Source organism: Streptomyces kunmingensis (assembly GCF_039533535.1).
In the GTDB taxonomy this organism is placed as follows: domain Bacteria; phylum Actinomycetota; class Actinomycetes; order Streptomycetales; family Streptomycetaceae; genus Streptomyces; species Streptomyces kunmingensis.
The window spans coordinates 262,961-375,846 of record NZ_BAAATS010000027.1; the positions used below are offsets into that span (position 1 = coordinate 262,961).

The 112,886-nt window shown below is 68.5% G+C and carries 106 protein-coding genes and 1 pseudogene (2 of these 107 running past the window's edge); 47 read left to right on the top strand and 60 right to left on the bottom strand.

The annotated features are described in order from the left end of the window. Both ABD366_RS29435 and ABD366_RS29440 read right to left on the bottom strand, forming a co-directional pair. A protein-coding gene (locus tag ABD366_RS29435) for an 8-oxoguanine DNA glycosylase OGG fold protein (RefSeq protein WP_098894640.1) crosses the window boundary here: on the bottom strand, nucleotides 1-661 show its 5' portion. 137 nt of this gene lie to the left of the window's left edge; the window shows 661 of its 798 coding nt (coding positions 1-661); its start codon is at nucleotides 659-661; its stop codon lies beyond the left edge, outside the window. 340 nt (nucleotides 662-1,001) lie between these two features. Beyond that, nucleotides 1,002-2,414: a hypothetical protein gene (locus ABD366_RS29440; RefSeq protein WP_324773642.1), complete on the bottom strand. Its 1,413-nt coding sequence runs from the start codon at nucleotides 2,412-2,414 to the stop codon at nucleotides 1,002-1,004. A gap of 154 nt (nucleotides 2,415-2,568) precedes the next feature. On the opposite strand from ABD366_RS29440, the gene ABD366_RS29445 reads away from it, so the two are divergent. Further along, nucleotides 2,569-3,642 carry a hypothetical protein gene (locus ABD366_RS29445; protein WP_324773644.1) on the top strand — a complete coding sequence of 358 codons (1,074 nt, stop codon included), beginning with the start codon at nucleotides 2,569-2,571 and terminating at the stop codon, nucleotides 3,640-3,642. A 32-nt stretch (nucleotides 3,643-3,674) separates the two neighbouring features. Here ABD366_RS29445 and ABD366_RS29450 read toward each other — a convergent pair whose 3' ends face one another. The 11 genes from ABD366_RS29450 to ABD366_RS29500 all read right to left on the bottom strand — a co-directional run bounded on the left by ABD366_RS29450 (nucleotide 3,675) and on the right by ABD366_RS29500 (nucleotide 32,206). Continuing rightward, nucleotides 3,675-5,981 (bottom strand): UvrD-helicase domain-containing protein, encoded by a 2,307-nt coding sequence (locus ABD366_RS29450; RefSeq protein ID WP_324773646.1) that lies wholly within the window; start codon nucleotides 5,979-5,981, stop codon nucleotides 3,675-3,677. Further along, the gene (locus ABD366_RS29455; protein ID WP_324773648.1) at nucleotides 5,978-12,718 is read right to left on the bottom strand and encodes a DEAD/DEAH box helicase; all 6,741 of its coding nucleotides are present in this window, start codon (nucleotides 12,716-12,718) and stop codon (nucleotides 5,978-5,980) included. The genes ABD366_RS29450 and ABD366_RS29455 overlap by 4 nt, the downstream gene beginning before the upstream one ends. Beyond that, nucleotides 12,715-18,210, bottom strand: a complete 5,496-nt coding sequence (locus ABD366_RS29460) for a hypothetical protein (RefSeq protein WP_324773650.1) — start codon at nucleotides 18,208-18,210, stop codon at nucleotides 12,715-12,717. The genes ABD366_RS29455 and ABD366_RS29460 overlap by 4 nt, the downstream gene beginning before the upstream one ends. Continuing rightward, on the bottom strand, nucleotides 18,207-21,263 hold the full coding sequence (locus tag ABD366_RS29465; RefSeq protein WP_324773652.1) for a DEAD/DEAH box helicase: 3,057 nt from the start codon (nucleotides 21,261-21,263) through the stop codon (nucleotides 18,207-18,209). The genes ABD366_RS29460 and ABD366_RS29465 overlap by 4 nt, the downstream gene beginning before the upstream one ends. A gap of 131 nt (nucleotides 21,264-21,394) precedes the next feature. After that, a complete protein-coding gene (locus tag ABD366_RS29470; protein WP_324773654.1) occupies nucleotides 21,395-22,561 on the bottom strand; it encodes a serine/threonine-protein kinase in 1,167 nt (388 codons plus the stop codon). 184 nt (nucleotides 22,562-22,745) lie between these two features. Continuing rightward, entirely contained in the window at nucleotides 22,746-24,005 is a 1,260-nt protein-coding gene (locus ABD366_RS29475; RefSeq protein WP_324773656.1) for a TIGR02679 family protein, read from the bottom strand. After that, nucleotides 24,002-28,339: a TIGR02680 family protein gene (locus tag ABD366_RS29480; RefSeq protein ID WP_324773658.1), complete on the bottom strand. Its 4,338-nt coding sequence runs from the start codon at nucleotides 28,337-28,339 to the stop codon at nucleotides 24,002-24,004. The genes ABD366_RS29475 and ABD366_RS29480 overlap by 4 nt, the downstream gene beginning before the upstream one ends. Beyond that, nucleotides 28,336-29,757, bottom strand: coding sequence for a DUF2398 family protein (locus ABD366_RS29485; RefSeq protein ID WP_324773660.1), 1,422 nt, complete (start codon nucleotides 29,755-29,757; stop codon nucleotides 28,336-28,338). Before ABD366_RS29485 ends, ABD366_RS29480 begins: the two co-directional genes overlap by 4 nt. Then, nucleotides 29,757-31,328 carry a TIGR02677 family protein gene (locus ABD366_RS29490; RefSeq protein WP_324773662.1) on the bottom strand — a complete coding sequence of 524 codons (1,572 nt, stop codon included), beginning with the start codon at nucleotides 31,326-31,328 and terminating at the stop codon, nucleotides 29,757-29,759. Before ABD366_RS29490 ends, ABD366_RS29485 begins: the two co-directional genes overlap by 1 nt. Before the next feature lie 327 nt (nucleotides 31,329-31,655). Next, the gene (locus ABD366_RS29495) at nucleotides 31,656-31,892 is read right to left on the bottom strand and encodes a hypothetical protein (protein WP_324773664.1); all 237 of its coding nucleotides are present in this window, start codon (nucleotides 31,890-31,892) and stop codon (nucleotides 31,656-31,658) included. Nucleotides 31,893-31,948: 56 nt separating this feature from the next. Further along, entirely contained in the window at nucleotides 31,949-32,206 is a 258-nt protein-coding gene (locus tag ABD366_RS29500; RefSeq protein ID WP_324773666.1) for a hypothetical protein, read from the bottom strand. Between the two features lie 171 nt (nucleotides 32,207-32,377). Between ABD366_RS29500 and ABD366_RS29505 the strand changes: the two genes are divergently transcribed. Beyond that, on the top strand, nucleotides 32,378-33,313 hold the full coding sequence (locus ABD366_RS29505; RefSeq protein WP_324773792.1) for a DUF5655 domain-containing protein: 936 nt from the start codon (nucleotides 32,378-32,380) through the stop codon (nucleotides 33,311-33,313). A gap of 99 nt (nucleotides 33,314-33,412) precedes the next feature. Here the strand turns inward: ABD366_RS29505 and ABD366_RS29510 are convergent, their stop codons facing one another. Then, nucleotides 33,413-34,159, bottom strand: a complete 747-nt coding sequence (locus ABD366_RS29510; protein ID WP_047471334.1) for a DNA-methyltransferase — start codon at nucleotides 34,157-34,159, stop codon at nucleotides 33,413-33,415. Between the two features lie 580 nt (nucleotides 34,160-34,739). Here ABD366_RS29510 and ABD366_RS29515 point away from each other — a divergent pair. The 29 genes and pseudogenes from ABD366_RS29515 to ABD366_RS29650 all read left to right on the top strand — a co-directional run bounded on the left by ABD366_RS29515 (nucleotide 34,740) and on the right by ABD366_RS29650 (nucleotide 59,118). Further along, a complete protein-coding gene (locus tag ABD366_RS29515) occupies nucleotides 34,740-35,882 on the top strand; it encodes a C40 family peptidase (protein WP_324773671.1) in 1,143 nt (380 codons plus the stop codon). 88 nt (nucleotides 35,883-35,970) lie between these two features. Beyond that, entirely contained in the window at nucleotides 35,971-36,279 is a 309-nt protein-coding gene (locus ABD366_RS29520) for a DUF6112 family protein (protein ID WP_011029048.1), read from the top strand. Beyond that, the gene (locus tag ABD366_RS29525; protein ID WP_324773676.1) at nucleotides 36,279-36,959 is read left to right on the top strand and encodes a hypothetical protein; all 681 of its coding nucleotides are present in this window, start codon (nucleotides 36,279-36,281) and stop codon (nucleotides 36,957-36,959) included. Before ABD366_RS29520 ends, ABD366_RS29525 begins: the two co-directional genes overlap by 1 nt. Before the next feature lie 28 nt (nucleotides 36,960-36,987). Continuing rightward, nucleotides 36,988-38,397, top strand: a complete 1,410-nt coding sequence (locus ABD366_RS29530) for an SCO6881 family protein (protein ID WP_324773678.1) — start codon at nucleotides 36,988-36,990, stop codon at nucleotides 38,395-38,397. 132 nt (nucleotides 38,398-38,529) lie between these two features. Then, nucleotides 38,530-39,996 carry an SCO6880 family protein gene (locus ABD366_RS29535; protein ID WP_324773680.1) on the top strand — a complete coding sequence of 489 codons (1,467 nt, stop codon included), beginning with the start codon at nucleotides 38,530-38,532 and terminating at the stop codon, nucleotides 39,994-39,996. Nucleotides 39,997-40,021: 25 nt separating this feature from the next. Next, entirely contained in the window at nucleotides 40,022-40,474 is a 453-nt protein-coding gene (locus ABD366_RS29540; protein WP_311309636.1) for a DUF6238 family protein, read from the top strand. Nucleotides 40,475-40,499: 25 nt separating this feature from the next. Continuing rightward, nucleotides 40,500-42,005, top strand: coding sequence for an ATP-binding protein (locus ABD366_RS29545; RefSeq protein ID WP_170315952.1), 1,506 nt, complete (start codon nucleotides 40,500-40,502; stop codon nucleotides 42,003-42,005). Nucleotides 42,006-42,037: 32 nt separating this feature from the next. Next, nucleotides 42,038-42,733, top strand: a complete 696-nt coding sequence (locus ABD366_RS29550; protein ID WP_324773686.1) for a hypothetical protein — start codon at nucleotides 42,038-42,040, stop codon at nucleotides 42,731-42,733. A gap of 129 nt (nucleotides 42,734-42,862) precedes the next feature. Further along, on the top strand, nucleotides 42,863-43,426 hold the full coding sequence (locus ABD366_RS29555; protein WP_311309639.1) for a hypothetical protein: 564 nt from the start codon (nucleotides 42,863-42,865) through the stop codon (nucleotides 43,424-43,426). A gap of 97 nt (nucleotides 43,427-43,523) precedes the next feature. Next, nucleotides 43,524-44,288 carry a hypothetical protein gene (locus ABD366_RS29560; protein ID WP_311309640.1) on the top strand — a complete coding sequence of 255 codons (765 nt, stop codon included), beginning with the start codon at nucleotides 43,524-43,526 and terminating at the stop codon, nucleotides 44,286-44,288. Nucleotides 44,289-44,576: 288 nt separating this feature from the next. Then, a complete protein-coding gene (locus ABD366_RS29565) occupies nucleotides 44,577-45,470 on the top strand; it encodes an HNH endonuclease signature motif containing protein (protein ID WP_311309641.1) in 894 nt (297 codons plus the stop codon). 227 nt (nucleotides 45,471-45,697) lie between these two features. Further along, nucleotides 45,698-46,456 carry a HEPN domain-containing protein gene (locus ABD366_RS29570; protein WP_324773690.1) on the top strand — a complete coding sequence of 253 codons (759 nt, stop codon included), beginning with the start codon at nucleotides 45,698-45,700 and terminating at the stop codon, nucleotides 46,454-46,456. Between the two features lie 133 nt (nucleotides 46,457-46,589). Continuing rightward, a complete protein-coding gene (locus ABD366_RS29575) occupies nucleotides 46,590-47,015 on the top strand; it encodes a hypothetical protein (protein WP_324773693.1) in 426 nt (141 codons plus the stop codon). A 158-nt stretch (nucleotides 47,016-47,173) separates the two neighbouring features. Continuing rightward, on the top strand, nucleotides 47,174-47,899 hold the full coding sequence (locus tag ABD366_RS29580) for a hypothetical protein (RefSeq protein WP_324773695.1): 726 nt from the start codon (nucleotides 47,174-47,176) through the stop codon (nucleotides 47,897-47,899). A 90-nt stretch (nucleotides 47,900-47,989) separates the two neighbouring features. After that, the gene (locus tag ABD366_RS29585; protein WP_324773697.1) at nucleotides 47,990-48,448 is read left to right on the top strand and encodes a hypothetical protein; all 459 of its coding nucleotides are present in this window, start codon (nucleotides 47,990-47,992) and stop codon (nucleotides 48,446-48,448) included. A gap of 288 nt (nucleotides 48,449-48,736) precedes the next feature. Continuing rightward, nucleotides 48,737-49,177 (top strand): hypothetical protein, encoded by a 441-nt coding sequence (locus tag ABD366_RS43560; protein WP_363278263.1) that lies wholly within the window; start codon nucleotides 48,737-48,739, stop codon nucleotides 49,175-49,177. Between the two features lie 79 nt (nucleotides 49,178-49,256). After that, nucleotides 49,257-50,525 carry a type IV secretory system conjugative DNA transfer family protein gene (locus ABD366_RS29590; RefSeq protein WP_202432747.1) on the top strand — a complete coding sequence of 423 codons (1,269 nt, stop codon included), beginning with the start codon at nucleotides 49,257-49,259 and terminating at the stop codon, nucleotides 50,523-50,525. After that, entirely contained in the window at nucleotides 50,522-50,752 is a 231-nt protein-coding gene (locus ABD366_RS29595; RefSeq protein WP_203183134.1) for a hypothetical protein, read from the top strand. The genes ABD366_RS29590 and ABD366_RS29595 overlap by 4 nt, the downstream gene beginning before the upstream one ends. Then, nucleotides 50,749-51,921 (top strand): DnaB-like helicase N-terminal domain-containing protein, encoded by a 1,173-nt coding sequence (locus ABD366_RS29600; RefSeq protein ID WP_324773701.1) that lies wholly within the window; start codon nucleotides 50,749-50,751, stop codon nucleotides 51,919-51,921. The genes ABD366_RS29595 and ABD366_RS29600 overlap by 4 nt, the downstream gene beginning before the upstream one ends. Before the next feature lie 152 nt (nucleotides 51,922-52,073). Further along, nucleotides 52,074-52,175, top strand: a pseudogene (locus tag ABD366_RS29605) (DNA cytosine methyltransferase); the annotation flags it as partial. 52 nt (nucleotides 52,176-52,227) lie between these two features. Then, the gene (locus ABD366_RS29610; RefSeq protein WP_324773794.1) at nucleotides 52,228-53,202 is read left to right on the top strand and encodes a DNA cytosine methyltransferase; all 975 of its coding nucleotides are present in this window, start codon (nucleotides 52,228-52,230) and stop codon (nucleotides 53,200-53,202) included. Between the two features lie 93 nt (nucleotides 53,203-53,295). Then, a complete protein-coding gene (locus ABD366_RS29615; RefSeq protein ID WP_037882112.1) occupies nucleotides 53,296-53,895 on the top strand; it encodes a DUF4913 domain-containing protein in 600 nt (199 codons plus the stop codon). Further along, on the top strand, nucleotides 53,892-54,671 hold the full coding sequence (locus tag ABD366_RS29620) for a glycosyl hydrolase (protein WP_324773705.1): 780 nt from the start codon (nucleotides 53,892-53,894) through the stop codon (nucleotides 54,669-54,671). The genes ABD366_RS29615 and ABD366_RS29620 overlap by 4 nt, the downstream gene beginning before the upstream one ends. Beyond that, nucleotides 54,668-55,144: a hypothetical protein gene (locus tag ABD366_RS29625; RefSeq protein ID WP_324773707.1), complete on the top strand. Its 477-nt coding sequence runs from the start codon at nucleotides 54,668-54,670 to the stop codon at nucleotides 55,142-55,144. The genes ABD366_RS29620 and ABD366_RS29625 overlap by 4 nt, the downstream gene beginning before the upstream one ends. Continuing rightward, nucleotides 55,141-55,806, top strand: a complete 666-nt coding sequence (locus ABD366_RS29630; protein ID WP_324773709.1) for a hypothetical protein — start codon at nucleotides 55,141-55,143, stop codon at nucleotides 55,804-55,806. Before ABD366_RS29625 ends, ABD366_RS29630 begins: the two co-directional genes overlap by 4 nt. Nucleotides 55,807-55,877: 71 nt before the next feature. Continuing rightward, nucleotides 55,878-56,630, top strand: coding sequence for a large ATP-binding protein (locus ABD366_RS29635; protein ID WP_324773711.1), 753 nt, complete (start codon nucleotides 55,878-55,880; stop codon nucleotides 56,628-56,630). 24 nt (nucleotides 56,631-56,654) lie between these two features. Then, on the top strand, nucleotides 56,655-57,506 hold the full coding sequence (locus ABD366_RS29640) for a winged helix-turn-helix transcriptional regulator (RefSeq protein ID WP_324773713.1): 852 nt from the start codon (nucleotides 56,655-56,657) through the stop codon (nucleotides 57,504-57,506). Between the two features lie 115 nt (nucleotides 57,507-57,621). Next, nucleotides 57,622-58,572 (top strand): SPDY domain-containing protein, encoded by a 951-nt coding sequence (locus tag ABD366_RS29645; protein WP_324773715.1) that lies wholly within the window; start codon nucleotides 57,622-57,624, stop codon nucleotides 58,570-58,572. A gap of 57 nt (nucleotides 58,573-58,629) precedes the next feature. Continuing rightward, nucleotides 58,630-59,118, top strand: coding sequence for a hypothetical protein (locus ABD366_RS29650; protein WP_324773717.1), 489 nt, complete (start codon nucleotides 58,630-58,632; stop codon nucleotides 59,116-59,118). Between the two features lie 4 nt (nucleotides 59,119-59,122). Here the strand turns inward: ABD366_RS29650 and ABD366_RS29655 are convergent, their stop codons facing one another. Further along, nucleotides 59,123-59,386 carry a hypothetical protein gene (locus tag ABD366_RS29655; RefSeq protein ID WP_324773719.1) on the bottom strand — a complete coding sequence of 88 codons (264 nt, stop codon included), beginning with the start codon at nucleotides 59,384-59,386 and terminating at the stop codon, nucleotides 59,123-59,125. A gap of 218 nt (nucleotides 59,387-59,604) precedes the next feature. Here ABD366_RS29655 and ABD366_RS29660 point away from each other — a divergent pair, with 218 nt between their 5' ends. The 3 genes from ABD366_RS29660 (at nucleotide 59,605) to ABD366_RS29670 (ending at nucleotide 60,681) form a co-directional block, all read left to right on the top strand. Further along, nucleotides 59,605-59,952: an SPDY domain-containing protein gene (locus tag ABD366_RS29660; RefSeq protein ID WP_311309655.1), complete on the top strand. Its 348-nt coding sequence runs from the start codon at nucleotides 59,605-59,607 to the stop codon at nucleotides 59,950-59,952. 97 nt (nucleotides 59,953-60,049) lie between these two features. Beyond that, nucleotides 60,050-60,262: a hypothetical protein gene (locus ABD366_RS29665; protein WP_311309656.1), complete on the top strand. Its 213-nt coding sequence runs from the start codon at nucleotides 60,050-60,052 to the stop codon at nucleotides 60,260-60,262. An 89-nt stretch (nucleotides 60,263-60,351) separates the two neighbouring features. Then, nucleotides 60,352-60,681, top strand: coding sequence for an esterase (locus ABD366_RS29670; protein WP_344442798.1), 330 nt, complete (start codon nucleotides 60,352-60,354; stop codon nucleotides 60,679-60,681). 340 nt (nucleotides 60,682-61,021) lie between these two features. On the opposite strand, the gene ABD366_RS29675 is transcribed toward ABD366_RS29670, so the two are convergent. After that, nucleotides 61,022-61,531 carry a hypothetical protein gene (locus tag ABD366_RS29675; RefSeq protein ID WP_311309658.1) on the bottom strand — a complete coding sequence of 170 codons (510 nt, stop codon included), beginning with the start codon at nucleotides 61,529-61,531 and terminating at the stop codon, nucleotides 61,022-61,024. A 165-nt stretch (nucleotides 61,532-61,696) separates the two neighbouring features. Between ABD366_RS29675 and ABD366_RS29680 the strand changes: the two genes are divergently transcribed. Together ABD366_RS29680 and ABD366_RS29685 are read left to right on the top strand one after the other, a co-directional pair. Beyond that, entirely contained in the window at nucleotides 61,697-62,608 is a 912-nt protein-coding gene (locus ABD366_RS29680; protein ID WP_324773724.1) for a nucleotidyltransferase domain-containing protein, read from the top strand. A 2-nt stretch (nucleotides 62,609-62,610) separates the two neighbouring features. Continuing rightward, a complete protein-coding gene (locus ABD366_RS29685) occupies nucleotides 62,611-63,249 on the top strand; it encodes a Cap15 family cyclic dinucleotide receptor domain-containing protein (RefSeq protein WP_164368093.1) in 639 nt (212 codons plus the stop codon). Between the two features lie 65 nt (nucleotides 63,250-63,314). Here the strand turns inward: ABD366_RS29685 and ABD366_RS29690 are convergent, their stop codons facing one another. From ABD366_RS29690 to ABD366_RS29730, 9 genes are all read right to left on the bottom strand, one after another. Continuing rightward, nucleotides 63,315-63,719, bottom strand: a complete 405-nt coding sequence (locus ABD366_RS29690; protein ID WP_324773727.1) for a hypothetical protein — start codon at nucleotides 63,717-63,719, stop codon at nucleotides 63,315-63,317. Nucleotides 63,720-63,824: 105 nt separating this feature from the next. After that, nucleotides 63,825-65,597, bottom strand: a complete 1,773-nt coding sequence (locus ABD366_RS29695) for a relaxase/mobilization nuclease domain-containing protein (protein ID WP_324773729.1) — start codon at nucleotides 65,595-65,597, stop codon at nucleotides 63,825-63,827. After that, a complete protein-coding gene (locus ABD366_RS29700) occupies nucleotides 65,597-66,262 on the bottom strand; it encodes a MobC family plasmid mobilization relaxosome protein (protein WP_164181793.1) in 666 nt (221 codons plus the stop codon). The genes ABD366_RS29695 and ABD366_RS29700 overlap by 1 nt, the downstream gene beginning before the upstream one ends. Further along, entirely contained in the window at nucleotides 66,259-66,483 is a 225-nt protein-coding gene (locus ABD366_RS29705) for a hypothetical protein (protein ID WP_324773732.1), read from the bottom strand. The genes ABD366_RS29700 and ABD366_RS29705 overlap by 4 nt, the downstream gene beginning before the upstream one ends. A 102-nt stretch (nucleotides 66,484-66,585) precedes the next feature. After that, a complete protein-coding gene (locus ABD366_RS29710; protein ID WP_324773734.1) occupies nucleotides 66,586-67,653 on the bottom strand; it encodes a DUF2637 domain-containing protein in 1,068 nt (355 codons plus the stop codon). Continuing rightward, on the bottom strand, nucleotides 67,650-68,216 hold the full coding sequence (locus ABD366_RS29715) for a WhiB family transcriptional regulator (RefSeq protein ID WP_109180474.1): 567 nt from the start codon (nucleotides 68,214-68,216) through the stop codon (nucleotides 67,650-67,652). Before ABD366_RS29715 ends, ABD366_RS29710 begins: the two co-directional genes overlap by 4 nt. A 118-nt stretch (nucleotides 68,217-68,334) precedes the next feature. Further along, on the bottom strand, nucleotides 68,335-69,039 hold the full coding sequence (locus ABD366_RS29720) for an ATP-binding protein (protein ID WP_311309665.1): 705 nt from the start codon (nucleotides 69,037-69,039) through the stop codon (nucleotides 68,335-68,337). Next, a complete protein-coding gene (locus ABD366_RS29725; protein ID WP_311309666.1) occupies nucleotides 69,039-70,058 on the bottom strand; it encodes a hypothetical protein in 1,020 nt (339 codons plus the stop codon). Before ABD366_RS29725 ends, ABD366_RS29720 begins: the two co-directional genes overlap by 1 nt. A gap of 1 nt (nucleotide 70,059) precedes the next feature. Further along, entirely contained in the window at nucleotides 70,060-70,386 is a 327-nt protein-coding gene (locus tag ABD366_RS29730; RefSeq protein WP_311309667.1) for a transcriptional regulator, read from the bottom strand. Nucleotides 70,387-70,971: 585 nt separating this feature from the next. Here ABD366_RS29730 and ABD366_RS29735 point away from each other — a divergent pair. Further along, nucleotides 70,972-71,814, top strand: a complete 843-nt coding sequence (locus ABD366_RS29735) for a helix-turn-helix transcriptional regulator (protein WP_324773796.1) — start codon at nucleotides 70,972-70,974, stop codon at nucleotides 71,812-71,814. 207 nt (nucleotides 71,815-72,021) lie between these two features. On the opposite strand, the gene ABD366_RS29740 is transcribed toward ABD366_RS29735, so the two are convergent. The 21 genes from ABD366_RS29740 to ABD366_RS29840 all read right to left on the bottom strand — a co-directional run bounded on the left by ABD366_RS29740 (nucleotide 72,022) and on the right by ABD366_RS29840 (nucleotide 90,829). Further along, complete coding sequence (locus tag ABD366_RS29740; protein WP_311309668.1) at nucleotides 72,022-72,651, bottom strand: HAD-IA family hydrolase; 630 nt, start codon at nucleotides 72,649-72,651, stop codon at nucleotides 72,022-72,024. A gap of 282 nt (nucleotides 72,652-72,933) precedes the next feature. Continuing rightward, on the bottom strand, nucleotides 72,934-74,169 hold the full coding sequence (locus tag ABD366_RS29745) for an MAB_1171c family putative transporter (protein ID WP_324773739.1): 1,236 nt from the start codon (nucleotides 74,167-74,169) through the stop codon (nucleotides 72,934-72,936). 94 nt (nucleotides 74,170-74,263) lie between these two features. Next, nucleotides 74,264-74,707, bottom strand: a complete 444-nt coding sequence (locus ABD366_RS29750) for a hypothetical protein (RefSeq protein ID WP_311309670.1) — start codon at nucleotides 74,705-74,707, stop codon at nucleotides 74,264-74,266. Between the two features lie 514 nt (nucleotides 74,708-75,221). After that, entirely contained in the window at nucleotides 75,222-75,983 is a 762-nt protein-coding gene (locus tag ABD366_RS29755; RefSeq protein ID WP_311309671.1) for a 3-deoxy-manno-octulosonate cytidylyltransferase, read from the bottom strand. Between the two features lie 33 nt (nucleotides 75,984-76,016). Then, complete coding sequence (locus tag ABD366_RS29760; protein WP_311309672.1) at nucleotides 76,017-76,577, bottom strand: NUDIX hydrolase; 561 nt, start codon at nucleotides 76,575-76,577, stop codon at nucleotides 76,017-76,019. Further along, nucleotides 76,574-77,695 (bottom strand): adenosylhomocysteinase, encoded by a 1,122-nt coding sequence (locus tag ABD366_RS29765; protein ID WP_311309673.1) that lies wholly within the window; start codon nucleotides 77,693-77,695, stop codon nucleotides 76,574-76,576. The genes ABD366_RS29760 and ABD366_RS29765 overlap by 4 nt, the downstream gene beginning before the upstream one ends. Before the next feature lie 31 nt (nucleotides 77,696-77,726). Continuing rightward, nucleotides 77,727-78,725, bottom strand: coding sequence for an NAD-dependent epimerase/dehydratase family protein (locus tag ABD366_RS29770; protein WP_324773742.1), 999 nt, complete (start codon nucleotides 78,723-78,725; stop codon nucleotides 77,727-77,729). Nucleotides 78,726-78,760: 35 nt separating this feature from the next. Then, nucleotides 78,761-79,597 (bottom strand): aminoglycoside phosphotransferase/kinase family protein, encoded by an 837-nt coding sequence (locus ABD366_RS29775; RefSeq protein WP_311309675.1) that lies wholly within the window; start codon nucleotides 79,595-79,597, stop codon nucleotides 78,761-78,763. Then, on the bottom strand, nucleotides 79,594-80,250 hold the full coding sequence (locus ABD366_RS29780; RefSeq protein WP_324773745.1) for a histidine phosphatase family protein: 657 nt from the start codon (nucleotides 80,248-80,250) through the stop codon (nucleotides 79,594-79,596). Before ABD366_RS29780 ends, ABD366_RS29775 begins: the two co-directional genes overlap by 4 nt. Beyond that, nucleotides 80,247-81,005: a phosphotransferase gene (locus tag ABD366_RS29785; RefSeq protein ID WP_324773747.1), complete on the bottom strand. Its 759-nt coding sequence runs from the start codon at nucleotides 81,003-81,005 to the stop codon at nucleotides 80,247-80,249. The genes ABD366_RS29780 and ABD366_RS29785 overlap by 4 nt, the downstream gene beginning before the upstream one ends. Continuing rightward, nucleotides 81,002-81,853 (bottom strand): class I SAM-dependent methyltransferase, encoded by an 852-nt coding sequence (locus tag ABD366_RS29790; protein WP_324773749.1) that lies wholly within the window; start codon nucleotides 81,851-81,853, stop codon nucleotides 81,002-81,004. The genes ABD366_RS29785 and ABD366_RS29790 overlap by 4 nt, the downstream gene beginning before the upstream one ends. A 31-nt stretch (nucleotides 81,854-81,884) precedes the next feature. Beyond that, entirely contained in the window at nucleotides 81,885-82,394 is a 510-nt protein-coding gene (locus tag ABD366_RS29795; protein WP_164368110.1) for a P-loop NTPase family protein, read from the bottom strand. A gap of 96 nt (nucleotides 82,395-82,490) precedes the next feature. Then, nucleotides 82,491-83,543: a glycosyltransferase family protein gene (locus ABD366_RS29800; RefSeq protein WP_324773752.1), complete on the bottom strand. Its 1,053-nt coding sequence runs from the start codon at nucleotides 83,541-83,543 to the stop codon at nucleotides 82,491-82,493. After that, nucleotides 83,540-85,258: a carbamoyltransferase family protein gene (locus ABD366_RS29805; protein WP_324773754.1), complete on the bottom strand. Its 1,719-nt coding sequence runs from the start codon at nucleotides 85,256-85,258 to the stop codon at nucleotides 83,540-83,542. The genes ABD366_RS29800 and ABD366_RS29805 overlap by 4 nt, the downstream gene beginning before the upstream one ends. An 8-nt stretch (nucleotides 85,259-85,266) precedes the next feature. Beyond that, nucleotides 85,267-86,217, bottom strand: coding sequence for a thymidylate synthase (locus tag ABD366_RS29810; protein WP_324773756.1), 951 nt, complete (start codon nucleotides 86,215-86,217; stop codon nucleotides 85,267-85,269). Next, nucleotides 86,214-88,061 carry a hypothetical protein gene (locus ABD366_RS29815; RefSeq protein WP_324773758.1) on the bottom strand — a complete coding sequence of 616 codons (1,848 nt, stop codon included), beginning with the start codon at nucleotides 88,059-88,061 and terminating at the stop codon, nucleotides 86,214-86,216. The genes ABD366_RS29810 and ABD366_RS29815 overlap by 4 nt, the downstream gene beginning before the upstream one ends. Beyond that, nucleotides 88,058-88,750 (bottom strand): HAD family hydrolase, encoded by a 693-nt coding sequence (locus tag ABD366_RS29820; RefSeq protein ID WP_324773760.1) that lies wholly within the window; start codon nucleotides 88,748-88,750, stop codon nucleotides 88,058-88,060. Before ABD366_RS29820 ends, ABD366_RS29815 begins: the two co-directional genes overlap by 4 nt. Before the next feature lie 31 nt (nucleotides 88,751-88,781). Next, the gene (locus ABD366_RS29825; protein ID WP_324773762.1) at nucleotides 88,782-89,264 is read right to left on the bottom strand and encodes a DUF6082 family protein; all 483 of its coding nucleotides are present in this window, start codon (nucleotides 89,262-89,264) and stop codon (nucleotides 88,782-88,784) included. A 95-nt stretch (nucleotides 89,265-89,359) separates the two neighbouring features. Further along, the gene (locus ABD366_RS29830; protein WP_324773764.1) at nucleotides 89,360-89,614 is read right to left on the bottom strand and encodes a hypothetical protein; all 255 of its coding nucleotides are present in this window, start codon (nucleotides 89,612-89,614) and stop codon (nucleotides 89,360-89,362) included. A 130-nt stretch (nucleotides 89,615-89,744) separates the two neighbouring features. Then, nucleotides 89,745-90,353: a hypothetical protein gene (locus ABD366_RS29835; RefSeq protein ID WP_324773766.1), complete on the bottom strand. Its 609-nt coding sequence runs from the start codon at nucleotides 90,351-90,353 to the stop codon at nucleotides 89,745-89,747. Further along, nucleotides 90,311-90,829 carry an ATP-binding protein gene (locus ABD366_RS29840; protein ID WP_324773768.1) on the bottom strand — a complete coding sequence of 173 codons (519 nt, stop codon included), beginning with the start codon at nucleotides 90,827-90,829 and terminating at the stop codon, nucleotides 90,311-90,313. The genes ABD366_RS29835 and ABD366_RS29840 overlap by 43 nt, the downstream gene beginning before the upstream one ends. Nucleotides 90,830-90,960: 131 nt before the next feature. On the opposite strand from ABD366_RS29840, the gene ABD366_RS29845 reads away from it, so the two are divergent. Next, nucleotides 90,961-92,208, top strand: coding sequence for a helix-turn-helix domain-containing protein (locus ABD366_RS29845; protein WP_324773770.1), 1,248 nt, complete (start codon nucleotides 90,961-90,963; stop codon nucleotides 92,206-92,208). A gap of 51 nt (nucleotides 92,209-92,259) precedes the next feature. Here the strand turns inward: ABD366_RS29845 and cutA are convergent, their stop codons facing one another. The 8 genes from cutA to ABD366_RS29885 form a co-directional block, all read right to left on the bottom strand. After that, nucleotides 92,260-92,586 carry a divalent-cation tolerance protein CutA gene (gene cutA / locus ABD366_RS29850; protein ID WP_004921029.1) on the bottom strand — a complete coding sequence of 109 codons (327 nt, stop codon included), beginning with the start codon at nucleotides 92,584-92,586 and terminating at the stop codon, nucleotides 92,260-92,262. 222 nt (nucleotides 92,587-92,808) lie between these two features. Further along, nucleotides 92,809-93,378 carry a hypothetical protein gene (locus ABD366_RS29855; protein WP_324773775.1) on the bottom strand — a complete coding sequence of 190 codons (570 nt, stop codon included), beginning with the start codon at nucleotides 93,376-93,378 and terminating at the stop codon, nucleotides 92,809-92,811. After that, a complete protein-coding gene (locus ABD366_RS29860; protein ID WP_324773777.1) occupies nucleotides 93,330-93,875 on the bottom strand; it encodes a hypothetical protein in 546 nt (181 codons plus the stop codon). The genes ABD366_RS29855 and ABD366_RS29860 overlap by 49 nt, the downstream gene beginning before the upstream one ends. Beyond that, a complete protein-coding gene (locus ABD366_RS29865) occupies nucleotides 93,860-94,864 on the bottom strand; it encodes a nucleotidyltransferase (protein ID WP_324773779.1) in 1,005 nt (334 codons plus the stop codon). Before ABD366_RS29865 ends, ABD366_RS29860 begins: the two co-directional genes overlap by 16 nt. A gap of 151 nt (nucleotides 94,865-95,015) precedes the next feature. Next, nucleotides 95,016-96,041, bottom strand: a complete 1,026-nt coding sequence (locus ABD366_RS29870; protein WP_324773780.1) for an ImmA/IrrE family metallo-endopeptidase — start codon at nucleotides 96,039-96,041, stop codon at nucleotides 95,016-95,018. Next, the gene (locus tag ABD366_RS29875; protein WP_324773783.1) at nucleotides 96,041-96,955 is read right to left on the bottom strand and encodes a hypothetical protein; all 915 of its coding nucleotides are present in this window, start codon (nucleotides 96,953-96,955) and stop codon (nucleotides 96,041-96,043) included. Before ABD366_RS29875 ends, ABD366_RS29870 begins: the two co-directional genes overlap by 1 nt. Nucleotides 96,956-97,021: 66 nt before the next feature. Further along, nucleotides 97,022-97,963 (bottom strand): hypothetical protein, encoded by a 942-nt coding sequence (locus ABD366_RS29880; protein ID WP_324773785.1) that lies wholly within the window; start codon nucleotides 97,961-97,963, stop codon nucleotides 97,022-97,024. A gap of 206 nt (nucleotides 97,964-98,169) precedes the next feature. Next, nucleotides 98,170-98,613 (bottom strand): helix-turn-helix transcriptional regulator, encoded by a 444-nt coding sequence (locus ABD366_RS29885; RefSeq protein WP_324773787.1) that lies wholly within the window; start codon nucleotides 98,611-98,613, stop codon nucleotides 98,170-98,172. Nucleotides 98,614-98,820: 207 nt separating this feature from the next. Between ABD366_RS29885 and ABD366_RS29890 the strand changes: the two genes are divergently transcribed. Further along, on the top strand, nucleotides 98,821-100,095 hold the full coding sequence (locus tag ABD366_RS29890) for a tyrosine-type recombinase/integrase (protein WP_324773788.1): 1,275 nt from the start codon (nucleotides 98,821-98,823) through the stop codon (nucleotides 100,093-100,095). A 123-nt stretch (nucleotides 100,096-100,218) separates the two neighbouring features. On the opposite strand, the gene ABD366_RS29895 is transcribed toward ABD366_RS29890, so the two are convergent. The 3 genes from ABD366_RS29895 to ABD366_RS29905 all read right to left on the bottom strand — a co-directional run bounded on the left by ABD366_RS29895 (nucleotide 100,219) and on the right by ABD366_RS29905 (nucleotide 102,783). Further along, complete coding sequence (locus tag ABD366_RS29895; protein ID WP_324773790.1) at nucleotides 100,219-101,355, bottom strand: hypothetical protein; 1,137 nt, start codon at nucleotides 101,353-101,355, stop codon at nucleotides 100,219-100,221. A 130-nt stretch (nucleotides 101,356-101,485) separates the two neighbouring features. Then, complete coding sequence (locus ABD366_RS29900; protein ID WP_324769252.1) at nucleotides 101,486-102,199, bottom strand: cysteine hydrolase family protein; 714 nt, start codon at nucleotides 102,197-102,199, stop codon at nucleotides 101,486-101,488. Beyond that, a complete protein-coding gene (locus ABD366_RS29905; RefSeq protein WP_324769251.1) occupies nucleotides 102,199-102,783 on the bottom strand; it encodes an isochorismatase family protein in 585 nt (194 codons plus the stop codon). The genes ABD366_RS29900 and ABD366_RS29905 overlap by 1 nt, the downstream gene beginning before the upstream one ends. A gap of 141 nt (nucleotides 102,784-102,924) precedes the next feature. On the opposite strand from ABD366_RS29905, the gene ABD366_RS29910 reads away from it, so the two are divergent. Continuing rightward, nucleotides 102,925-103,923 carry a GlxA family transcriptional regulator gene (locus ABD366_RS29910; protein WP_324769250.1) on the top strand — a complete coding sequence of 333 codons (999 nt, stop codon included), beginning with the start codon at nucleotides 102,925-102,927 and terminating at the stop codon, nucleotides 103,921-103,923. Between the two features lie 12 nt (nucleotides 103,924-103,935). On the opposite strand, the gene ABD366_RS29915 is transcribed toward ABD366_RS29910, so the two are convergent. Genes ABD366_RS29915 through ABD366_RS29925 form a run of 3 tightly spaced genes read right to left on the bottom strand, consistent with a single transcriptional unit; the run spans nucleotide 103,936 to nucleotide 106,422 of the window. After that, nucleotides 103,936-104,772, bottom strand: a complete 837-nt coding sequence (locus tag ABD366_RS29915; protein ID WP_324769249.1) for an alpha/beta fold hydrolase — start codon at nucleotides 104,770-104,772, stop codon at nucleotides 103,936-103,938. Between the two features lie 58 nt (nucleotides 104,773-104,830). Continuing rightward, the gene (locus tag ABD366_RS29920) at nucleotides 104,831-105,250 is read right to left on the bottom strand and encodes a RidA family protein (protein WP_324769248.1); all 420 of its coding nucleotides are present in this window, start codon (nucleotides 105,248-105,250) and stop codon (nucleotides 104,831-104,833) included. Then, the gene (locus tag ABD366_RS29925) at nucleotides 105,247-106,422 is read right to left on the bottom strand and encodes an acyl-CoA dehydrogenase family protein (RefSeq protein ID WP_324769247.1); all 1,176 of its coding nucleotides are present in this window, start codon (nucleotides 106,420-106,422) and stop codon (nucleotides 105,247-105,249) included. The genes ABD366_RS29920 and ABD366_RS29925 overlap by 4 nt, the downstream gene beginning before the upstream one ends. A 133-nt stretch (nucleotides 106,423-106,555) precedes the next feature. On the opposite strand from ABD366_RS29925, the gene ABD366_RS29930 reads away from it, so the two are divergent. The 7 genes from ABD366_RS29930 to cysD form a co-directional block, all read left to right on the top strand. Beyond that, complete coding sequence (locus ABD366_RS29930; RefSeq protein WP_411293707.1) at nucleotides 106,556-108,247, top strand: AMP-binding protein; 1,692 nt, start codon at nucleotides 106,556-106,558, stop codon at nucleotides 108,245-108,247. A gap of 4 nt (nucleotides 108,248-108,251) precedes the next feature. After that, on the top strand, nucleotides 108,252-109,148 hold the full coding sequence (locus ABD366_RS29935; protein WP_324769245.1) for a PaaX family transcriptional regulator: 897 nt from the start codon (nucleotides 108,252-108,254) through the stop codon (nucleotides 109,146-109,148). 108 nt (nucleotides 109,149-109,256) lie between these two features. Next, complete coding sequence (locus ABD366_RS29940; RefSeq protein ID WP_324769243.1) at nucleotides 109,257-110,147, top strand: sulfotransferase family protein; 891 nt, start codon at nucleotides 109,257-109,259, stop codon at nucleotides 110,145-110,147. Next, entirely contained in the window at nucleotides 110,144-110,557 is a 414-nt protein-coding gene (locus ABD366_RS29945; RefSeq protein WP_324769242.1) for a hypothetical protein, read from the top strand. Before ABD366_RS29940 ends, ABD366_RS29945 begins: the two co-directional genes overlap by 4 nt. After that, the gene (locus ABD366_RS29950; protein WP_324769240.1) at nucleotides 110,554-111,777 is read left to right on the top strand and encodes a glycosyltransferase family 4 protein; all 1,224 of its coding nucleotides are present in this window, start codon (nucleotides 110,554-110,556) and stop codon (nucleotides 111,775-111,777) included. Before ABD366_RS29945 ends, ABD366_RS29950 begins: the two co-directional genes overlap by 4 nt. Beyond that, entirely contained in the window at nucleotides 111,774-112,346 is a 573-nt protein-coding gene (gene cysC / locus ABD366_RS29955) for an adenylyl-sulfate kinase (protein ID WP_324769239.1), read from the top strand. The genes ABD366_RS29950 and cysC overlap by 4 nt, the downstream gene beginning before the upstream one ends. After that, a protein-coding gene (gene cysD, locus ABD366_RS29960; protein ID WP_324769238.1) for a sulfate adenylyltransferase subunit CysD crosses the window boundary here: on the top strand, nucleotides 112,343-112,886 show its 5' portion. The gene runs 377 nt beyond the window's last position; the window shows 544 of its 921 coding nt (coding positions 1-544); the start codon lies at nucleotides 112,343-112,345; its stop codon lies beyond the right edge, outside the window. The genes cysC and cysD overlap by 4 nt, the downstream gene beginning before the upstream one ends.

Genomic DNA, 112,886 nt, shown 5'->3' on the forward strand with positions numbered 1-112,886 from the left:
TCCAGCCGCTGTCGCGCCAGATCCACTTGGCGATCGCCTCGGACCACTCATAGCCAACCGCACGTCCAACCTTCGTGGCGTGCCTGCGCAGGATCCCGGCGAGCACGCTGTCGAGGATCAGGGGACGTGGGCCCTTCACGTCTGGCAGCGCCTGGCCCGCGAAGTAAAGGAATTTGGTGAGGAACGCCGGCCCGAGGCCATCGAGAGTGTGTAGCACCTCGTAGGCTGCGACCGCGCCCTCGTCGACGAGCAGGGACACCGCCTCGGTGAGGACGGCCTCAGCGCTGGGCTGGGCGAGCACCTGACGAGTGCGGTACGGGCCGTAGCCCGTAACACCGTAGCCCCACACCTGCGTGGCCACGAACGCCTCTGCCCAGCTCTCGGACTGCTCCGCGGCCCGGACCGCGGCCACGACTTCGGCTCGGCTCACCGAGGCCGAATCGGCCGCCGCCCGGTCGGCGAAGGCGGTGGGCCAGGGTGTTACGGCCATCCAGGTGGATGGCGCGTACGGGATGGTGTGAGGGCCACTTCCGTTCGCGTACCGCTGGCCGCGCTCCGGGTCGGCTAGCCACTGCCCCAGTGACTCCACCGCGCTTATCGGCAGCAGCAGTTCGAGCATCGTCTCATCGAGCTTGTCCGCCTGCCTCTGGCCGTACCTCATGACTATCGTCGCCCCCCATCTCCTCATGTGACGCGTCATAGTGGCGTGTAGCGGTGACTGAGGCGCCACGCCGACCCTCGACTGCTGGCTTTGCACCGCTTCCCGCTACTGCGGTCACCAGGGTCGGGCCTGCTGCAAGGTTGGGTGACAGGTTTGACCTGCCCCATGTCTCGGGTTCCAGTTCTGGTGGCTACCTGAAAGCCCTTCGCGGAAGGCTGGCAGTCATGCCTCGCCCCTATCCTCAAGAGTTCCGGGCACGTGCCATCGCACTGGTCCGCGCCGGCAAGCAGGCCAAGCAGACTGCCGCGAGGCCGTAACCGTAGGGGCACACTGACTGCCCCTACGTGGCTCGAAGCCGCTGTGCGTCCGAGGGCAGCAGGGCAGGAGAAGCCGCGTCGAAGAACGCGCGCAACGGCTCCATCACCACGGCAGCGCGGGCGGTGTCTGACAGCAAGGTCTTGTCCAACTCCAGCGTCAGATCCAGCCCGGTCGGCACTGTGGTGACCAGCCAACGCAGCATGACGCCGTGCGCGACGCGGCGCAGCATCTCCAGCTCCTTCGCATCGATGTCACGCGTGTCGTCTCCGTGGGCGTACTTGGAGCGGCGCGCGTACGCCCTGCCAACCACCTCGGCGACCTCAAGGCGCAGCGCATCGGTCATCCACAAAGCCGCGGCCCGCTGCTTCACCTTGCGGCTGAGATCGGTTTGCCCTTCGTCCGCCAGAAGCGCCTCCATGGCGACCACGTAGTGCAGCGTGACCTCGTCTGCGTCCTCCTCCCACACGAAATCATTGCCGTAGGTGCGGTGGGCGGCCCGCAGGAGGTGCTCGGCGGCGCGCTGCAGGCGCCGTGCCCGAGTCTTGGCCTTCTTGTTCTTCTCGTTGGCGCCCTCGAGCACCGCGCCGATCAAGCCGTCGACGGCCGCGCAGAAAGCGCCGAGCCGGGAAATGCCCCGACCCGTCAGCCGCCACAGCCCCGTCTCTCGCCGTTCGTACTCGATCTCCTGGCCGTCGCCGGTGGCATAGATGTCCGGGACCACCGGCACAGAGCCGGCGTATAGATCCGCGCACCGTCCCGGCTCGACGATGAACCAGGCATTCATTCTGATGACATCATCGCTCCACAGCAGCATGGGCAGTAGCGGACGCCAGTGGTGGAGTTCGGGACATGACGGCATCTCCAGAAGTGGAAACCGGTGACCGCTGAGCAGGGGCCGATCCGGGACCACCCGCCGGAGGAACGGAGCGCCCTTGAGGACGGACACGTTCTGCCAGCTGGCCGGAGCTGACGGCATCACGGCGTACATGGGCGGCAGCAGCTGCTTCGTCTCCTCATCCGAAAGCGCTTCCAGCACATACTCGCCGATCTCAATCCGCGTGCCAGCTGAGATCTCCCCGTCGAGAAGCAGCCAGTCCTCCGAAGAAGGCAGCGAGGCACGACAGAACCTACCGAACTCCGCCACCGCCCGGTCCAAATCGACGTCCTGGCCGCGCGCGACGGCATCGGCGATGAGCCCCAACCCACTCAGCCCCAACAGCATCTCGTTACGCAGACGATGATCCTTGGAATAGAGATCGGGACGCCGTTCCTCAGGCGCAAGCGCAACGACACTGGCGGTGACCCGTGACCAGCTGGCAAGAGCACTCAGCGGCCGCCAATCCCCCACGTACGATCCAGCCGACCCGGGCGCGCGTACGTCGGCGAACCAAGCCATCAACTCAGCCGCGAAGGGCTGCAGTTCATCAGAGTCCACACACTCAAGCGTATCGATTTGCTGGGTAGGGCTGCGGCGGTGCGAGAGCGACCGAGTGGATCACAGGGCCCTAAGTTGATCGTTGAGGAGCAGTTGCTTCGTCAGTGCATTGGTCGGTGAGATGATCGCCGTCGGCTGTGTGACCAGTTCGTAGATGGGGGCGGCAACAATGCTCAAGGACTCGTCGTTGCGTGGCTACTTACTCGAAGAGTCGCTGGCCTGGCTGCTGCGCTTCAGCGGCTACCGGCTTCTCGTCCACGAAGATCAGGATCCGGTCGAGTTGGTGACGGAGGGCCAGACTCTACGGGTCCGAGGGCGGGGCGCGCTCCACCAGGTCGACGTTCTCGGAGAGTTCGCCTTCACCCCGGCGTTCTCCATGCCGGTGCGGCTGTTTCTGGAAGCCAAGTACTACCAGACACGCTGCGAGTTGGAGGTCGTCCGGAACGCCCACGGTGTTGTGCACGACGTGAACGAGAACTTCATGACGGGCTCCGGGACGCGGCCCCGGCAGCGGTACAAGTACTCGTACGCGTTGTTCTCCGCGAGTGGGTTCACCGCCGACGCCCAGAAGTACGCGCTCGCCCACCAGATCTCTCTCGTGGATCTGTCGGGTGCCTCCTTCGCCTGGCTGCTTGGCCACATCGGGGCTACGGCGACGAGTCTGTGCACGGCGCAGCAGCATCTGCCGAAGTCGGCCCCGTTCCCGCTGAATTGGATGCGCTCCGAGCTGCGGAAGGCGCTGGGGACATCCTCGCTGGAGCTGCCACCGGTTTCCATCCCCGAGGGGAAGTTCAAGCAGGCCAGCGGCACCGTGATTGAGGACTTCGCCACGGTGCTCCGGCAGCACAGCGACGCGGAGCTGCTCCTCGGTTTCCCTGCCGCGCCATTCATCCTGCCGCTCGCCGCCGATGATCACCGAGGGTTCCTGGAGTACGCCGAGGCGAAGCCCGACCATACGGTGCGGATCAGACGACGGGGTGTGGGAGCCGCGGCGGAATGGACGCTCTCGCCCGCAGACGCGGTCGGCGCCTATGAACTCGCCTTCAAGCTCCCAGAGCACATCGAGGAGTGGATCAGCGGCATCGGAGAGAAGGAGCGCTACCGCACCGCGGAGGTCAAAAAGCAGTTCCTGTCGGCGATCACGCTCTATCGCATGAACGGCACCGGCGTACGCGCCTACCAGCTGCGCTATGAGGCGAGTTCCTTGTCCCGGGCCGGGGCCCCGTAGGCAATTCCGGCCCGGGAGTGCCGTACGGCGCGTCAGATCGGCAGGTACGGACTGGGCTTGCCGTGCCAGCTGATGTTCAGGGCATCGCGGGCCCGGGTCGTGGCGACGAACAGCAAGGAGCGAGCCTTACGCTGCTCGCGTTCGTAGCGGGGCGGGTCTTCGGTGCGGTAGCGCTCGATGACGCTGGTGCGCGGGATGATGCCGTCGCTCGCACCGACGATGGCGAGGCGCTGGTACTCGAGTCCCTTGAAGCGGTGCATGGTGCCAACGTGAACTTCGCCGTCACCCTTGGGGCCGTCCTTGGTGAGTTCGGCGCAGGTGATGCCCGCCTTGGTGGCGAGGTAGTACATGGTCTGGCTGACCATGTCGCGGTCGGCGACGCACACGGCGATGCGCCCGCTGGGGTCGAGGGAGGCGCCCTTGCCGTCGGTGGAAAGTTCCTCGCGCCACGTGCTCAAGGTCGTGGCGAGTCCGGCGAGCTCTTCGTCCCAGGTGTCGTACCGATTGAAGTCGGGCTTGGGGCCGTGAAGGACGGAACGGTATCCGGCGAGGGTGTCGGTGCCGTCGTCGAGGTCGTCGTACGTGACCTTCTCGTTCTTGGTCTTGGGGTCGACGACGCGGAGAGCCTCGGCGAGGATCTCCTTCGTCGTGCGGTAGCTCAGGGTCAGCCGTGAGGCACGGCCTCGGATGTTGACGCCGAGGGCGCCAAGAGCGACCTGGTGGTCGTAGATGCGCTGGTGAGTATCGCCTGCGACGAACATGTCGTTGGGCTGGTCGGGGTCGGCCATGGCACGCAACATCTTCCAGTGCGCGGGACGCAGGTCCTGGGCCTCGTCGACGACGATGTGCCGGTAGCGGTAGCCGATGTAGCGCATGCCGGAGCTGTCGTCGCGGTGGATGAGGTCCTTGCCGCCGATCTCTTCCTTGTACTCGCGGCGGGCCCTGACCTTCGCAGCGCGCTCGATCTCGAAGCGGGCGGCGCGTTCGGCGGCCTGGCCCCAGGTTTCGACGCCCAGCTTGTCGAGGCGGGCGGTGAACTGCTCGATGAGTTTCCAGATGTGGTTGCGCTCGGGGCGGGTGAGCGCGCGCCCCCGGCCGGCGCGGCGGGCCTTGAAGTAGTCGGAGCGGGTGGGGACCGACTGGCCGAGGATGACCTGCTCCCACTCCTCAAGGAGGAACTCCGGCTCCCAGCGTCGGTCGTCGAGTTCGGCCAGCAGTTGGCGCATCTCGTTCAGGGCCACGTGGTCGTATACGCGCTGCTTACCGCGGCCAGAGGCGGTGTTCTCGCCCAGAACGCGAGCGGCGAGCTGGTCGATGTGAGCAATGTCGACGCGGGCCAGCAGCTGCGGTTCGACGAGGGAGGCAAGCCGCAGGCGCAGGTCGGTAGTGAGGTTCTTGGTGAAGGTGGTCAGCAGGATCGGCTTGTTGTGTCCGGGGGGCAGCTGCTCAGCGAGGTGCTTGACCCGGTGCAGGGCGACGATCGTCTTGCCGGTGCCGGGGCCGCCGGAGACGCGGGCAGGGCCGTTGTAGTGGCGGTGGACGATGCGTTCTTGCGTGGGGTGGAGGAAGACCTTCCATGCGCGGAAGTCGCCTTCCTCGATGACTGCGCGCACTGCGTCGTCGACTGTGGTGACCTTGGTGCGGGAAAGCGCTGTAGCGAAGTCGTCGGGGTCGGGCTGCTGGTCGAGTTTGACCGGAGCGGTGATCTCATTGCGGACTTCGTCGATGTCCATCCCGGCGGCAAGGCCGTACAGGATGTCCTTCGACAACAGCGGTGCGCTCTCGACCAGTTGGTCGAGTTCGGCGCTGGTGGTCACCGTGAGCGCCAGGTCGATCAGCTGCTCGGCGACGCCGAGACCCCGTAGTTGCCCTGCGTCGTACGCGGAGAGCAGCGCCGGCGCCGCAGGCTCGGGTTCAGGGACAGTCTCGAGCTTGGGGGCCTGCTCCTCAGGCTCAGCCGGAGTGAGGGTGATGCCGACCCTGCGGAGAGCGCTGTCGCCGACGACGGCGAGGTCGACGAACTCGATCTCGCCGGTGACGCGGTTGACAGCGACCTGAAGCTCTTCGTAGACGTCCTTGCGGTGCCTGACGGCGATGACAAGCCAGCTCTCGGCACCGTCCGCGTCGACACCGGTGGGGGTGATCAGGGCCCGATAGTCCTGGTTGACGCGAGCCGACCAGATACGAGAGTCGCCCTTGAGCTTCTTCTTCCTGAGCCCCGGGAGATCGGGGTTGTTCCGAAAGTTGTGACAGAAGTCGTAGAACTGGGCCTTGACCGAGCGGTCGAGCTTGTACAGCTCCTGTTCGGCTTTGCGGTACAGGCTGAGCCGGGCGGTCATCGGAGCGTGCCTTCTTCCGTGTCGGGGAGCTGGTCGAGCAGTTCGTCGAGATGGGCGAGCCATTCGGCGGCGGTACGCACAGTCCACCCGTCTTCGGCATACGCGGCATCGCGTCGCTGGGTCTCGGGGTCGTCGTCACCCTGGTGGACGGCGACAACGGCAATCTTGAGGGCGGAGGTGTGCCAGGCGAAGTCGACCTGCCAGCGGCTGGTCCCCAGTTCGTAGCCGAAGACGGGTGCCTGCTTGCCGCGGTCGGCAAGTCTCTCGGCGAGGCGGAGCAAGTCCGGTGTCTCGTCCGCGTCTTCGCGCAGGATCTCCAGGATGTCCTCGTCCCAGACGGCGTCGCGGAGGGCCTGGGCCAGGGCCGCTTCGGCTGGCGAGTCGTGCCCGGGATCCGGGTCGACGGGCTTGACCACGGCCGCGGGCACCTCGGACACGACGGGTGCGGGGGCGCCGATGAGCGAGTCGAGTTCGCCGAGCCCACCGCAGACCGCGAGGACCTCGACCTCGAAGTCCGCAGCTTTGCTGGTGGCGAGCTGGACGCCGTCGCCGCCGGCCAGCGAAAGGAACTGGGTGAGGTTGGTCCAGTACAGCCAGGACCGCCAGCGCTCCTTGTGCTCGTCCGTGTCCAGCACCGCTTCGGAGTCGTCGAGCACGGCGAGCGCGGTCCACTTCAGGGCCTCAGGGTCGGCGGCGTCCAGGGCGAACACGAGCGGGAGCCCGGTCTCGTCCTGCGTACGGAAGACGTGGACGGGGCCGATGCCGGCGGCATCCGCCACGACCGGCTTGTCGTGGCGCTCGGTGGCGGAGAAGGTGGCCAGTTGGCCGCGCAGGGCAGCCACCAGTTCGCTGCGGCGTCCGGTCGCGGTGACCGGGGCCGTGCCTGGCTGGGCCGTCAGTCCGGTGACCAGGGCGCGGGCCCGGCGGGCCCAGCGGTCGGCATCCGGATCACGCAGGTAGGCGATCAGGATGTCGATGGGGTTGGCGAAGACGGCGTCGGCGAAGTGTGCGCGCTGGCCGCCATACTGCTCGTAGGCGGTCTTGGCCTGTTCCTGAGCCGTGCCCCGGTACGGCGGCCATACGGGCTGCGTACGGGTGGGGCGCTTCTCGAAGAGATCGATGTCTGCCCAGGTGATCTGGAAGACGGTCTCCCCTTCGGCGCGCAGGAGGGTGCGCTTCGCCGCGTCGGTGGCGATCTGGTTGTGCTCGCGGCTGGCGTGGAAGCGGAAGCCTTCGAGGTAGACCTTGACGCTCTGGGTCGGCCCGTCGATGCGCGTGAAGGTGAAGTCGGTTACGGTGCCCCGGAGTTGCTGCTGCGCGGTCAGCCGCCAGTGCATGACGCCGGGACCGTCGGTGAAGCGCAGATGCCCGCTCGCATGGCCGTCTTCGTCGAGGGAGGCGTCGTCGGTGACCTTCACCCAGTCGCGCAGGGCCGCCAGGAAGCGCGCCTCCAGGTCGGATTCGACCTGGGTGTCCAGCCCTACCAGTCCGGTGTGGTCGACCTCGCTCCACTCCCAGCCGTCCGAGCCGTCCTGCTTGAACAGCAGGGACTCCAACATCGTCAGCGCGGCCTGGCGCGAGACGATGTCCTGGAACGGCTCCGGGGTGTAACGGTGCAGGCAACGGTGGCAGGCCCGGCGCTGCTCCTCGGCGCACGGGCACTCCTTGAGCATCTCGTACGCCTTGGCCAAGGTGTCGCGGAACGCGATCGGGTCGGTCAGCCGGTCCAGGTAGCCGGTGCCACCGGGCAGCGAGTCGAAGAGCACGAGGAACCAGCGGCGCTCGCCGCTCTCGTTGTCCGGCATGGAGGCGACGGTGGTGGCCAGGTGCTGAGGGTCGCCGCCGAAGTGAAGGTCCACGCCGAGGCGAAGTGCGGCCCTGAACGAGTGCACCTTGGAATCGACGTCTGCGGTGGCGGCGGGGATGAGGACCCGCAGGGCTTCGGTCTCCAACTTGTGGGCGAGCAGGACCGGTTCCTGCCGAACGCCGTCCTTCTTTCCGCGCCGCAGCGGGCACCATGGACGGTGGTGCTTGAGTGCTCCACTGCGGACGGCGAGGGAGTCGAGTGCGTCGGTGTCGTGGTCGAAGACCGGCTGGCCGTCCGCGGTGGCCGCGCCGCAGGCCGTGCACACGTGGAACGGGTTCAGGCGCACGCGGTGGCCGGCGAAGTCGTCACGGTTCGGGGCGTCGTAGCGGACGGGTCCGACGTTGATCCGGCGGATCATCGCCTTGCGGCAGTAGTCGACGCCGAACGTCTGGCTGTCGTGCCGCCAGGAGCCCGGCTCAATGGTCTCCACCGGGATGTCGACCGCGTCCACGACCGTGTAGAAGCGGCGGTCCCGGTCATCCTTGTCGTCGCGGATCTGGGCGTCTTCCCGTTTGTCCCGCGAGGTCACGGTTGCTGGTTCGACGATCTGGAACAGACAAGAACCGTCGTCCGCGATGTGACTGGTCTTGCAGCGCGGGCACGGTGACCGGTCCTCGGCGGCGTCCTCGGTACGCACATATCCGCAGCCCGGGCATACCCGCCAGGTGCGCCACTCCTGCCGTCCGCCGGTGGAGATCTCCAGACCGGTGATCTGATGCTTGTGGCCGTTGACGTAGAAGGTGTTGCCCGGCGCCATCTCCTCCAGGGCGATACGCCGTGGCCTCTCGTAGGAGTCGGTGGTGGAGGTGTACTTCACCTGCCCGGTCTTGGCGTCCACCCCGTCCTCGCCGTAAAGCGTCGCCGACAGAACGGTCGTGGAGTCGATCAGCGCGTAGTTGGGCAGCAGCCCCAGATCACACAGCGCGGTCTGGGCCGATGTCTCGCCCAGGTTCATCAGGCGGCGGCCAACTCCACGTCGTTCGGCGTCCAGTTCGGCCTTCTGCCGTGCCTGGTCCGGATCGGAGTCGTGTAGTTCCTCGTGGGCATCGTCGATCTCACGCAGCCGGGCCCGCAGCGCTCGCTGGCCGCGGAACCACTCCCGTTCGGCCTCCTCGACCCTGGAGCGCAGGTCGTGGGTGGCGTACGCGCGCAGATCGGCCTTGGCCTGGTCGTTGACACCGGAGGGGAACAACTCCATGAACCCCTTCGCCAGCTCCTCCCCCTGGGCGATGGCCAGCTCCACCAGGTCAACCAGGTAGCCCGAAGGCCCGAACAGACGAGGCGCCTTGTGCGGCAGCGCGCGCAGCACGATGCCGTCCGCACGCACCAGCCGTCCGGCGGCCGCGAGGTCCAGCAAGTGCGCCAGATATTGGCGGCGCAGGATCTCGATGGCTGACAGATGGCAGCCCGGGGGCACGATCGTGCCCGCGATCAGATCCTTGGGCCGCTCCAGGAAGTACAGGTCGCGGCGCCGTCGGTCGGGGACTGTCAGCAAGAACGCATTGCCCGTACGGCGTCCCGCTCGCCCGACCTGTTGGGCGTAGCTGGCAGGGCGACGCGGCAGAGCGGCAAGCACGACCGCCGAGAGGTCACCGATGTCGATGCCCATCTCCAGTGTCGGGGTGCACGACAGGACGTTGGGGTCCTTGAAGCCCTCGCGGCGCTTGAAGGCCTTCTCCACATTCTCCCGCTCCGGACGGGAGAGCATCCCGGTGTGCTCAGCGGTGACCACCTGATAGGTGCCCGCCTTGCGGTACAGACGCCGGTAGTAGTCGTCTGTGTAGTCGCGGTCGCGGTGGTGCGCGCCCAGGCCCTCGGGCCGGTCGCCGGCCACCAGGCGGCCGTTGCGGCAGCGGTAAGAGGGGCACGGCTGCTCGTGCCACTGGTCAAGCAGGGACGGGTGGACCGTCTGCTCCCAGAAACACACCGGGCAGCGCACGTAGGCGTGACGTACCTGCTCGTCGTCCAGCAGCTGGGCCTCGATGTTGCCCGGCTTCAAGCCGTACACCCGTACCGAAGTATCAGTCGGAGTACGGACCGAGAGCAGGCCGAGCGAGGTCAGCTCTGGCAGCAGCCGATTCCAGAACTCCGGCGCCATCTCGCGCGGGAGACCGAGGCAGCGCCCTGCCCACCGCTCGTACCAGGACAACCGCCCGGTCGCGAAGTCGAACTCGCTGCCGTTCTTGGGCTGGCTGAGCAGGAACACCGGGGCCGCGACGCGCTTGGGGAAAGCCCGCATGCCTGGCGCCCGCTTGCCCCAGATGAAGTACCGGCTGGTACCCGCCTCGTCCACGTACTTACTCAGCCACTTGTGGGCCACCGCACCCCGGGTGCGCAGCCGCTCCAAGAAGATCCGTACGAACGCCAGATAGCGTGCGTCGTCCTGAGCGATCAGCGGGACACCGTCGCGCACGCACTCCTCGTGGATCCGCTTGACGAGGGCTACGACGGCCGCCGCATCGTCGATACGAACTTGCGCAGCAGCGGTCCTGGTCAGCTCCAGGGTGCGGCCATTGCGCGATCGGAAGCCGAACTCCATCAGCGCTTCGAACGCGAGACGCTGCCCGATAAGACGCCACACTGGCAGACTCCCGCCACGACCCTCGCCGGACAGCAGCCGATCAACTCCCTTGTACCCGTGCAGATCCGGCGGCACCACCGCAGCCAGAGTGTCCTTATCCGTGGTGGCCTCGACCACGCCCGCGATCAGGTCATTGAGCGGCGTCGGCTGGTCGTGCCTGAGGTGCTTGGCCAGCAGGGCGCGCAGCGAGAAGGTGTACGAACGGTTGGCGACGAACCCGGCCCGGTGCGCGGCATCCTGCACCGAGTCGTTGAACATCAGCGTCTTGTCCTCGTGCAGCTTCTTGTCGAGCTCCCCGCCCGTGAACAGCTGCGTGATCGACGCCGCGGCCATCGCGGCCGACCCGGTTCCCAGGTAGCGGATGGCGTTGCGCTCGCCGCACGCCGCACACCAGTCTTCCCTGGCTGCGGTGTTCGCCACCGTGCCGCCGAAGTTGACCAGTACGAACGCCGAGTCGCGGGCGGTCAGCCGCGGCTCCTTGGTGTCCTTGTCGTAGTCGTTGAGCGGATCGGGTAGCCGCAGCCGCTTGCGCGCGCCGTCCAGCACCATGAGCAAACCGCCCGAGCCATGTGATGCCGCGCCCGCACCTCGGCCGCCGGCCGTCATCGGTGCCGCTCCGGAGCCCTCTCGTGCCTCCCGTTCGGTTGCCGCGATCAGGTTGCGTACCCGCGCCTTGTCCTGGCCGAGCGAGGCGCGACGGATCTTGAAGGTGTCGAACTGGACGTCGTGGTCATCGCTCTCGGGCGAGAACACCGCCCAGCCCGACCGCCCGCAGTCCCGGCAGTAGATGGCCGGCAGGAAGAGGTTGGCGCTCTGCCCCGACGTCGCCGTCGTCACCGGCGCTGTACGGCCGCCGTCCGTGGCGCTCGCGTCCGCCATGCCCGCCGCGTCCCAGCGGAACTCCGCCTTCGGCCACGGCAATACGCCGCGCAGCAGCCGGGACACGGACCGGGCCCACTGGTGCACCTCGACGTGTACGAACGGACGCGGCTCTCCCGGAGGCGACTTGGGGTCGCGTGCGTACGACAGAAGCGCCACGAATCGGGCGAGCGCCTCGGCCGCCTTCTCCGGCTGCCGGGCCACCGCCTCCGCCCAACCGGCCGCGCCGGCACGCCACATGACGTCTAGTACCTCGGGACTGGTCTTCACTTCGCCGTCCAGCGCCTGCATCACCGCCCGGGTGAACAGATGCCGTTTCAGGTTCTCGCCCAGCAGGAACGGATCCGGATCGCGGACCGTGGTCACCGCTTTGATGAGGTCGAGCATCGCCTCCTCGCCGGAAGCGGGATCGGGCAGAGCCAGCAGTTCGTCAGGGGTGGGCAGCCCCTGCATCTTCACGTCCGTCAGCGGGATGAACTCCTCCACCGACAGCCGGTTCTCCCCGACGATGGACTCCGTCGTGAACTCCGTACCGAAGACGTCGCTCGCCACCTCCAGCAGGCGCTTCACCCCATCTTCGTCCGTTCCCGACGCGAGCGTTGCCGAGGTGGCCACCGGGCAGATACGCCCCAACGGGCGCCCCTTCTCGGACATGCCGACCGCGGACGCGAGTCGTCGCAGCAGCATCGCCACATCGGTGCCCTGCGCACCGTCGTACGTGTGGAACTCATCCACCACCACGTACCGGATGTCCGCGTCCCGCCACAGCGAGGCGTCGTCCTCACGCTGCAACAGCAGGTCCAGCATCTTGTAGTTGGTGATCAGAATGTCCGGCGGCGACAACTGCATATCCGAACGCCGCGTACGCACCTTCTCGTACTGGGTCGCCGCCTGGTCCCCGATGTACAGCCCCGCCCAGAGCTTGCCGAGCGCCTCGTCGTTCTGCGTGAGCAGGTCGTTGATGCGCTGCGCCTGGTCGGTCGCGAGGGCGTTCATCGGGTAGAGGAACACCGCCTTGACGCCGGTCTTCCCCGCCTCTCGCTCCCGGCGGCAGTGGTCAAGCACCGGGTAGAGGAACGATTCCGTCTTACCCGACCCCGTGCCCGTGGTGACAAGGGTCGGCTGCGGCGTGTGCCCGTTCGCCGACGTCAGCCGCTCGAACGCGACCGCCTGGTGCGCGTACGGCGTGAACCCCTCGCGCTGCCACTCGAGGTGGTTGCGCCACCCTTCGCCGGCCGTCGTGAACGGAGTGCGGATCCGCAGGTATGGCCCGCGGAACATCCCCGTCGTCTCGTCTCCCAGGAACCGGTGCAGCGCCTCCCGCGCGCCCTCGTCCGTCAACGCATACGTCGTCGACAGATACTGCAGCAGGCTCTCCTTGAGCCCCCGCGCCTCCAGCGTTGGCCTCACGGCTTCGGCACCTCCTGCTTGACCGGGTCCCACTCGCCTCGGGCAATCGCTTCATCGAGTCGCTTCTGGAAGACGGCATGCGCCTCGCGCATCTCCGCCTCGCGATCCGCCTTGTGGAATGGCTGCGTGTAGCCCTCCGGCACGGGGGCCGTGTCCGGAGCGGCTCGGTAAGCCTCGAACTGCTTCCACGTCTCCTTGGTCTGTCGCTGTCCGATCGTGCGCGCGTTGCCAGCGAGCTTCCAGCCGTCGGCGTCGAACCATGTCACGGCCTCGTACTTCTGGAGTACGGGGAAACGGCCCCGGTATGCGGCGATCAGCGCGTCGGCGCCCATACCAAGCCAGACGGCAACCAGGGCGTCGATCTCGACCAGGGCGGAGCGGCGGGCTCGCTCGCTGCGGAGAGGCGTTTCTGGGCGCCAGTCCGAGGTCACGTCGTCGAGACGCTGGAGACCGGGCCACTCGCGGGCCCACCGCTCCTGGCCGGGCCAGGCAGGGTCGTAGAGCTCATCCCAGAGGTCGGCGTAGGCGCGGGTGAGGCAATTCAGGCGGAGGGCGCGAAGGAGGAGGGCAGAGGCTAGAGGGTGATGGGGGGTGGGGGCAGGCATGGCTTTGGCTACATGGGGGTGGAGATCGCTGCGCCCAGTAGCGCGGAGGAAGTAGTCGAGGGGGAGCGAAGCAAAGAATCCTGCCACCAAAGCCGTATGCCGTGGCGCGGACATCGCCAGGCTGTTAATGCCAGTGATGTGAGCTGTGCCAGGTGGAACGAGAGCCCCATACAACGCGCGCTCAGTATCCGGGGCAATCTGGCGGCGCCAGGCAAGCCTGTGGAAGGTGGCGTATCGCCTCTGGGCACGGCGCACCAACGCCGCAGTCACCTTCTCCGGAGTTACCTGCTCCTCAGGGATGCGGTCGTCGCCTGCAATCTTCATCCGTGCGCGCGCAATGGCCTTGTCACTCGCCTGCAAACGCGCGAGGGCTCGGTGATCGATCCACCGATCCTGATCGGCGAGAAACTCTCGGACCTTCTCGGTCCGTACGTACGCCGTGCCCGGTACGTATTCCGAACCCAGCACGCTGAGATTCATCCCATAGGGGTCATTACTACTGGCGTCGTAAGGCTTGAACAGCGGGGTTGCAACGCCCAGCTGAATTCCCTTGAGAACAACATGACGCCACCTTTCTGGCCGATACTCGTGACCCGTGACACTGTCAGGACGGTTGTAATCGATCAGCCCCTTTTCCTTCGCGTCGCTCTCCTCCAACCCGCGCGTGATTTGCGGCCCAAGAGTTCCCAACCGCACAGGGAAGTCAGCCAATGCCGCGATGGCCGACGCCTCAGCAGTGCTAACGGGAAACAACAGTCGAGCTTGCTCGACCGGCTCACCCTCCTCGTCCAAGAAACGTTGCCACACAGAAAGCAGATGCCGATCCACCCGGACCACCCGAGACAAATGCGGGCGCTCGTCGAACTCTCCGTTCTGGTAACGAACTCCAGGCACATCGCCAGCCCCATCATGCCCGGCCGAGAGCCGCAAAGCGTCAGCGGAGACCAGCCAAGAAAGGTGATCGAAGCCGATCTCCCTCGGGCGGCCATAAATATGGATTCCGAAGTGAGTGGCGTGACCTACTGGTTTAGGGAAGAAACGCCAAACAGCATTGACGAAGTCTCCATGGACGCGCAAACGCCGGTAAGCAGCCTCTCGGAGGTCACCCTCCTTGTTCCCCGTGACATGTGTATCCGGATGAACCATCCCAGCAGTCCCATCCGCCGAAGCATGTGCCCAGACCTGGCACATGAACGCGCGGTATAGATCCGGCTGCGTCCCTGTCAACAGCGGATAGATCTGCGGTGAGCTGAACATCGCAACCTGCGAGCTCGTGTTCGTCAGCTCACCCAGCACATACCGGCGAGCAGATGGGGACGCCAGAAGCTCCCGGCGTCGGAGGTCCTTCTTGGTCGTGGACGCCTTGGCCTCCAGCTCGAACCACGGCTCGTGCTCTGCGAGCACCCCCGATTCGTTCCAACGCGGCCGCACCCACGGCGGGTTACCAACCTGAAGGTCGAACCCACCCCCGCGCGCGAAGACAACCGCGAACTCCAACTCCCAGTGCAAGAAACCCTGTTCATCCGCGATGTCGCGCACCGCCCGAAGCCACGGAAACCGGTCCTCCGGGTTGTCAACGTCCATCCCCATGAACCCGGGAAGGGTCTCTTCGAAGTCCTTCAGTTCATCGAGGCTTTTGAAACTGTCGATGAGGGTGCCTTCGGGCACGTCGGCCGTGCCCAGCATGGCTTCCAAGAACTCGAGCCAGTCGTCGAGATCCTTGAGAGGGACGATCGGCCGTCGTTCCAGCGCCTTCGGCTTAGCCGGGCCCTTCCTCGCTGCCTTCGACCCGACCTGCCTCACTTCCACGACCACATCGTCGTCCGCGGACAGTTCGAGGTCCTCGAAGGAGGTCTGCTCGGGGCCGAGCGCGAACAGAGCTGACTCCTCGACGAACCGCAGCGCGGGCGCCGGCGCGGCAACTGGCGTCGGCCCGGCAACATCTTGGGCCTCAGGCAATTCCCCGGTCAGTGGCACCCCGTCGAGCACCTCGCTGAGGCCGTCTGCGTCACTGACCACAGTCCGTGCGGCGTACTCACCGTCACTCCCGTCCAGCAACGCGGTCTTGTCGACCGGCCAGAACCACAGGGCGCACCAGGCGTCCATGACCTTCTTCAGCCGCCAGTACGGCGTGTCGACCGCGTTGAAGAGGTCCTCCAGGACCTTCTCCTTCGGCACCGCCTGATCGGGGTGCCGAAGGAAGGCGTACTCGGGATCCGTCGGATCGGCCTGCCAAAGGTCGATCCGACGCGCGATCTCCCCCTCGGAAAGTTCCATGCGCTTGACGACGGCAGTCCACAGGAACTCAACCCGCCGGGCGGCGTCCCGCAGCTTCGTGAACTGCGAGGGTGCTTCCGGCTTCGGTTGCTTGTTCTTGGGATTGAGCTTGGGGCTGCCGTCCGCATTGAGGTGCGCGGTGCTGCGCTTGGGGCGCTGAAGGATCCCCTTCTTCCAGGCCGCGAGTTGCTCTACGCCTTCCTTGGCGAGTTCCTTCGCCTCCTTCGAGCCCGCGACGGCGGCCCAACCCGGGCTCGGCAGCAGGAACTGGTGCACCGCGTCGTCGGGCAGCAGCTGCGACTCGCCATCCTTGAGGAAGGGCAGCGGTGTCGGTGCCAGGGCGCCCTTCGCCTTCAGCCAGGCTTTGTCCTTGCCGGCCACGTCATCGCCCGCGTACACCGCGCGGCGCCCACCGATGAGCGAATTGCCACGGCGCAGATGCAGGCCGAACCACGGGGCGCGCATGCCGGGGTGCATGGTGTTGAGCCACAGCGACACCTCGGCCAACTCGACACCCGTCGCGTTGAGGTCGACCCCGTAGGCGTTGTGCAGGGCGATGTACGCCTTGACCTTCTGCTTCTCGGTGATCGCGTGGGCCGCGGGGATGGTGATGCCGAGCTCATCCTGGCGGCGGCGCAGGTATTCGTCGGCGACCTGGTTGATGGCCTCGTTGAGGAACGCGCCCGAACCGAGCGCCGGCTCGCAGATCTTATACTTCAGCAGCTCCGACGCCCGCGTCTTCTTGACGCCGCCGTCTTCGTCCCGCTCCTGGTCGAGGCGATGCTTGAGGGTGAGCTCGACGGTGACCTTGGTCAGCGACTCAGGGGTGTAGTACGAGGCCGAGGTCTCCCGGTCGCGGCCGGCGAGCCGGTAGACGAACGAGCCCTTCTCGTACTTCTTGGCGCCGCGCAGGCCCTTGCGGGCATCGTCCTCGCCGTACTGGACGAGGGTCTCGTCGGGGTACTGGTCCTGCTTGTGCGAGGGGATGAGCCAGGAGCCCTGCTCCGGGTCACCGCCTCGGGCCACCTCGCACAATTCCTCCTTGGCGATGATGCCGGTGTAGGACATCAACCCCTCGTAGACAGCACCGAGTTGGTTGATGCCGAGGTTGCGGTAGGAGATGAAGCCACCGCGTTCGCCGCGCTTGCCCTTCTTCATCGTGAGCAGCCGCAGCACCTCGTGGAGGGCTTCGTTACGCAGACACAGATCGAGCCAGCGGGGGTCGTTGTCCTCGTCGCTGCGCGGGTCGAGGACGCCTGTGCCAATGAGGCGGATGGCGGTCGGCTCGAAGAGTTCGCTGCGCAGAGCCTCGAAGCGCAGGCCACGGTCCTCGCTTCGGCGGGCCTCCTTGGCCTTGCGAGTCTCCTCATCGTCGCCGGGCTGGTCATCGTCGGGCTCGGTGCCGTACGCACGGTGGCCGAAGTTGACCTTGTTGAACAGGACGTCGAGGGACTGGAAGAGGTGGAAGCCGTTCTTGGCCTCCTCCTCGACGAGTTCCTCGTCGCGCTCGACGAGTTCGCGCAGGCGGGCCATGGAGTAGCCGGCCTCGTACGACCCGTCGTCGGCAGGGAGGATGCCGAGCTCGGGGCGGGCCTCCGCGTACAGCAGGAACAGGACGCGGTAGAGGTAGCGCAGCGCTTCGCGGGTGAGCTCGCGCGCGAAGGGGATCTTGGGGCTTTCGATGTCGGCCGGGGTGACGTCGTTCTTCCGATCCGCCATCCGGTGCAGGACTTCGTTGGCGATGATCTCAACCGAGCGCTGCAGACCGTAGCGCAATTCGCTGGAGACGCCGGCCGCGTTGTCACCGGAGGACTTGAGCAGAGAGTCGATCGCACGGCGCGTGTCGTTCTCGCCGGGGCGAAGCATGTCCAGACTGAACAGAGCGGCGATGGTGGCGAGTTCGCCCTGCTGGGCGCGGTCGTTGCGTTCCAGGGCGGCGTCGAGGTTCACCGCGAGGTATCGGCCCTCGTTCCAGGCCTGGCGGTCGGCGAGCAGGATGACGCCGCCGCACAGCAGCAGGACGAAGCGGGGGTGCGGGCCGCCTACTTCGCCGAGTTCGCTCTGGAAGAGCCATGAGGCCAGGGCCGCACCCGTCTCGTACGACTCGCTCGCGCTGACCCGCACGGACGACAGGAGCCGTCCGGCACGGTCGGGATTGAGGGCGTCGTCGTTGGCGGCGGTCCAGCCGCAGTCCAGGGCGACGATGCCGTGGCCGTGATAGGCCACGGGCAGGGTGTGATCGCGGCCGGCGCGGTGCACGGTGAGCTCGGCTGGGGAGGTGTCGTAGCCGAGGGCCCGCAGGACCATCTGGTGCCACTCCGCAAGGCGCTTGGTCCACTCGGGGTTGTTGTGCGTGTTGAGGCGGGCTTCGTCCTCGGCGTCGGCCTGGGTGGTCTTGACGAAGTAGCCGCGCAGTTCCTCGGCAAGGTAGGGGGTGCGCAGGGTGCGCAGCAGCTCGCGCGGGGTCTTGCGCGGGTCGTTCTCGTCGCCCTCGCGCTGCGCCCAGGTGGCGAACAGGCCCTTCTTGAGGTCGGTGCCGAGCTGGTCGGCGAAGTAGTGCGCGGACAGGTACTCGCCACGGTTAGCGAAGGAGTCGAAGTCGGTGCTCATCGTTCGTTGCCTCCTTCGGTGGCGGTGTGCGGTTCGAGGACGGCCAGCAGGCGCAACATCGGTTCGCCCGCCGTCTCCAGGGACTTGACCAGCTTCAGCTGCCGCTTTGCCGTGCGGTCGAGCTCCGCTTCCTTCGGGCGGGCACTGGCGAAGAGGGCGTCCTGCCGCCAGTCGGTGACCTTCTTGCGATAGGGAGCAAGGGTCTCTTCGATCTGCTCGCGGTACGCGCCTTCAAGGAGGGCGAGTTGTCGCTGTGCGGCGTCGATGGCGTCGGGCACGAGCGCGTTGAGGCCCGGCAGGTCACGGGGCATGGCACGGCCGGGCATGTTCGGGCCCACGCCGTAGCTCTCCAGTACGTCGGCGGTCAGCGCTGTGACGTGCGGGCTGTCGGGAAGGCCGGAGACGGCCATCCACTCGACGATGGTGGGCTTGCCCAACGCGTTGGAGTAGATGCCCTGGACCAAGAAGGTCGGACTGGCCACGGTGGCGGCGAGCACCGGGGCCTTGTGACGCCCGATCTCGACGAGCACCTTGTCCGTGAGCCAGTCCAGGACCGGGTGGACATCGGTGACGTACGAGACGTTCGGCCACTGGGACGTGCTAGTCTCCCTCGCCGCCTTCAGGCGTGCGCCGGCGAGGTCCTTAGAGAAGGTGATGCGCATGCGTCCCGGCTCGGTCTTGCGCGGCAGGATCTGCTGTTCGTCCAGGTACGACTTGGGCAGTGCCTTGAGCCGGTACAGCAGGTCCCGTGGTGGCTCGAAGGCGATGGTGCCGTCGTCGTCGCGCCGCAACGACAGCATGTCCTCGGGATTGGGACGGGAGATCTGCCGCAGTGCCTCGTCGAAGTAGTCCGCGGTGGACCGGAAGAGCTTCGGTACGACGGCGCGGGCCACTTCGGGGTGTTCGTGGACTGCGCCCACCTGGCCGAGCAGCCCGGTGAGGAAGGCGGCTCCGCCCTGCTGGGACTGCTTGATGGACTCCTCGACGGTGCGACCCGCGATCAGGTCCTGGGTGAGGCGGTTCTCTTCTTCCTTGGCCCGGTACAGGCCGGTCACAGCCTCAGCCGAACCTTCGATCTTGTGGGCCTCCTCCTCACGCCTGAGGAGCTTCTCACCCACCAGCCGGTCATCCAGGGTCCGCGGCTGTCCGGTCGTCTCGTCCATGCGCCACGGGATGTCACTGGTGAGGATCAGCGCGCGGAACTCAGGCCGGTGTTCCTGCCCGTACCGGTCGATACGGCCGTTGCGCTGCTCGATGCGGATCAGGGACCACGGCAGGTCGTAGTGGATCAGCAGATGGCACTGCTGATGCAGGTTGACGCCCTCGGAAGCGACGTCGCCGGTGAACAGGATGCGCACCGGGTCGTCGCGAAGCCCGAACTTCTCGACGACGTCCTGCTGTTCCTGATCCGTGCTGGCCTCGCCGTGCATGACCTGTACGGCTCCGCCGTATCCCAGCCAGGGCTTCTTCTCGTCCGGGCTGGCGGTGTGCCGGAAGCCGAGTGCGGCCGGGACGGTCTCCGCCAGCCACTTCAGGGTGGGGATGCTCTCGGAGAACACGACCACTCGGGTGTCCGAGCCCGGGCCGACGCCCAGCTCCCGCAGCTCGTCCAGCAGCACTACCCTCTTCGCCGAGTCCTGGTCCTCGATCTGCTCGGCGAGGTGCTGCAGGTCGGTCAGGGCCGCCCTCTCGACCTTCCGTGCTGCTTCGCGTACCGCCAGGTCCTCCGGCCGCTTCCGTGTCTTCGAACCGTTGTCGGGCTTGTCGGGCGGCGGGTTGTCGAGGTTTCCGATGCGGGTCTTGATGGTCGCCAGCAGCGCCTTATGCGAGGAGAGGAACGACTTCAGCAACCGGTATGGGACGAGCTGATGCCGACTCGCCGACGGCGTCGCCGGGTCGGCCGGGATCCAGCGCGTGGCCAATTCCTCGAGGACCGCGCGTTCCTTCTCTGTGGCCGGGGCGTGGAGGGGCAGAGACGGGCCGCGGTCCGCCCAGGTCCCCTTGAGGGACTCGCGGACTTCGGCCGAGGTCTTGGTGCGCCGGATATAGAGGTGCGCGAGATCCTTCACTTCGTACTGGGACGGATTAGCGATCGCGGCCTCGTCCAGCATCCTGACCAGCTCGGCGAAGGAGGTAGCGTCGCCATTGTGCGGGGTGGCGGAGGCCAGCACGAGCGCGTCGGTCTTGCGTGCCAGCAGACGGGCGAGCGCGTTGTTCTTCGTGCCGCGGTTGACGAGGTTGTGGGACTCGTCGATGACGACGGCGTCCCAGTCGGTGTTGTCCAGGTGGTGGGCGTACACGTCGCTCTTCAAGGTGTCCACGGAGATGATCGCGCGCTTGAAGTACGCGAACGGGTTCCGCCCCGCGGGGATGTCCTGCTGCACCCGCTGAATACCGGTCGAGTCCAGCCGCACCAACGGGATCGCGAACCGGGTCCACAGCTCGCGCTGGAACTGCTCCAGCACGTGCTGCGGCGTCACCACCAGGATCCGCTCGCCGCGCCCCCGCCGGATCAGCTCTGCCAGCAGCACCCCGATCTCCAGGGTCTTACCGAGACCCACCACGTCCGCGATCAGGATCCGCGGCTGCGGGTTCTTCATGGACAGCGCCAGCTCCGCCGGGCGCAACTGGTGGACCTGCTGGTCCATGAGGAAGTTGTCCGCCAGCGCCAGGCCGTGCTCGGTCTGCGGCAGGAACGTCTTCCGCATGATCGCCTCAAGGAACAGACGGGATCTGCGATGGTTCGGAGAATCGTCAGCCACCAGCTCGGTCTCGCGCGGGTCCAGCTCCTGAACGACATCCAGCCGGTCGTAGAAGGTGGCGTCGATCCCGCGTACGAACGAGGAGATGCCGGTGACCTCAACCATCCATCCGTCACGGTCGGTGGCCGTGCAGTTGCGCACCAGCCACAGCTCGTCTCGGATCAGGACCTGTGCACCCGCCGCGTATCCGCCAGTGTCAGTCGGCTGCTTCGCTGACGAGGCTTCGTCCGGCTCCAGGGCGCCCCTCGCCGTATCGCTCTGCCCGCCCACGGCTCCCGCCTCGACGCTCACGTCCCCTCCGATTCCTCACCCACGGTGCGCCTCGCACCGCTCACCATTCACGAGTCGTATGGACAGCGCCCAAGCCGACCCCATACGCCCGTCCGCCTCTAGCTTCCCACCAGGCACTGTCACCTTGGCCATCAAAGCGCGGTATCCGCCGCGTACTCCGCCCTCAGCTCATCCGCGACCCGCTTCGATGCCGGCGGCTTTACGGCCGTGGGCCTGGCCTTCGGCTCCGCCTTTGGCTTCACGGCCTCGGCGGAGTCGGGGTGCGGCTCGTCCTGCTCCGCCTCCTCCGGTTCCGGCTCTTCCGCCTCAGCAGTTCCTCGCGGGCTATCGAGCGGCGAGTCCAGACGCGCGTCGTCAGTGATCTCGGCCTGGTCCTCAAGCAGCTTCTCGAACGATGGGGACAACGGCTCCTTGGCCGCATCCGGCGTACCGCCCGCGGTCGTATGCTCGATCAGCGCGAGTCGTGCGTCGGCCGGCGCCTTTCCAGCGGCCTTCAACAGCTTCGAGCATGCCTTTGAAACGTCATCCAGCGTCGGCCTGTCCTCGGGAACGTGGGCGAGCATGGAGGCGATCAGTGGCTTAAGCCCCTCGGGCACACCGCTCAGATCCGGGCCGATGTCAGGATTCGCCACCTGCACGGCGACGGCCTCCCACACCGCACCGTCGTACGGGTAGTGGCGCGCCGCCGCATACAGCAGAACCGTGCCCAGCGCGTACACGTCCGCGGCTGGCGTCACCTTCGGATGTCCGCTCGCCTGCTCCGGCGGCATGCAGCGCACCGTCCCGATGATCATCCCGCTGTGGGACAGGGACTCCTTCGCGGCATCCATGAACGCACCGAGCCCGAAGTCGATGATTATGGGGCCTTCTGTGCCCATGATGACGTTCTGGGGCTTCAGATCCCGGTGGAGCAGCTCCGCGGCGTGTACGGCGCTAAGCCCCTCGGCGAGCAAAGCGCCCAGACTGGCGACCAGCGGCAAGGGGAGAACGCCGTCCTGGTCCACGCAGGCCAGCAAGGTACGTCCGGCCACGTACTCCATGGCCAGCCAGGGGCGGTCCGCGAACGGGTCGGCCTCCAGGAACCGCGCCACCCTGTTGGTACCGATCACGGTGCGCGCTATCAGCGCTTCCTTTTCGAAGCGGGCCCGCGTGACGGGGTCCAGCTTGTCGCTCCGGATCAGTTTCACCGCCACCGGCTGACCACCCGGGGTGTAGGCGAGGTACACCTCCCCCATGCCGCCCGAGCCCAGCTCCTTGGCCACGGTGTACCGGCCGATCCGCTCGGGCGTCCCCGTCATCTGTTGCTCAGCACTCCTTACACGCACCCCTGCGCCATCCAGTCCAGATTCGTGGGCGCCGATCAAGCCTAGTCGCTCGTTGTACGGGGCATGCAGGGTTTTGTCGTCTCTGCCGCTCTACCGTGGGGCACCCGGCCCCAGCGGCTGTCGGCTGCCCGCTCAGCAGGTCATCACCCACCCATGATCAGAGTTGGTCACCCCAATCTGCCAGGAGGGCGTCAGCGACGCCTTCCTCGTAGACAGCCGCCTGATGCTCCTGCATCGCATTACTCAAACGCGGGTCCCATGAAGTGCTACGGGCCTTCCCGGACAAGGCGACGTGGTCGTCTTCGGTCCGGAGCCCCTCCAGGTAATCCGCAGCGCTCATCTTCCAGGGCTCGGCTCCGTAGCGGCCGATGAGCTGATTGGTCATGTCGATTCCCGGCCAGTCGAAGTCCCCGTGGTAGAGGAGCCGACCCCCTCCGTTGACGATCAAGCGGGCCAGTCGGTGGAAGGCCGTTGACGGTCGGCCTTCGGCGCAGATCAACGGCGGGCTGCTTGCACCGAGTTCTCCAGCGGCGCGGCGGAGGACAGCTGGGTTCTCACACACGTACACCCTCGGCACATGAACGGTGACAGGCAAGGTGACCAGCTGGTGAAGTGTGACGTGAAAGGGGGTGCCGTATCGAGCCGCGTCCGTGAGCCACTCCCCCAGCCCTCGACCAGCCGCCGGCAGGTTGAGGACGAGGACGCGGCTGGCCAGGTCGTCGACGATGACGTCGAACGCGTCCCAGAGCTCGCGCCGGGCCTCGGCTCCTGCCGCGAGCGGAACTCCTCGTGCTGTTGCCAACGCACGGAGTACGAGGGTCGGCAGCGAGCCTTGGCCAGGGTTGAGGGCCTTGGTGTTTCCCGTGGTCGCGTCAGCCAAGGCGGCCAGCATGACCGGGGGCGAACCGCTGGCGCGTGCATAGAGGTATTCCAGAACGCGGATGGCCTGGATGAGGAGGCGTTCGTCCTTCTTATTGATCAGCCCAGTGATCGTCCCGTCAGAGGCAAGGCCGCTCAGCCACTCCTTGTACCAGGGGTTCTGGACGTGAAGCGTGCTGACCTCTCCCTCGGCCAACAGCTGCTGCCGGGCCTGATCAATGGCGCTCCGCTCGTCGGCTCGAAACCGCAGCGAAGGACCGAGTCGTTCCAAGAGCTCCCGGAGGGAAGCGCCGGTGGCGTTGCGGACGTTCTGGTCCAGTGCCTCGAGTGGAAGAGAGACTCGGCGGACGTCCGCCGAGCGATACACCCCTGTGATGCCGATGATGGCGTTGCGCTCATGTGTCGTTGGATTTGTCAGGCCGATGGAGCCGGTGATCTCGCCTCCATTGCGTTCAAGAGAGCGCCGGGCAGCTCCAAGAAGGCGGCGGAACTCGGGGCCGCGATAGCGCTCGTATGCGTCGGGCGTCGGCAGGCTCATTGCTCCCCCTCGTTTTCCCCAGTGCCGGTGTCCATCGGCTCTTCCTCAGACACGTCGGTGAGCAACCCCGCGTGGGCCGGAACGTGGCGGCTTGGCCGGAAGCTGAGCAGCTCGGCGGCCAGATCTTCGGATCCGGGGTATCCGACGTCGTCGAGGATCTGTTCGCCGTCCCAGACCAGCAGCATGGCGGAGACAGCGTGAGATGCCTCGTCGTGCTTCATGTCGTAGTGCGAGATCTGCGGTACGTCGGGATACGTGATCCACAGGTCGTAGCCGGTCATGAAGAGGTCGAGGTCGAACTTGGCCGTGAGGGCGAGCAAGTCGGGGCGGTACTTCTCGTCGATGCCGGCGAACGCCTCGTCGAGGGCGATCAGGCGTGGGCAAGTGGGGTAGGCGGAACTGTACTGGGCGTGGGCGGCGGCGAAGAGTGGCAGGTGGATGGAGGCAGACTTCTCACCGCCGGACATCACACTGTGTTTGGCCTTGGTGAGTACTTCTCCTTTCTTCCTCTCCTCCTCGCTCATGCCCGGGCGGAACAGCCGAAGTTCGAACTTGCGCCAGGACCGGTAGTCCAGGACTTCGGCGATCACGTGTTGGTAACTCTGCTTTTTGTCCGCGGCGGCCTTGGTGCGGATCTGGCTGCGCAGGTGGGAACGGAGTTCGGCCAAGCTCGCGGGGGCGAGTCCGGACGCGTCCTTCTCCAGCAGTTTGCTGACGGCCTTCTGGGAGTCGGTCAGGCTGTCGGAGGCGACCCAGTGGATGCCGACCGTCGTTCCGGATGACATCGGCCTGGCCCGGGTGTCGGAGTCCATGTTCCGGACCAAATCGCGGGCCGCAGTGGTGCGGCTGTGAATCTGCTCGGCGAGCCCAGTCAGCAAGCCGTCTTCAAGGACCGTGCGTTCCTTCTCCTCCAGCAATACCCGCTGGTCGGCGAGTTGTTCGGCTAATCGACGCCCGAAGTCCGCCACCGGCGCCGGGCCTTCGCTGTCGGTAACCCGGGCCAGGATGATGTCGCCGGCCTGCTCCCACTCGAAGAGGTAACCCTGATCGGATCCGAGCAGGGCGCCTTCCAACGCGGTGATGGCCGTGGAAATCTTTGTCGTGGCGGTCTTCAGGAGGCTCTCGGTGATACGGCGACCCTGCGTAGCTTCATCGAGTGCATCGACAAGGGAGATGACGGTCGTAGGGACGGCGCTGCGGGCTGCCTCGATGCCAGTGACCGAGGTGTCGTGGGCAGTCAGCGTGTCCATGAGTCGCCGCACGGTCTCCTCGGCAGATGGCCACACTTCGCGCGGTACCCAGACGGTGTCCACCACCGTGTCGAGGAGGCCGAGCAGGTCCGGCCGGGCATACGGCTCAAGGGTGAGGGTCGTTCGTACCTGCTCCCGCACGGCGGTCGTCAGGACGTCGCCGACGAACTCCAGAGTGTTTTTGGCCTTCATGAGCCGGTCACGCTGGTCTTCGACGTCCTTCACCGCTCGCCGGTGTGCCTTCTCTGCTTCCGCCAGCTGCCCCTCGGCCGCCTTGATCTTCTGGAGGATCTCCCGGAGCGGTGCTTCAAGCGTCTCTTGCCTCGTACGTAGCCGCTCTTCCAGGACGGCGAAAGCATCCTTGCGTGTCTGCAGCTGCTCGGCCTCCTCGGCGTAGGTCTGCGCCTGCCCTTCGATAATCTCTTTGCGGCCCGCGAGGTCCTTCTCGGCCTCATCAATCTGTTCTCGGCATACCGCAAGCTCCTTGCCAGCAGCGCCGAAATCGGTGACGGCCTGGGCGACACCTTTCAGTTCCTCACGGGTCGTAGGAAGCCGCGCGGCAGTGGCGGCTTGTCTCAGCAACCGCTTCTTCTCGTGTGCACGAGCAACAGCACCATCAAGGTCTTTTCGAGCCTTCTCAAGGCGACGGCGAGATCCGGCGAGATTGCTGGCGATCACTGCCACCTGGCGTGCCGCTTCGACGATCATCTGGGTACTGGGGAGCTGGCGGCGCGCGCGGTCGAAGTCGTCGAACTCCTCCTGGGCGTTCTGCCGTTGACCCTCGGCATCCTTGAGCTGGGTCTCCAGCACGGCGATGGCCCCATCGATGCGGCTCAGCCGCTCACGTCGGCGTGCAGCCCGTGCGGTGGCTCCGATGTACTCCGGTTGTTCCTTGGGATGGGCACCGACCTGAACGCCCAGGGAGAAATGCGACCCGACAGTCATGCAAGGGGCACTATCCGTGTCGATGTCTCTGTCGGCTGTCGGAGCTTCGTCCGCGACACCGATGGAAGCGAGGACGGCTTGCACACCTTCGGGGCTCACATGTTCCTGGTCTTCGACAATCAGGATGTCGGCCAGTGTGCTCCCGGTGGGCCGTTGCGTGACGGGCAGTGGACGCAAATAGGCATCGGCGACCTTATCCCGCAGTGCCTGGTCGGTGGCCTCCGAGTCGGGGTGCAGCCATGCGGTGAGCAACCCGGCCGCGTACAGGGCGCCTTCCACCGCGGCAGCGTGGTCATCGGAAATGTGATCGGCGAACCGTACGAGCTGCCACAGCGGAGCGCCTGGCCTTCCCTCTCTGTTGGCGGGTCGCAGGTCGCTGAGCGGAGGTGCCTCGTCTTCTTCAGCCGCCACCCTGTCTCGCTCGCTTCGCGTCTTATGCAGGGCGTCCGAGATGTCGTCGTACTGCCTCTTGAGCGTTTCGACGCGGGTGAGGGCAGCAGTTCGGCGCTGATCAGTGAGAGAGTGGAAGACCTCAGGCAGCGGGGTCGGTGCCGGCTCTCCTGCGGCGGCCAAAGCAGCGAGCAGGGGTGCACGGTCGGCGGGGCAGAGAACCGCGGCTTCGCCGTCGTTGGTCCAGCGAGCGATAACTTGGTCGAGATCCTGGGTGGCCTCTGCGCGCGCCTGGCTGAGTTGATCGGCGGCGGCAGCTGACTTCTGCTCGGTCTCCGTGAGTTCAGCAGCGGCGATATCCACACGTTTTTGCTCGCGGCCCTGATCCTCCATAGCTTGCTCGACTGCGTTGAGATGGTGGCGCACATCCTCGAGTTCGGTTTCGCGCGCGGTCGTGTAGCCGACGACGTGCGTCTGGAACGCGGCATCGAAGTCCAGTGCGTCTTCTTCGAGGAGGATGCCGGAGCTGCGTGCCGCGTCCAAGAGGTCTCGGGTGTGCCGTAATGCGGCTGCGTTGAGTTTCTCGCACCGCTCGCCGATCCTCGCTGCCTCACCCTTGAGAGTGGCGAGGTGCCCCCAAGCGCCTTTGAGGAGGCGGTCGCTGTCTTTGATGCCCTGGCTCTCGTCGCGCACTCGGTCACGTAGCTCGTCGAGGTCCTTCTGCTGTGTAACGGCGTCATGGTTCCTGAGGGTGGCGAGGCGTGTGCCGATCTCTTTGCAATGCCGTTCACCGATGTCCCGGCGTTGCCGTGCCTCAGCCAGTTGCCCGTCGGCGGTCCGCCGTTCCTCCGCTGCCTGAAGGATCTTGGCGCACTCATCGGCCGTGGCCTGCGTGCGCTCCTTGACCTGGTCTACGCGGTCTCGGGCGTGGACCTGAAGGTAACTGGTGTACTCACGGAGGAAGTTCTGTACGGCTGTGTCGGCCCCGGCCAAGGCATTGAGGAGCGCCTGGATCTCTGCGAGGTTCTCGAAGTCCTGGGCAGCTTGCTTGATCAGGTCTTCGTCGACGGGGCGCAGACCCGCGGTGAGGGTGTCGGACACCTTGGCCGGATCCAGGTCCTTGGCCAGGAGAGGGCGCCGCAACTGGAGCAGCAGGTTGATCAGTTGGCTGTAGCGCTCGCGTCCAAGGCCGAACAGCCGGTCGTCGATGGCATCGCGGTATGCCTCTGCCGTCTCGTACGTGGCATCCTCGCCCAGCATTTTCGCCAGTGCCTTTTCCCGCAGAGGCCGCGAGGCATCGTCCAGGAGACCAAAGTCGAGGCCCATGCGGCCATCGGTGACGAAGTAGAAGCGGGCCGGCGAGGGCATCGCTTTCGTCACTCGCATGCCGATGCCAGCGGTAACAGCCTCGATGACCTTGCCGTCGGGGGCAGTGCGGGCGAATTCCATCCATACATAGCCGTATGCGGACTCCTGCTTCTTGTAGAGCAGGTTCGATTTCATGGTCCGCTCCTCGCCACTGAACGGATCCAGCCGTCGTGCGTCTAGGACGCCGTCCAGCACAAGGGGGAAGAGCACCTCCAGGGCCTTGGTCTTGCCGGATCCGTTGTGCCCGCGAAGCACCAGGCGACCGTCGGCGAAGACGAATTCCTCGTCGATGTAGTCCCACAGGCCGATCACGCCCGCACGCGTGGGCTTGAATCGGGCCTCCGGATACTCGGCATTGCGGGGATGCGGGATGAGCGTCATCGAGAGGTGTCCTCTAGGGGGAAGTCGAGGGCGAACTGACCTTCGTACGCAGGTCGAGGCAGCACGGCGGTGATATTGCGGTAACGCGCCGCGGCAGGGCACACCAGGATTCCCCCAGGGACGAGGTCTACCAGGCGCAGGTCTGCCAGCAGAGAGAGGGCCTCGGCCAGAAGCCCTCCGGGATCGCCCTGCCATTTATTGGTGAACGAGGACGGACCGAACTCCTCGTACAGCTCGGTGATCATCTGCTCCAGCACGCCTTGCTCAACGAACGGCAGGCCCGCCCGCTGTTCGGCTGCGTCGGCTTCCGTTCCTGGTCCGTACGTCCCTTGGCCGTTGTCCGTCTGCGGGTCATGGGCGAGGGCTTCGAGTGTGCCGGCCTCGGGCAGGGCCATGTCGATGCGACTCAACAGATCCGCGTGTTCTTCTCGCGGGTCAGGTGGGAGAAGGCGCTGCAGGCTGCCGGAACGGTCGGGGTCTTCCTGTAGGTCCGCGATCTTCGCCAGTATCAGACCGGCGGTCCGGTTGACTGCCCCTCCTCGCCCCGGGAAACGCTTGTCGGTGAAACGCCCCGTGGTATCGACAAGCATGATCCCCTCAGCCCGGCGCTCGACGGGCAGACCGGTCAGACGTGCGATGTCCTCGGCCAGAGTGGGCTGGCGCAGCGCGGTCGCGGTTTCCGGGTCGATGCCGGCGAAGTAGACCACCGGGTGCTCGATGAGCATCCGTCGGGCCCGCTGGGCAGCCAAACGCCGACGCGGGTCCCGCCCGGTGCCCGCGGTCGGAGTGTCCAGCAGACCGGCGGCACTCGTCAGGTGCTGCAAGGGTCTGTTGGGCTTGAAGAGGGCTGCGCAGGTGTCGTGGTCGATGTCGAACAGAGCGTCCCCACGATCGTGGTCGCGGGCCCAGTCCTCGGTGGAACCGTCGGAAATCCGCAGCGCCCCTCGGTCGACAAGCCAGTCCATCACGTCAACGACCGCGTCCTTGTGGCCCGCTGCCGTCGCGTCGAAGCCGAGATACTCGATGGCGTTGGCGTACGGAGCAAGGAACTTGACCAGATCGGCGAGGGTGATCTCTATCCGCGACCGGTTCAAGCACGCCAGGACCAGACAGAGGTACGCGAGCCGCCGCCGGTCGAAGGGCTTTTTACTCTTCACCGTGAGAAACGCCTGGCTCTCGTCGAAGGTATCCAGCCGCCGCAGCAGGCGAGCATGACGGGCACTCGTGGACAGCGTGTATCCGAAAAGGTCCCGGAAGTCCTTCGTCAGTTCGTCGGCCCACTGCAGGACCGACGCAAGCGCCTTGGTCCGCGGGTAGGTCTCGGTGACCACGCTGTGCAACAACAAGAGCCGGGCCGCCTGCTGGTACGAGCTGAGGTCCGCGGGCTCCACAGATGCGGCTACGCGATGGGCAGGCATCAAGGCGCTCCCGATCCGAGACGGCGACGCATCGCACCGTGTGGCTTGATCTCCAGGGCGAAACCGGGCAGGTGCAGCGTGCCGGTTTCGGTCCGCACGCGACTCCCGCGTTCACTGGGCACAAGACGCAGCGTCAGCACATCGCTGCTGCCGGTGCCTGAGCGCAGACGTCCCGCGACGACCGTTCGCGCCTCCAGGGCGCGGGTCAGCAGCTTGAGCACGGCGCGAGTCTCCGCCTGGTTCAGTACTCGATCATGAGGTCCGTGCTCCAGGAGCGTTTCCGCCGCGCTCCGTTCCGCGGCCCGCTCTGCCAGTTGAGCCTCGCGCAGGCGGGCGTGCGCGCCCCGGGACTTCCGCACCGGCTGCGGACCTCCCTGCGCCGGCCTCTTACCGTGCTTGAAGAGGCTGATGCTGATCTCCACACCCGGCGCCTCCCACCACGTCGAACGCGGCGAGATCTGGTCGTCATCGTCGTGTGCGCCCGAAAGATGCCGTACGGAGCGCAGATCGAAAGCGGCGGCGACCAGAGCGTTTGCCGCCTGCTCATCCGGTGCCGCGGCAGCCCACGCGGCCAGATGCCGCAGTTGAGTAGTGCGGCTCACGCCGCCTCTGCGTGACTCCGTGACCTGCCTCAGCAAGGCGATGACCCCAGAGATCGCGGTGCGAGTGGCGCCCTGCAACTGATCCGCCCTGGACCCGCCCGCGCCATCGGCCAAGAACCACTGCCGCAGCCCCATCCAGCGCCGCCGCCAGTCCTCCAGCCGTACAGCCGGGCGCATCATGGGCCGTTCGTCCGCTGCGGCCGCCCGCTCCAGCAGCGTCTCCACCCCGGTGTCCTCCACCTCATGCACAGCCTCAGCCAGGCGGGGCGCATAGCGTTCCAGTTCGGCCGTGAACTCGCTCATGTGGGCCAGCAGCGCATGCTTGTACCGGAGGAACGTCTCGGGGGAGATGTCCGTTGTACGGACTACGTCGTTGAGCGTCAAATAGAAGCGCGCTGCCCGTTGGGTCATGTCCTCCAGCACGCTGTCGAGCCGGGTGAGCTTGCGGTAGACCTCGTCCTGGTCGCCCTGCCGGTTCGCGGTGGCCAGGGCCTTGAAGTCCGCCAGGATGTCGGCGAAGACCAGACGCGACAGGTTTGCGTCCTGGACCCGCGACCCGATGACCTCTTCCACCGCGCAGTAGACGCGGTAGCCGATCTCAGTGAACTGGTACACCGACTGGCGGTTGCGGTAAGCGGCCAGATTGCCGCACCGAGTCGCGTCCTCCACTTTGTAGAGGACCTGCTCGTCCTCGGCCGCGAGATTGTCAAGCATGGCCCGCAGGTTCAGGTCTGTAGCACTCGGTACCTCGTCGTGCGCTGCCGCAAGTTCGCTCAAGGCCTTCGCCACGTCATCGGTGTGGACCTGAACCTGGTGCACAGCCCGCAGCACATTCATCGCCCGCAGCACCCACAGGTACGCGACGTGGTTATCGCGCTGGGTGAAGTTGAACAGTCTGAGCCGGTCGCCCACTGTCAACGAATCTAAATCGAACGACTCTGCGATTCCCGAGTCATCACGCTGCAGCACCTACACCGCCCCTCGTTCACATCTACTGCTCCTACCCTGACAGTTGCCACTGACAATCACGCCGGAGTGCTCGGAACAGGTTGCCCCTGAAGCCGCTCAACGGCCATGCCCTCAGGCAGCTATCGCCCGAGAAGCCACTTTCGGATCAGGTGAGCTGATAGTCGCTGGGCTGATAAAGCCCGCAATATCTGGCCAGAATTCGCCCGGTGGCCAGCACGGCTACGGACTGCAGTGAAAAGAAGCGCAGCGCTGAGCTCCAGGTCAGCCGGATCGACCCAGCCGATGCGGGTGGTGCGGCAGCAGACGGTGACCTCGTACGGAACCGGGTCAGCGCCCCTCGGGCGCGGTGGGCCACGGGCGGTCTGGGCCATCGCGCCACTCCAGCCACTTCGGATCGTTCAGGACTCCGTCGGGGTCAGGGATGCCGAGCGCTTCGAGGAAGACGACCACATCGTGGTCGGAGTAGGCGGTGCCCAGGATCTCGTCACGACCTCGGCGGTAAACCGTGACCCGCCGGCCGCCCGCCGCCGAGGGACGATGGACGACGATCGGCGCGCTGCGCATGCACTCCACCCCGCAGTCGGTGACCCTGCCTGGCCATCGTGCGCGCTGGCTGTCGATCACCCCGCCCGCCGGACGGCCGGGGTCGCGCTGGGGACGTTGCGCTGGGCCAGCTCCTTCAGCTCCATCCGGGCAGCCGGGGTTCCTGCCGATCCTCTCCAGAACGGGTGGTCGGCGATCCGGGCCGACAGCTCCAGTAGACGGCGGCGCCCTTCGGTCGGGCTGGCGGCCGAGAAACCATCCGCGAGCTGCCGGTAGGTGCTGTACCAGGCGGTCTGGTCACGTAGGAGGTCAGGGGGGAAGTCGTACGGGCGCATAGCAACTATTAGATCGGATGTTCGATTACAAGGGCAACCGGCCACGCAGGCGTCTTCCGCTACCCCTCAGCGTGAAACCGGCCCCACTAGACGGTCCGGCGCGCCAGAGGTGGAATAACCAGGGCGTTCGTTCGATTGGCTTCCTTGCAGAGATCGCGGGAGGGGGCGCTGGTGGCCGAGCTGATGATGTTCCGGCAGGACGCGGACGGACGGGATGTCGAGCTGGCCGGCTCGACGGTGGCGCTGGAGGTGGAGCTGCAGCGGCGGGTCGAGGCCGGCCTGGAGCAGATGCTGGGCGTCCGTTTCCTGGCCTCGGAGTATCCGACCGGGCCTTGGCACCGGGGGCGGATCGACACCCTGGGACTCGATGAGAACGGCAGTCCGGTGGTGATCGAGTTCAAGAAGGGCTCGGACAGCGGGGTGATGTCCCAGGCTGTCTCCTACCTGTCCTGGCTGGAGTCGGCGCACCACGAGTTCGAGGCGCTCGTGCGGAAGGTGCTGGGGGCGGAGGCCGCTGAGTCCGTCGACTGGCGTCGTCCGCGGATGATCTGCATCGCGGCGGGCTTCTCGCACCACGACCGGGTGGCGGTGCAGAGGTTGCCCGAGCGGATCGACCTGGTGCGCTACCGGATCTTCGACGGTGGCCTGCTGGGGCTGCTGCTCGTGGACTCCGCGACCGGCTTCCCGAGCGCTGCCTCGTCTCGCCGGGGCCGGGAGCGGGCACCCGTGGCGGACAGCGCGCCGACGGCTTCGGCGGTCTCTGCGCCTGCTGGTGGAGGAGCGGTGCCGGAGTGCCTGCGGGACCTGTACGCGGAACTGGACGAGGCGCTTACGGCATGGGGCGAGGTGGAGGTGGCGTCCCTGCGGCACTACATCGCCTACCGGCGGTTGGTGAACGTGGCGTCGGTGATCTTCCGTCCGAAGCACGAGGCGATCCTGGTGTACCTCAGACTCGACCCGGACACGGTCGCGCTGGAGGAGGGCTTCACCCGGGACATGCGCGGTATCGGACATCTCGGGACCGGCGACCTGGAGGTCCGCGTCGTCTCGGCAGCCGACTTGGAGAAGGCGGCGCCGCTGATCCGGCGGGCGTTCGAGGCGGCCTGACGTAACAGGAGGGGCGGCTGGCGCATCGGTTAGTCGATGCTCCAGCCGCCCCTTTGGCGTCTGTGGGCCGCAGGCCCTGGCCTCTCTTCGCTCTCACGATCATGCCTCCGGTCCGGCCAGCTCGAAGTCGTCCTTCGTCAGTTCGGCCCGCAGCCGCTCCTCGGCGACGTCGGCGTAGTGCGCGGACAGCTCGACGCCTACGAAGCGGCGTCCCTCGCGCAGGGCCGCGACCCCGGTGGAGCCGCTGCCGGTGAACGGGTCGAGGACGGTGCCGCCCTCGGGGCAGACCTGGACGAGCTGCTGCATGACCTCGACGGGCTTCTGGGTGATGTGAACTCGGCCCTTGCGGGGCTGGGAGGCGATGTAGTGCCCCGGCAGGTAGAGGTCGCGGGTGTTGTCGAGGGAGCCCTTGACGCCCCAGATGATGAACTCCGAGTCCTGCTTCGGCCCACCCTTGCGGGGTCGGCTGGACGGCTTGATCCACGGGATCGTGCCGCTCCAGGTCCATCCCGCCATCTGAAGGGCGTCGGAGGTGGTCGGCTCCTGCCGCCAGTCGGTGAAGACCATGGCGACCGCGTGCTCGGTCGAGGCCCGGTACGCCTCGGTGAGAAGTTCGGTGAGCCAGGAGCGGTAGGAGCGCTGGTCGCGGTTCTCGCCCGGGAAGTTGGCGAGGTCGTGCGCCGAGTTGCTCGTGACGTACTTGGCACGTGCGGTACGGCCGGTCCGGTCGGAGCTGGTGCGGCCCCCGGAGTTGTACGGCGGATCGGTGATCACCGCCTGGACGCTCTCGTCCGGGAGGGACTTCAGGACGGTCAGGGCGTCGCCTCGGTGCAGCGTGTAGCTCATGGGGAGGGCCTCTCTTCGGGCGCGGCGGAGTCTGGACCTGCTCCGGGCAGCGCTCAACGGCGTGCATCCGGTGCGAGGTTGCAGCGGAGGTTAACGGCGAATTCCGGCCGCACCTAACGAGGTGGCTCCCTGCTTCGGGCCCCTGGATGGCAGTCGTTTGGCGCGGCCGGAATCCCGGTCTACTGTCTCGCCGTGCCACCGGGAAGGAGCGCTGCTCCACCCCCGTTGAGCTGTGCTTATCCGTGCTATCTCGTCCAATCGAGCAGCGTCGGAGGCATGTTGCCCATCTGCCCGCGAGCGCCATGAGGAGGCCCCTGTGCACTGCCTGAGATTACGAGCGCGGCTGGCTGCCGCGCGTGACCTGAAACCGGCGTCCTGGAGCTACCAACTCCTCTGACCCGGGCCCGCCGAGAGGCGGATGCACATCGGCGCGGTGCCGACGGCTTTGCACGAGAAGTCGGCACCGCGTCTCCTTCGAACACCGAGGAGCCGCTGCGATGCAGCATGCCCTGACACACCCGCGCCCCGACCCACCTCCCTCGACCGGTCCGCACCGCCGTCGCGCTGAACGGCGGCGGCCGTGAAGAAGACGACGGGAGCCCTCGTTGGTCTGTGCGCCACCGGACCACTCCTGCTGGCACTGCCGATCCTTGGCATCGGGGCCGGGACCGCCTCGGCTTCGTGCTCGACCGACGGTGCACAGGGTGTGGACGCCTCCGCCGTCGTCAAGCAGGTGAAGGCCATCCTGGACGGCGGCGACGAGGGCTCGGTCTCCGTGCCGGGGCTGGACGCACCTGCCGACCAAGTGCCCAACGCAAAGACGATCCAGGCCACGGGCGTCGCGATGAACATCCCCGCCCGAGGGCAGGTCGTCGCCCTGGCGACCGCGCTGCAGGAGAGCGGCCTGCGGAACCCGACCTACGGCGATCGCGATTCGCTGGGTCTCTTCCAGCAGCGGCCGTCGATGGGCTGGGGTACGGCCAGCCAGATCCTCGACCCGGTGCACGCCTCGACGAAGTTCTACGAGGGGCTCAAGAAGGTCTCCGGCTGGCAGTCCCTCTCTGTCACCCAGGCCGCCCAGGCGGTACAGAAGTCGGGCTTTCCGGAGGCGTACGCCAAATGGGAGCCGCTGGCCACCGCCCTGCAGAAGGCCATCGAGCCCCTGCTGCAGAAGGCCGGCGACGCATCGCCGAGCCCGTCGCCGTCCGGCTCTGCCGACACCAGCCCGTCTCCCGATTCCGCGGGGGGTTGTTCGGCGGACGGCGACGGGACGGACTTCGGCACCATCCCGGCGGGTGCACTGCCGAAGGAGTACAAGATTCCCGCCTCCGCGCCGCCGAAGGTGCAGACGGCGATCCGGTGGGCGCTCGGCCAGCTCGGCACCCCGTATCAGTGGGGCGGCACGTGCACCGACTCCCACGGCAAAAACCCGATGGGCCGCTGCGACTGCTCCTCCCTGATGCAGGGCGCGTACAAGGCCGCCGGGGTCACCCTCACGCGGACCACGTACACGCAGGTCAAGGACGGCAAGGCCGTCTCGGTCGATGCCCTCAAGCCGGGCGACCTCCTCTTCACCGAGGGGACGGCCGCCGTACCGGAACACGTCGGGATGGCGATCGGGCAGGGCCTGATCGTCCACGCCCCGCACACCGGTGACGTCGTACGGATCACCACCGTCGCGTCCTGGAAATCGCGGATTCTCGCGGCCCGCCGAGTCGTCTGACCGGCGCTCCTCCCCCTCCTCACCTCCCCTCGCACCGCTGGTTCGCCCCACCGGGCTTTGGCGTGCGCTCATTCGAACTGGAGTTCCCGTGTATCTCGCTGAACAGGTTATACAGCTCGCCTATGACCCCGGAATCAAGCCCAACGAGGGCGGGCTCCCTGGCCTCAACGTCCTCAAGCAGGTGATGGGCTCGATCAACCTGTTCGGGCTCATCGCCGTGGTCGGAGCCCTCGCCGTCAGTGCAGGCGTGTGGGCCTGGGGTCACCACTCCGGTGGTCACCAGGCCGAGGCGAACGGGAAGAAGGGCGTGCTGGTCAGCGCTGGCGCGGCCCTTCTTCTCGGTGCGGCCAACGGTGTAGTGGCGTTCTTCTCGACGCTCGGGACGCAGGTCCACTGATGGCTCAGCACTCCACCCACCCCGGCGGCGCATCTCGCGTGCGCCGCCGGGCGCTGCTCGGCACTGCCGTCCTGGCGGTGCTCGTCACCCTCGCCGGCCTGGCCGCCTACCTCACCCGCGAGGGCCGAAGCCCCTCCGATACCGCTTCCCCACCGCCGAGTTCGCCCACTACGTCCTCGTCGCCCGCGACACCGTCCGGGCCGCACACCCGGCCCCGCGCTCTGCCCGTTCCGCCGAAAACCCACGACCCGATCACGTACGGGAAGGCCGCCGCCGCAGCGCTCTGGTCGTACGACACCCGCGCGTACTCGCAGCCAGAGCTGCGCAAGGCGCTGCGCGGCTGGCTGACCACGGAGTCGAAGTACGCCGACCCGGCCTCCGTCGACCAGGCGGTCCCCTCGGCCGTGCTGTGGAAGGAGATGGCGGCCAACAAGCAGGTCGCCACCGCCAGGATCAACGAGGGGCACTTCCCGCATGCCTTTACCCAGGCTCTCCAGGAGGACCCCGGGGCGATCACCCAGGCGTACGTCTACGCCGTCACGGTCTCCGGCAAGCAGTCGATTCGCTGGAAGGGCTCGGCTGCCGGCGGCGCGGAGAGCCGGTCCACCACCCTCGCGGTCCAGTGCCGGCCCAACCATTCCTGCGCCCTGGTCGGCGTCATGCCGTCCGTCGCGCCCTGACCCTCGCCCCAGAACGGAGGTATGACCTATGGGAGTCTGCGACTTCCCGCTGATGGACAAGGTGTGCGGCGCTGTCGACTTCGCCACCAACCCCGCCGGCACCGTCACCGACGGTCTCGGCGCGTGGATCGCGAAGTCGGCGGGCGAGCTGGCGTCCAGCGCGGCCGACCTGGCCGCCAAGGCCGTCAACAAGACGACGGCCATCGATCTCAACGCCGGGTGGTTCCGCGACAACTACGAGTTGCTGCTGCCCATCGGCCTCGCCCTGACCGTCGGCATCTTCTGCATCCAGCTCATGACCGCGGCCTGGCGCCGTGACGAACGCGCCCTCGCCAAGGCGGCGTTCGGCACCATGACCGGAGTCCTGTTCAGCTTCTCCGCCATCGCCTTCACGACCGTCGCCATCACCATGGTGGACGCACTGTCCGACGGCCTCTTCAAAGCCGCCAACACCTCGATCGACGACGCGATCCGTCGTGTGATCAAGGTTGATCAGATGGGGGCCATGTACGGCCTCGGCTGGGGTGTGCCCGCGCTGGTGGCCTTCGGGTGCGCGATCGGCGCCTTCCTCTACTGGGGCGTGATGGTGGCCCGCAAGGTCGGCGTCCTGATCATGGTCGCGCTCGCGGTGTTCGCCGGGGCGGGCGGCGGCTGGGAAGTCGCCAAACGGTGGCGGCGCGGCTGGATCGAGGCCACCGGCACCCTGATCGTCTCCAAGCTGTTGATGACCGTCGTCTTCCTGATCGGCGTCTCCGCCATGGGCAAGACCGACGCCAGCGACGGAATGGCGGCCCTGTCCGACGCGATGGCCGGCATCGTCGTGATGGTCCTGGTGTTGCTCTGCCCCTACGCGACGTACAAGTTCGTGCACTGGGCCAGCGACGGCGGCGGCCACGACGACATGCACCGCACTGGTGTCGCCGGCATGGCGGTCGCCGCAGGAGCCGCGAAGACCGCAGGCAGCCTCGCGCTGCGGGCCGGTACCGGCGCTCCCGCTCCGCAGGGTCCGAACCAGGTCCCGGGCGCGGGCACCGATGGCGTCGCCTCCGGTATCAACCCCTCCGGCGGCAACCTCAGCAAGGAGGGCATCGACGCCGGGCCGCCCAAGCAGCAGACCCGCTTCCGGTACGGCGAAGACCCGGACGCGAGCGGCGACAAGGGCCGGGCTCTGATCCAGCGCCCTGGGATCCCGCCGCTGATCACACGTCCTGGCGAGGACGAACCGGAAGGGTCCGAGTCGACTGCCCAAGGCGTTGCGGGCGGTTCCGGTCACCTCGCTGCCGCATCGGCTCCGGGCGGCGACATGACCTCCATGCCGCCAGCCGACCCCGGACCTTCGGCCTCGGGCACTCCGGCGTCCGCGTCCGGTCCGTCGGCCACCGGCTCCGCGACGCCGACGAACTGGGTGTATCCCACCCAGCCGCCGTCGGGTTCCTGACCCACATCACCGGGGGCGGGCCGCACTCCACGGCCCGCCCCCGCCTCCCCATCCGCAGGAAGGTTTCGCCATGACGTCCAGAAGAGCGCCGCGCGCCCCGTCCTCCGCCCGCTCCCACCGTCTGGAACCACCATGTCCGGCAAGCACCAGTCCTCCACGCCCACCGTGAAGTTCCCGCACCGCAGCAGGCGCGGCGTCCTGCTCGGCCTGTCCGTCCCGCAGTTGGCCGTCGCCGGGCTCACCGGCCTTCTCCTTCTCGCCGTGATCCTCGCCCGCGGTGTGGTCGGCGCCCTCCAGCTCATCCCGCTGTGGGCCGTGATCGCTCTGCTCGTCTTCGTCCGCCACCGAGGCCGTGCTCTGGCGGACTGGGCCCCGATCGTCGTCCGGTACGCGCTGCGCCGGATGCGAGGCCAGCTCGTCTGGCTCACCCGCCCCTCTCGCCGGCCGACCCGCGAGGGACTGCTCCACCTTCCCGGCACCGCTGCCAGCCTGCGCGTGACCACTGCTCCCGACGGCAAGTACGGCGCCGTCCACAACCCGCACACCGGGACGCTGACCGCGGTGGTCAAGGTCTCCTCCCGCGCCTACGCCCTGCTCGACCCCGGCACCCAGCAGACCAACGTCGGTGGCTGGGGACGCGCGCTGGCAGCTCTCGCCCGTACCGGGCAGATCGCCCGCATCCAGGTGATCGAGCGCACCATCCCCGACTCCGGCGACGCGCTGCGCCGCTACTGGGAAGAGCACGGCCGCCCCGACACCCCGATGGCCGGCGCGATCTACAACGAGCTGATCCAGAGCGCCGGTCCCGCAGCCGCCCCGCACGAGGCGTACGTCGCGGTGTCCCTGGACACCAAGGCGGCCCGTCGGCTGATCAACCAGGCTGGCGGCGGTCTCACCGGTGCCTTCAGCGTCCTCGCCCAGCTCACCTCCACGTTCGACCAGGCGGCGCGGACCGCCGGTCTCACCCCGACGGGCTGGCTCACCGCCCGCGAGATCGCCGCCGTGGTGCGCACCTCCTACGACCCGAAGGCGCTGGCGACACTCGACCGCTGGTCTACGGCCGGTCGCCCCGAGGCCGAGCCCGCCGCCGCCGGCCCCGTCGTGGTCGTCGAGAAGGCGGACCACATCGCCACCGACTCCGCCGTGCACGCCACCTACTGGGTGGAGAACTGGCCGCGCACCGAGACCAGCGCCGGCTTCCTGCACCAGCTCCTGTTCACCGGCGGGGTGCGGCGCACGCTGTCGCTCTCCTACGAGCCGAAGAACCTCGACGCCGCCCTGCGCGACGTGCAGCGCAAGAAGTCCAGCGTGATCGCCGACGCCGCCGAACGGGCCCGGCGCGGCCAGGTCGACTCCGAGGCGGACTCGATCGAGTACCAGGACATCAAGTCCCGCGAACGCCAGCTCATCGCCGGGCACGCCGACGTCGCCCTGACCGGTCTGCTGACCGTCTCGGCCGACACCGAGGACGAGCTGCGCACCGCCTGCGCCGTCGTGGAGACCGCCGCTGTCGGCGCCCAGCTCGATCTCCGGCCGCTGACCTGGCAGCAGGCCGAGGCGTTCACCGCCGCCGCGCTGCCGCTCGCGCTCGCTGCCTGACCCCTCCCTTCGAAAGAGCACCCTCATGTCCCGCACCGCCAGCCCGACCGCGCAGGACTTCGTGCCCTTCGCCACCGCCGCGCTCGACTTCCACCGGGCCCTCAACATCCCGGGCGGCCCGCTGGTCACCACCCGGGCCGAGCTGGACGCCCTGCACGCCCACCTCGTCGCGCTGTACGGGCTGCTCGACGCCCACACCGGTCGCACCGGGCAGCTCGTCGCGGTCGAGGGCGACCAGCTCCGTACCGCCCGCACCCGCATCTGGCAGGCCGCCGAGCACCTCCACGCCGCCTACCACGCGGCGCCCCGGCCGGACTCCGGCGAGATCCCCGCACCGGAGGCGTGCCAGGCCGGCCTTCCGGAGGGAGCACCGGAACTGACCATCTGCCAACGCCACCAGCGCACCGCTCATCTCGTCCGGCGGCGCACCACCCCGGCCGACCTGCACGCCCCGTTCACCGGCCTCGTCCGCCGCTGACCCACCTCTCATCTGGAGAACGCTCATGCCCCGTACCCGCGCCAGCGCCTCCCCTCTGTTCGTGCCCCGTAAGACGACGCGCGCCGAGCAGCGGGCCGCCCGAGCCGGTTTCACCGAAGCCCGCCGCCAGGCGCGCCTCGCCGGAAACCCGCCCAAGCACCGCGCCGAGCAGACCCTCGACCCGGATCTGCGGCCCACCTACCCGCTCGCCGGTCGCCCCGGTCCGGCCTCCGCCCGCGGCGGCAAGCTCGCCCTGCCCGCCCACCGGATGACCACCGCCACAGCCAGCGGCGCGTACCCGTTCGTGGCCGAGGGCGGCCTGGGCGCCGAAGGGGTGTTCATCGGCCGCGATGTGCACGCGGAGGCGGCCTTCTGCTTCGACCCGTTCTCGCTCTACAACAGCGGCAGGGTGGAGGGCTTCACCAACCCCAACGCGGTCCTGGCCGGGATCATCGGCATGGGCAAGTCGGCGCTGGCGAAGTCGATCGCCACCCGGTCGATCGCCCACGGCTACCGGATCTACATCCCCTGCGATCCCAAGGGAGAGTGGACCGGCGTTTCGCAGGCCCTCGGCGGCTACAGCATCGCCCTGGGCCCGGGGCTCCCTGGACGGTTGAACCCGCTGGACGCTCCGGCCCGCCCCGCCTCCGTGAGCGAGGAGGACTGGTTCACGGAGGTTCGCAAGCGCCGTCTGCTGCTGCTGGCCAGCCTCGCCCGCACCGTGCTGAAGCGCGACCTGCTGCCGATGGAGCACACCGCCCTCGACCTGGCCCTGGACCTGGTCGTCGCTGACGCCGCCGCCCGGGGCACGGTGCCGCTGCTCGGCGAGATCGCCCACGTACTCGGCTCCCCCGAACGCCTCGACCAGGCCCTCGGCCACCAGGCGGGGCACCTCGGTTCAGCCGCCCAGGACCTCGCCCATGCCCTGCGACGTCTCGTGCACGGCGACTTGAGCGGCATGTTCGACGCGCCGAGCACCGTTTCGTTCGACCCGACCACACCGATGCTGTCCATCGATCTCTCCCGTCTCGGCGGCTCCGGTGACGACACGGCACTGGTGCTCGCGATGACGTGCGCGAGCGCGTGGATGGAGTCAGCCCTCAGTGATCCCGATGGTGGTCGGCGCTGGGTGATCTACGACGAGGCGTGGCGGCTGATGCGGCACGTCGGGCTGCTGGAGCGGATGCAGAGCCAGTGGAAGCTCTCCCGAGGGCTGGGCATCGCGAACCTGATGGTGATCCACCGGCTCAGCGACTTGCTCTCGGCGGGCGACGCCGGCTCGCGCGGCCGGGTCCTGGCCGAGGGGCTCCTCGCGGACTGCAGCACGCGCATCATCTACCGCCAAGAGCCCGACCAGCTCGCCGCCGCTGCATCTCTGCTCGGCCTGACCGGCGTCGAGACCCAGGCGGTGTCCGCCCTGACCAAGGGCCGAGGTCTGTGGAAGGTCGCCGGCCGCTCGTTCATCACCCAGCACATCCTCCATCCGGCAGAGCGGGAGCTGTTCGACACAGACGCCCGTATGGCCGCCTAGCCCAACGACCAGCACAGCAAAGGGAATCGATCATGTCTGCTTCTTCCACCCCTTCCTCCGGTGACAACCCGCCGTGGCAGGCCACCGACCCTTTGGCGTGGCGACGGCACCTCCCGGCACTGACCTCGGCCGCCGCCGGGATCAACGAGGCGTGCGACGCCTGGGACGCGATTTCGGACTCGCTCTGCGACGCGGACGGCTGGCCGCTGGACGACAAGGCCTACGGGGACGGGAAGGTCAAGCGGGACGCCGAAGCGTGGAAGCACGCCGAGGTGTTCCTCGACCACGGACCCGAGGTGCTGGCCGGGGTCCGCGCCGCCGCCAACGGCCCCGACTACGTCGAGGGGCCGATCAGTGACGACCTCCGTCGGATACGCGGGATCGACACCATCCTGTTCCAGGCGGCGGAGCTGCGGCACGAATGGGACGGCGTCATGGCGCTTATGGACGGTTCGCAGCCGAGCGTGCTCCACCTCTACCAGGAGCGTGCCGAGGAGCACCGCAACACCGAAGGCTGGCACTACTCACACGAACTGGGTTCCAAGGGACCGGCGTTGGTGCGCGTCGGCGAATACCTAGCTCACCGGGCGGACACCGAACGGCCGGCGCAGACCGAGCGGGCTCGCGTCGCCCTGACCCGCTCGACGCACAACACCGCTGCCGTATCACCTGCTTCGACCCAGGTCCCGCCGGCATCGCACCCGCCGGCTCCCTGTCGCTCGCGGTGATCCCTAGCACGCAGTCACGGCAGCGCCAAACTGCCCGATCACCGGATCCTCATGGACCACCGCATTCCTTCAAGCTCCACGCCCCGTCGGCTCCCGCCGTGCGGCGGGGCGTTCGCAACGGAGAACTCCATGCACCACAAAACCTCGCCCCCGACCGCCACGTCCGATCCGCGTCGCCTTCAGGCTGCCCTCTGTTCCGCGCTCGGGCAGCGCGGCCTGGAGGGCACCGTCGAGTACGGCCTCAGCGACTACATCGTCCACGCCGAGCTTCCCGACGGCAGTTCGCTGATCATCTCGCCGCCGCAGGAGCCACCCTCCGAGTACCCCGAGTCCCCGGAAAGCTGGATGGTCACCCGCCACCGGTCCGCCGAGCCCGCCGTCTACGAGGTGATCTACGACTCCGAGCCGGACAGTCCGCATGCGCGCCACGGCGGCAGCGTGCCGGACCTCCTCTCCGCTGTCGACGCCCGCCTGGACCAGCTTGGCGTACCACCACGCCAGGAGCAGGAACGTTCCGGCAAGGCGCGCGCCGCCACCGTGCTCCCGCCCGACTCCGCTCCATCCCGGGCGAGTATCGCTCTCGCCTCTTCGCCGTCGGTCGGCCAGCTCGTGCTCCCGACCGGTCCGCCGCCGGAGTCTTCCACGCGGGCCGCGCCGCCGGCGGCCAGTTCCTCATCCGCCCCCCGGCTCTGACCGACCGCGATCCAGGAGTCCTCCGTGCACCGCACCCGCAGAACTGATCCGCCCGTCGCCCGCACCTGTAACCGCACCCGCCTCGGATGGATCTGCCATGCCCAGCCACTACGACGTGCTGCCCGACCTGGCCTTCGGCCACCACCCCGCCCACGGCATCGTCGCCGCGAACCCGAAGAACCTCGCGGCCAGCACCTGGATGCTCAAGGGATTCGACTTCCATCCCGTCCCCGACCAGCCGACGTTGTACGCGCTGGCCGACCAGAACCGTGACGGACACGGCCGTACGAGCCGGGCCATCGAGCTGCTGCGCAAGGCCGGCTACCAAGTCGATGTGGACATCGCACTTGACCCTGCACTGGCGCCCGAAACGGCACAGGTACGCGACCGCGGTCCGCTCGGTGAACCAGACGTCGCCTTCGCCGATCACCCGCAGATCGGCATCGTCGCAGCCCTCGACGACCGTGTCTCCGGCCTCAGCGGGCTCGCGCTGGTGGAGGACGGCTGGCGGCACAACTCGAGCCTGGACATCTACACGCTCCCCGCGACCACCGATCGCGTCGAGGCGCTGGGGAAAGTCGCCGACGCCACGGTGGCCCTGCACCGTTCGGGGCTCCAGGTCGCAGTGCAGCCCCGCCTCGCTCGAGAGGTGACGGCTCGGCCCCGCCCTGCTGCCACGTCGGCGGTCGGCCGTGAGCGCGGCCGTGGTCCCGCTCACGCGTCTCCGTTGAGCGCCGCTGCGCTCGCCGCCAGCCCGGCCCGTGCCGGTCTACGGGGCAGGGCGCCGGTCCCCGCCGCCGCCGTCACCACACCGCCGGTCCGGCCGGTTGACCCTCGCATCGCGTACTCCCGCGACCGCTGATCCAACTCCTCAAGGAGGCCCTTCCATGGCCGTGAAGACGATCTGGCCTATCGACCACACCTTCTTGGGACAGCTCCGATCCGTCTCATGGCGTGTCACTCGGTCTGATGAGTGGGCCCGTGCGCCCATTGGCCTGCTGCAGTCTCTCGTGTCCCGCGTTGTCTCACAGGGAGATGGACATGCTCCGGACGGACCTCCGGCACAGCTGGCGCCACGACCAAAGTCCCACCGCGGGTGCTTACTCAAACAGGCCCGCCGCTGTCGGTGGGTCCTCATACCCTCAAGTACGTGAGTGACTTCAGCCCCACCCCGAGGCTCTGCAAGGTGCTGTTCGGACGCGCATCCCACTGCGCCTACCCGGAGTGCGAGGAAGTGCTCATCGAGGAGCATCGTGAGCAGATCAGCGTCAACGTGGAGATCGCGCACATCCGCGCGGAAAAGCCCGGCGGCGCGAGGTACGACCCCGCTTTCGAAGGCAAGCGGGGAAACGCGGAAGATAACCTGCTTCTGCTGTGCACCAAGCACCACAAGTGGGTGGACGACTTCGAGGACGACTACCCCGCCGAGGAGCTACTTGCCTGGAAGGCCGAGCAAGTGGCTCAGGGGCGGCGTGGCGGCCTCACCGAGAACCAGGTCGAGCAGATTTTCCTGGCCTTCACGACGCCGAGGGCAGAGGTAGAGGTCGTAGGCATCATCCGGGCCCGCGGCGAGAACGTCGTATCCAAGATCGAAAATCTCAAGAGCCTCAAGCTCCTCAGCGATCGCATGGAGGAGCAGTTCCTTGGAGTCCGCGTCTCGAACGTGGGAGCTCTCGGCTTCGGTGTCGATGGCGTTGGCCTTGAGATCGATATCGACGGGCCCGGTCCGATGGTGTACCTGTTTCCGGCGGAACACATCCTTCACAGGCCGCTTAGGCGTCTGGAGCCGCAGGCGAATAGCGTCTGGCTCGCGAACCCCCTCAGCGTCGGCACAGGCATCCGCCTTGAAGGAATCCCGAAAGGGTATGTACCTCTACGATTCCGTGCGTTTGCGGACTTGGGGTCGGGCAGTCGAACGCTGGGTGCATGGGTGTCGGCTGTACACCTGCCGATCTGGGAGGCCCACGTCACGCAGAAGTGGCTTGACGACTTTGCCGTGCTCGGCAGGCGGGCGCGTGACCAGATGGGCGGGGGCGCTCGGTGAGCAATGAAGAGGCACCACCCGAAGGACCTCGATCCGCCGCATGCTCGGCCCGGCGGTGTCGGCAACCCTGGCAGCTGCCGGCGGGTGATCGTGCTGCCATGCGGGGCTCGTCTATCCGCGCGAGGCGATGTGAGCGTTCACTTCATTCGTTCCGGGAAACACATGGACGATCAGCAGGCCGAGGGGCACTCTGATCAACATCACAACTGAGACCCCGGAGAGCACACATGGGCGCGCCCCCGAAGCTGACGGCACGTGAAGCGTTCGACCTCAATCTCGAAGACGCTGAGATCCTGGTAGACCTTGCCAAGACCCTTGTCAATAACCGGCAGCGCAAGATGCGACGTGAGAAGCGGGAAAGACTCGGCGACGCTCTCTCCCTGCCGCAGAAGTACTGGGATGAGCTGGAGTGCCTGGAGAACGACCGGGTTTTCGTGACCTTCAAGCCAGGCCATGCCACTTTGCGAGAGAAGCTCCAGGAACCTAACCTCAGGCCTCTCCTGAGGCAGGCCCTCGTGGCCGCCTGCGCGGCCATAGAGACCTTCTGCGCAGACCGAGTCATGGAGCGCTACAGCACTGCCATTGCCTCCACCCCACCTCCAGGGGGGTTGCTTGAGCTGTCTATGACAGTGGGGGATTACCTCGCGATCCAGGAGAAGTACGAGAAACGAGGCTGGGGGCTTCGACAAGTCGTTGAAATGGAGATCCGGATGCGGGCCAGCCCCGCGCCTGCCCAGATCGGTCAGTTGTTCAGTCTCGTGGGCGAGAAGAAGCTCATGACCCGTGTCGACAAGCGGCGCAAGGTCGCTGTCAACGAGTCCACAACAGAGTTGGACCGGATTGTGGCTCGCCGCAACCTGATCGCCCACACCGGCGACCGCAGCGGACGCGGGCGCGCGACGATCACCGTCGACGAGGTCGAAGCAGATCTGGCAACGATCGTGTCGATTATCGATGCCCTAGATCACGAGACCAAGCCCTCCTGACCACTCAGAGGATGCGGCCGTCGGCTCAGCCGATTCGTCGATGCCGACGGCCGCGCCTTGCTGGCTCCTGAGACGAGTGAATCGCGAAAATCACGCCTGCGGTCACCATGCCGACCGCGACTTGTCCAACCAAATGGCCGACGGTCGCGCAGGCTTCGCCGAGTGGCTCGCCAGGCAGGAGTGCACGGACTGCTGGCGCGCCTCGAACGAGGGCGACGAGCAGGACAAGGCCGCCTGGCTCAAGGCGAAGCGCGCCGAGGAGCAGACGGCGTCCGAAGCCTGGTCCGAGCAGTACCGGATGCCTCCCCTGGAGGGGACCGAGCGGGCCGTTCCCTGGGGCGTACGCTGTCGTCACCAGATCCTGACCAACGCCTACACCGCACTGGTCACCGAAGGCACGACCAGCGAAGCGGACTGGGCGGAGATCGAGGAGAACGCTCGTACGGTGACCCGCGCCGGGTGGTGGATAGACCAGAGGTCGTCCGAGCCCGAAGACCTCACCGAACTGCTCCGAGCCGCCACCGGGGCCGACCGGCCGACAAAGAATCCCTTCTTCTGACCGACCGGGTGCCCTGCTGCGGCGGGGCACCCGGCTGACCGCCACCGTGCGGCCTCTACCAGCGATTCTCGGCCGGACCAAACCCCGGATTTGCCGGACGCTCTGCCCACTGGCCCACCTCCAACGGGTCCTTCGCTCCCTCTGCCCCGGAGACTTCCGTGCCTACCTCGATCACCATCACGTCCGAGTTCAGCGGCAGCGTCGTTGCCAAGGGCGCTACTGATGACCTCTCCGCGCAGCTCCTCCGTCACGCCGGTTTCAAGCAGATCGACGACTGGCACGGCCGACGCCATCGCCTGCCCACCACCACTCCGCTCGCCGACCAGGTCGCCATCGCCAGCCATGCGGCCGAGATGCTTCGAGCCGCTCGCTATGACGTCACCCTCCCGCCGTCTCTCGACACGGCCCGGCTGAGCCCTCCGGTGCATGCGCTGGGGCCCTACGCCGCCGGAGCCGAACTTCTCAGCATCACAGACCAGATCCGTGCGGCCGAAGACGGAGCCAGCCTTCAGCGGGCAGTTGACCACCTCCTTAACCCCAAGCACGGTGCGCTGGAGCGTGTCCGGGAGGCGCTGGAAGCAGCGGGAGAACAGGTCAACGACCTGGATGAGGACGCGTATGCGCTCGCTGACCGGTTCGGCTTCGCCTCGGAGTTCATCAGCTCGGCCCAGTCCGAACTCGTCGATTCCGAGCCCGAGCTACGCCGCGTCGGCGCCGCTTCGACGAGCTACTCCGCAGCACGGACCGTCCGTGATCACCCTGGTGCCGCTCTGGCCACTTCTCCTGCGGCGAACCAGGCCAAGGACTCCTCGGCGTCCAGTTCCGCGCCGGCGCCTTGCTCGGCGACGGGTCACCCACCGCGCGCCTCAACCCCCCGACGGTGACCCCGGCCGCTCTCTCCGCCGTCGGCCTCCAGTACGTCGCGCGCCCCGCTCGACTCACCCGTCAAGGACCACTCACCCGAAGAGGCAAACGTGCCCGAGTACTACTCCAGCATCGGCGAGGCCGTCGGTGCGGCCATGCAGCACAACATCCGGCTCGCCCACCGCAGCACGGCACCGGGCTCCAACAAGCCGCTGCAGGTCAGGCACCTGCCCAGCGCTTCCGCCGATCCGTACTCGGACCGCGGGATGATTTCTCGCCTCCACGAGGACGCCTCGCCCGATGAGGTGGCGGGCATCATCGAGGAGGTCAACGGCGCACTGGTCGGGGCTCTGCCCGAACTGACCGAACTCGTCGCCTCTGTCGCCGAATGGACTCGCGCCCGTCTCGACTTCGACAACCCGCATCACAATCCGACTTTCGAGACGTGGACCCGACTGGCAGCCGCGTACGGGATGCTCCAGGACGTCCGTCGCCGAGGACGGTCTCGCTGCCTGTCCCGCAGAGCGCACGGACCCCCGGCACCACCAGATGGTCAACGTTCTGCGTAGCCGGGAGTTGCTCGACGATGTCCTCGGTGCCGAGGCTGCTCCTGTGCCGTCCGCTGCCCGGAACGTCGATTCAGACCGGCAGCGGGCGGCCCGCGCCTCCTCGCCGCGCGCCGGAACATCGCCGTCGACCGGCAGTCCGCCGGCCACCGCAGCACCTACGCCCGCGCCTCGTTCTGCCAGCCGACCCCGCTGAAACGTTCCGCCTCAGACGTCCAGGAGTACCCCCATGAGCTGCACGAGAGCCGAGCGCGCCCCGCCCCTGCCCGCTCGCACACCCAAGGAACCGCCGTGCCTTCCCCGCGCACCAGCGCGCCCTCGACCACCACCGGGTCGGACGCGCTCCTCTACCTCCTGTTCGGCATCCTCGGCTCCGCCATGGCCTTCGGCTCCCTGGCCTGGCTGACCGGAAATCTCACCAACACCTTCGTCGGGAGCGGGACATGGGCCCCCTTCCGCGTAACGGAAGCGCTGCTGCACCCGGAGGTGCTGTGGCCGGCCTTGAGCACCAGCATGCTGATGGTCGGCGCCCGCGTCGTCCCCGCCCTGTTCACCGTTGCCCTGGTCGTCACCGCTGCCGTGCTGTGGATGCGCTGGCGTGCCGGGTCCAAGTCCGGCCTCGCCCGGAAGACGGACCTGGCGCCGCTGCTGGACAAGGAGATCGTCGCCAAGGCGAAGAGCCTGCGCCCGAGCCTGGGCGGCCGGGAGAGTAAAAGAGGTCCTGCCCGCTGACCGCGGCATCCTGCTCGGCACCCTCGATCCCGGTCGCGCGGAGGTCCGCGCGTCCTGGGAGGACGTGATCGTCGCGATCATGGCCCCGCGTTCCGGCAAGACGTCCGGGCTGGCGATCCCCGCGATCCTCTCGGCACCGGGGCCGGTCCTGCTCACCAGTAATAAAGCCGCGAACGACGCCTTCACCACCACGGTGGACGCCCGTGCCGAGGTCGGCACGATCTGGACCCTCGATCCGCAGCAGATCGCCCACCACCCGCGCGAGATGTGGTGGGACATCCTCGCTGACGCCCGCGATCTCGCCGGGGCTAAGAGGTTGGCGGGGCACTTCGTGACCGCGAGCGTGGACGAGTCCAGCGGCTCCGACTTCTGGTCCACCGCCGCGAGCAACACCCTCGGTGCCCTCTTCCTCGCCGCCGCGTCCCACCGGCGGCCGATCACCGACGTCCTGGCCTGGCTCGCGATGCCGGCCGACCGCACCCCGGTGGACCTGCTCACCGACGCCGGCCACCATGCGGTCGCCGCCCAGCTCCAGGGCACCGTCTCCGGCGCGACCGAAACGCGCGACGGCATCTATGAGACCGCGAGGCAGTACGCGAGCTGCCTGCTCGACCCGGACGTCGCCGCCTGGGTCACCCCCAACGACGACCTTCCCGAGTTCCAGCCGTTCGCCTTCGCCACGTCCCGCGACACCTTGTACCTGCTGAGTAAGGACGGCGGCGGCAGCGCGTCCGCGATCATCGCTGCAGCGGCCGACGCCGTGATGCGCGCGGCCGTGATCGTGGCCGAGCGCTCCGGCGGGCGACTCGACCCGCCCGCCCTGTGCGTCCTCGACGAGGCAGCGAACGTCTGCCGCATCTCGGACCTCCCTGATCTCTACAGCCACCTGGGCAGCCGAGGCGTCATCCCGATGACGATCCTGCAGTCCTACCGTCAGGGCCAGCGGTGCTGGGGCGAGGCCGGTATGGATGCCCTGTACTCCGCCGCCACCATCAAGATCATCGGATCTGGCATCGACGACGCGGACTTCGCCGACCGGCTCAGCCGTCAGGTCGGCGATCACGACGTCCAGACCACCTCGGTGTCGACCAGCGAGGGCGGCAAGTCCACCTCGGTGAGCATGCGCACGGAACGGATCCTTCCGCCGGACGCCATCCGCGCCCTACCCAAGGGCAAGGTTCTGCTGCTGGCCACCGGCATCCGGGTCGCCATGCTCAACCTCAAGCCCTGGTACAAGGAGCCCTCCGCCAAGGTGGTCGGCCCGGCTTCCGCTCGCGCCACGAAGGCCATCACCGAGCGTGCCCTCGCGAAGAGCATCGGCCAGGACGATCTTGGACTGTCGGCATGAGCACGCCCACACCACAGCAGGGGCGGTTGGCCCACGCTCCGGTCGTCCTGCGCGGTGGCCGGTGGTGGCTTGACGGCGGGGCAGGCTCGGTTCCCGCCTCCGATCCCGCCTTCACCGCCGTCCTGGACGACTTCGCGCTGTCGATGGCCGCTGCCGACCAGGCAGTCGCCAACCTCCTCATCCGGCAAGACGAGGCGCCCTGCGTTGATCCCGGAGGCCGGCGGTGAACCCGCTGATGAGCGCCGAGCAGGCGGTCCTCGGTGCCGCACTCCTCGACCCCGAGCAGCTCACGCACCTGGAGTGGCTCGCTGCGGACCACTTCTATCGGCCCGTCCACCAGGCGCTGTTCGACGCCCTCCGCAAGCTGCGCAACGACGGGCATCCCGCGCTCTCGGCCGATGGTCCGTTGCCGCTGTCGTGGGTGACCGACGCGGTCGAGGAGGCCGGACAGCACGTGCGCGGGCTGACCGCGGCGTACGCCCACACCCTGATCCAGGCGTGTCCCCGAACAGAGCACGCCCCGGTGTACGGACGCATGGTGCTGGAGGGGGCGATTCACCGCACCGTCGCCCAGCACGCGATCCGTCTCCACCAGGCGGCTCGGGCCGACGCCGTCCAGGGCGAGGTCGAGGGAGCCTTGCGCACGGCGGACGTCCTGACCGGCGTACTCACCGACCTTGCACGACGCTGGGGAACCGACCCTCGACCGGTCCCACCCACCGCTGAGCCCTCTGCCGCCACGGACATCCCGCCTCCGGCGCAAAGCGGCCAGGTCGCCGAGGACGAGCGGTTCCTCCTGGCCGTCCTCGCCGAACAGCCGGGGGCCATGGGCGAGGTGGTGGCCTGGCTGCGGCCGGGAGACTTCGCCGACCCGACCCACGGGCAGCTCTACCGGTGCCTGGGCGCGCTACACCACCGAGGCGAACCCATCGACCGGATCACCCTGCTCTGGGAGGCCCAGCGACGCGGCCTGCTGGCCGACGGCACAGTGTCGAGCGAGCAGCTGACCGCCGTCTGCGAAGGCATGGTCCCCGGCAGCGCCGACTGGTTCGGACAGCGGGTGATGCGCTCCTCCGTCACCCGCACCGCCGCCGCCTCCGCGCGAGCCATCCGGGCCCTGGCCCAGGACGAGGTTCTGGGGCCCGGCCGACTGATCAACCACGCCCTACACGAACTCGGTCCGCTCGACGAGGTACGTGCCCGTTGGGCCACCGCGAACAGCAGTCCGGCTCCGAAGACCACGGCATCCGCTCCGTCGGCGGCCGAGCCGCCGCCCGACCGAGTGAAGGCCGCCCGCGCCCGCAGCACACCCCGCCCAGGCGCGTCACCCCCAGCCCCGGCCAGCCGTCTCCCCACGCTGTCGGCAGCCCGACCACCCTCGCGCGGCCACCCGTGAGGCCCCCTCCCCACCAGCCTCTTCTGCCCCTGGAACTCGCCTTGATCTACCCCATCTCCGCAGCCGCGCCGGACCTACGCGTCACGGCCCCGAGCCTCGCCACCCCGTTGATCGGGTCTCTCTGCTCGGGGTACGGCGGCCTCGACCTGGGTGTGCAGTCCGCGCTCGGCGGCACGCTCGCCTGGCATGCCGAGGTCGACCCGAACGCCTCACGCATCCTGGCCCGCCACTGGCCCGGCGTCCCGAACCTGGGCGATATCACCGCCGTCAACTGGTCCACCGTCCCCCGGGTGTGCGTCCTGACGGCTGGCTTCCCCTGTCAAAGACGTCTCGGTCGCCGGCCGCCGGGCCGGACTCAACGCCCAGACCCGCTCCGGGCTCTGGCTGCACGTCGCCCGTGCGGTCGCAGCCCTCCGACCCTGCCTGGTTGTGATCGAGAATGTGCGCGGCCTCCTCACCTCCCCCGCCGGTTCCCCTGGCGACGTGGAACCCTGCCCGTGGTGTCTGGGAGACACCGCAGGTCAGCCTGCTCTGCGGGCACTCGGTGCCGTACTCGGATCCCTGGCCGACCTCGGGTACGACGCGAAGTGGCTCGTGCTTCGTGCCTCCGACGTCGGGGCCCCGCACCGCCGCGAGCGGACCTTCCTCGCCGCATGGCCCGCCGGGCACCCTGCTGAAGACGCCGACCAGCAACATCGGGAAAAACGGCGGCAGCCAGCATCCATCGAAGCGAAAGAGCGGGGGCCACGGTCCGAACCTGGCCGACGAGGTCGAGTGGCTGCTGCTGCCGACCCCGAAGGCGTCGGACGGAATCAAGGGCTCGCCGAACCAGCGGCACGGCAATGGCGACATGACCCTGCCCAGCGCGGCTGCGTCGCTGTTGCCGACGGCGAGGGCCAGCGACACGGGCACCCCGGGCCGCCGCCCCGGGAAGGGATGGCGGCCTCCCTTGTCGGTAGTGGTCCTGCCCCTCTGGGCGGAGGAGACGCCGGAGGCGGGGACGCGGACCGGCGATGGGGAGCGTACGGATCCGCCATCACCCGATGGGAGAGCCTCACCCGCCCGGCCCCGGCCCCCACGGACGCGGCCGGTCGGCTCCGCGCGGACTTCGTGGAGTGGATGCAGGGCCTCGACGCCGGCTGGGTCACCGCGACTCCGGGGCTCGGCCGTCCGGCGCAGCTCACCGCGCTCGGCAACGGCGTCGTCCCACAACAGGCTTCGCACGCCTTGCAGTTGCTGGCACCACCCTTCCCCCGCTGTCCCCGCTGCGCCGACCGATAGCGCTCCACTACCGCGATTTTCCGTCCGGACCAAACCGCTGATTCTCCGGATCCTCTCGGGCATGTCGCCGTCTCACAGATGGAGCACACCCCCATGGCCGACACCAGCCCGACCTCCCCCGGCCCCGAGCCGTACCGCGTCCCCGACGCAGACCTCGACGACCTCGCCAGCACCCTCGCCAAGACCATGGCCGAGGTCAGGCAGCACGGCGTCATCCTCGACCGCCTCGGCTCCGAGCCCGACCCCGGCGCCATCCAGCCGCCGGACGGCGCTCCGGAAGCCGAGGCGGCTGACGGGAAGAAGCCCGACGGCCCCGCCTCGGTGTTCATCCTCGCCCTGGGCGGCAAGGAGTACGCCGTCGAACTCGCTGCCCTCAGCGACTGGGTGAACTACCTCTTCCTGCCGGTGTACGGCCGGGAGATCAGCACGAGCCGTCCCTGGTGCGCGCACTGGCACGAACACCCCGAGGCCGTCGCCCGGCTCCACGCACTCTGGCTCGCCTGGCAGCAGTTCACCGACACGGAGGCCGGCCTGTCCGGCCCCTCGACCTGGCACCGCGACCACCTGGACCAGACCCTGGCGCACCTGCGTGCGCCCGACGGACCGTTCGCGGCATGCACGACCAGCGCAACTCGCCCCAATCACCGGGTGCTGGCCACCCCGGCGCCCGAGCAGGCGGGGGTGGCGGCGTGAACGACATTCTCGACTTCGGCCTCGCCGATCTATCGCCGGTCGACGACGACTCCGAGGAGGCGATGGAGGCTCTCTGGGCTGGCGACCTGACGGTGCTGTCCCAGCACCACACCACACCCAACGGTTCGCACAGCTTCGTCCTCGCCCACGACCGATCGGTCACCTGGGGGATACCCGGCGAGCCACAGCTCGTTGCGATCGCGGTCGCTCGGGATCTGCGGCAGTCCACGTTCAAGTTCGAGACGAGTCACCACGCCACGGCGTCCTTCGCACAGAACTGGCTGGCAGAACGCGGCTGCCCGCTCGAACGGATCGCACTGCACGGTGGCGACTACATCGAGCCCGCCGACGACCTCACCCTCCAGGTGGAACAGCAGATCCAGAAGTCGGGCACCCGCTACGAGGTCCTCGACACCTACACCTCTGACGACAACCCCAGCGAGGCGTGGACACTCGTCAACGACTCCCAGGCCACCCAGGCACCGGTTCGCCTCTTCTACGAGGAGTGGAACCACGGCGCCGGCACGTACACGATGCGCGAAGGCGCCTTCCCCGACGTCGGCGTCGCCCAGACCTGGCTGGACGAGCGCAGTGAACCGCTGCCCGAGCTTCCGGAGTACAGCGACCACAACGGTGCTGTCGTCCGTGCTCGCATCGCCCGCATCGCCCTTTCCCGGTCCGCCGGAACCTCTCCGACACCGCGGACCGGGCTCGACGCGCCCCGCGCGTCGGCGGCGGTACCGGTCCAGCGCGCGGTCCAGGGGAGGCTGCTGTGAGCCGCGCCCGCTTCGCCTTCGCCGCGCACCCTGACGCCATTGGCGACCTGCGGGAACTCCCCTCTGAGATACGCGATTTGGCCTTGCTGGAGCTGCAGAACCTGGTCCACGGAAGCGACGACTGCTTGCCGTTGAAGGGCCGCCTCGCCGGCTTCCACAAGGTGTACGTCGACCCGGAGGTCTCTTACCGGCTGGTCATCCAGTTGCGCCAAGCGCCACCGACCTCGACCCACAAGCGCGAGATCTACCTCGTGGCGGCTGGCAGCCGTAAGGACTACGCGGTCTACCGCGCGGCCCACCTACGGACCGAGCCCCAGCAAGGGGTCGGCCCGGACTCCGCCACGGAGGCCCGCGTGCAGGCCGCCCGGTCTCGCTCGACGCTCACCACCGAACGGCCGACAACGGGCCGCGCGGCTGCCCCGTCACCAGCGCCGCCCTCGGCCACTGCTTCTCGAAAGGTCGCCCAGCGATGACCAACGACCGTACTGCGCTCACCCGTTCAGAGCTGGCGGATCTCCTCACCGAGGCCGCTCAAAACGTCGGCGGCATCCCTGCCGCCGAGTACCCGACGGCCGCCGCCCGCTCCTACCTGCATCCCGTCTTGGGTCCGCTGGCCGCTGGGCCCCGCGTGATCATCGAGCTGAACGACCGGTTCGAGTGCTTCGTGGCCACCGAGCCCCGCCCTGCTGGTTCGGCGGGCCTGTTCGCTCTGGCCTCCTACGCCTCCGCGCTGGGGTGGCTCACCGAGTCGTTCGCCGAGCTGACCTCCTCGGTCGATGAGATCTGTACCCGCGTGGGCATACCCACGGAGCCACGCGCCCCGATCGTCGCCGCGCCCGGTGGTACTGAGCGGGACGACGAGTTCGACTTCACCTTCAACGCACTTGAGTTGGAGGCGGTCCGCAACGCAGCCGAGGCCGCCGGCCTCGCGCCGGACGACTACGTCGAGGTTCTCTCCCAGTCGCTGCTCGCCGCCGCACGGATCACCGACGCCTGCATGGAGATCTCCAGCTGCCTGCTCGATGACGCCGATCTCCTCAGCGAAGTGAGCGACCGCCCTCGGCTCGACAACGATCCCGGGAGCCTGCCCGCTCTGGTCCGCTCCCTGCTCGCCCGGATGGAGACGACGGAGTAAACCCGTACGACGCAGACACACACCCTGGGCCATATCTCGTCGTCGAAGTGCTCGGTGTCGGGGATGTCAGCGTGCACGCCCTCGCACATGGTCCGGAGGAGCCGCTGCACCAGGCCGCTACAAGCGTCATCGAAGCCGCAGCAGCGCTGGACGAGCGACACGAGAGCGTGCTCAACGCGGTCCAGCGCGCTCAGCGGCTGCTCGAAGGCACTGGTCGGGGTGAAGTCGGCCGAGCCCAGGTGTCGTACGCGCTGCTGCGGACAGCTCTACCGGACCTCGGAGACGGCCTGGCCCAGCAGGACCGGGCATACAGCCAGCTCGTCGAGTCCCTGTCCGCCTACCGCCGGCTTCTTTCCTCGCCCGAGCCTGCTCAACACGCGAGCAACAAGAGCCACGGGCAGGGCCAGAAGACGAGGCCCCACCGGGACGACGACTGGGCCGTCGCCGGGGAGCGCGGGCTGGTAGCCCTCGAAGCGGTTGCGGCCGGAGGTGTTCGCTTTCGCCGCAACGCGATCGGCGAGGACCCGTACATCTCGCGGGAGAAGGCCCAGAGGCAGGACCCGGCAGTCTTCCCGCAGACCGTGCAGCGGCTGGTCGCCGACGGGCTACTGCATCAGGACACCACCGAGAACGTGTACCGGCCCGGCCAGCTCCTCTCGCTCACTGCGCAGGGGGAAGCCGCCCTGCGTGATGGTCGCGCGACGACCTCCCGGGTGTCCGCCGCCCTCGGCCGCACCACCACGCGGACCACGTCAGGCGCGCTCTCCGAACCGGCCGCCGTGCCCATGGCCAGGACCTCCCTCGCGACCCCCCGCTCACGCTGACCTCATCCCGATAAGGACCCCACCATGGCTACCCCCGGCCTGCCTCCCACCTTCTCCATCGCTTCCATCGACGCCGAGCGCGTCGAGGAGGCTCTCGCCCGGATCGGGCCCAAGTGGACCACCTGGACCGCGATGACCCTGGCCCAGGTGAGGGGCCCCGTGCGCGTCCGCGACGTTGCTGCGCAGCTCCCCTTCGTCAGTGAGCAGTTCGTCGGCAAACGGCTGGCCACGATGCACGCTGACGGACTGGTGGTCCGCGGCTACGACCGGCGGGGCGCGCCGTACCAACTCAGCGCGCTCGGCACGTCTCTGGCCCCCGTCCTACGCACGGTCTCGGACTGGTCCCGCACCCACCTGACACAGGAACCGATGGCCGAAGCCGAGCGTGTCGAGGACGCGCTGCGCCGCCTGCATCTTCGGCACTCAACTGCCGTGATTCAGGCCCTCGACTCGGCTGACGGCCAGATGCGGTTCGTCCACATCGCCGAGGCGGCCGGTCTGGACTACGGCCTCGCACGGCAGCGACTTGTCCGGCTTCAGGCCGATGGCCTGGTCACGCGGACGGGCTCCCGGCACGGAGACCCGTACGTGCTCACCGATGCCGGCCAGGCGTTGGGGGCCGTCTACGCGAGTGTCGAGCACTGGAGCCAGCCCTTCTCGCTGCGAGGTGGAACAGCGGCACCGCGTCCGACAGCGGCAGCCACGCGGACCCACGTCGGCATTCCGCTGGGGGCGGGAGCCGAGAGCGCCCGGACCGCGGCGGCCCTACGACGGAGCGCCGCCGCGTCGAACGTCATGTTCAGCCACGCGCCTCAGCCGGAACCGCGGGTGCCGGCGGCCGTGACCGCTCAGTCGGCACCGGGCCGGGGCCGGTGATGGGGGCGAGAACGAGAGGCCACTCGCCGCCACTACGGCATCCGCGTGCGCTCCGGCGGCTCCCGCCGCTGCATACGCGGATCCGTTCTCCTCTTTCGCTTCCGGAGACTCGACCATGTACGCCCCTGATGACCCGACCCAGTACCAAGAGGTACTGGTCAGCCCCATGTATCTGGCTGGTTCCAACGGGACCGGCGAGGCTGGATTCGCGCCCGTCGCCCACTGGCCCCATCAGTACCTCGATGAGGGCCCCTGCCAGCTCCTCGTGACTTCTCCTGACCAACGGATTCGGATCGGCTGGTTCGGCGACGACTTCGAACTGTGGAAGATCAGCGCAGCCGAGGACGCCTTCTCGGCGCCTCGCTGGACGGCGACGTTCAACCACGTCACCCCGGCCGAGATGGTCGCCGGCCTCACCGCCGCACTGGTCCAGGACTACGACGAAGCCATCGCCTCCGACACTCCCGGCCGCTTCTTGACAGGGCCAACCGTCCCCTGGAGGGACACCGTCCGGCCGCTGACCGATGCCGGCTGGAACCTTGACGGAGCTGCTGAACTCGGCACCGTCGAGATCATCGCTCCTGACGACCAAGCGGGCATCCTTGTCGATCGGCGCGGCTACGGCTCCGACCGCACGACCGTTGAGCTGTGGGCCGGCCCGCCGGGCTGGGGCACTCGTGCCGAAGCGACCTTCACGGCCCGCACCCCGTCCCACTTGATCGCCGCAACCGCCGCTGTGATGGCGAAGTCGACGCCGGTGGTCCGCGAGCGCCACCAAGTCGACCGGCGGATGCAGCACTTGGTCACCATGACCCCTGTCGCTTCAGCCACGCCGATCGCCGAGGCTCAGGTCCGGCGCGCTCCGACTCCGCTGGACGTACGCCGCACCGCGGTCACCCAGGCCGTACACCGTGCCGCACGAGCACCACGCACGGCAGCCGACCTCCGGGTGATGGCCGCGCAGAGCCGCTCCACGGGGGCGGCGCAGAAACGGACGGGACACTCGGCGCCCGCGCCCTCGGCCCGGCTACCGGCCAGCTCGCCGACGCCCCGGCGCGGACTCTGACTCCCACCCCAGGCCGCACTCCACTCGCGACCGTCCCCGCCCAACAGGAGTTCCACCATGCCCACCACCACCATGCTCGACCAGGCCACGGCCGTGATCGAGAACGCCTGGGGCCAACCCATCGAAGCTCTTGAGGTCCTAGGGGTCCGCCGCCCCAGCGAGGAACCGCTCCTGCGCTGCGCCATGCACACCCGCGCGGCCCTGGCCATCACGGACAGCGCGGTAACCGTTCACCAGGACCGTCTTCACGCCCTGTCCCGGCGTGGGTACGTGCCTGACTTCTACGAACTCGACCGGATCACCGAAACGGCGGTCAAGCTCCGCGTCGCCCACGCGGAGAGCCGTGCGTACCTCCAGGCGATCCGGCGCGTGGTGGAGGCCCGGGAGGCCGCCGCACCCGAGGTTGCGGCACCGGCGGTTCGGCTGGCTCAGGCCGCTGTCGCCCGCTCCGGGCAGACGCGACACGCCCCTGGGGCCGTGCCCGAACCGCCCTCTCCGGCGGCGGTCGTAGGGCCGTCAGCGCCCACAACGGGGCCCCGACGTTGAACGCTTAGCTCCGATTCTCGTCGCGGGGGCACTCTTCGGCCCGGGGGCCCACCGCGCGGGCCAGCTCCTCCACCGTCAGCTCCACGCGCCGGCCTTCGGCGACCCGGCGCTCCACCGTCTCCTCCTCCGGCCGCCGGTCCGGCTGTGCGCCGACTCCCCACTGGCCGTCGGCGACCATCGCGATGTCGCCCACGTTCCAGGGCCGTCCGGCGGCGCGGATCTTGCGTTCCAGTCCGGCGCCGTCCCAGTGTCTGCTCGCCTCGGCCATCCCCTGCTCCCCTTCACCGACGTGCGGTCCCTCACCGCAACCCGGTTACGACAACCGCGGTCGCCGATCCATTCCCGTCCCGCCGACCGCTCGCTGGTGGTCTCCAGTTCGCCCACGGCAGACAGCATCCCCGGGAAACGACTACGCACTTCGGCATGCTGCATGCCAACGTACGGGTGTTGGGAAAAACCGCAGGTCAACGAAGGGATCGTCCAACCGTGAACACCTCCGCCACCCTCCTGCCCGCCGTCGTCCGCCCCGCCGTGGAGGACCGCCACTGGCTCTCCTCCGACCACTGCGCCGCTCCGGTGCTCGACCTCCTGGACGCTCTCGGCTGGACGATCGCCGAGACCCCGGAGGCCAACGTCCACGCGACCAGCCCGGACGGCGGCGTCTACGTCGGCTGGCTCCCCGAAGACCCCTCCGCCTGGGCGCGCGAGATCGTCTGGCGCGTCCAGGTGCTGCCCGCCGACGGCGAGGTATGGGTCCAGGAGTTCGGCGTCCACACCCCTTCCGAGGCCGTCGCCGGATTCCTCGCCGCCCTCGTCACCCACTCCTCGCGCTGACCGCCGATCAGGCTCCGCTCATACATCCACCGACGGCTCGACGCCCCGTCGTCGAGCCGACCAACCCCGTCAATGTCCACCGTTCACGGAGACTCCCTTGCCCCAGTACCTGACCGTCGGCCACCTGCTCCGCCAGCTCCAGGAACTCGACCCCAACCTGCCGGTCCGTCTCGCCGTCAACCCCGACTTCCCCTTCGCCCACTTCGTGGGGGCCGAAGTCGTCGTCCGCGACGGCCAGGCGTACATCGCCGACGACGGCCAGGAGGACTACCTCCCGGTGGGGGCGCGCGAAGCCCTCACCTGGTCCTGATCGCTTCCCTACCACCACGGAGGCTTCCGATCTCGTCACCCTCGCGCCCGGCGCCCCGCCTCGCGCTGCCCACTGTCGCGGCCCGCCCCATGCCGCACGGCGTGCACGGCGCGCTTCTCCAGCGCATCTCCAACCGCCCCGACGGCCCCCTCGACATCACCTGGCTCGCTGCCGAAACTCCCAGACTTCCCCTCGGGCGCATCCGACTGCGTTGGGAGCTGGCCTCGCGCAGCGGCTGGGACGTCACGGCGTACCTGGGGCTGACCACGGCCGAGGTGCTCCTCGGTTCCTGGCCAGCCGCCCCGGACGACTGGCCGCGCCTAGTCCGTCCGACCCTGTACGAGGTGACCGGCCTGTGCGCCGCCCTCACTTTCGCGACCGACGCCCTCGACCTCTCCAACCGGCTCGCCGAAATCTGATCGAGAGCCGCAGGCCACCCCACGCCGTTCGGGCGAGGGGCGGCTTTGCTTAGCCGTCGAAGCCCCCACCGAGCATGTCCCAGTTCTCGTGCTCCTGCCCGCCAAGGTCTCGTGCGCCAGGTCATCCAGGGAACCCGTGTAGACCTGCTGGCTCATGGTCCTGATCAGCATGTCAGCGGGAAGCCTGGCAGGTCAGGACATACTCCCAGCCCGAGGGACACCGGTCCTTATGCATCGCCAGGCCCCGGCGCGGGCCGGGTACAGGCGCGCCCTCATTCATCCCCATCTCTGCAAAGAGCTCTCGGTATTCCCAGCGCACGCAGCCAGACGCGGTACGTCCTCACGGCCGCCCCACCCACGCCTGGTGTTCGGGGGCGACGTGCAGTTGCTCGCGGATGCGGCCGCACAGGACGCCGACACGAGTTCGGCCCTCCAGAACCTGCAGCCCGTTGCACCCTGGGTCCAAGAGACCCCGGTCAATGAGGAGCGGCGGGCGCAACCACGTCCCGTGATCTTCCCAGTGCCTGCCGACTTCCGGGGCTCGCACTGCGACCCAGTGCAGCGGGTCTTTGGCGAAGTGTTCAATCAGTCCCACTTCGCTCTCACCAGTCGGCATTTTGTGGAAGTCCGCGGACGGAATCGTCTCCAGCGTCCAGGTGATCGCGCTCAAGTCAAGGGCTCCGTAGTCGTCCACGAAGGGACCGTTGTCGCCATGGTCGAACAGGAAGTCCCGCAGCACGTCGTCCGGCCACCGCAGTGCGGTCAAGGCCGGATCGGATCGAAAGCGCTCGAAGTTGAGGCCACCGTCCTGACGACGCTCCATCAGCGAGCTGAGATCGTTGAGGTTCATGCCTCAGATTTACCGGAGTTCTCCGACCGCGTTCCCCCTGACCACGGTCTCCTGTACTGCGGAGATTGGGTCGGTGAACCATCTCTGACGCTGGTGACGGCGTCGCTGTCAGTGCCCGCTCGTACGCTATGGACGGCGCAGGCGCGCCGGAGCCTGGAGGCGTTCGTGGTACGACAGCTGACGTATGAACAGCGGATCGCTTTGATCAACAAGTGGAAGAACCCTCCGGGTGCTTCCGAACAGCTCCGGCTGGAGCGCGCCGAGCGCATGGTGAAACAGGCAGTACTCCGTCATGAACCATTCCAGGGGCTCGACATCACGGTGGCGTCGAAGGGCTCGTACCCCAACAACACCAACGTTCGCGGTGACAGCGACGTCGACATCATGGTGAAGCTCAACGACCCCATCCATACGGAGGGACTGGCGGCTTGGTGGTTTGGGCAGCCCGCCAGATACTCGGGGCCATGGACCCGGCAGAAGCTCCGCCAGGAGGTCGAGGACGCGCTCACCAACCACTTCGGTTGGGTGGACACGGACCACAACCTTGCCGTGTACGTTCCGGAGGTTGTGGGAAGCCGTCCCAGCATCGACGTGGTTCCGTGCTTCAAGTGGGTGGCCTACGACACCACGGCTCCCGACGGCGAGTGCGTGGGCAGCGTCGTCTACGGACGCAACGGCAAGCGTGTCATCAACTGGCCCGAGCTCCAGCTGGTCAACGGGCGCACGAAGAACACCAACACCAAGTACCGGTACAAGTTCGTGGTGCGGGTGCTGAAGAACGTCGAGAACGACCTCGCCTCCGAGGGCGTGATCAAGGCCCTTCCGTCCTACTTCTCCGAGTGCCTGATCTACAACGTCCCGGACGACGTCTTGCTCCTCGACGGCAGCCTGGACACTGTGGTCCGCGAGAGCCTACGGGAGGTCTATCAGCAACTCACGGGAGCCTGGTTCAGCTATCTGGGCATGGTGGAGCCGAACGGGATCAAGAAGGTGTTCGGCGATGGCCAGAAGTGGACGGAGAAGGACGCTCGCGAGCTGATCGAGCGCGCGTGGCACTACCTCAACTACGAGGGCTGACGATGAACACCGCGACCACCATCCGCGCCGGCGCCACCATCGCCTCCACCCTCTACACGGTCGTCCTGGTCGTCCTGGGCCTGTACCCGTCCGAGTTCCGGTACCTCTTCGCGTACATTCCGGCCCTCGTGGGCTACGGCACCGTCGTGTTCGACAAGTGGGCTTGGCGCTGGCCCGTCATCCACCGCTTCACCGGACGTGCCTGGGTCACGGGCACTTGGCGGGTAGTACTTGTCCCGAGCTCGGAGAGCCACATCCCGGAGGGAGGGAACCGTGGTCCGATCACTACGTACATGACGGTCGAGCAGACCTACTGGAGCCTGCACGCCACGCTCCGCACGAAGGAAAGCACCTCGCGGTCGAGCAACGCCACAATTGGCGCCCCAGAAAACTCGGGCACTGCCGAGATCGGATTCCTGTACGACAACACGCCCCGTGTGGAGCACCAGCATCGAAGCCCGCGGCACGAAGGGGCCTGTCGAATAGCGGTCACCGGTCTCCAGCCAAAGACTGCGACCGGGCACTACTACACCAGCCGGTTCACCGCCGGTGACATGGACTTCAGCCTGCTCGACCGATCGACCGACTACGGCACCTTCGCAGAGGCTCAGGCTGCCGACCCGGCGCACGCCAGCAGCTGAAAATCAGAAAGCGGCGAACCCGGAGGCTGGTGCCCGGGGTCCCGCGTACTCGTCCCGGTGCTCGCCTACACCATGTAAATACCAGCGAAGAAGCCGTCGAACCCGAGCGCGACCAAGCCCGCCTCGACACTCGGGTAGGTCGTCCCGTGCGGGCCGCCGACCAGGGCGTCGAAGTCGGCGCGGTTGATCTCGGGCTCGAGCCACTGGTTACCGCACCGGCAGTGGACCCAGACGTTGCGCCCGTGGTTGATGAGCAACCAGTCACGTCGGGCCTGGCAGGCGGAGCACATCACGGGGATACCCCCGAGAGCGAGTTCGCGTGAGTGGCCGACGCAGCGAATCGCCCCGGGTCCGTCGGCCGGCCGCGTCTCGGCCTGGAGCTGCAGCAGAGGGTCGGTACCAGTGGGGAGGACGGGCAGCGCGGGTGCCGGCTCCGTGGTGCGGGTGGTGGTTCTGAGCACGAGCGTCATCTCCGGTCGTCGGTCCTGTCTTCATCCCTAACAGCCGGTGGAACCGGCTGTCCATACATTTCGCAGCGTCCGCTCGGCAGGTGGTCGACTACCGGTTCGACCTGGTCAACGACGTGACGAGCGGCGATTCGGGTCTTGAACAGTCCCGAGCGGCGCGGCTGCCGTCGCGTTTCGTTCCCTGATGCGGCTGCTCGGCGTGGTGGCGTGGCGGGTGGCGGCCTGCGGACGACGGGCACCGTCACCCGGGTGTGCCGGGAGCTGGGCGATGCGCCGCAGGCGCCAGACCAGGACGTCGTTCACGTCATCGGCGCTGTCGAGTTCGCGCATGTCGATGGCCTGGCGCAGGAGGGCTTCGGAGTCGTGCCCTGCCCGCTCGGCCTGGGCGAGGGTGGCGACCAAGGCGTCGGTCCTCGCTTCCGTGCCTCCTGCCCGTACGACCTTCTCGGGCAGGACGGCGCGAAGGGTGGCCTCGTGCATGAGGCGCTGGGCGTCAGGAAGGGCGCGGCCTTGGTCGTGCAGCATGCGCATCGGGGTGGCGGCGGCCTGGCGGTAGGCGGTGCGCAGGTGCGCGGCGGCTTGTCGGGAGGCGTGGGCCTGCTGGGCGTGTCCGCGGGCGGAGTGCCAGCGGGCGGCGGCAAGGGTGACGAGGACGAGGGTGGAGACGAGCATGGCGGTGGTGCCGCCGTCCTCGCCTCGGCCGAGCGCTCCGCCGGCCTGGACAATGCCTCGGGCGGCTGAGCGGAGGGCCCGGGTGTCGGCGCGTTCGGCGCGGACATGACTGCGGGTCGCCCGTTCGAAGGCGCGAGCTGCGGCGGCCAGCTCGGTGCGGGTGGTGGCCGGTGAGGTCTGGGCCACTGCGTCGAGGAGTTCTCCGACGCCGACGAGCTGGGGGGCGGCCTCGCCGTCCTCGTCGCGTTCCAGGAGCGTGGCCGAGCGCTCTGCGATGACGGTGGCGTTGCGTCGCTGACGGGCGGGCGGTGACCAGTTAGTCCGGTCAGCGCCGACCGCGGGCGCGCTCGGCTCGGCGGCCCCGTCGGTGAGGCGTAGTCGGATCTTCGGAAGGGAGAGGTCGGGGGCCAGTTTGGAGCCGGGGTACCAGACCGGGACTCCGTCGCGGTTGCGGTCGCCGGGCAGGGCCACGTTGTAGCCGAGCGCGTCACCGGACGGTGCGTGCCGCAGCTTCACCCGTACCCCCGCTTCTCGGAGCCGCGTGAAGAACTCCTCTTCCGAATCCGCTCCCGCCACGGCTCGACGAACGGCCTCGCGAAGCGTCTCGCGCGAGGTCTCCGGGCGGCCGGTGCGCTCGGCCTTGGACTTCTCGGCGCTGCTGGGATTCTTCGCTGCGGTTCCGTCGCCCGCGTTCAGGCGCCGCAGGCCCATCTCCTTCTCGATGCGGCGGCATTCGGCCTGGGCCTTGTTGAAGTCGTAGTTCAGGCGCGGGTTGCGCCGGTCGCCGCGTACGAGGGTGGCGACGATGTGGATGTGGTCTTCCGCGTGGCGGACAGCGATCCACCGGCAGCCGTCGGGGTCGCCGGCCGGGGCGATGCCGGTGGCGTGGACGATGCGCTGGGCGACGGCGTTCCACTCCTCGTCGTCCAGCCGCCGGTCCCCGGGGGCGGTGCGGACCGAGCAGTGCCAGACGTGCTTGGCGGGTGCGCGGTCGCCGGCCTGCTTGACCCGCAGGTCCAGGGCGGCGGTGAGCCGGGCGAGGGTGACCTTCGGGTCGGGGTCGAGGCCGGTGTCGCGTCCGGGGTCGGGGGCGAAGCCGTCCCAGGAGCCGACGAGGTGTGCGTCGGTGTGCTCCTCGCGCCGTCCGGGGCCGTACAGGTAGACGAGGAGGCCGTGGGTGCGGGAGCCGCGTCCGATGTCGGGAACCATCACAGCCGCCGGGTCACCAGGTCGTTCGCCGCGTCATCGACGCGGGCGAGAAGTCCGGTCAGCGCGCCCAGCGCGTGTTCGAGTTCACCGGCGCGCGGCTGGCCACCGCTGTTGAGGACGAAGGCGATCTGGTTGATGTTGTTGCCGATGCGGGCCAGCGCGGTGCGCAGAGCGGCGAGTTCGTCGATGGCGGTGTCGAGCTGGTCGTTGCTGTGCACGGCGGCGCATCCGCGGGCGGCGCTCAGGCCGGAGACGGCGAGGAAGCGGGCGACGGTGACGCCGCGCTTCGTGGCGGCCTCGGCGATCTCGGTCTTCTCGGTGTCGGAGAGGCGGGTGGTCGTCTTGCGGGTGCGCTCGCTGGGGTTGCGGGTGCGGCGGCGCGGTTTGCGGTCGGGGTAGGCGGGCGTGCTCGGGCTCGGCTGCTCGCGGTGGTCGTCGCGATCGGCTTCTCCCCCGGTGACCGGCGCCCCCTGGTGCCGGTTGCCCGGCTGGTCCCCGTGCGCCCTCGCTCGGGGACCAGCCGGGCTTCCCCCGCCCTCCTGGGCGGGGGCAAGTGCGTACGTCGGGCCGTAGGACCGTCGTACGCGATAGCTTGCTCCGCCAGGAGCCGTGGTGGGGTCACGCTGCTGTCCAGCGGAGGTGGCCACCGGGTCGTTGGTGTTCACCGGCTCGTCTCCGGGTCCTGCTGCTGGATTTCGCGGACGAGTTCCTCGATCCAGTCCATGGCCAGGACGGGGTGGTGCAGGGTCCAGGGGCGGCTTTCCCGGGTTCGCTGGACGATCCAGGTGGCGTCGGGGCCGGACCGGGCACGGTGCAGGTGTCCGTGCTGGTGCAGGACGGTCAGCCAGGAGTCGACTTCGGCGGGCGTGGCCGGGTGAGTGCGCATCGGGTGCTCTCCGCTTCTGCTGTGGCGGGGTGTCTCGGAGACGTACGGGGCGGGTGACCGGTCGGGGTGACCGCCTCGGTCACCCGCTCCGTGGAGGTCCGGTCAGGGCCGGGCGGAAGCGACCGGCTGGCGGTGCTGCTCGCGAAGCTGGGCCATCAGCGCGGTCAGGGTGTCGCTGGACAGCGGGATCTGCTGACCTCGGATCGCCTGGGCGACCACTTTGCGGGTCAGTTTGTCCTCGGCCCTGACCGCCGACCGGGCGATCGCCAGCAGTTCCTCGGTGTCCGGGTCAGGACGCCGGTCACCAGTCGGCCGAGCGGCCCGGTCAGTGACCGGCGGCGAGGTGACCGGCGGGGCACTGACCGCCGCCGGGCTGTCCTGGTCATCACCGACCGGGGCCGCACTGCTGGGGCGGTCAGTGACCGTCCGACCCTTGTCCGCCTGTCCCGGCAGGTCAAAGGCACCGTGGCTGCGGTTGTGGTGGTCGGTGACCGACTGGCCGCTGGTCGCCGGGGTCGAGTCTCCGGTCACTGACCGGGCGGCGGTGTCCTCGTCGGTCGGGGACAGCGGCAGCCGGTCGGTCAGAGCGGTGACCGACTGACCGGACTTGACCTGACCGGCCGCTGACCGCTGCTGACCGGCTCGGTCGGTCCGGGTGACCTCGATGGCGTCGCTCCGGTCGGTCTGACCGAGGTGACCGGGCTGACCGAGGTTCTGCCGGCCAGAGTCCTCGACCGGGCCCCGGGCAATGAGGATGTAGAGGTGGACCGCTCCGGCCAGTGCGAGCGGGGCGATAGTCGAGAGCACCGCGACCACCGCGTCACCGAGTTGGAGGCCGGTGCCGGCGACCGTGTCCTGGTTGATGCGCACCGCGTGGAGTGCGTTGGCCCAGATGCTGGCGGCGGTGGCCGTGCCGAAGAGCGTCCAGACGTAGAGCCGGGCGCGCAGTGGTGCGTTGCGCAGGACCAGGAGGGCTCGGATGCCGTAGGCGATGAACCCGTCGATCACCAGGGGGAACAGGTAGGTGAGGAAGCCTCGGATGTGGATGGCCACGGCCATCTGCTGCAGGGCGTCGTACGACAGCGCGCACCCCGCGCCCCCGAGCGCCACGACAGCCGCGCGGTCCCACCCGGATATGTGCGCCGTCTTCGACGCGCTTGCGATGTTCATGCCGCCGTCCCGAAGTCGTCGCGGATCAGGCGCTCGCCGCTGGTCTCGGGGGGTGTGGTGTTCGTGGTGGGCTGGTTCAGGGTTCGGTTGCGCTCGGCCCGGCGGATCTCGCGGTACCGCTTCTTGGCGTGCTCCTCGGTGACCTTCAGAAGCCAGGCCAGGCGCTGCTCGCTCACCCCGTGGCGGTAGGCCGCGTACTCGACCGCGCGGCGCTCCGTATGGGTGAGGTGCACGTCGCGTCCGGCGATGGTGGCATTGACGCGGCTGTAGTCGAGGCGGCTGGCGAGCTTGTCGTGCAGCGGCCCGCGCTCCTCTTCCGTCAGGCCGCCACGGATCCCGTCGGTGTCACCCCCTTCGAGAGCGGCGTCCAGGCAGGTGCGCCGGACCGGGCACTGGCCGCACAGGGCCTTGGCCGTGGCGATCTTGGCGGTCTCGTCGGGTTCGGGGAAGAAGACTTCGGGGTCCACCGGGTTGTACTCGGTGCTCTGGCAGACGGCGTCGGCCTGCCAGGTCTGGTCGCCGAGCTGACGGTGCTGGGCGGGGCCGTTCATCGTGCTGGTCATGCGGGGTGCTCCGATCGCTCTCCGCGCGCAGGGGCGTCGGCGGAGAGGTGCGCTGGCGGTAGGTGCCCGGGGGGACGGCGGTGCGAGGGCGCGGTCCGGCGGGGTGGCCTGTGGAGGGTCAGGCGGCGGCGCTGTGGCGTCTGCGGTCGACGGCCTCGAACTCGACTCGGGTGGTCATCTGCGCGAGCCTGCTGGCGACTCGGTCCCCGAGGTAGGAACGCAGGTCCTTGATCGCCAGGTTGGTCGTGATCAGCGTGGGGAGTTCGTAGTTGTACCGCCGGTTGATCAGCCGGTACGTGATCTCCTCGACCCACTCGCTCGCCTTGGCCGCGCCGAGGTCGTCGATGATCAGCAGCGGGCACCGGCTGACGGCCGCCAGCTCCCGCTCACTGTCCACCCCGGGCCGGGGGCGGAGGTCGGCGTAGAGGTCGGCGGCGGTGGTCGCCCGCCAGCTCGCGCCGACCCCGCTCTGCACCAGCGCTCGGACCGCGCCGTACGCCTGGTGCGTCTTGCCCGCGCCGACGACCCCGGCCATCAGCAAGCTAGGGCCGGTGGTGACCTGTCGTCGGGCTCCTCGGCTGGGGGCGATGGCCGCGTCGGTGACCTTCCGGACCCACTCCAGGACCGTGGGGTGGTCGGCGACAGCCGCTTGATAGCGCGGGGGCATCCCGGCGAGCAGAGCGTCCAGCGGTGAGAAGGGCTCGGCGTCGTCCGGCAGCGCGGCGTCCGCCGGGTCGATGTTGCGGGCGGCCAGGATCCGGGCCATGCGCTCCAGCGTGGCTTCGTTGCCGAGGAGCTGGGGTTCGCGGTGATGGGTGTGCATCACAGCTCCTCGGCGTAGGCGGCGGAAGCGTTGGCCGGGTTGGTCCACGCCTGGTGAGCGGGCACGTTAGGCCGAATTCCCGGCCGCGCCAAGCCGCCGGGGCGAGCGTTCATCGCTTCGTTGACCATGCTGGTCAGCACGCTCGGGTGCTTGGGGTTGGCCGTGAAGTTCGCCAGCCCGGCTCGGATGTACGTCGGTGCGATGCCCTCGTCCAGGAGCTTCTTGATGATCCGGCCGAGGTGCCCGATCACGTCGCTCGGGGGACGCTGGTCGCACCCGGCGACGTACTCCCCGACGAGGTCCTTGGCGGAGATGCCGGCTGCGGGCGCTGTGCGCCCCGTAGGGACAAGAGATCCAGGATCCAAGATCCTAGATCCAGGCGCCGAGCCTTCGGGGAGGCTTCGGGGAAGGTTCGGGGAGCCGCCGGAGACGCCCCTCTGAGCTGCACTTTTGACTCCGGCCCGCCCGGGTGCGCTGCTGGCTCCATCGGCGGCGTCCTGCCGGTCGGCGCTTGGCACGTCTGCCTGTTCCGACACCGTCGAGGAGGGTGCGGCAGGCAGATCGAGGGCTCGGGGTGCCCTCGCCGAGGTCTCAGCAAGTCCTCGGGAAGTGGTGGGCGAGCCCTTCCCCCTCCGGGAGCAGGAGCCCTTGCAGGGGGCGCACCGGTCGGCAGCCTGGTGCTGCGGGCACGAGGGCAGGCGCGACTGGCTCGGCTTGTCGATCTTCTGGTGCTCGGACCAGGTCACGATGTGGAGGTAGAGGCGGCCGTCGCATCCGGTGTATCGGCAGATCAGTCCGGCGTTCGCGAGCTGATGGAGGTCGTCTTCGACGTGGACCGAGGTGTGCTCGGCGCGCAGGGGCCAGAGAAGCCCCGCGATGATCGCGGCGTTGTCCCGGTGACGGCCATGGTCGTCGGCCTGGGTGAGCAGGCCGAAGAAGGTCCGCTCGGCCGCCACGGTCACTTCGGCGAGCGACTCGGAGGTGAACGCCTCCGGCTTCACAGTTCGGATCCGGGCCATCTCAGCGGCCCCGCTCAGCGGCGACCAGGTCGCTGCGGGTCAGGGTGGCGTCGGCGAGGCAGAAGGTGTGCGGGCGCATCCAGTCCACCTCCGGCCAGACCCGCAGGATCCAGCGTGACGCGACCCTGGCGATCGGGCGGCCCAGCTCCAGGGTCCTTCCGGCCTCGTCCTTGACCACGGCGTGCAGATGAGGCCAAGTCTGTGTCGGGTCTGTGAGGCTGACCCGGATCGCGGCCGCCCCCGGGATCATGTCGGCGAGCTGCGCGGCGAGGCGGCGCGGACGGCCGTCGTCCGCGCAGGCCGGGCTTCCGCTCGGCGTGGCGAGCATGCGATACTCCGTTGTTCGAAGGAGCGCGGTGCGGCGGTCTCGTGCAAGAAGCCCTGCCGCCCGCGTGATGTGTAATTGGCGCCCCTCGGGGTGCCAGCCCGGCGCTTGGGAGTTGGTAGCTCCTCGGCGCCGGTTTCAGTTTTGGGGTCAGATCACGGGTCGTATGTCGGCATCCGTCCCGCCTCCTTTTCGCTGGTCATCGGCCCCTTTCCGGGGCACTGCCCGGCGTGGGACGACGAACATACGTAGACCCCGCGGACAAGTCCATCCCGCAGTCCGGAAGATCATTTGCGGTCGTCTTACTCCGTGTCGGCCGCTCTCAGGAGGGCGATGCCGACGTGGATCCATGCCGCCCGGCAAGCGCCGCAAGCGCTTGTCGCGTGAGCGATTACGGCATACGAATATGCACAGAGGACCCCCAGGGCTCGGCACCGTAGAATCGGGCCTGACCAACAGGTGCAATACGGAAACGTACGTCAGTTTCGAAAATGCATCAACCCTGGCTTACAGTTGCCCCGACACCGAGCCCATCGCCACCTCGCACCAGGAGTCCCAGTGCCCCCTCGCCAGTTCGACGGCAGCCGCGTGCGTGCTGTCCGCCGACGCAGGGACATGCACCAGAGACAGTTGGGCGAACTGGTGGGCGTCAGTGGTGCCACCGTCGCACGATGGGAATCCGGGAAGGATTTCCCCAAGGGCGAGAAGCTGCCGGCGATCGCCACGGCGCTCAACGAGCCACTCGACAAACTGTTCCCTCACGACGGGCCGCCGGACCTACAGCTCCTACGCTGCGACGCCGGTCTCAGCGTGGCGGAGGCCACCGAAATCATCGGCGCAAGCCGGGGGCCGGTGGGCAATGCCGAGTCCGGGCGGCGCAGGCTCAACGCCAGCTATGTGAAGCCGCTGGCGGCGGCGTACGGGGTTACTGAGGAGGAGCTGCTCGCGGCGCAAGATCGCTCGTTCGGCATCCGCACCACCGCCCCACATGGCGATCGAGAGGCCGCGCCTCGCACGGTCGGAGAAAAGATCAACTTTCTCCTGCAGTACGGTTCCACCGGCGAGGAGGCGCTTTCCGACGCGGAGATCGCGCGACTCGTCAACGAGCATGCGCCGACCGCAGCCGTCACCGCCGAGGGCATCGGCGAGCTGCGCGACGGAACCGAGACCGCGGCATCGGATGAAATGCGCGCCGGCCTGGCGCACGCCTTCCAGGTCCCGGCCTGGCTGTTCGGCGATGACGCCGAACTAAGCCCCATGGTCCAGGAGTTCCTGGAGGCTGTTCGCTTCATCGGCTCGATTCACCAGGGACACATCCTCGGTTTGGCCGCACGCGGCAGCGAGATCCTCTCCCGCAGATCGATGGCCGACATCAACAGGCTCGTAGGAGAGCTGCGGCACGCTCTGTCCGAGGTTCAGGACAAGGAGTAGCCCCGCTGGCTAGTAGCGGTCGGGTGGAGATCAGTTGCGGTACCGCCGCCTTGCGGGCGCGACCGAGGGAGGACCCCTGACCGCCTATCGCCCCTCGGCTCTGACCGGGCCAGCCCACATCTCGGACCGGATGCACGAAGGGACTACGGCTCGGCCTCCAGGGAGGCTGAGCCGTAGTCCCTTCATACGGACGGAATCGACGCCGATCTACGAAGCGGTCAGGTCGACGTCGAACAGCTCGGACAGGGCTGTGACCGTCTGCTTCGGGTCCTGGTTGTGCACTCCCGCGAGACCGAGCTGCTCCGCTGCCTGGACGTACGCCTCGGTGTCATCGACGAAGACGCACTCTTCGGCAGGCAGGCCCATCAGCTTCAGCGTGGCCTCGAAGAGCTGGGCGTCGGGCTTGCGCATCATGTGGTGCTCGCTGATGACGACGACGTCGTACAGCTTCTCTAGCTCGTAGCCGGCATACAGGTCCCACGGCTCCAGGCCCACGGAATTCGACAGGATGCCGACCTTGATCCCGGCCCGGCGGGCTGCGGCGGCAGCGTCGATCAGCAGCGGCTCAGGGCGGAGGTCGCCGAAGATCCTCCCCATCAGCCCGTCCGCAGGCACATTCAGCATCCTGCCGGCGAACTCGTTCCACTCGCGCTGGGACACCACTCCGCGTTCCAGATCGCTGGTGATCCGGACGCCCTCCGGGTCCTTATACAGGGCAGTGAGGCAGGCCCCCTGAGGAAGCCCTTCACGCTGCTCGAACGCCAACACAGCGGGCAGCAGGGGGGTGGTGAGAACGCCTCCGAAATCAAGAATGAGGCCGGTACGGCGGTTGGACATGCGGGGAACTCCATTGCTGAGATTTCGGACGCCTATCCAGATCGGACAGCGTCACGGACCCGGCGAACATGGCGGTCGCAGAAACTGCGCATCGCAGGCCAGGAAGTGCACTTACAGGGCGGGGCAAAACCTCTTTGTCCGCCTTGCCCACGGTACCAGTCGCCACCACACGCTCGATGGTGCCGAATCTCACGCCAGCCCTACAAGATCGCATCTCTAAGTGACAGGGTGTATACGTGAAAACGCAGATGCAGCAAGCTCACCGCGCACCGCGCTTCAGTACTACTGCAGAGATTCCGATTCCAAATTCTCAGAGTCATGAAGAACTTCTCGCGCTTGGTCACCGGTGATCCGCGTGTAGACCGTACTGACTCGCGCGTACCACGCAGCTTCACTTTCGGTGTCCACGAACGGCTTGTCTCTCATCAGGGTGGCCGAAGACGGCCTGACGGATTCCGCGTTAGCGGCAAGCAGACCAGCCTTTATCCAGTAAGCCTCCGCAGCAGGCTCGGGATCGGAGTGTGGGGTCGCCTTGTCCTCCGCAGCAAACATCAAGTCGCTCGGCACGTAGTAGCGCAGTTTCTCGCAGGCGTCGGAGATATCCTGCGTCCATCGATCCAAGCGAACATCAATGGGGACGCGAAACTGCAAAAGTTCCGTGATCCGTCGGCCGGGAGGGTACAGGCTTGTTCCGGGAAAAGCCTCGACTAGATCGAACCAGAGCGGATAGATCAGGTTCAGGGTTCGGAACGTCTTCCATCGCGCAGCAGCCGCGCGGGTCGTCGGGATGCTCGCCCCAACTGCGACGATAACGAAAAGGAGATTCATCCAGATCGCAGTGACATCGACCAGGAATCGCACCGTCGATTGACTGAGAGGGAATATTACGGCACTCCACAAGATGGCAATTCTAGCTATCGTGTGAACGAGCCCCATCCACATCGCGAAACCCATCAAACCGAGCCCGATGCGCATGCTTGTGCTCTCAGCACGGCGTGCCGCCCTCGTCCACTGATAGCCGCATACGGCGGTGGTGACTAGCGGAAAGAAATAGAACACGGTCATGTAGACCGCCACGCCCCATTCTCCCGCATGATCAACGAGGAAGTCCTCGCTCGGCCGATCGCGTTGGACAACGGTAAAGAAGAGGATCGCGAGCAGCACCACGCCGACGGCTCCCGCCTTGTACGACGCTCGGGCGATCCACCGTGAGAACTCCACGTGCCTGGGCACGACCGCCTCAGCGGTCTTGCCGTAGCTGGTGGCGACATAGGTCAGAGCCGCCATGATCGCCGCAGTGCTGGCAAAGTGCCGGAGCAAAGCGCTGAGATCGACCACCGGAATACGATCGACCGCGTCCATTGCTGCTGGGGTGTACAGACACAGGGCCACTGCAAACCCGGCGTAGCCGCCCCAGAGCGCCCTACGATGCGCATCGCCATACCTGACTGCCGGGAAACGCCAGATGGAGATCAGCATCATGACTGCCGCAGTGAAGTATTTGAAGAAGTCGAACACGGAATCAGTCGATCTATAGGTGCCACACCTGTCGCCGCTCACGGGCCCTGCAGAGTGCAGACTTGGTCAGTGCGAGATTACGGATCGTGTGGAGCTACCGCCGACGCCGCGGCGGGGCGACCGGATGCGCCAATGAATATTCCAACAGGCTGATCACATCGTCTCCGGTAGCAGACTGGCGACGTGCCAGGCGCTTGATCAATGACGCTGAAAGCTCAGCCTGCTTCTCCTCGTGGCTGTCGAAATCGACGCGCGCTTGGATGAGGGCTGATGGGTAGCGCCGAAGCACTTCTTGCCGGATGCGCTCAGGGACGTAGCGCTCGATTTCAACGGCTGTTAGAGAGGTGCCGTGATCCATCCACTCATGCGCGATCTCATGGAGGATGATGTGTTCTGTTTGATTTCTGCTTGAGCGGCGACGATAGAGAATGATGGTTACCTGGGGAGTTTTAACCCGAAGGCCGCACGCTGTCCCGAGGCCCCCGTCTGGGTCGTCCAATGGGACCAGTTGGATCTGACGACCCAGCGCGCTTTCCATATTGCTCACCAGCGTCTCGACGCTGAAGGGGGTTGGTATAGGGAGATCGGCGAGCTTCCTCTCGCATTCCCTCACAAGGGCGCGACGTGAAGGATCCCTACGCCAACGCATAGTCGCTCCATTCTCACTGCAGACCCCATACCTCAACGCGCGTACGCGAGGCGCTGGCAGGCTGGAGCCCGTATTCGATGCGCACGGTGCTAGACCGGCACGCACTGTCCGCGCCTAAGCGTACAAGGGGGATTAAGTGATCATGAGAGAAGAACGTGTTGCAAAGGTCACCCGGGTGTGGAGGATCACTGAAGCAAAGAAAGATCAAAAACGGTCGGCGATCTTTCCTATTGATCTTGAGATGCCTTTGGGGCGCGCTCTCGGGATGCACTCCGTTTCTCGCCGAGCGCCGTTTCTCAGAAGACCCGAGGACCTTCGCTAACCCGTCGCCCAAATAGCCTAGTTGACGGCCGAGAAATGCAACGAGTCGTCCAACAGGAAGGGTTGTGTTCGTGCGGATGTCTCAGTGCTGGTCGAGGAGGCGCTCGGCTCGCGCTAGATCCTCGGGGGTGTCTACTGCCACTCCGTCGTCCAAGACGGGCACCATCCGCACGGCGTGGCCGTGTTCGACGAAGCGCAGCATCTCCACTCCCTCGGCACGCTCCAGGGGCCCCTGCTGGAGCCGCCGGAAGTGCTGGAGAGCCTCGCCGGTGAAGCCGTAGAGGCCCAGTTGGCGCAGGTACTTCGGCCGGTCGCCCCTGGGGTACGGGATGGGCTGGCGCGAGAACATGAGGGCCTCGCTGCGGGCCGTGACGACGACCTTGACGACGTTGTGGTCCAGGACGGCGCCGACGTCGACCAGCTCGGTGTAGGCGTTCACGGCGAAGGTGCCGGGCGGAGTGAATTCCAGGGCCTCGGAGACGTCGTTGATGGCGGTCGGCGAGATGAACGGCTCGTCGCCCTGGACGTTGATGTATCCGTCGGCCGGTAGGCGGTCGGCGACCTCTGCGACGCGGTCGGTGCCGGTGAGGTGCTCCCCGGTGCGGATGCAGTCGATGCCGAGTTTGCGGCACGCCGCTTCGATGCGCTCGTCGTCCGTGGCGACGATGGCCCCGTCAAGGCGTTTGGCTTCCAGGCAGCGCTGGTGGACGTGCCAGAGCAGCGGCTTGTCGCCGAGGAGGGCCAGTGGTTTGCCGGGGAAGCGGGAGGCACCCCAGCGGCACGGTATGACGGCGATGTGCCGGCGCCGTTGGGCGGCGGTCTGGCGGGCTGTGGTGGCGGCCACGGCGTCCTCCTGGTGGTCGGGTTCGGGCAGGCTTCAGGTGAGCTGGGCGAGCTTGGCGCAGACGGTGGGTGAGGAAGTGGTCGCGAACGGCCGCCACTGGTAGCCGTCGACCTCCTCCTCCTGCAGCGTCACCACCTGATCGGTCACGAGTTGGAAGGCCCAGCGGAAGTCCACGTGATGGTGGGCCGGCTCGTTCTTCGACGGGTTCGCGTCGATCGCGTGCACGTCGATGTCGAGGGGGATGTCCTCGTGGCCGACGAGGGGGACCACGGCGCTCGGCGGGATGCCGGCCTCCTCGTGCAGTTCGCGCAGGGCGGCGTCGCGCAGGCGCTGGTCGGACGGTTCGTTGTGCCCGCCGGGCGCCAGAAGTTTCCCGGACGCCTTGTGCAGGATGTGAAGCACGTGCCGTTCACCGTTGATGACGATGGCGCTGCAGGTCACGTGTGCGGGGAAGGTCTTGCGGCTGGTGGGATCGTCCGTGCCCGCGAGTACGTCGAAGAGCATCGTCAGGGAGGCGCGCTCGTCCGGGTGGCGGGCGAGGTACGCCTCGGTGACGGTGCGGACGTGTCCGGTGGAGGGTGGCAACGAGGTCACCTTTCGAAGTGGCGGAGCCAGGTCCTGGCGATGGTGTCGCGGTCGGCCGCCGGCATCTCGTGCAGTCCGGGCTGGAGCCGCGCGTGGCTGAGTGCGGCGGTGGCGGCGAGTATCTCGGCCTGGACGAGGTGGATGTAGGTGCCGACGGCGGCGCCGTGCACGAAGTTGACGGCACCGCCGTCGGCGAGAACGTAAAAGTAGTGGCCGGTGACCTCGTACCGGGTCAACTGGGGTCCGACGGGCTGACGTTCGTAGAGGTCGTCGAGGCTGCCGAGTTCGAGTTCGTCCTCGGAGGAAGTCACCGATCCGAGGTACGCGCCGTTGCGCAGGGCGGCGAAATCCTCGTGCCGGAGGGCGAGATTGCCGGTGGCACACAGGACGAGATCCGCGTCGTGAACGGCCTCGGTGGTGGAGGCGCTGGTGTGGAAGCCGAGGGCGTGCGCCTGTACCCGCTTGACCGCGTCGTTGTCGTACACGGTGACGCGCAGGTCCTGGGCACGCAGGGTCTGCGCAATCGAGCGACCGATCTTGCCGAAGCCGATGACGCAGGCGCTGCGGCTCGTGAGGATGTCCCCGCGGGCGCGGACGAGGGCGTCGGTAGAGAACACGATGGACCGGCCGACGAGGTGGTCCTCGCAGTCCTTGAGCGGTGAGCGGGCCACGGACAAGACCGGGCACGGGAGCGAGCCGAGGGCCGCGTACCGCTGGTGTCCGTTCTCAGTGTCTTCGACGACACCGAGGATGCGGCCGGAGAACTTGTCCACGAGGGTGTCGAGGCTGGCTGCGAAATAGCCGCCGATGTCGACCAGGACGACGTCCTGGCCGCCAGCCGTGTCCTCCAGGTAGTGCAGGGCCTGAGTCTCGTCGGTGAACCGCTCGCGGCTCAGGTCGTGGACCGGCAGGGTGCGGCGGACGGTGTCGAGGGTCGGCTGGTGGATCGACCGGGGCTTGGGGAGAACAGCGCCGATCGTGGACAGCGCGGTCATCGCGCGCAAGAACGCCGGTCGTTCCTGGAGCAGGTGCGTGATGACCAACGTCGTGATCGGCTGGCCAGCAGGGAACTGCGCGGTGATCCTTCGGAAGAAGGCGTCCAGCCGCGCTCGCTCGGGGGTCTCCATGAGCACTCCTCTCGTGATCCGACTGGTGCGCCTAGGCGGCATGGCTGTAGTCCGGCACCGGGGAGGCCAGCGCCTGCATGTGAGCGCGCAATCCGCTGTGGAGGTCGACGCGCGGCTGCCAGCCGAGGACCTCTCCCGCACGGCCGGGGTCGGCACGCGTGAGGAGGACGTCCCCGTTGCGCACGTGGTCCTGGTGGAGCTGGATCTCGCGGCCGGTGAGGCTGTTGGCGATGTTGATCACGTCCAGCAGGGACGCGTTCGAGCCACCGCCGACGTTGATGGTGCCGTGCGCGTTCGGGACGGTGCCGGCGGCGATCGTGGCGGCGACCACGTCGTCGATGTAGGTGAAGTCGCGGCGCTGGTGGCCGTCTCCGTAAAGGCGCAGGGGTTGTCCGGTCAGGGCGGCGTACAGGGCGCGGTGGGTGAACATGTCGGCACGCTGCCGGGGGCCGTAGACGGTGAAGTACCGCAGGGCGACCACGCTGGGGCCGACGGGGCGCTCGGCGTAGGCGAGACAGAGCTGCTCCTCGGCCAGCTTGGTCACGGCGTACGGGGAGGCGGGGTTGGGGCGGTCGGTCTCGCGACTCGCGTCGCCGTCGGTCGGGCCGTAGACGCTGGAGGAGGAGGCTACGACTAGCCGGGATACGCCGATCCGGGTGGAGGCTTCGAGGACGCGGTGGGTGGCCAGCACGTTGGACGCGAGGTAGTCGCCGAACTGCGTTCCCCACGAGGGCCGTACGCCGGGGATGCCGGCGAGGTGGAAGACGGTGTCGGCGTCGATCAGGAGCGGGTCGATCGCGCAGTGGAGGAGGTCGGCCGTGACGTGGTGGTATCCCGGGCGCCCCCGCAGCGCGGCGAGGTTGGCGGCGGCCGTCGGGTCGGTAGACGGGTCTCGGCGGTCCACGCCAATCACGGTGGTGCCGGCCTGGACGAGGGCGTGGGCGAGGTGGGAGCCGATGAATCCGGCGGAGCCGGTCACCACGGCCCGTCGGGGCGAAGCGTTGGTCGGGGGCTGCTCGTGCTGTGGCACGGAGATCTCCAGAGTGGTGTCGTCTAGGGGGCTGGTCAGGTGAGCCGCGACAGGACGGTTCTGCCGTGCGCGCTGAGCGCGGCGTCGTTCTCCTGGTGGCCTTTGACCAGGGCTGTGGCCGCCTCGATGGCGCCGAAGGACTCCAGGAGGCGTCGTTCGAGGTCGTTGGGCGAGCGTCCGTAGCCGTCGAAGAAGGCGGTGCGGAGGTGGGGGGCTGCCTGCCAGCGTCGGAATTCGAGCCGGGCGAAGTCGCGGACCCTGGCGTCGCGTCGCATGTGCTCGAAGTCGTAGATGCCGAAGGTGTCGCCGAGCAGCCAGTTGCGCGGCTGGTAGTCGAGGTGGCAGATCGCGCTGTCCATGTGGCTGGTGCCCAGGATGACCGCGTGGTGCTTCAGCAGGTTCTCCTCGGCCGCGTCGAGCAGGTCGGCTCGGACGGCCCGGTCGATCCACCCCTGGAACCGCTCGGCGAGTGAGGCGCCAACGGCACCGCCCTGGGGCATGGCCGTGGTCCGGTGCAGCTTGCCCAGCACGTGCCCGGCCTCGTGGTGGGCCAGCTCCTCCTCGGGCGAGCCCGGAGCGAAGGTGTCCGCGCGGTCGCCTGCGAGTGCGGTGAGCAGCAGGGTGTGGGTGGCATCATCCCGGCCGACCAACACCGGCGCATGGCCGGTCAGATGGGTGACCCACGCCCCGTAGGCGTGGAGTTCTCCGGCGTACCGGTCTCGCTCCGCGTGCTGCTTCGCGATGAACTGACGCCCGTCGCCGGCCACCAGGCGTACGACGCGGGGCGGGAGCGCGGGGTCCACTGCGACGTCGACTGTGCCGAGGACGAGGTGCGCCAGTTGTATCCGGGGGTCGCGCGAGGTCGCGATCACGGGGTCGGCTCCGGCGTGAGGAGGCTGAGGTGCTCGGTGTCGTTGTGCCGGTCGAGCATCCAGCGGGTCTGGCCCAGGCGGTTGCGGTGGTGCTGCCAGCGGGTGATGGAGGCGTGGTTGTGGGTGAATCCGGCGGGCGAGCCGATCGGGATGCCCAGCAGCAGGGTGTGTGCGGTGATCACCGTCTCCCCGTGGGCGGCGAAGACGACGCGCTTGCCGTGGTTCTCCTTGATGAGCTGGCCCAGGTTCCTGCTGGCGCGCTTCAGGAACCCGTTCCAGGTGTCGGAGCCGTTGGCCCAGGGCGTGTCGGGGTGGGCGTGCGGCCCGCCGTCGGCGGCCGTCTTCACCGCGTCCCAGGGCTGGCCGTCGGCGTCGCCGTGGACCGGGCCGTCGAGTCGCTCGTCGTGGAGCACGGGGATCTGGAGCGTCTGGGCGATGATCTCGCCGGTCTGGACGAGGCGGATCCGCGGGCCGGTGTAGATGACGTCGAAGGGCTTCTTCAGGTGCTCGGTGGCCAGGCGGCGTGCGGCCTGTTCGGCTTGGGCGTACCCGAGGTTGGTCAGGCCGGTGCAGGTGCGCGGGCCCCCGACGAGGCCGTCGGCGTTGCACTGGGCCTGGCCGTGCCGGACGAAGACGAGTTCGGTGGTGATCATGAGGCTCCTCGGTGCGTGAAGCGGAGGGGCAGGCTGTAGTGGTAGCCGTTGCGGCCGACGTACGGTGCGGTGAGCACGGCGTGCAGGCCCAGGAAGCTGTCGAGCTGGCCTCGGTCCGTCGTGCCCAGCCGGGCGTCGTAGCGTCGGGCTGCCGCGTTGTACGCGAGCAGGGCGGTAGTGACGGCTTGGTCCGTGAGCGGCCCGTAGGTCAGGTGGAGCGTCGCGATGAGCTTGGCGAGGTCGTAGCCCAGCGGGGCGAGGGACAGGTCGTCGGTGTCGACGGCGACGATGTCTTGTGCGGTGATGATGAAGTTCCGCGGGTTGCTGTCCTTGTAGAAGGCGCACGGGCCCTCGGCGGTCGCCTGTAGCAGGCCGAGCATCGCGTGCAGGGCCGTCTTGTTGGGCAGGTAGCCCTGCTCGTGGCGTCGCCGTAGAGCGATCTTCCGGGGCCCGAGGTAGTCGTCGAACTGCGTGCCGTCCTCGAAGTGGTGCGGGGTGTCCACCGACGCGGAGTGCAGGTCGCTGGCCCAAGCGGCACCGTGGGCGTGGCCGAGCAGTTCCGCCACGCGGGGGAGGTCCTCGGGACGTACGGGGCGGCCCTCGATCCGTTCGAACATCAGGAACCGCGGTCCGGCAGTGTGGAGCGCCGGCTGCCGCAGCGGCTTGGCGTGCGCGGTGAGCCACCGGTAGTGGCGCACCGCCCCCGCCGCGCGCTCCGGTTCCGCGTAGTGCTTGGTGAACGAGGTGTGGCTCATGCCAGCTCTCCTCCTTCCTTCGGCCGGGCGACGACGAAGGTGATCCGGGACCGGGTGGTCAGCGGCTGGTCAGGAAGGAACTCGTGCAGGGTCGCCGCCAGGGCACCGGGGTTGCCGTACAGGCCGGGCGCCAGGTCGTACTTGGGATTGGTGGCCAGGTACTGCGCCGTGTGGTCGTGGCCGTCGAAGGTGAAGACGTGCTCCTCGTCCAGGACGGCGATCACGTCGAGCGAGGAGGCGGCCACGTCGGCAAGGTTGCCGCTGTGGGCTGCGGTGTAGAGGCTCTCGTGCTGGGCGGCGCGCGGATCGAGGCCGGCGGCGGCGACCATCTGATCCATTTCCCGGTAGCTGTCGAGGCCCTTGGTGACAAGAACGGCCACACCACCGGGGGCAAGGACCCTGGCGATCTGTCCGATGACGTCCTGGGGGCGCGGCGAGTGATAGAGGCAGAACGCCGCGATGACGATGTCGCTCGACCCGGCGGGCAGAGGGAGGTCGTGGAAGTCGCCTTCGACGAAGTCCACCGTGCTGTCGGGCAGGTCCTTGGTGCGCTCGCGGGCCTGGGCGAGCAGGGAGGGGGCGGCATCCAGACCCACGAGGCGTTCGGGCCGGAGCTGCTCAGCGATGACGCGGCTGCTCGTGCCACGACCGCAGCCGATGTCGAGCACCACGCCGAGCCGGTCGGGCCGGGCGTGATGGGTCTGCACCAGGCTGACGATCGTTTCGGGCACCGGGTGGCCAGCGGTCTTGGCGCGCATCAGGGCGCTGGTCCGCCCGGCCAGCCGAGAGGCGTGTCCGTACAGCTCTGGCTGTCGGGCGGGGTCCAGGAACGGGTTGGGCTCGCTCATGCCGCACCCCCTGACCGGGGGCGCGGACCGGTCAGGACTGCTCGGCGGCGACCTTCCGCAGCCAGCGGCGCGTCTGACGCCGGTTGGCCAACAGCACTACGTCGGTGCCGGAGCCGAACTCCTCGATCTTCGCCATCACGCGGGGCCGCATCTTGCGCCGGTACGTGGCGACGTACTTGATCACGCCCCAGTGGATGCGGTTGTGCACCCCGTTGCCCTTGTGTCCGGCCCCGTGCCGGATCTGCCGGGAGAAGATCCCGTACAGCGCCGCCACGGTCGACACGTCCATCAGGACCACCGTGTCGCAGGCTTCGAGCCGTACCTGCAGCGTCGAGTTGTAGTTGCCGTCGATCACCCACCGCGGCTGCGATACCAGCTCGCGCTGGACGTCGGTGAACTTGTCCATGGGCAACGCGTTCCACTCGTCGTCGTAGAACGCGGCGTCCAGGTGCGTCACCGGGGCGTCGAGGATCCTGCCCAGTTCGCGGGCCACGTGGGATTTGCCGCTGCCTCCGCAGCCGACGATGGCGACCTTCTTCATGGTGCTCCAGCGTAGAGAGGTTCGGGTGTCCGGCGGGCCCATCCTCCGGGACGCGCCCGGAGGATCCGCGCGCCGTGGTCGATGGAGTGGTCTGCATCAGGCAGCCCCCCGCCTGGGCGCGATGGCCTGAAGGAGGCCGTGCAGGACGGACTCCAGGGTGTTGACCTGCTTGCACAGGCCGAACAGGCGCAAGCGGTCCACGCACGCGGCGATCAGGGCGGCGTGCTGCTCGGTGCCAGCGATCTCGCGTAGGTAGGAGAGGCGTTCGAGCACGTCGCTGCCGGAGCGCACGACCAGCTCCTTCGGGACGAACCGGTCGGCGAAGCGGATGTTCGCCGGGGCCAGCGGCAGGCAGCCGGCGAGCACGGCCTCGAAGATGCGCTGGGTCATCTGCCCGACGGCGGCGTACCGTTCGGGCAGCATGAGCACCGTGGCCAGGGACCGGCCGTAGACGCCGGCAGCGTCCTCGAACGGGATCCGGCCCGCGAAGCGGACGTGCGGCCAGCGGCCGGTCTTGGTCCACTTCCCGGCGACCAGGTGCTCGACGCGGGCGGCTGCCGGGGCGAAGAAGCGGTCGAAGGGCTCGTCGCGGTCGTACTGGTTGCCCACGTAGCCGAGCGCGAGATCCCGGGGCCGCGCCGCCAGGGTGAGGGGATCGGCCTGGGCGAGGAGGTCCTCGGCGACGGGGAAGAGCAGCGAGTGCGCGCCGCGCGTCGGGGCGAGCGCGGCCTCGCAGACGCGGGTGTGGTCCGTACGGCGCCACACGCTCTCGGCGCGCAGGGTGCGGTCCTTATCCCAGATGACGGTGGGCGTCCGGTGCCGGGCCGTGTAGTGGTTGATTAGCTGGGCCTGCCGGTGGAGGTCGCAGGTGTGCCCCTCGCTGCCACACACAGTGGTGTTGCGGCCGGGGATCGCCCAACGCCACTCCAGGAACAGGGCGTCGATGCCGGGCAAGCCGTCGGCGAAGGTGTACACGCCGCCGAGGTCGTCACCGGCTTCGAGGCGGTCGCGGTCAGCCTGGAGGAAGACGATCTCGTGACCGCGGGCAAGGAGGGCGTCGATGAAGGGGCGGCGGTGGCTGCGGCCTCCGTCGGGAGTGTCGGTGACACCGTTGCCGAGGAAGCCCCAGAAGCTGTATCCGATCTTCATTTGGTGATCCACCGCCCTTCGAGGAGCAGGGCGTCGAGGCCGGAGTTGGCCAGGCAGTCGAGGGCCATCTCGGGTGTCCCGCAGATCGGCTTGCCCTTGACGTTGAGGGAGGTGTTGATCAGCACGGGGATGCCGGTTCGGCGGCCGAAGGCGGTCAGCACCGCGTGCATGAACGGGTTCTGCGACCGGGTGACGGTCTGCAGGCGGGAGGTGCCGTTGGCGTGCACGATCGCCGGCACCCGCTCGTGCGTCAGGTCCGTCACCCCGGAGGCCATGGACATGTACGGGGCCGGCTGGCCGAGGGTGAAGAACTCGGCGGCGCGCTCGGCCGGGACCATGGGGGCGAAGGGCCGGAACGGCTCGCGGAACTTCACGGTGGCGTTGAGCCGCTCGACGACGCCGGGCTCCAGCGGGGAGGCGAGGATCGAGCGGTTGCCCAGGGCACGCGGCCCGGCCTCAACGCCTCCCTGGAACAGTCCGGCGATCATGCCGTGGGCGAGCTGGTCGGCGAGGAACTCGGCGGTCTCGATGCCGAGGGTCTTCTGGCGCAGGCCGGGCCAAGGGGTCAGGTCGAGGGGCTGGTCCTCGTAGGAGGGGCCGAGGTAGCAGCGGCGGGCGATGCCGGCGACCGGGCGAGGGCTGCGCCCATCGACATGCACGGCGAGGGCGGCCCCGATGGCGGTTCCGGCGTCTCCGGGCGCCGGCGGGACGAACACCTCGTCGAAGATGTCAGCCTCGATGATCTTCCCGATGCTCACGCAGTTCGTGGCGACGCCGCCGCCCACGCACAGGCGCCGGGAGCCGGTGAGCACACGGGCGCGGCGGGCAAGGTGAACCATCACCTGCTCGGTCCGCTCCTGAAGGGCAGCCGCCAGGTCTCGGTGGACGTCCGTGAGCGGCTCGCTCGGGTGCCGCTCGGGGCAGGTCTCGGCGACGAACCGCCGGGATGTTCTCGGGTATCCCGAGGTGAGGGTGCGCGTCGGGAAGTAGTCGGGGTGGATGCGAAAGCCCGTGGCCGTCGTGCGGACGGCCGTGGTGAACAGGTGCCGGAAGCGGGCTGGGTCGCCGAGGGCGGCCAGCGCCATGACGGTGCCTTCCTCGTCGCCCCGCCGCCAGCCCAGGTGCTCGGTGACGGCGCCGTACACGTAGCCGAGGGAGGCCGGGTCGTTGATCGCTTCCAGGGTGTGGACGCGGGGGTGCTGAACGCCGTGGCCGTGGGCGATCGTGGTGGTCTGCCGCTCGCCGAGGCTGTCGACGATGAGCACGGCCGCTTCCTCCCAGCCGGAGGCGGCGTAGGCCGTGAGCTGGTGGGCGCGGTGGTGCAGGACCGATGTGACGCGGGCCGAGGGGAACTGGCTGCCGAGGACGCGCAGCCGCCGCCGGGTGCGCAGGGCGACCTTGGCGAACCCGTGGGCGCGAGCCAGGCTGCGGTCGCGCGTGGCCGACGAGAGCGCCATACGCAGGGCGACGGGCGACTCGGCGAGGTAGCGGGCGGGTTGGAAGTTGTAAGCGACGGCGTCCACGTCGCCGGCGCTCAGCTTGGCCTGGTCGAGGAGCCAGCCCACGGCGCGAGCCGGGTAGAGCTTGGTGTGCTTCTGCTCGGAGAGGCGTTCCTCCTCGACGAAGCCGACGAGTTCACCGTCGACGAGAAGGGCGGCCGAGGAGTCGTGGGTGTACGAGCACAGGCCGAGGACGACGGAGGGGGTGCGCTTCATGGCGGCGGTCACCTTGCCCCTGCCGTCGCGGCGCGATTGGTCGAGCGCCGCTCCAGCTCTCCGTACCAGGCGGTGAGGGCTTGGCCGAGGGGCCCGTCGATCGTGTCGGCCGCCCGCCACGCCTGCTCGCGCTTGCCGTCCTTCCACAGCCGGTAGCTGCGCAGCGTCTCGGCCATCGCGTCCCAGCCGGGGTGGCCGGTCACGTCACGGGCCTCGACCTGGTCGAGCAGGCCGCCGAAGCCGTTCCAGGGTGTTCGCAGGTCGGGCATGATCCCGCTCGCCGGGAGCGAGGTGAGCATGTCGGCCTGCTCGATGTGCTCGTCATAGATGTGCAGCGAGCCGATGTGTAGGTGAAACTCCCCGAGTTCGGCGTCGAGCCATCCGGCGACCAGCTCGTGCAGCACGGTGTAGAAGAACACGTCGTACGGCATGCCGATCCATACGTCCTGGCCGCGCATCATGGTCGCCATGTGCAGGCGGCCGGCGCGCAGGTGGAATCGGAACCCGAGGGTGCACGGCACGTCCTTGTGCCCTGCGGCGTCCTGGGCCGGGTCGTAGAGCTGGATCAGGGCTCGCCGGGAGTCGGGGTCGGCTTGGAGGATCTCGACGACGCGGGCGAGCTGGTCGACCTTGCCGGCCCAGTTCCGCATCCTGGGGCCGTACGCCCCCAGGAGGACGCCTTCGTCGGCGAACTGCCGCAGCCGGTTGTTGTAGTCGAAGATCCACGGGGCGTCGGAGCCGGACAGGTGCCAGACCGTCTCGGCCACGGCGAAGGCCGGATTCACGATGCGGGCGGGCGGGGCGTAGAGCAGGCGGGCACGCGGCTGGGTGAGCAGCAGGTGCACATCGCGGACTTCGTGGGTGGCCATGCCCCGGGGGCTGATCTTCTCGCCGGACTTGGCCAGCGTGACGGCGCCGGAGAACAGCTCGGCGATGCTGTCGGCCGTGAGGGATGTCATCGGACGGATGCTCCTTCGTCCTTGGGCGACGCAGCGGCGCCCGGGTGGTGGTGGGTGGAGTCGTCGGCCCTCGGGCCGGAGGTGGCGCGGTCGGTGATGAGCCGGGCGATCCGAGTGGCGCTGTCGCCGCGCCACCGGCAGACCGCGTCCAAGGCCGGCCGCGGGATCGGCGCAGGGCCCGCGCGCAAGCCGGAGAGTGCTTCGGCGACCTCACCGGCGGCCTCGCAGCGGGTCGCCAGTCCGTGACTGGTCAGGCCCAGGGTGCGTTCGCCCGGCGGGCCGATTTCGAGGACCGGGATGCCGAGCAGCGCGGCTTCGATCCCGCACGTCGAGTACGCGCTCGCCAGGACGTCCGCGCCAGCGAGGCAGCCTCGGGCTCCGACTCGGGGATCGGCCACCGCGATGGGCGGCTCGGCGTCCCGCTTCACCAGAGCGGTGAAGGCGTCGGCTCCCTGCGCCGGGTGTGGAGCGATGACGAGCCCCCAGTCGCCGTCCGCCTCGGCGAGCCCGTCCAGGAGGAGGTCCGCGTGGGACTTGAGGTGATCGGGGTTGAAGGGCTGGCAGGCCCACACCGCGATCCGGGTCGGCGCGCGTCGGCCCCCCGGAGCGAGCAGCTTCTCCAGGTACCGCCGTTGTGCCTGGCGGCTCAGGCTGGTGAGGACGTCGAAGCGGGGCTGCCCGAGGACGTGCACCTCGGCCTCGGGGTGGCGCGCCCACCCTCGGCCCAGGGCAAGGTCCCGCTCGCCCATGACGATGATGTCGCGGCTGTGCAGGGCCGGCCAGGCGACCGATTCCGGCGTCCACGCCCCGTGCTGGACGTGCACCGAGTTCGCTCCGTGCCGCTCGGCGGCGTGCGCGGCCAGCACGCCCAGTGGGCTGGTGTCGTTGCTCAGCAGGACGGTGTGCGGCCGGGTGGTCGACAGGATGTCGTCGAGCCAGCTCTCCGCCCGCACCACCGTCCGCCACGACGGTTGGGTGCAGCCCCCGCTGGTCTCCAAGAGAACGGACAAGAGCCCTACGAGCCGGGCAATTTGGATGCCGTGGCCTTCCACTTGGACGACGTGCTCGTCGTCGGGGCGGTGGAGGCCCTCGGCGGTGCCGGAGACGGTGAAGAGGTCGCTCGGAGCGGCGCGCAGCTCGAAACTCATTGCCGGTCCCGCGCTGCATCGCTCGGCGGCATCAGTGGCGAGATCGAGCAGGAGGCTCCTCTGCCCGCCTCGCGCCAGCTCGGCGAGAACGGGGGTCAGCGTGGCGGCATGGCGGGAGGTCCACGACAGCGCCAGAACGTCCTGCCGTCCGAGATCCGAGGGGAGCGGACTCGGCTCCGTGTTCGCCGTACTCGTCCGGGCGCGGTTCCGGAGCTGGGCGGAGCGGGTCGGGTTGTGCGGTGCCGCAGCACCGAGCACGTACGCGACGCCGGACCATGTCACGGTGTAGGCCAGGTACTCCCGCGAGCTGCTCGAACGCAGTCCCACGAGACCTTCGTAGGGGGCAAGGATCAGGGGCCCTGGGGCGGAGGCGAACGATGCCCAGGAGTTCAGGGCCAGGAGCTTGCGCACGATCTCGGCGACGAAGCGTCGCACGGGGACGTGCTGAACGTGGAGCCAGTCGGCTCCGCCCGGGGTGGCGGCCCACTTGGCGCTGTAGCGGTCGACGGCCTCCATGACGTCTTCGACGCCGGAGCGCAGTAACTGCTTGTCGACGGCCGTCGCATCAAGCTCCGTCGTGTGGATGTGGTCGGTTCGCGCGTGCGCCAGGGCGCCGGTTCCGACGAGAGTCCACGTCGGCTTCCCGACGTTGGAGGAGCGGACCAGGCCGAGGCCACCAGTGGTGCGGGGGCTCACACCGTGCTCCCCTCGACGAGCTGCTTGGCGGGGAGGAGGCTCAGCAGTTCCCTGGGGGACGAGACCGTCTCCGGGGCGGGAGCCGTCGGCTGCCCGTAGCCCCACCCAGCGTGCACATAAGGGACGCCGGCGCGTGCGGCCGACTCCTGGTCGACCGCCATGTCACCCACGTAGACGGCGGAGGCCGGGTCGACTCCCAGGTCGACCAGTGCCAGGAGGAGCGGGTCCGGGGCCGGCTTCGTTCGGCCCGCGCCGGCGGGCGTGCGGATGGTCGCGAAGGGACACCCGAGGCGCGCGAGGAGCGGGGCCGCCCGGTCGACGTGCTTGGACGTCACGACGCCCAGCCGCCAGTCGGCGGCCACGAAGGCGTGGAGCGTCTCGACGATGCCGGCGAACTCCTCCGCGAGGTGCGCGGTGGCCACGGACTCCGCCTCGTACGTCCTACGGACCGCCTCGGCATCGGTCACGCCCAGGCGCTCCATGATGTCCCCGAACTCGCGACCGAGGTGGCGCTCGTAGTGACGGAACGGGAGCGCGACGCCATGGACCTCCTGGACCCTCTGCCACGCCCTCCGCATCACGGGACGCGTGTCGAGGAGGACCCCGTCGAGGTCGAGGAGAAGAGCGCGCGACCTGTGGTCGCTCAGCGCGGCCGGAGCGGGTGGCGATCCGCAAGCGGGAACGGTCATGATCATCCTCTCGTCAGGGTGTCGTCGTGCCTCAGAGGGCCGAGGCCGGGGCAAGTTCTAACTCGGGGTACTGGGCCGGACCGCCGGCCTCCTCGAACGCCGCGTCGAGCAACGCCACGTGCATGCGGTCCCATCGCCCCCGGGACTGCAGAGCGCGCCCGTGGCGGGTCAGAGCCCACGCCTTGAGGGCCGTCGGGTCCTGCATGAAGTTCCGCGCGTTCTGCCGCAGGACGGCGGGGGTGGACACTCTGAGATTGAGGCCGGTGCGCCAGAACTCAAGCCACCACTGGCACATCAGGAGCGGACCCGATTCGTCGTCCTTGACATGGTCGGGATGGTTGCGCACCCAGATCGGGTCCAAGTCCGGGTGCGTGGTGGCGACTTCGAGCATGCGACCGTGGGCCTGGTGCACCGCCAACTCCAGGGACTGGCGGTGCTGCAGGTGACGCTGGGCGATGTGCACCGCGGACGCTAGAGCGATGGTGGTGGCCAGAGCGAGAACGGGACGGTTCATCTGCGACCTTCACTTGAGGATGGATGGGACGGTGTAGGCAACCGGCGACGGCATCCGGGGCAGCGGTGGTCGCCGTCACGTTCGCTTGAGGAGAGTCACGCCGCGTCCGGCGGGCCGTCAGCCGAAGGCGAGGTCGATCCATCCGGCACGGCCGGCAGGCGCGAGAGCCGGTGAAGGCGCGAGAGGTCGAAGCCACGCCCCTGAACCTCACCAGCGGGCACGGCGAAGAGGTCGATCCCCTCTTCGCTGGGTGCCGAAGGGGCGGCCTCCCTGATGGCGAGGAGCGCTTCACCCTGCTCGCGGTGCGGAAGGAGGCGCGGCGCACGATCGATGTATCCCTCGAAAGTCATGGGCAGCCCTCGGTCAGGTGTATTTGAAGGTGAAGACGAGCACGACGCTCACGGTGACGATCAGGGCGATCTGGGCGCTGATCTGCCGCCAGCCCCAGCCCTTCCTGTCCATCCAGCGCAGTGGACGCCTTCAAGTCGGCGCTACGGGCTCCTCGGAGATCACGAGGTGGAGAAACGCCCGGCAGTGCTCGCCCAGGTGTTTGATCACGGCGTGGTACTCGTCGTCATCGGAGCTGATGTTGTGCCGGTCGAGGACGAGCACGCCGTCGGCCAAGCCCTCCCGGAGCTGTCGCTCGGCCTCCCGCCAACCAGGTCGATCCCAAGGCGGCGTGTAGACGCCCTGGCTCGCACTGGATGCCGGAAAGTACGTCGTGGTCACCGGGACCGCCACATCGTGGAGCCGGGCGGCGATCGCGTAACCGAGCTGGTCGGCCTCAGCCTGTAGCGTCCCCCAGTCCTCGTCAGGCCGGGCCCTCGGACTCGGTACCAGGCTGTACGCCAGCACGCGCAGCGGCTGATCGGCCTGCGCGTCGACGGCCTGACGGTAGAAGTGCTGTCGTAAGCCTCGGAGTTGACCAGCTCGGGACTGGCGCTTCACCTGGGCAGAGGTGCGAGGCCAGCTCGGGTGGTCACGGCCAGCGGTCGGCGCCCCACCGCCCGTGTGCTTCTCTCGCCCCCGATCAAAGGCGACGAGGCTCAACACGTCGGCTCCGTGCTTGACTGCGTTGTGCGGCGACATGGGGGTGCCTCCGTAAGAGTGGGGATGACCGCGTACGTCGTCCGGCCGCCGTCCGCGACGCCCCACCGAAGCGACAGGCAGGCGACGAGGTGCAGCCCTCGACCGCCGAGGCCGGCGGCACTTGCACGTCGTCGCCTCGCCGGTGCCGTGCTGTCGTCGGTGACTCGGATTCGAAGCTCGTGCTCGTCGTGTCGCAGTCGCAGTCGGACGTCCCCGGAACCGTGGATGATCGCGTTGGACACCAACTCCGAGACGACGAGTCGGGCGTCCTCTGCCGGCGTCTCCGGCAACGACCAGTGCGTCAGCACGGTGGCCGTCGTTCGTCGCGCTTGAGCGACGTGCACATCTACCGGCTCCATGGCCATCTCGAAGACGTGAGAGGCCAGCGGACACCGAGCGGTCGAGGCGCCGACGACGTGGGCGCCACCGTCGTCGCCCCGAGGTCGGGGCGGCGTTGCTGTCCGGTGCGTGGTCATGAGCACATCGCACCGTGGCTGCGCGATCCGGGACAGGGGAAACCGGAGGGGGGAAATCTTTGTCAAGGGGGAAAAATCAGGGGGGAGTTGAGGGGAGTATTGGCTTTTTCCCACGGATAGGGGTCAGACTCATGGCGGTGGATCCATTTGCCGAGTTGCTCCGTCACCTGCGGCGTAACGCGAATCGGACGCAGGACGAACAGGCCGGTGCGATCAACGCCGCCTCCGGCCGGGCAACGGTGACCCGCCGGGAGGTGAACCGGTACGAGAACGGTGCGAACGTTCCGACGGACCACACCCTGGGGAACATCGCTTTGGCCTGTGGCGTCCCGCTGGAGCCGCTGCTGCGCGAGGCGAAAGCCGCCCGCGCCAGGCGGCGAGAGAAGAACAAGGCCGAGGCGGAGGACCTGGACGACGTGAAACGCCGAACGCTGCTGGGAGGCGCAGCCATCGGTGCGGCTGCGGCTGCCGAGCCGTGGGGCCGACTGGCCTACGCACTCAGCAAGGGTTCCAAGATCGACCCTGAGTCCGCGGCGGTGCTTATTGATCATGCAGCCACGTTGCACGTGGACGAGCTGAACGAGAGTGCGCTCAGCCTGCAGTCCCGCGTCGAGGCGCACTTGGACGCGATCACCGCAGCCCTTCCCCGCGCCGGAGCCCACGAGCGAGCCCTGACCATCGCGGCCGGGGAGACTGCCGCTCTTGCTGGGTGGGTCGCCTGGGACCTCGGCCAGCAGGACAAGGCCACTTCCTATTACGGAGTGACCTCGGAGTGCGCGAAAAGGGCTGGACACCCTCCGCTGCGCGCTCTCGCTCTGGGCTACGCGAGCTACGGTGCCCCCAGCCCAGCGAAGGCGCTGGAGATGCTTTCGCAGGCAGCTCAGGACGTACGCGGACGTGGCAACGCAACCGCCGCAGCGTGGGCTCTGGGCCGGTACGCGGAGGAAGCCGCCCAGTCAGGCGATGACGCTGGCGCCCTTCGTGCTCTCGACCAGGCCAAGTTCGCTTATGACTTCGCCGACCATATGAGCGAGCAGGCGTGGGTCCGCTTCGTGACGCCATACCGCATGGACTCGTTAACCCTCTCGGTCTACGGCGAACTCGCGCGTCAGGAACTGACCGCCACGGCCGACTCCGCAGTTGAGCGCCTCGGCGGCGAACTACCCGAGTCCGGTGTGGTCGTCCTGGGTGACCTGGCGTCCGCCCTTCTGCGCGGCGGCGACATAGATCGCGGGGCCTACGTAGCGCACCAGTTCGCCGCAGCGGCGGAGTCGAAGCCCAACACCATGGGCCGGCAGCGGGCTCAGGCCATCGCTGCCGGGCTCCCCGACACTGAGCATGACCTGGCCAGCCACCTGCTGACGTTCGCGACGCTGTGACGCGTCGAAGCGCACAGGCTCGGCGAGAGCAAGGCGCTGTAGTTCAGATCTCTACCCCGGGCGCGTCTCGTCGACGACCCAGGACAGGTACGCCTCCGACCCCCCGGTCACAGGCAGCGTGACCCACTGGGGGACGTCGTACGGGTGCCTCTCGTGCAGCCATGCCTCTAGCGCGGGGAGGCGATCCGACGACGTCATGTAGGAGATCCGCCACTCCTGAGCCGCCTCGACCTTCCCCTGCCACCAGTAGAAGGCGGTGATGGGCGCATCGATGTGGACGCCCGCCGCCAGTTTGCTCTCAACAGCGCCTCTGGCGAGGGTCTTCGCCTGCTCCTCGTCGTCACTCGTCGTCTGCGCGATCACGATCTCGGGGTCCATGCGGCTACCTCTCCAGCTCGGGTACCGCGACCCTATCCACTAGTCCGATGAAGGCGGGCGGGAGGTAGTTACCGGCAGGGCTTGGCGATTCGTTGCGCAGCAGACCGCTCGGACGATCAGTTGTTCAATGTGTCGGGATCGATCGCGTACGGGAACGCAAGCCAGTCATCGTTCATCAGCCCTCATGCGAAACCAGCGAGCCGTAGGGAACCGGATCGCGCATCAGGCCCGGAGTAGCTGGAGTCGCCTGAAAAGGCGCCGAAGTACAAACGCAGGGATCAGGCGTCGGAGCCCGAAGCGGTAGCCAAGGGCGCGCTCCATCGTGGTGACGATGTGCTGTTGGTTCCCCACCCCGAAGCCACCCAGGTTCATCTCGGCGGCGGCGATGACAGGTGTGGCGTTCCAGGCATCGCAACAGGCCTGCTTGAAGGCAGCGTCGAGGTTGGTGAGGCAGTTGTCGAATACCTCACTGAGTACCGTGCTCTCCGTTGCGATCCAGGCGCGGCTCTCTGCGAGGGTCTCCTGGAGGTCGTGTCCGGTGATTGCGAGCGTGCTCAGGACCTCGGGATCGTCGCTGGTGCGGCGGCGTATCCGGTAGGGGTACTCGATACGTGCGACCAGAACCTTCACCGCGGCGGCGTAGCGGTCTCGGCGGACGGTCGCTCCAGCGCGCAGGCCGGTGAGGATGTGTCCGAGGGCTCCCGCGACGACGGAGGAGCCCAGGACGAGCGCGAGGATCGTGATCACAGATGTGGATGCCGTTTCTGGTGCGGTGAAGGGTGCCGGGCCCATCGGCGAGCCTCCTGTTGTGTCTCGGCGGTACGCAGCGGGTGGGTGCCGTGGGCGGGTTGGCCATGTGGTGCGTCTTCGGCCGGCCAGGTGCCGGAGCGGCGCCAAGCCTCTTCGTAAAGCAGATGTCGGTGAACGAGAGTGATCAGCGCTTCCAGGCCGTCCTCGGGGATCCAGCGCAGGGCCGCGTCATCGCTGGGGTACTGCAGGCACAAGTCCCTTAGCGGCGGCGGGTTGCGGTGCTTGAAGGCACGGTCGGCCGAGTCGAGCGGGAAGGCGTGCACGGTGTAGTCGGGTCGGATGACGAGGCGGACACATTCGGTGGGGTAGTTCTCGCGTCCCAGGGCGGGCAGCGGGCGCAAGGTGAGTTCGAGGAGCGCGGCTCCGCCCGGACCGATGCGGCCAGCCGCCTGCTCCACGCCGTAGACGGTATCCGCGTGGAGCAGGTGGTCGGCGGCTGCGCCGGGGTCGGCGAGCACCGCCTTCAGCGGGTACGCCATGACCGGGCCGGTCGCGCGGGCTGCTGCCCGCGCGGGGAGACGACGGCGCGTCCGGTGGAGGTGATGCTGCCGGCCGCCAGTGCGCGCAGCACGTCGGTAGCGTTCTGGGACTCGGACTGTGGGAACGGGTCTCCGATCAAGGTGTGCCAGATCTCGATGGCCGCAGCGTGCTGTCCGTCCTCTTCCAGACGTCGCGCCTCGGCCGCCCGTCGGGCGGTGGCGGCCAGCGTGGTGGCGTACGTATTGCGCTCGTCGATCGTCCACTCGGCGGTGAGGTCGTCAACACCGGTCGGGTCGAGCACCGGGTGAGTGACCGCCTGGGCGGCGTGAGCCAGGGTGGTGGCGAGGGCCTGAGAGTGCTCAAGCGGGCCGGTGACGGCCGCGTAGGCGAAGGCCTCCCACAGCAGCCCGCAGGTGTCGTCGAGGACAGGGTTGCCCTTCTTGAACGACTTCAGCATGCGGACCTGGTGGACGAACCGTCCGCCGGTGGCCTGGTTGCGGGTGCTGGTGATCCGGTTGAGCGTACGGGTGTTGGACCACTCCCAGGTGTCGTTCTCTCTGTCGGCGATGTAGACGATCTCGCTGTCTTCAACGTCGAGCGCGGGGACCAGGTCGAAGGTGAAGTCCAGCTCGGCGAAGGTGACCTGGAGGGCGTGGGCAGGGGCGTCATCCACGTCGAAGAGGGCGTCGGGGTACTTCTCGGCGATGACCTCGCGGATGAGGCTCATCGCGTGGGCCGGGCCGCCGGGCTGACGCAGGGTCTTCTCCAGGCTCGGATGCATCCGGATGACCATGTCGACGTCCTTGAGCGGCTTGAGCATCGTCTTGCGGGCGAAGCTGCCCTGCAGGAAGGTGGCGATGGCCAGGCCAGCGTTCACAAGGTGTTCGGTGATCTCGTTGTGCCGCTTCTGGGCGCTTTTACGCTCGCGGCCATCGAGGTTGAGTTCCTCGTCGAAGGCATCGAAGGCGTTCTTGGTGCTGTCGTTCATCGTGCTGTCGTGCTCGTTTCTGCCGGCCGGGTAGATCGTGGTGCCCGGTGCCGGCTCCGGGGTCCCGTACGTGGTGAGGCGCCCGGGGTGGGTGCCTTCACTGGGGACAGACGACGTAACTCGGCAGTAGCGCGACGGGTGTGACAAGAGTTCAGTCGCAGTCGCGGCAGCGGCTGCTGGCGCCGTCGAACATGGCCGTCGGATGGACGACGAAGCAGGCCGTGCACTGGCGCTCGAACACCTTGCGGTCGCAGCCGCAGCGGTCGCAGTCGGGGCACGGGGCAGACTCGCAGCGGGCGCAGGCGCGGGCGAAGGAGGTGAAGTCCTCCCCGCAGTGTGCGCAGGTATAGCTGGCGGCCTCGGGGCCGTTGTATCGAACGGAGGGCGCGAAGGTCCTCCACGGCGCGAGGTCGGTGACGGCGACGGCGAGGACGTAGCCGTCCATGGCCGCGGTCTGCAGGTACAGCTCCTCACCGGCGACGGCGCCGTCACGGTAGGCAAGCCGGCCACGTCCCTCGGCGTGTCCCTGGCCCGACAAGGCCGTGCGCAGGACCGGGACCTGGCTCTGGTCGCTGCCGCGCCGCAGTGGGGGCAGGCCGTGGGAGGCACCGAAGGCGAGGATGCCGTCGCGGTCGAGGAGCAGGATGTGACCGGGAGCTGGGAGACGTTCGCTGGCTTTCACGCACGCCGCCATACGGGAGGCATTGCTCACCCGCCACAGTGCGACTGCGGCGTCCGCCGTGGGGCCGACGGCAGTGATATGGCGATCGGTGAGTGTGTCGGGCAGGAGGATGTCGGCGGCGAAGGCATCGCAGGCAGCATCCTCCAGGGCGGCGCCACCGTCGGGCTCGGCAAGCAGGACGTCCATCAGGTCCACCACGGTCTGCTGCAGGTGGTGGCCCAGCTCATGGAGACCGGTGAACTCGCGGCGGGCCAGGCTGGCAGAGGTGGCGACGGCGAGGACGGCGGGAGTACCGGCGAAATAGGCACCGGAGACACTGCAGCCGCCGCCAGAACGATCGTCGGGTACGTCCCTGACCTGAAGGCCGGGCCACTGCCGCAGCTCGTCAAGGGCGCCGTCGCCCAGCCGCTGGGCAGCGCCGGGGTGGTCGCGCTGAAGGACGGTGAGCATGGCCTTGGCCTGGGTACGGGCCGCGGCGCGGCGCAGGTAGTCCATCACTCGCTCTCCGGGCCTAGGTGCACTTGGAAATAGCGGTCTACCCGAGCAGGCCAGTCCGTTTCCGCAGGGCGCTCCTGACGCGCTGCCAGTGAGAGCGTGGCAAAGAGTGCCTGTCGGCGGGCTTCCTGTTCAGCGGTTCCGGTGAGATGGGCGAGCCGACGGATCTGTTCGCGACGGGCGGGGCGACTCAGCTCGTGTAGCAAACGGTCGGGCAACGGCGGATTGGCAGCCAGGATCGCGTCCGCAGACATGCCCAGGGTCGGTGCGAGGAGGTGAGCTTCGGGCGGGGTGAGAGGTGTCTGCGCGCGCAGCAGCGCGAGGGCGCGCGGTGGCTTGATGCTCAAGCGATGGATCAGTTCGGTGGGGCCCAGGCCGCGCTGCTTCAGCAGGGCAGGCAGACCGCCGCTGCCCCGAGGCGCCCAGCGCGCCGTCGCCAGCACGTCCATGGTGTCGGCGAGGGTGGAGCGGAACTCGGCCGCCTGCGATGCGGGGCTGGGAAGGGGGCTGCCATAGCGGTACCCAGAGGCATCCGGGACGGGTGAGCCGTCGGCTTCCAAGGGAACGGACAGCTCGCTGACCTGCCGGTCCAGGACATACCACGGAAGACGCCTGCCCAGACCGCACCACAGGGCAAGCGGCTGCTCCAAGGTGGAAGCCTCGGCGGGCAGCAGCACCGTGTCGGGGTCGTTGAAGCGCGTCTCCAGGGAGACCGGCAAGGCGTGCACCGTGGTGTCATCGACCGCCGTGATAGCCACAACCTCGACAACGCCTTCCCACACAGCGCGCCAGATCTGACCCGGTCGGGGATCACCCGGCGCTGCCCCCGCCACGGTACGGACCGCATCGGGAACATGCAGCTGGGCGGCTGCAGCGCGAAGCCGCTCATATGCGCTGCTCGATGCCTGGCTCATCGGGCGGCCCCCATTCCTTTCAGCGGTCTGTTCCCACTATGGACAAACGACGTCACTCGCCGAACGTCAGGGGGGTTCACTGCTGCGGCGCAGCAACGCTGCGGCTACCTCTCGGGGATCACTACCCGCAGCGGTCAGAGCCAGCATGAGCTTCTCACTCAGCGCATCCATGATCGCGGACGTCTGTCGGCGCCCGAGTCCAAGCAGGACGGAGACTTCCGCCGGATCGTCCTCCAGGAACGACAGCAGTTTCCGCTCCTGCGGGGACATGTCCGCCCAGATTTCCCCGGCTATGGTCTCGGCCTCCACGGGAACGGTCCCGTGTTCCTGATCGGTGGCAGAGTCGATGAGCGCGCCATCATCCGCGTACAGCGTCGTGTACTCGGCAGGGGCGAGCAGCTCGAAGCGGGCTTCAAGAACCTTGGCCAGTTCTTCCTCCCGGACCGCTCCACCTGCTGCCTCCAGCACTCCGGCGAGTACGGCCATCAGGGCGCGCACGGTTTCCCTGGGAGTCGGCCCGGAGTGGTTCCAGGCAGTGATCCATACTCCACGCACTTCCCAGGCGGCTTTGACCAGTTCATCTAGATCGCCTTGCCAGACGGCGCCGGGTGGGTGAGAGGTCAGGGCCCATCGGGGCGAAGTACCAGCCACCGCGCGAAACCGGCTGTCCGCGCCAAGGCGCGCAGCGAAGCGCCGCCGCAGCTTCCCCCGCTCGGTACGTTTGGCTTCGTCGATCAGGAAATTCCTGATCGACGTGAAGAACATCCTCTCCAGGGAAGCGTCGTCGACCGTCTTCAGAAAGCAGGTTAGGAGGAAGTTCTCGCCCTTCCTGCTGATCATCTCGAACAGGAGCTCGTCGACGGCCTCGTCCGTCCACGCGGCATGACCTTCGGGCGGTGGGAATCCCTGGGATCTTGCCACCTGACGACCGACGCGTCGGAGCAACTCAAGACCCAGATCACCAAGCTGGCCGTACTGCGCCAGCTCCTCATGCGCCCCGCCCGCCATCGACCACCTCGGCCTCACCCTGCGGACTGCGCCGTCCGCACTGGCCTCTTCCTATACACCTCCCGAGGCGCGGACGGAGGTCCGCCACGCCGTTGGCTCAGCACGAGAATGCTCGCCCGGCCGCGAACGGCGATGCATGGCAGTTCCCCGCGGGCCATCCCCCTGTCTCTCCATCCCAGGGACTTTCAGCGCTGCCCGAGGGACGATCAGGTCGCTCGATTTACCGTTTGAGCTTCCAGCCATGCCTCTACCTCCGACCAGCGGTAGCGCAAATAGCGGCCGACCTTGTGGGCTCGCGGACCCTGGTGTCGGTGATTCCATATGTAGACCGTATTTAGAGGTACGCCCAGGAAGTCGGCCAGCTCCTCCGCGCTCGCCAAGGGGCAACGGTCCCCCGCGCCACTGGCGGCTTCTTCCGCATGGGCATTGGTTCGACGCATGGGCACTCCAGAACGATTCGAAGCGGGCAGGAAAGAACCACGTGAGCGGTATTCCGCCGTGGTGGCACGTGGAACGTTTGCACTAAATTCCGGCCGGACCAAACAGAGGCCCTCTCGACGAAACGCCTGCAACTCTTGCGAACTCTCGAAAAACATTGGTGAATGCTCGCTGAGGGTTCGGCGAGGGCTCGCCGAACCCTCAGCGAGCATTCACCTAGGTGAAATCTTCTCTACCGCTCTGCACCGTTTGTCGCGAAGACCCCAAGAATGCATTTGACATCTTCGGCTCGCCTGGATCAACATCCAATTCACTTAGGGCTCGTTGAACGGGCACCCGATCTCGCCGTCGACGATGGCCCTGATTCAGGAGAGTCCACGAATAGACTCAAAGGCCCATTGGAAACTAGGAGTTAGTTGATGCCGTACGACCGCTGGCACAAGTCGCGCCCGAAAGACGGGGAGTCGACCTGCAAGGAACACGGCAAAGTCCCGACCCGGGATCACGGGACGGGGAAGCGGTGGCAGGCCCGATGGCGTAACCGGGAAGATGTCCAGCAGACGGAGCTCTTCCGCACCGAGGTCGAAGCCCGCAGGCATGAGACCAAGATGCGGTCCGGAGTGGACGACGGTTCATATATCAACCCTCGCGCCGGAGAGGTCAGGGTCGGTGAGCTCGCCATTACGTGGCTCAAGGGGCACGAACACAAGAATCCACGAACTTACCGACGCCACAAGGAGCGAATTCTCCTGCACGTCGTTCCTACCGCAGTGGGGAAGATGCGCGTAAAGGACGTGAACGCCTCATCTTTGCTGGACTGGCTGCACGACCGTCGCAGGCTGCTCGAAAGTTCCACACTGCGCCTGGTCTTCGACAACCTTCGGGCCGTCTTTGACCTGGCCGTGGACGACAGCCTTATACACAAAAATCCGTGCCTCGCCAAATCGGTGCAGGACGCCAAGCCGAAGCGAGGAGGTGGCGGCCGGGCAGAGCTGACCCTGACATGGGAGGACACCGAGAAGATCCGTGCCGAACTTCCCGACCGATACAAAGCGCTCGTCGACTGTGGTCGCGGCCTGGGTCTTCGGCAAGGAGAGATATTCGGCCTGTCACCAGAAGATATAGACTGGGCACATCCGGACGGCGCCATGGTCCACGTGCAACGGCAGGTAGTCCACGACGGCTCGTTCCTCGTATACGCCCTCCCCAAGGGCGGAGACAACGAGGACCCGAAGGACCGGTGGGTTGAGCTGACCGACGACGTAGCCATCCCCCTGCGCGAGCACATGCAGAAGCACCCGCCGGTCGAGGTGACCCGACCGTGGGGCAGCAAGGGCGGCGACCCGGTCACGGTGCGGCTGATCTTTTACACCCGGGAGAAGACCGCCATTCAGTCGAATTGGTTCAACTCCTACCGCTGGAAGCCCGCCCTGGCGTCGGCCGGCCTCATCAAGCCCCTTGAATCCGACGCGAAGGGACGACGATGGGAGAAGTCCCGCGACGTGATGATGCACGCGCTCCGACACCTGTACGCGTCGATGATGATCAGCGGCGGTGTAGACGTGTACACGCTCGCGGACCGACTCGGACACGCCGATCCCGCGTTCACCCTGCGTAAGTACGTGCACCGGGTCGTGGGAGCCGGTTCCAAGGTCCGCATCGCGGTCCGGAGCGCCTACACCCGGGCCGCGTGACTCCTGCACCGTTCGGCTTGTGCAACAACCGTGCAAGACGATCTTCGGGAAGGGTTGTTTGCACAGGTCAGAAGCTTTGCCCATGAGTTCCGGGACATCTGACCGGCCGGGTGTGCCCGGGACCTAGTGCGGGACCGGGCACACCCCGGCAGCGGTGGCGACCGTGTTGTAGGTCGGGGCGGACAGGGTCGTCACCGTGTTGCTGCCGAGCTGCTTGAGGATCTCGTCGGAGAGCAGGTCCTGCTGGCCCTTGAGGGCGTCGGCGACCGTCGTGTCCTTGGGGAACACCAGCTCGGCGGCGATGTTGTCCTGCACGATCCGGGCGAGGTTGTCGAGCGCGGTGAAGACCGGGTCCGCCGGCGGCTCGAGGCCGGGCAGGTCGATGAGGTGCGTGGACACCTTCGCCGCGTTCATGCAGTCCTTGAGGATGATGGTGTTCTGGTTGAGGACGCTGGTCGTCCACTGGGAGAGCACCACGCAGTAGAGGTCGGCCCACGCCGCCTCGCCGACCTTGGCGCGCCAGGTCTTCATGATGTCCTGGACGCCCTTGATCTGGGCCTGCGAGGCGTGCTCCATGTTGGTACGGATGGCGGGGTAGACGCTGCCGGAGAAGTCCTCGAAGGACTTCATGTCGAAGTGCTTCGCGGCGATGGACGCGTTGACGAACTTCAGGCCGCCGTCGATGACGGCCGCGCAGGACGCGGTCAGCGTGGCGGGCAGGTTCGCCGCGGCGAGATTGCCGCGCGCGGTGGTGAGCTTGGCGGCGTAGGCCCTGAGCGGCTCGATCCAGGCGGTGGACGTCTCGTCGTTGAAGGCGACCATCACCAGGTCGTGCGCGTCGATGCGGTTCGCGTTGGGCAGGTTCGGGATCTTGTCCGCCAGGTAGGAGGCGATCACCGAGAAGATGCCGAGCGGGACGTGCGCGATGGACTTCGCCAGCTCGAACGTCTGCGAGACGGGGTTGGCGGACTCCTGGCCATCCTTGGTCACGAGGGTGAAGCGGCCGCCCTTGGCGTCGTTCTGGACGACGACCACCGGGGCCAGGTGTTTGATCAACTCGGCTTTCAGCGTGGCGTAGTTGGCCCGCATGCCCGCGTTCACCGCGAACAGCGACTCGCGCGCCTGGGTCTGGGTGACCGCGGCCGCCGCCTCCGAGGCCGCGGCTCCGGTGTCCGCGGCGCTCGGGGTCGCGGCGGAGCCGAGCAGGGCGGCGGTGCTGATGCCGGTAGCGCCGCCTATGAAGCCTCTGCGCGTAGCCATCTTCGTTTTCTCCCTGAGGATCTCGGATCGGGTTTCTGGTTCTTGTGCATGGGGGGAACCTCTTTTTTTTGGGGGGGGGTAGGGGGGAATGGGGGGAAGTGGGGAGGGGTGAACTGGGGGAAGCGTTACGTCACTTGATGTCGCTCTGCTTCGGTACGACGACGCCGAAGCGGTCCTGGATCGTGGCGAGCGCCGACTCGTGCACCTGCTTCGCCGGGATGCCCCGGGGGTTGCCGTTCACCGGCAGCGGGCGGGTGGCGGAGGCGTCGCCGACGACGGTCGGGGCGTAGCCGTGGTAGACGGCGCCCTCGGTGGTGAACAGGGTGCACATGTGCGTCATGAAGCCGGAGATGATGACGTTCTTGCGGCCGGTCTTCTTGAGCACGGCGTCGAGATCCGTGTCGTGAAAGCCGTTCGGGACGGCCTTCTCCACGACGGTCTCGCCCTTGGCCGGCTCGAGCGCCGGGATGATCTGCCCGGGCTCCGACGACAGGTCGTAGCCCTTCTCGACGATGTGGACGACCGGCGTGTGGGCCTTGCGGGCCCGGTCGAGGAGCGCCTTGGTGCTGTCGACCGCCGCGCGCCACCCGGTCAGCTCCATCGCGCCGTCGGTGTAGACGTTCTGGTAGTCGACGAGGACCAGCGTGGAGTTCGACAGCTTCGCCGGGGTCTCGTCCAGCTTCATGATCTGGCGCAGTGTCGTCGTGTTCTTCGCGTGGTCGCGGTCCTGCTTGTTCTGCGTGCCGGTGCGCGTGGCGGCCTCGGAGTCTCCCCCGCACGCGGTCATGGTGGCGGCGAGGACGGCGGCGGCGCCCAGGGCGGCGGCGGTACGGAGCAGCTTCATCAGACGATCTCCTTCTGGTCCACGGCGACGACGCCGTACAGGTCGGCGATGGTGGCGAGCGCTGCCCGGTGCACCTGTTCGGCGGGTACGTCGGTGCCCGCGACCGGCAGCGAGCGGGTGGCGGTGGCTTCGGCGACGACGGTCGGCCGGTTCCCGTTGAGGAACGCGCCCTGCGCCGTGAACGCCACGCACATGTGCGTCATCCAGCCCGCGATGACGACGTCCTGGCCCTCGGTGAGGTGCGTGGCGAGGTCCGTGCCGACGAAGGCGTTCGGGGCCTGCTTGACGACGACGGGCTCGCCGTCGGCCGGCTTCAGCTTCGGGTGGATCCGACCGATCTCCGCGCGGATGTCGTACGGGGTGCCCTCGCCGCCGTCGTTGATGACGTGGACGACCTTGGTGCCCGCCTCCCGGGCCCGGGCGAGGAGTTGCGCGGCGGCGTCGAGGGACGCCTCCCAGCCGTCGAGCTCCATCACGCCCTGGGTGTAGGTGTTCTGGAAGTCGATGAGGATCAGCGTCGAGCCGGCCAGCTTCGCGGGCGTCTCGTCGAAGCCGTTGAGCTCGCGCAGCGTGGTTCGGGACATGCGTGTACCGCCTTAGAAGTACGGGTGGGAGGCGCGGTCCGGGGTGGTCACCCGGCCACGTCCGTAACGCTATGACCCGGCTGTGACGTCGGCAATGACGTCTAACATGCAGATACCGACATCACCGTGGAGGGGGCGTTCGTGCCGGACACCGTCAGACGACTCATCGTGATCGTGCTCTTCGAGGGCGTCGACCTGCTCGACGTGACCGGGCCGCCGGAGGTGTTCTCCCTCGCCCTGCGCGAGACCGAGGAGGCCGCGGGCTACCAGGTACTGCTCGCCGCCGAGACTCTGGACCCGGTCACCACCGGGGCGGGGGTGCGCATCCTCCCGGACATCACCTTCGCGCGGGCCGCCGAGGGCACCATCGACACGCTCATCGTGCCCGGCACGGTGGAGTTCGACGAGGAGCGCCGCGTCCATCCGCTCGTCGATCCCCAACTGGTCGAGTGGGTACGGGTGCTCGCCGGGCGGACCCACCGGATCACCTCGGTCTGCGTCGGGGCCCATCTGCTCGCGGCCGCCGGGCTGCTCGACGGCAAGCGCGCCACGACGCACTGGTCCACCGCGCAGCAGTTGGCCGCTGACCATCCGGCCGTCGAGGTCGACGCGGACCCGATCTTCATCCGCGAGGGCAACGTCTGGACGGGGGCCGGGATCAGTGCCTGTCTCGACCTCTCGCTCGCGCTGATCGCCGACGATCTGGGCGAGGCGGTGGCCCTGCGGGTCGCGCGGCAGCTGGTGATGTACCTGAAGCGGCCCAGCGGGCAGAGCCAGTTCAGCGTGCCGCTGGAGCAGGTGTCCACGACGCGGCGCATCGAGGACCTGCGCCACCACATCCTGCGGCACATCGGCGAACCGCTCACCGTCGTGGACCTCGCCGCGTACGCCCATGTCAGCGACCGGCACCTGACCCGTCTGTTCAAGACCGAACTCGGGACGACCCCGCACGCGTACATCGAGTCGGTACGGGTGGAGAAGGCCCGCCATGAGCTGGAGTCGTCCGACGCCACCCTGGAGCGGGTCGCGACGCTGTGCGGGTTCGGTACGACGGACACGCTGGTGCGGGCGTTCCGCCGGCGTCTGAACACGACGCCGACGGAGTACCGGCGCCGGTTCCGGGTGCCACAGGTGCGGTGATCTTTGTGACTGTCAGGCCGCGGCGAACTCCCTGATCGCCTCCGCGAGGGCGCGCGGCCGGTCCAGCGGGATGAGGGTGCCGCACTCGTCCAGCTCCACGAGGCGGCCCTGCGGCAGCAGTTCGGCCAGGCGGCGACCGTGGGCGGGCGGCATCATCTTGTCCTGCCTGCCCCAGACGACGAGGGCCGGCCGGTCGTACGCGCGCAGAGCGTCGGCCGCCTCCATCATCTCCGTCCGCACCGTCGCGCGGAGGTAGTGCCGCAGGACTTCGCGGGCCGCCGGGTCGGTGCGCAGCGGCTCGACCCAGCGGTCGATCAGGTCGTGCGGGACGGGGCGGTGGGACATCACCGCGTATCCCGAGCCCGGCACCCGGCGCAGGGCGCGCACGGAGAGGACCCGGGCGAGGACCGACAGGCCGCCGGGGATCCGGGACGCTACGTCGAGGAGCTTGCCGCTCGGGCCCGGCGGGTAGTTGTCGAACGCCTCGCAGCCCGCGATGACCAGGCGGCCCACCCGCTCGGGCCGCTCGGCGACGAGCTGCTGGAGGCGGCCTGCGTCGTTCTCGACGAACACGGTGTCGTCGCCCAGCTTCAGGGTGTCGGCGAACTCGCCGATGAGCAGGGCCATGGTGCGCGGCGACAGCTCGGCGCCGGGCCGCAGCGGTGTGCGGTGGCTGCCGTACGGGAGGGTCGGGACGATGCAGCGTACGGACGTGCCCAGTTCGTCCACGACGTGCCGCCAGACCGTGCCGTCCTGGGCGAGCCCGTGCAGCAGCACCACGGGCGTGCCGTCGCCGCCCGTGTCGTCGTACGCGATCGGACCTACGGAGAGTTCGCCCAGTTGCGTCATGCGGCCGAGCCTAAGGGCTGTCCGGCCGGTCCCGGCTGCCCCTGGGCCGCCCGCTTCCTCACGGCAGGACCGCTGTGCCGTCCAGTTCCACCAGTGCCTGTTCGTCCCAGAGGCGGCTCACGCCGATCACCGCCATCGCCGGATAGTCACGGCCCGCCGACTCCCGCCAGATACGGCCGAGTTCGCGCACGTGGGCGCGGTAGTCCGGCACGTCCGTCGTGTAGACCGTGACGCGCGCGAGGTCGGCCGGGGTGCCGCCCGCGTGCCGCAGGGCCGTGAGCAGATTGGCCAGGGCCCGCTCGAACTGTTCCGGCAGCGTCGTGCCGGTGATCTTGCCGTCGGCGTCCAGGGACGTCTGCCCGGCGAGCAGGACCAAGCGGCTGCCGGTGGCGACGACAGCGTGCGAGAAGCCGGTGGGCGGGGAGAGTTCGGGCGGATTCAGCCGCTCGGGACCCCGGCTCGTCGGCGTCGGGCTCATCGGGTGGCCTCCTTCTGGTGCGCCTCGTGCTTGTCCGAGGGCCTCTCATGCTTGTCCGGGCCGTTCTTGTACAACTCGCGCGCGATGATGGCCCGTTGGATCTCGGTGGCGCCCTCGTAGATGCGTGGTGCCCGCACCTCGCGGTACAGGTGTTCCAGGAGGTGACCGCTGCGCAGCGCCCGCGCCCCGTGCAACTGCACGGCCGTGTCGACGACTTGCTGGGCCGTCTCCGTCGCGAGGAGTTTGGCCATCGCCGCCCGCCGGGGCACGTCGTCCGCGCCATCGTCGTACGCCGCCGCGGCCGCGTACACCATGAGGCGGGCCGACTCGACGCCCAGCGCCATGTCCGCGACCTGGTGGGCGACGGCCTGGAGTTCCTTCAACGGGCCACCGAACGCCTGCCGTTCGGCCGTGTGCACGAGGGTCGCGTCGAGGGCCGCCTGCGCCATGCCGACGGCGAACGCGCCGACGCTGGGCCGGAACAGGTTGAGGGTGCTCATGGCGACCCGGAAGCCCCTGCCGACCTCGCCGAGCACGTCGTCCCGCCCCACCGGTACGCCGTCGAGGACGAGCGAGCCGATGGGGTGCGGAGCGAGCATGTCGAGGTGGTCGCCGCTCAGACCCGGACGGTCGGCGGGGACGAGGAACGCGGTGACGCCCGCGGCGCCCGCGTCCGGGCCCGTCCGGGCGAAGACGGTGGCGAAGTCGGCCTCCGGGGCGTTCGAGATCCAGTACTTCTCGCCGCTCAGGCGCCAGCCGTCACCGTCCTCGTCGGCGCACAGCGCGAGGGCCGCGGCATCGGAGCCCGCACCCGGCTCGCTCAGTGCGAACGCGGCGACCGCACGGCCCGCGCTCACCTCCGGCAGCCAGCGCTCGCGCTGCTCCCTCGTGCCGTACGCGTGCACCGGGTGGGCCCCGAGCCCCTGTAGAGCGAGGGCCGTCTCGGCCTCGGTGCAGACCCGGGCGAGGGATTCGCGCATCAGGCACAGATCGAGTGCACCCGAAGTGAACAGACGGGCCAGCAAACCGAGTCGACCGAGTTCGGCGACGAGAGGGCGGTTGACCCGGTCCGGAGCGCCCTTCTCGGCGAGCGGGGCGAGTCGTTGCTCCGCCAGTTCGCGCAGCTCGGCGCACCAGGCGAGTTGGTCGGGTGCGAGCGAGAATGTGCCCATACGCCGGAGCTCCTCCCACGACGGCGGCCGGCCGGCCCCTCGACGCACCGAACCGTATCGCGCCCCGTTGACTGTCGTCACCATCACGATACGCTCGATGCGCGACCACGCCACGGCAAGGGGGCGTCCCACGATGAATCCGCAGCCACCGCAGCCCGCAGAGTCCCCGCAGTCCCCGCAGTCCCCGCAGTCCCCGCAGTCCGCAGAGTCCCTGCATCCGTCAGCCCACACCGACACGTTCGCGCGCGATCATCTGCCGCCCGCGGCCCTGTGGCCCCGCCTCTCCTTCGGCCTGCCGGAGCTGCGCTATCCGGAGCGGCTCAACTGCGGCGCCGAACTCCTCGACGCGACCGTGCGGCGATTCGGCCCGGACCGCCCCGCCTTCCACTCCCCCGGCGAACCGCATTGGTCGTACGGTGAGTTGAGAGAGCGGGTCGACCGGATCGCGCATGTACTGACCGAGGATCTCGGCGTGATGCCCGGCAATCGCGTGCTGCTGCGCGGCCCCACCACGCCCTATCTAGCCGCCTGTTGGCTCGCGGTGATGAAGGCGGGCGGTGTCGCCGTGACCGTGCTCGCGCAGCAGCGGTCGGCCGAGCTGGCCACGATGTGCGAGATCGCGCGGGTGCGGCACGCGCTGTGCGACGTACGGTCCCTCGACGAGCTGGCGAAGGCGGACGTGCCGGAGCTGCGCATCACCACCTTCGGCGGCGACCGCCCTGGCGACCTGGCGCGCCTTGCCGCCGCCAAACCGTCGTCGTACGAGGCCGTGGCGACCGCCGACGACGACGTCGCCCTGATCGCCTTCACCTCGGGGACGACCGGGCGGCCCAAGGGGTGCATGCACTTCCACCGGGACGTGCTCGCCATCGCCGACACGTTCGCGCGGCACGTTTTGAAGGCGACGCCGGACGACGTGTTCGCGGGCAGTCCGCCACTGGGCTTCACCTTCGGGCTCGGCGGGCTCGTCATCTTCCCGCTGCGTGCGGGCGCCTCGGCGCTGCTGCTGGAACAGGCGGGCCCGCGCGCCCTGTTGCCCGCGATCGCCGCGCACCGTGTGTCGGTCCTGTTCACGGCGCCGACGGCGTACCGGGCGATGCTCGCGGAGCCGTCCTTCGACACGTACGACGTGCGCAGTCTGCGCCGCTGTGTCTCCGCCGGGGAGAATCTGCCCGCCGCGACCTGGCACGCCTGGCACGAGGCGACGGGCCTGCGCGTCATCAACGGCATCGGGGCGACCGAGCTGCTGCACATCTTCCTCTCCGCCGCCGACGGCGCGATCAGACCGGGCACCACGGGGCTTCCGGTGCCGGGCTGGCAGGCACGCATCATCGACGCCGAAGGGGCTCAACTCCCGGACGGGGAGCCGGGGTTGCTCGCCGTGCGCGGTCCGGTCGGCTGCCGGTATCTCGCCGACGAGCGGCAGACGACGTATGTGCGCCACGGGTGGAACGTCACCGGGGACACCTACGTCCGCGAGCCCGACGGCTACTTCCGGTACGTCGCCCGCGCCGACGACATGATCATCTCGGCCGGGTACAACATCGCGGGCCCCGAGGTGGAGGACGCGCTGCTGCGGCACCCGGACGTGACGGAGGCCGCGGTCGTCGGCCGGCCCGACGAGACGCGCGGGCAGATCGCCGTCGCGTACGTGGTGCTGCGCGCCGGGGCGCGGTGCGAGCCGGAAGCGCTGCGGGAGTTCGTGAAGGCGGCGCTGGTGCCGTACAAGTGCCCGCGCCGGATCGTGTTCCTGGACTCGCTGCCGCGGACCGCCACCGGGAAGCTGCAGCGGTTCCGACTGCGCGAACCCGGAACCGTACAGTGATCACGTGTCCGAGCAGCCGACCTCGCCCTCCGGGCAGGCCCACACCCCGCGCTCCCTCATCGTCACGCTGTACGGCGCCTACGGGCGCGGCTTCCCCGGGCCCGTCCCGGTCGCCGAGCTGATCCGGCTGCTCGGCGCCGCCGGGGTCGACGCGCCCTCGGTGCGCTCGGCGGTGTCGCGGCTGAAGCGGCGCGGCCTGCTGGTGCCCGCGCGCAGCGCCTCGGGAGCGGCCGGGTACGCGCTGTCGGACGACGCCCGCCAGCTCCTCGCCGACGGCGACCGACGCGTGTACGGGACGCCCGGGGCTGTGGACGGCGACGGGGCCGTGAAAGGTGACAAGGCCGTGGAAGGCGACGGGACCGCCCTGGATGCGGACGGCGGCTGGGTGCTCGCCGTGTTCTCCGTGCCCGAGTCGCAGCGCGCCAAGCGGCACGTGCTGCGCTCCACGCTCGCCGGTCTCGGGTTCGGCACCGCCGCGCCCGGCGTGTGGCTCGCCCCCGCGGCGCTGTACGAGGAGGCGCGGCACACGCTGGAGCGGATCGGCTGCGCCGGGTACGTCGACCTGTTCCGCGGCGAGCACCTGGGGTTCGCGGCGACGGCCGAGGCGGTGGCCCGCTGGTGGGACCTGGGCGCCCTGGCCAAGCTGCACGAGGCGTTCCTCGACGAGCACGCGCCGGTGCTGCGGGCCTGGGAGACGCGCGCCGACACCCCGGCGCAGGAGGCGTACCGGGACCATCTCCTGGCCCTGGACTCCTGGCGGCATCTGCCCTACGCGGACCCGGGGCTGCCGGCCCGGCTGCTGCCGGAGGGCTGGCCGGGGGTGCGGTCCGCGCAGGTGTTCCGGGCGCTGCACGAGCGGCTGCACGAGGCGGGGACCCGCTTCGTGAGCGCCGGTTCGTAAGGGACCGGCGCCGCGCGCGGAGTGATCCGTGCCACATGAAAGGGTGCTAAGGGAACCCTCAGGTTTCTCCGTGCCTCTTCTCAGAATGCGCCTTTAGCGTCGGGACGCATGAGCCTGAAGCGCAATCTGAACCGGGCCCTGTCCGCGGCCACGGGACTCGAGGTCCGCCGGGCAGGGAGCGCACCGCGTGCGACGCCCTCGCCGGCCGGGGCCCCGAGACCCGCGAAGCGGCCGGCTCCCGAGTACCGATGTACCGACGACCTCGCGACCGACCGGCTGCTGCGACGGCCGGTCTTCATCATGTCGCCGGTGCGCTCGGGTTCGACGCTGCTGCGGATGCTGCTCGACGCGCACCCGCGCCTGCACGCCCCGCACGAACTGCACATCCGCCGCCTGGAAGTCGGCTACGGCAGCAAGCTGTCCGAACGGGCCATGGACGCCCTGGACCTCGGCCGCGGCGATCTGGAACACCTGCTGTGGGACCGCGTCCTGCACCGCGAACTCGCCAAATCCGGCAAGGACTTCCTCGTCGAGAAGACCCCCAGCAACGCCTTCGTCTACCAGCGGATCCGGGACTGCTGGCCCAGCGCGCGCTTCGTCTTCCTGCTGCGCCACCCCGTCTCCATCGCCCGCTCCTGGCACGAGGGCGACCCGCAGAAGCGGACGTACGAGGAGGCGTGCGCCGACGCGCTGCGCTACATGACGGCCGTCGACCACGCCCGCAAGGGCCTCCCCGGCGGTCACACCCTGCGCTACGAGGAACTCACCGAGGACCCCGAGAAGAAGCTGCGCGGGCTGTGCGACTTCCTCGGCGTGGACTTCGAGCCGTCGATGCTGGAGTACGGCGCCCGCGACGACACGCAGATCCAGAAGGGCCTCGGCGACTGGCGCGACAAGATCCGCACCGGCAGCGTGCAGCGGGGCCGGCCACTCCCGTCGGACGACGAGATCCCCGAACTCCTGCGGCCCATGTGCAAGGCCTGGGGGTACCTCAAGTGAAGCCCCATGCCGAGGTCGAGCAGGTGTGGCCGCGGGACGGGCACATCAGGGTCGTCGGCCGCCTGTACGGCCTGGCCGCGGGCGCCGGCGAGGGGTGGCGGCTGCTGCTGACCCGCCGCTCGCGCACCGATCACGTCCTGCGCTACGGCGCCGACCTGCGCGGCGACCGCTTCGCGTGCGGGTGGCCGGTGACGGACCTGGCCGCGTACGACGGCTTCACCGGCAGCGACCAGTGGGATCTGCATCTCACGGACGGCGGTCTGCGGCTGCGGGTCGGCCGCAAGCTCGACGACATCCGCGGCAAGAAGGCCGTGCTCGTCTACCCGCGACAGCAGGTCCCGGGCGCGGGCTTCGGCGTACGGCCGTACTTCACGGTCGAGGACAACCTGTCGCTGGAGTGCCGCTCATGACCTCGCCCCGCATTCGCTATCTGCTGCTGCACGCCTACGGCCGCGGCGGCACCATCCGCACCGTCTTCAACCAGGCCAGCTCCCTGGTGGCCGCGGGCTGGGACGTGGAGATCGTCAGCGCGGTGCGGCGCCGCGACGCCGTGCAGTTCCCGCTGGACGAGCGGGTCCCCGTGACCACGGTCGTCGATCTGCGCGAGGAGCGGGCCGAGGAGCGCGGGCTCGCCGGCTGGTGGCGGGCGCGCAGGCGCGAGAGGCAGGCCGACCGGCCCGCGCGGGAGATCCCCCGCGGCGAGTTCGGCTACCGGTACTTCGACCGGCGCCTCGAGCTCGCTCTCGGCACCTATCTGCGCTCCCTCACCGACGGGGTCCTCGTCACGACCCGCCCGGCCCTGAACTTCCTGTCGGCCGCGCATGCCACGAACGGCGTCGTGCGCGTGGCCCAGGAGCACATGAACCACGGCACGCACCGGCCCGACGTACAGCGGCGCATCGTCGAGACGTACGAACGGTTCGACGCGGTCGCGGTGCTGACGGAGCGGGACCGCGCCGAGTACGCGCGGCTGCTGCCCGCCGCCCGCGTCGTGCGCATCCCGAACGCCGTGCACTCGCTGGACCAGACCCTCTCTGACCACGGTGCGAAGATCGTGGTCGCGGCGGGCCGGCTCTTCCCGCAGAAGGGCTTCGACCTGCTGATCCCCGCGTGGGCGAAGCTCGTCGAGACCTACCCAGACTGGCAGCTGCGGATCTACGGGAGCGGCGAGAAGAAAGCGCAGCTGCGCGCCCTCATCGAGGAGCACCATCTCTACAACCACGTCCTCCTGATGGGCCACACAGACCGGCTCGACGACGAACTCGCCAAGTCCTCGCTGTACGTGCTGAGTTCACGCTTCGAGGGGTTGCCGATGGTGATGATCGAGGCGATGAGCCACGCGCTCCCGGTGGTCTCCTTCGACTGCCCGACGGGCCCCTCCGACGTGCTCACGCACGGCGTGGACGGGCTGCTCGTGCCGGAGCAGGACCCCGACGCCCTCGCCGACGCGCTCGGCCGCCTGATGGGCGACCGCGAACTGCGCGCGCAGATGGGCACGGCGGCGCTCCTGACGGCCGCGGCCTACGGACCCGACGCGGTGCATCCGCGCTGGGAGGCCCTCTTCACCGAACTGACCGACCCTGCTGGCAAGCGGCCCGTGTCCGGCGCCGCGGAAGGACTGCACGTATGACAACGGCCACGACCGCCCGGACCCCACAGGGCCCCGCCCGGGGAGCCACGATCTGGCTGACGGGGCTGCCCAGTTCGGGCAAGACGACCGTGGCGCGGGCCCTCGCCGGGCGGCTGCGCACGGAGGGCCACCGCGTCGAGGTGCTCGACGGCGACGAGATCCGCCGCTTCCTGTCGGCGGGCCTCGGCTTCAGCCGCGAGGACCGCAACACGAACGTGCAGCGCATCGGCCTGGTCGCCGAAGTCCTCGCCCGCAACGGCGTGTTCGCCGTCGTCCCCGTCATCGCCCCCTACGCGGACAGCCGCGAGGCGGTGCGCAAGCGGCACGACGCGAGCGGCACCGCATACCTCGAGATCCATGTCGCCACACCCCTGGAGGTGTGCAGCGAACGCGACGTGAAGGGCCTGTACGCGCGTCAGGCGGCGGGCGCGCTCAAGGGGCTGACCGGGGTGGACGACCCGTACGAGCCGCCGGTCTCCCCCGATCTGATCCTGGAGACGCAAGCCCAGACGCCGCGGGAGTCGGCGGACTCGGTGCGTGCGGTGATGGCGGCGAGGGCCCTGATATGAGTACGTCCCCTTCTGTTTCCCAAGGTGCTCCGAGCCATCTGGACGTGCTGGAGTCCGAGGCGGTGCACATCTTCCGCGAGGTGGCGGGCGAGTTCGAGCGGCCGGTGATTCTCTTCTCCGGCGGCAAGGACTCGATCCTCATGCTGCATCTGGCGCTGAAGGCGTTCGCGCCGGCGCCCGTACCCTTCCCTCTCCTGCACGTCGACACGGGGCACAACTTCCCCGAGGTCCTCGCCTACCGCGACCGTGTGGTCGACGCCCACGGACTCACGCTGCATGTGGCGTCGGTGCAGGACTATCTGGACCGCGGCGTGCTGAAGGAGCGCCCGGACGGCACCCGCAATCCGCTCCAGACCCTCCCTCTGACCGAGAAGATCCGGCACGAGCGGTTCGACGCGGTGTTCGGCGGCGGGCGGCGCGACGAGGAGAAGGCGCGCGCCAAGGAGCGGGTGTTCTCGCTGCGCGACGAGTTCTCGCAGTGGGACCCGCGCCGCCAGCGCCCCGAGCTGTGGCAGCTCTACAACGGCCGCCACGCGCCCG

What these genes read in the sequence shown, in the direction of transcription:
- ABD366_RS29675 (WP_311309658.1), bottom strand. Translation starts at nt 61,531, where the DNA reads ATGAACCTCAACGATCTCAGCTCGCTGATGGAGCGTCGTCAGGACGGT.
- ABD366_RS29765 (WP_311309673.1), bottom strand. Translation starts at nt 77,695, where the DNA reads ATGGAGACCCCCGAGCGAGCGCGGCTGGACGCCTTCTTCCGAAGGATC.
- ABD366_RS29545 (WP_170315952.1), top strand. Translation starts at nt 40,500, where the DNA reads ATGCCCCGTACCCGCGCCAGCGCCTCCCCTCTGTTCGTGCCCCGTAAG.
- cysC (WP_324769239.1), top strand. Translation starts at nt 111,774, where the DNA reads ATGACAACGGCCACGACCGCCCGGACCCCACAGGGCCCCGCCCGGGGA.
- ABD366_RS29650 (WP_324773717.1), top strand. Translation starts at nt 58,630, where the DNA reads ATGCCCACCACCACCATGCTCGACCAGGCCACGGCCGTGATCGAGAAC.
- ABD366_RS29560 (WP_311309640.1), top strand. Translation starts at nt 43,524, where the DNA reads ATGCCCAGCCACTACGACGTGCTGCCCGACCTGGCCTTCGGCCACCAC.
- ABD366_RS29575 (WP_324773693.1), top strand. Translation starts at nt 46,590, where the DNA reads ATGGCCGACGGTCGCGCAGGCTTCGCCGAGTGGCTCGCCAGGCAGGAG.
- ABD366_RS29540 (WP_311309636.1), top strand. Translation starts at nt 40,022, where the DNA reads ATGTCCCGCACCGCCAGCCCGACCGCGCAGGACTTCGTGCCCTTCGCC.
- ABD366_RS29740 (WP_311309668.1), bottom strand. Translation starts at nt 72,651, where the DNA reads ATGTCCAACCGCCGTACCGGCCTCATTCTTGATTTCGGAGGCGTTCTC.
- ABD366_RS29900 (WP_324769252.1), bottom strand. Translation starts at nt 102,199, where the DNA reads ATGAAGCTGCTCCGTACCGCCGCCGCCCTGGGCGCCGCCGCCGTCCTC.
- ABD366_RS29860 (WP_324773777.1), bottom strand. Translation starts at nt 93,875, where the DNA reads ATGGCGTACCCGCTGAAGGCGGTGCTCGCCGACCCCGGCGCAGCCGCC.
- ABD366_RS29640 (WP_324773713.1), top strand. Translation starts at nt 56,655, where the DNA reads ATGGCTACCCCCGGCCTGCCTCCCACCTTCTCCATCGCTTCCATCGAC.
- ABD366_RS29595 (WP_203183134.1), top strand. Translation starts at nt 50,522, where the DNA reads ATGAGCACGCCCACACCACAGCAGGGGCGGTTGGCCCACGCTCCGGTC.
- ABD366_RS29865 (WP_324773779.1), bottom strand. Translation starts at nt 94,864, where the DNA reads ATGAACGACAGCACCAAGAACGCCTTCGATGCCTTCGACGAGGAACTC.
- ABD366_RS29730 (WP_311309667.1), bottom strand. Translation starts at nt 70,386, where the DNA reads ATGCTCGCCACGCCGAGCGGAAGCCCGGCCTGCGCGGACGACGGCCGT.
- ABD366_RS29555 (WP_311309639.1), top strand. Translation starts at nt 42,863, where the DNA reads ATGCACCACAAAACCTCGCCCCCGACCGCCACGTCCGATCCGCGTCGC.
- ABD366_RS29475 (WP_324773656.1), bottom strand. Translation starts at nt 24,005, where the DNA reads ATGAGCCTGCCGACGCCCGACGCATACGAGCGCTATCGCGGCCCCGAG.
- ABD366_RS29920 (WP_324769248.1), bottom strand. Translation starts at nt 105,250, where the DNA reads ATGAGCCCGACGCCGACGAGCCGGGGTCCCGAGCGGCTGAATCCGCCC.
- ABD366_RS29495 (WP_324773664.1), bottom strand. Translation starts at nt 31,892, where the DNA reads ATGCGCAGCGCGCCGATCGTCGTCCATCGTCCCTCGGCGGCGGGCGGC.
- ABD366_RS29535 (WP_324773680.1), top strand. Translation starts at nt 38,530, where the DNA reads ATGTCCGGCAAGCACCAGTCCTCCACGCCCACCGTGAAGTTCCCGCAC.
- cutA (WP_004921029.1), bottom strand. Translation starts at nt 92,586, where the DNA reads ATGGACCCCGAGATCGTGATCGCGCAGACGACGAGTGACGACGAGGAG.
- ABD366_RS29885 (WP_324773787.1), bottom strand. Translation starts at nt 98,613, where the DNA reads ATGCTCGCTGAGGGTTCGGCGAGCCCTCGCCGAACCCTCAGCGAGCAT.
- ABD366_RS29690 (WP_324773727.1), bottom strand. Translation starts at nt 63,719, where the DNA reads ATGACGCTCGTGCTCAGAACCACCACCCGCACCACGGAGCCGGCACCC.
- ABD366_RS29800 (WP_324773752.1), bottom strand. Translation starts at nt 83,543, where the DNA reads ATGAAGATCGGATACAGCTTCTGGGGCTTCCTCGGCAACGGTGTCACC.
- ABD366_RS29450 (WP_324773646.1), bottom strand. Translation starts at nt 5,981, where the DNA reads ATGACCGCCCGGCTCAGCCTGTACCGCAAAGCCGAACAGGAGCTGTAC.
- ABD366_RS29790 (WP_324773749.1), bottom strand. Translation starts at nt 81,853, where the DNA reads ATGAGCGAGCCCAACCCGTTCCTGGACCCCGCCCGACAGCCAGAGCTG.
- ABD366_RS29715 (WP_109180474.1), bottom strand. Translation starts at nt 68,216, where the DNA reads ATGACCAGCACGATGAACGGCCCCGCCCAGCACCGTCAGCTCGGCGAC.
- ABD366_RS29480 (WP_324773658.1), bottom strand. Translation starts at nt 28,339, where the DNA reads ATGACGCTCATCCCGCATCCCCGCAATGCCGAGTATCCGGAGGCCCGA.
- ABD366_RS29570 (WP_324773690.1), top strand. Translation starts at nt 45,698, where the DNA reads ATGGGCGCGCCCCCGAAGCTGACGGCACGTGAAGCGTTCGACCTCAAT.
- ABD366_RS29725 (WP_311309666.1), bottom strand. Translation starts at nt 70,058, where the DNA reads ATGGCCCGGATCCGAACTGTGAAGCCGGAGGCGTTCACCTCCGAGTCG.
- ABD366_RS29590 (WP_202432747.1), top strand. Translation starts at nt 49,257, where the DNA reads ATGGCCCCGCGTTCCGGCAAGACGTCCGGGCTGGCGATCCCCGCGATC.
- ABD366_RS29460 (WP_324773650.1), bottom strand. Translation starts at nt 18,210, where the DNA reads ATGAGCACCGACTTCGACTCCTTCGCTAACCGTGGCGAGTACCTGTCC.
- ABD366_RS29845 (WP_324773770.1), top strand. Translation starts at nt 90,961, where the DNA reads ATGGCGGTGGATCCATTTGCCGAGTTGCTCCGTCACCTGCGGCGTAAC.
- ABD366_RS29720 (WP_311309665.1), bottom strand. Translation starts at nt 69,039, where the DNA reads ATGCACACCCATCACCGCGAACCCCAGCTCCTCGGCAACGAAGCCACG.
- ABD366_RS29750 (WP_311309670.1), bottom strand. Translation starts at nt 74,707, where the DNA reads ATGGAAAGCGCGCTGGGTCGTCAGATCCAACTGGTCCCATTGGACGAC.
- ABD366_RS29655 (WP_324773719.1), bottom strand. Translation starts at nt 59,386, where the DNA reads ATGGCCGAGGCGAGCAGACACTGGGACGGCGCCGGACTGGAACGCAAG.
- ABD366_RS29870 (WP_324773780.1), bottom strand. Translation starts at nt 96,041, where the DNA reads ATGGACTACCTGCGCCGCGCCGCGGCCCGTACCCAGGCCAAGGCCATG.
- ABD366_RS29795 (WP_164368110.1), bottom strand. Translation starts at nt 82,394, where the DNA reads ATGAAGAAGGTCGCCATCGTCGGCTGCGGAGGCAGCGGCAAATCCCAC.
- ABD366_RS29630 (WP_324773709.1), top strand. Translation starts at nt 55,141, where the DNA reads ATGACCAACGACCGTACTGCGCTCACCCGTTCAGAGCTGGCGGATCTC.
- ABD366_RS29500 (WP_324773666.1), bottom strand. Translation starts at nt 32,206, where the DNA reads ATGCGCCCGTACGACTTCCCCCCTGACCTCCTACGTGACCAGACCGCC.
- ABD366_RS29805 (WP_324773754.1), bottom strand. Translation starts at nt 85,258, where the DNA reads ATGAAGCGCACCCCCTCCGTCGTCCTCGGCCTGTGCTCGTACACCCAC.
- ABD366_RS29895 (WP_324773790.1), bottom strand. Translation starts at nt 101,355, where the DNA reads ATGGCTACGCGCAGAGGCTTCATAGGCGGCGCTACCGGCATCAGCACC.
- ABD366_RS29695 (WP_324773729.1), bottom strand. Translation starts at nt 65,597, where the DNA reads ATGGTTCCCGACATCGGACGCGGCTCCCGCACCCACGGCCTCCTCGTC.
- ABD366_RS29830 (WP_324773764.1), bottom strand. Translation starts at nt 89,614, where the DNA reads ATGACTTTCGAGGGATACATCGATCGTGCGCCGCGCCTCCTTCCGCAC.
- ABD366_RS29915 (WP_324769249.1), bottom strand. Translation starts at nt 104,772, where the DNA reads ATGACGCAACTGGGCGAACTCTCCGTAGGTCCGATCGCGTACGACGAC.
- ABD366_RS29855 (WP_324773775.1), bottom strand. Translation starts at nt 93,378, where the DNA reads ATGGGCCCGGCACCCTTCACCGCACCAGAAACGGCATCCACATCTGTG.
- ABD366_RS29530 (WP_324773678.1), top strand. Translation starts at nt 36,988, where the DNA reads ATGGGAGTCTGCGACTTCCCGCTGATGGACAAGGTGTGCGGCGCTGTC.
- ABD366_RS29825 (WP_324773762.1), bottom strand. Translation starts at nt 89,264, where the DNA reads ATGAACCGTCCCGTTCTCGCTCTGGCCACCACCATCGCTCTAGCGTCC.
- ABD366_RS29470 (WP_324773654.1), bottom strand. Translation starts at nt 22,561, where the DNA reads ATGACGGGGACGCCCGAGCGGATCGGCCGGTACACCGTGGCCAAGGAG.
- ABD366_RS29510 (WP_047471334.1), bottom strand. Translation starts at nt 34,159, where the DNA reads ATGAGCTACACGCTGCACCGAGGCGACGCCCTGACCGTCCTGAAGTCC.
- ABD366_RS29925 (WP_324769247.1), bottom strand. Translation starts at nt 106,422, where the DNA reads ATGGGCACATTCTCGCTCGCACCCGACCAACTCGCCTGGTGCGCCGAG.
- ABD366_RS29685 (WP_164368093.1), top strand. Translation starts at nt 62,611, where the DNA reads ATGAACACCGCGACCACCATCCGCGCCGGCGCCACCATCGCCTCCACC.
- ABD366_RS29445 (WP_324773644.1), top strand. Translation starts at nt 2,569, where the DNA reads ATGGGGGCGGCAACAATGCTCAAGGACTCGTCGTTGCGTGGCTACTTA.
- ABD366_RS29705 (WP_324773732.1), bottom strand. Translation starts at nt 66,483, where the DNA reads ATGCGCACTCACCCGGCCACGCCCGCCGAAGTCGACTCCTGGCTGACC.
- ABD366_RS29810 (WP_324773756.1), bottom strand. Translation starts at nt 86,217, where the DNA reads ATGACATCCCTCACGGCCGACAGCATCGCCGAGCTGTTCTCCGGCGCC.
- ABD366_RS29875 (WP_324773783.1), bottom strand. Translation starts at nt 96,955, where the DNA reads ATGAGCCAGGCATCGAGCAGCGCATATGAGCGGCTTCGCGCTGCAGCC.
- ABD366_RS29785 (WP_324773747.1), bottom strand. Translation starts at nt 81,005, where the DNA reads ATGAGCCACACCTCGTTCACCAAGCACTACGCGGAACCGGAGCGCGCG.
- ABD366_RS29905 (WP_324769251.1), bottom strand. Translation starts at nt 102,783, where the DNA reads ATGTCCCGAACCACGCTGCGCGAGCTCAACGGCTTCGACGAGACGCCC.
- ABD366_RS29710 (WP_324773734.1), bottom strand. Translation starts at nt 67,653, where the DNA reads ATGAACATCGCAAGCGCGTCGAAGACGGCGCACATATCCGGGTGGGAC.
- ABD366_RS29485 (WP_324773660.1), bottom strand. Translation starts at nt 29,757, where the DNA reads ATGCCTGCCCATCGCGTAGCCGCATCTGTGGAGCCCGCGGACCTCAGC.
- ABD366_RS29940 (WP_324769243.1), top strand. Translation starts at nt 109,257, where the DNA reads ATGAGCCTGAAGCGCAATCTGAACCGGGCCCTGTCCGCGGCCACGGGA.
- ABD366_RS29780 (WP_324773745.1), bottom strand. Translation starts at nt 80,250, where the DNA reads ATGATCACCACCGAACTCGTCTTCGTCCGGCACGGCCAGGCCCAGTGC.
- ABD366_RS29835 (WP_324773766.1), bottom strand. Translation starts at nt 90,353, where the DNA reads ATGTCGCCGCACAACGCAGTCAAGCACGGAGCCGACGTGTTGAGCCTC.
- ABD366_RS29670 (WP_344442798.1), top strand. Translation starts at nt 60,352, where the DNA reads ATGCCGCACGGCGTGCACGGCGCGCTTCTCCAGCGCATCTCCAACCGC.
- ABD366_RS29930 (WP_411293707.1), top strand. Translation starts at nt 106,556, where the DNA reads ATGAATCCGCAGCCACCGCAGCCCGCAGAGTCCCCGCAGTCCCCGCAG.
- ABD366_RS29615 (WP_037882112.1), top strand. Translation starts at nt 53,296, where the DNA reads ATGGCCGACACCAGCCCGACCTCCCCCGGCCCCGAGCCGTACCGCGTC.
- ABD366_RS29840 (WP_324773768.1), bottom strand. Translation starts at nt 90,829, where the DNA reads ATGACCACGCACCGGACAGCAACGCCGCCCCGACCTCGGGGCGACGAC.
- ABD366_RS29820 (WP_324773760.1), bottom strand. Translation starts at nt 88,750, where the DNA reads ATGACCGTTCCCGCTTGCGGATCGCCACCCGCTCCGGCCGCGCTGAGC.
- ABD366_RS29525 (WP_324773676.1), top strand. Translation starts at nt 36,279, where the DNA reads ATGGCTCAGCACTCCACCCACCCCGGCGGCGCATCTCGCGTGCGCCGC.
- ABD366_RS29950 (WP_324769240.1), top strand. Translation starts at nt 110,554, where the DNA reads ATGACCTCGCCCCGCATTCGCTATCTGCTGCTGCACGCCTACGGCCGC.
- ABD366_RS29880 (WP_324773785.1), bottom strand. Translation starts at nt 97,963, where the DNA reads ATGGCGGGCGGGGCGCATGAGGAGCTGGCGCAGTACGGCCAGCTTGGT.
- ABD366_RS29550 (WP_324773686.1), top strand. Translation starts at nt 42,038, where the DNA reads ATGTCTGCTTCTTCCACCCCTTCCTCCGGTGACAACCCGCCGTGGCAG.
- ABD366_RS29645 (WP_324773715.1), top strand. Translation starts at nt 57,622, where the DNA reads ATGTACGCCCCTGATGACCCGACCCAGTACCAAGAGGTACTGGTCAGC.
- ABD366_RS29890 (WP_324773788.1), top strand. Translation starts at nt 98,821, where the DNA reads ATGCCGTACGACCGCTGGCACAAGTCGCGCCCGAAAGACGGGGAGTCG.